The 115,343-nt window shown below is 37.7% G+C and carries 99 protein-coding genes and 2 tRNA genes (1 of these 101 cut by a window edge); 44 read left to right on the top strand and 57 right to left on the bottom strand.

Translation table 11 applies throughout. The features are described from left to right. The first annotated feature begins 98 nt into the window (after positions 1-98). Positions 99-1,115, top strand: coding sequence for a LacI family DNA-binding transcriptional regulator (locus EZ456_RS09925; protein WP_131529679.1), 1,017 nt, complete (start codon positions 99-101; stop codon positions 1,113-1,115). A gap of 59 nt (positions 1,116-1,174) precedes the next feature. Here the strand turns inward: EZ456_RS09925 and frr are convergent, their stop codons facing one another. The 5 genes from frr to nagA form a co-directional block, all read right to left on the bottom strand. Beyond that, on the bottom strand, positions 1,175-1,738 hold the full coding sequence (frr, locus tag EZ456_RS09920) for a ribosome recycling factor (RefSeq protein ID WP_131529677.1): 564 nt from the start codon (positions 1,736-1,738) through the stop codon (positions 1,175-1,177). Between the two features lie 39 nt (positions 1,739-1,777). Continuing rightward, positions 1,778-2,482 carry a UMP kinase gene (pyrH, locus tag EZ456_RS09915; RefSeq protein ID WP_029279061.1) on the bottom strand — a complete coding sequence of 235 codons (705 nt, stop codon included), beginning with the start codon at positions 2,480-2,482 and terminating at the stop codon, positions 1,778-1,780. Between the two features lie 135 nt (positions 2,483-2,617). Continuing rightward, entirely contained in the window at positions 2,618-5,887 is a 3,270-nt protein-coding gene (locus EZ456_RS09910; protein WP_131529675.1) for a TonB-dependent receptor, read from the bottom strand. A 55-nt stretch (positions 5,888-5,942) separates the two neighbouring features. After that, positions 5,943-6,905 (bottom strand): MBL fold metallo-hydrolase, encoded by a 963-nt coding sequence (locus tag EZ456_RS09905; RefSeq protein ID WP_131529673.1) that lies wholly within the window; start codon positions 6,903-6,905, stop codon positions 5,943-5,945. Positions 6,906-6,915: 10 nt separating this feature from the next. Next, complete coding sequence (gene nagA, locus EZ456_RS09900; RefSeq protein ID WP_131529671.1) at positions 6,916-8,007, bottom strand: N-acetylglucosamine-6-phosphate deacetylase; 1,092 nt, start codon at positions 8,005-8,007, stop codon at positions 6,916-6,918. 87 nt (positions 8,008-8,094) lie between these two features. On the opposite strand from nagA, the gene EZ456_RS09895 reads away from it, so the two are divergent. Further along, a complete protein-coding gene (locus EZ456_RS09895; protein ID WP_131529669.1) occupies positions 8,095-9,300 on the top strand; it encodes a metallophosphoesterase in 1,206 nt (401 codons plus the stop codon). 374 nt (positions 9,301-9,674) lie between these two features. On the opposite strand, the gene tsf is transcribed toward EZ456_RS09895, so the two are convergent. The 13 genes from tsf to EZ456_RS09830 form a co-directional block, all read right to left on the bottom strand. Further along, positions 9,675-10,520 (bottom strand): translation elongation factor Ts, encoded by an 846-nt coding sequence (tsf, locus tag EZ456_RS09890; protein ID WP_131529667.1) that lies wholly within the window; start codon positions 10,518-10,520, stop codon positions 9,675-9,677. A 129-nt stretch (positions 10,521-10,649) separates the two neighbouring features. Beyond that, a complete protein-coding gene (gene rpsB, locus EZ456_RS09885; RefSeq protein WP_116248885.1) occupies positions 10,650-11,510 on the bottom strand; it encodes a 30S ribosomal protein S2 in 861 nt (286 codons plus the stop codon). Between the two features lie 18 nt (positions 11,511-11,528). After that, complete coding sequence (gene rpsI, locus EZ456_RS09880) at positions 11,529-11,915, bottom strand: 30S ribosomal protein S9 (protein WP_029279076.1); 387 nt, start codon at positions 11,913-11,915, stop codon at positions 11,529-11,531. Between the two features lie 3 nt (positions 11,916-11,918). After that, positions 11,919-12,362 (bottom strand): 50S ribosomal protein L13, encoded by a 444-nt coding sequence (rplM, locus tag EZ456_RS09875; RefSeq protein ID WP_010602007.1) that lies wholly within the window; start codon positions 12,360-12,362, stop codon positions 11,919-11,921. A gap of 517 nt (positions 12,363-12,879) precedes the next feature. After that, positions 12,880-13,419 (bottom strand): ORF6N domain-containing protein, encoded by a 540-nt coding sequence (locus EZ456_RS09870; RefSeq protein ID WP_225876511.1) that lies wholly within the window; start codon positions 13,417-13,419, stop codon positions 12,880-12,882. A gap of 64 nt (positions 13,420-13,483) precedes the next feature. Further along, a complete protein-coding gene (locus EZ456_RS09865; RefSeq protein WP_131529665.1) occupies positions 13,484-14,455 on the bottom strand; it encodes an AAA family ATPase in 972 nt (323 codons plus the stop codon). After that, positions 14,452-15,114, bottom strand: a complete 663-nt coding sequence (gene pnuC / locus EZ456_RS09860) for a nicotinamide riboside transporter PnuC (protein ID WP_131529663.1) — start codon at positions 15,112-15,114, stop codon at positions 14,452-14,454. Before pnuC ends, EZ456_RS09865 begins: the two co-directional genes overlap by 4 nt. 210 nt (positions 15,115-15,324) lie before the next feature. After that, positions 15,325-17,616, bottom strand: a complete 2,292-nt coding sequence (locus EZ456_RS09855; RefSeq protein ID WP_131529661.1) for a Tex family protein — start codon at positions 17,614-17,616, stop codon at positions 15,325-15,327. Positions 17,617-17,740: 124 nt separating this feature from the next. Continuing rightward, positions 17,741-18,109 carry an iron chaperone gene (locus tag EZ456_RS09850; protein ID WP_131529659.1) on the bottom strand — a complete coding sequence of 123 codons (369 nt, stop codon included), beginning with the start codon at positions 18,107-18,109 and terminating at the stop codon, positions 17,741-17,743. Between the two features lie 44 nt (positions 18,110-18,153). Continuing rightward, positions 18,154-18,729 carry a pentapeptide repeat-containing protein gene (locus tag EZ456_RS09845; protein ID WP_131529657.1) on the bottom strand — a complete coding sequence of 192 codons (576 nt, stop codon included), beginning with the start codon at positions 18,727-18,729 and terminating at the stop codon, positions 18,154-18,156. 172 nt (positions 18,730-18,901) lie between these two features. Beyond that, positions 18,902-19,888, bottom strand: a complete 987-nt coding sequence (locus EZ456_RS09840; protein ID WP_131529655.1) for a pyruvate dehydrogenase complex E1 component subunit beta — start codon at positions 19,886-19,888, stop codon at positions 18,902-18,904. 196 nt (positions 19,889-20,084) lie between these two features. Beyond that, positions 20,085-20,441 carry a bleomycin resistance protein gene (locus EZ456_RS09835; RefSeq protein ID WP_131529653.1) on the bottom strand — a complete coding sequence of 119 codons (357 nt, stop codon included), beginning with the start codon at positions 20,439-20,441 and terminating at the stop codon, positions 20,085-20,087. A 23-nt stretch (positions 20,442-20,464) separates the two neighbouring features. Next, entirely contained in the window at positions 20,465-21,022 is a 558-nt protein-coding gene (locus tag EZ456_RS09830) for a GNAT family N-acetyltransferase (RefSeq protein ID WP_131529651.1), read from the bottom strand. A gap of 205 nt (positions 21,023-21,227) precedes the next feature. Here EZ456_RS09830 and EZ456_RS09825 point away from each other — a divergent pair, with 205 nt between their 5' ends. After that, the gene (locus EZ456_RS09825) at positions 21,228-22,349 is read left to right on the top strand and encodes an ATP-binding protein (RefSeq protein WP_131529649.1); all 1,122 of its coding nucleotides are present in this window, start codon (positions 21,228-21,230) and stop codon (positions 22,347-22,349) included. A gap of 114 nt (positions 22,350-22,463) precedes the next feature. Here the strand turns inward: EZ456_RS09825 and EZ456_RS09820 are convergent, their stop codons facing one another. The 5 genes from EZ456_RS09820 to EZ456_RS09800 form a co-directional block, all read right to left on the bottom strand. Continuing rightward, the gene (locus EZ456_RS09820) at positions 22,464-25,319 is read right to left on the bottom strand and encodes a PD-(D/E)XK nuclease family protein (protein ID WP_131529647.1); all 2,856 of its coding nucleotides are present in this window, start codon (positions 25,317-25,319) and stop codon (positions 22,464-22,466) included. An 11-nt stretch (positions 25,320-25,330) separates the two neighbouring features. Continuing rightward, positions 25,331-26,416: a PDDEXK nuclease domain-containing protein gene (locus EZ456_RS09815; protein WP_131529645.1), complete on the bottom strand. Its 1,086-nt coding sequence runs from the start codon at positions 26,414-26,416 to the stop codon at positions 25,331-25,333. A gap of 1 nt (position 26,417) precedes the next feature. Further along, positions 26,418-29,636, bottom strand: coding sequence for a UvrD-helicase domain-containing protein (locus EZ456_RS09810; RefSeq protein ID WP_131529643.1), 3,219 nt, complete (start codon positions 29,634-29,636; stop codon positions 26,418-26,420). A gap of 120 nt (positions 29,637-29,756) precedes the next feature. Continuing rightward, the gene (locus EZ456_RS09805) at positions 29,757-30,551 is read right to left on the bottom strand and encodes a tRNA threonylcarbamoyladenosine dehydratase (protein ID WP_131529641.1); all 795 of its coding nucleotides are present in this window, start codon (positions 30,549-30,551) and stop codon (positions 29,757-29,759) included. Between the two features lie 148 nt (positions 30,552-30,699). Beyond that, the gene (locus EZ456_RS09800; protein ID WP_131529639.1) at positions 30,700-31,359 is read right to left on the bottom strand and encodes a TatD family hydrolase; all 660 of its coding nucleotides are present in this window, start codon (positions 31,357-31,359) and stop codon (positions 30,700-30,702) included. Positions 31,360-31,571: 212 nt separating this feature from the next. Between EZ456_RS09800 and EZ456_RS09795 the strand changes: the two genes are divergently transcribed. Beyond that, the gene (locus tag EZ456_RS09795; RefSeq protein WP_131529637.1) at positions 31,572-32,105 is read left to right on the top strand and encodes a thioredoxin family protein; all 534 of its coding nucleotides are present in this window, start codon (positions 31,572-31,574) and stop codon (positions 32,103-32,105) included. Positions 32,106-32,600: 495 nt separating this feature from the next. Here EZ456_RS09795 and EZ456_RS09790 read toward each other — a convergent pair whose 3' ends face one another. The 8 genes from EZ456_RS09790 to EZ456_RS09760 form a co-directional block, all read right to left on the bottom strand. Then, a complete protein-coding gene (locus EZ456_RS09790; RefSeq protein WP_131529634.1) occupies positions 32,601-34,301 on the bottom strand; it encodes a glycoside hydrolase family 3 protein in 1,701 nt (566 codons plus the stop codon). A 140-nt stretch (positions 34,302-34,441) separates the two neighbouring features. Beyond that, positions 34,442-35,014, bottom strand: a complete 573-nt coding sequence (gene nadD, locus EZ456_RS09785; protein WP_131529632.1) for a nicotinate (nicotinamide) nucleotide adenylyltransferase — start codon at positions 35,012-35,014, stop codon at positions 34,442-34,444. Between the two features lie 9 nt (positions 35,015-35,023). After that, a complete protein-coding gene (locus EZ456_RS09780; protein ID WP_131529630.1) occupies positions 35,024-35,407 on the bottom strand; it encodes a type II toxin-antitoxin system VapC family toxin in 384 nt (127 codons plus the stop codon). Beyond that, on the bottom strand, positions 35,407-35,610 hold the full coding sequence (gene vapB, locus EZ456_RS09775; protein WP_131529628.1) for a type II toxin-antitoxin system VapB family antitoxin: 204 nt from the start codon (positions 35,608-35,610) through the stop codon (positions 35,407-35,409). Before vapB ends, EZ456_RS09780 begins: the two co-directional genes overlap by 1 nt. 36 nt (positions 35,611-35,646) lie before the next feature. Then, a complete protein-coding gene (gene gmk / locus EZ456_RS09770) occupies positions 35,647-36,216 on the bottom strand; it encodes a guanylate kinase (RefSeq protein ID WP_131529626.1) in 570 nt (189 codons plus the stop codon). Positions 36,217-36,284: 68 nt separating this feature from the next. Next, on the bottom strand, positions 36,285-37,148 hold the full coding sequence (locus EZ456_RS09765) for a YicC/YloC family endoribonuclease (RefSeq protein ID WP_131529624.1): 864 nt from the start codon (positions 37,146-37,148) through the stop codon (positions 36,285-36,287). Between the two features lie 373 nt (positions 37,149-37,521). Then, positions 37,522-37,695 carry a hypothetical protein gene (locus tag EZ456_RS25315; RefSeq protein ID WP_205945065.1) on the bottom strand — a complete coding sequence of 58 codons (174 nt, stop codon included), beginning with the start codon at positions 37,693-37,695 and terminating at the stop codon, positions 37,522-37,524. Then, entirely contained in the window at positions 37,683-37,889 is a 207-nt protein-coding gene (locus EZ456_RS09760) for a hypothetical protein (RefSeq protein ID WP_131529622.1), read from the bottom strand. The genes EZ456_RS25315 and EZ456_RS09760 overlap by 13 nt, the downstream gene beginning before the upstream one ends. 287 nt (positions 37,890-38,176) lie before the next feature. On the opposite strand from EZ456_RS09760, the gene EZ456_RS09755 reads away from it, so the two are divergent. Both EZ456_RS09755 and EZ456_RS09750 read left to right on the top strand, forming a co-directional pair. Further along, complete coding sequence (locus EZ456_RS09755; RefSeq protein ID WP_131529620.1) at positions 38,177-38,893, top strand: hypothetical protein; 717 nt, start codon at positions 38,177-38,179, stop codon at positions 38,891-38,893. Positions 38,894-38,899: 6 nt separating this feature from the next. Further along, on the top strand, positions 38,900-39,610 hold the full coding sequence (locus EZ456_RS09750; protein WP_131529618.1) for a hypothetical protein: 711 nt from the start codon (positions 38,900-38,902) through the stop codon (positions 39,608-39,610). Positions 39,611-39,861: 251 nt separating this feature from the next. Here the strand turns inward: EZ456_RS09750 and rnc are convergent, their stop codons facing one another. From rnc to EZ456_RS09735, 3 genes are all read right to left on the bottom strand, one after another. After that, a complete protein-coding gene (gene rnc / locus EZ456_RS09745; protein WP_131529616.1) occupies positions 39,862-40,590 on the bottom strand; it encodes a ribonuclease III in 729 nt (242 codons plus the stop codon). Between the two features lie 95 nt (positions 40,591-40,685). Next, on the bottom strand, positions 40,686-41,939 hold the full coding sequence (fabF, locus tag EZ456_RS09740; protein ID WP_131529614.1) for a beta-ketoacyl-ACP synthase II: 1,254 nt from the start codon (positions 41,937-41,939) through the stop codon (positions 40,686-40,688). Between the two features lie 21 nt (positions 41,940-41,960). Further along, positions 41,961-42,197, bottom strand: coding sequence for an acyl carrier protein (locus tag EZ456_RS09735; protein ID WP_008508386.1), 237 nt, complete (start codon positions 42,195-42,197; stop codon positions 41,961-41,963). A gap of 158 nt (positions 42,198-42,355) precedes the next feature. Between EZ456_RS09735 and EZ456_RS09730 the strand changes: the two genes are divergently transcribed. From EZ456_RS09730 to EZ456_RS09695, 8 genes are all read left to right on the top strand, one after another. Next, positions 42,356-42,775 (top strand): IPExxxVDY family protein, encoded by a 420-nt coding sequence (locus EZ456_RS09730; protein ID WP_131529612.1) that lies wholly within the window; start codon positions 42,356-42,358, stop codon positions 42,773-42,775. A gap of 150 nt (positions 42,776-42,925) precedes the next feature. Continuing rightward, complete coding sequence (pyk, locus tag EZ456_RS09725; RefSeq protein ID WP_131529611.1) at positions 42,926-44,356, top strand: pyruvate kinase; 1,431 nt, start codon at positions 42,926-42,928, stop codon at positions 44,354-44,356. Between the two features lie 194 nt (positions 44,357-44,550). After that, complete coding sequence (locus EZ456_RS25805) at positions 44,551-44,649, top strand: GIY-YIG nuclease family protein (protein ID WP_205945064.1); 99 nt, start codon at positions 44,551-44,553, stop codon at positions 44,647-44,649. A gap of 146 nt (positions 44,650-44,795) precedes the next feature. Further along, positions 44,796-44,880: transfer RNA gene (locus tag EZ456_RS09715), tRNA-Ser, on the top strand. A 62-nt stretch (positions 44,881-44,942) separates the two neighbouring features. Beyond that, a complete protein-coding gene (locus EZ456_RS09710) occupies positions 44,943-46,535 on the top strand; it encodes a hypothetical protein (RefSeq protein WP_205945063.1) in 1,593 nt (530 codons plus the stop codon). Between the two features lie 537 nt (positions 46,536-47,072). Next, a complete protein-coding gene (ppsA, locus tag EZ456_RS09705) occupies positions 47,073-49,688 on the top strand; it encodes a phosphoenolpyruvate synthase (RefSeq protein WP_131529609.1) in 2,616 nt (871 codons plus the stop codon). Between the two features lie 279 nt (positions 49,689-49,967). Next, positions 49,968-52,097, top strand: coding sequence for a S9 family peptidase (locus EZ456_RS09700; RefSeq protein WP_225876510.1), 2,130 nt, complete (start codon positions 49,968-49,970; stop codon positions 52,095-52,097). 101 nt (positions 52,098-52,198) lie between these two features. Next, complete coding sequence (locus EZ456_RS09695) at positions 52,199-52,870, top strand: NAD-dependent epimerase/dehydratase family protein (RefSeq protein ID WP_131529607.1); 672 nt, start codon at positions 52,199-52,201, stop codon at positions 52,868-52,870. A gap of 85 nt (positions 52,871-52,955) precedes the next feature. Here EZ456_RS09695 and EZ456_RS09690 read toward each other — a convergent pair whose 3' ends face one another. Then, positions 52,956-53,717 carry a M57 family metalloprotease gene (locus EZ456_RS09690; protein WP_131529605.1) on the bottom strand — a complete coding sequence of 254 codons (762 nt, stop codon included), beginning with the start codon at positions 53,715-53,717 and terminating at the stop codon, positions 52,956-52,958. A 307-nt stretch (positions 53,718-54,024) separates the two neighbouring features. On the opposite strand from EZ456_RS09690, the gene EZ456_RS09685 reads away from it, so the two are divergent. Beyond that, complete coding sequence (locus tag EZ456_RS09685; protein WP_131529603.1) at positions 54,025-54,342, top strand: hypothetical protein; 318 nt, start codon at positions 54,025-54,027, stop codon at positions 54,340-54,342. Between the two features lie 162 nt (positions 54,343-54,504). Next, positions 54,505-55,029 (top strand): DinB family protein, encoded by a 525-nt coding sequence (locus EZ456_RS09680; RefSeq protein WP_131529601.1) that lies wholly within the window; start codon positions 54,505-54,507, stop codon positions 55,027-55,029. Between the two features lie 92 nt (positions 55,030-55,121). On the opposite strand, the gene EZ456_RS09675 is transcribed toward EZ456_RS09680, so the two are convergent. Together EZ456_RS09675 and EZ456_RS09670 are read right to left on the bottom strand one after the other, a co-directional pair. Beyond that, positions 55,122-55,301 (bottom strand): hypothetical protein, encoded by a 180-nt coding sequence (locus tag EZ456_RS09675; protein WP_131529598.1) that lies wholly within the window; start codon positions 55,299-55,301, stop codon positions 55,122-55,124. 245 nt (positions 55,302-55,546) lie between these two features. Beyond that, positions 55,547-56,248 (bottom strand): SAM-dependent methyltransferase, encoded by a 702-nt coding sequence (locus EZ456_RS09670; protein ID WP_131529596.1) that lies wholly within the window; start codon positions 56,246-56,248, stop codon positions 55,547-55,549. 279 nt (positions 56,249-56,527) lie between these two features. On the opposite strand from EZ456_RS09670, the gene EZ456_RS09665 reads away from it, so the two are divergent. The 4 genes from EZ456_RS09665 to EZ456_RS09650 all read left to right on the top strand — a co-directional run bounded on the left by EZ456_RS09665 (position 56,528) and on the right by EZ456_RS09650 (position 61,847). Then, positions 56,528-58,162: a DUF6600 domain-containing protein gene (locus tag EZ456_RS09665; protein ID WP_131529594.1), complete on the top strand. Its 1,635-nt coding sequence runs from the start codon at positions 56,528-56,530 to the stop codon at positions 58,160-58,162. Positions 58,163-59,203: 1,041 nt separating this feature from the next. After that, positions 59,204-59,431, top strand: a complete 228-nt coding sequence (locus EZ456_RS09660; protein ID WP_131529592.1) for a YtxH domain-containing protein — start codon at positions 59,204-59,206, stop codon at positions 59,429-59,431. A 58-nt stretch (positions 59,432-59,489) separates the two neighbouring features. Continuing rightward, positions 59,490-60,890 (top strand): MBL fold metallo-hydrolase RNA specificity domain-containing protein, encoded by a 1,401-nt coding sequence (locus EZ456_RS09655; protein ID WP_131529590.1) that lies wholly within the window; start codon positions 59,490-59,492, stop codon positions 60,888-60,890. A 258-nt stretch (positions 60,891-61,148) separates the two neighbouring features. Continuing rightward, positions 61,149-61,847, top strand: a complete 699-nt coding sequence (locus EZ456_RS09650; RefSeq protein WP_131529588.1) for a class I SAM-dependent methyltransferase — start codon at positions 61,149-61,151, stop codon at positions 61,845-61,847. A gap of 39 nt (positions 61,848-61,886) precedes the next feature. Here EZ456_RS09650 and EZ456_RS09645 read toward each other — a convergent pair whose 3' ends face one another. The 5 genes from EZ456_RS09645 to EZ456_RS09625 all read right to left on the bottom strand — a co-directional run bounded on the left by EZ456_RS09645 (position 61,887) and on the right by EZ456_RS09625 (position 68,850). Continuing rightward, the gene (locus EZ456_RS09645; RefSeq protein WP_131529586.1) at positions 61,887-63,026 is read right to left on the bottom strand and encodes a M28 family metallopeptidase; all 1,140 of its coding nucleotides are present in this window, start codon (positions 63,024-63,026) and stop codon (positions 61,887-61,889) included. Between the two features lie 375 nt (positions 63,027-63,401). After that, positions 63,402-64,340 (bottom strand): DUF6607 family protein, encoded by a 939-nt coding sequence (locus EZ456_RS09640; protein ID WP_131529584.1) that lies wholly within the window; start codon positions 64,338-64,340, stop codon positions 63,402-63,404. 22 nt (positions 64,341-64,362) lie between these two features. Beyond that, positions 64,363-65,568 (bottom strand): PepSY-associated TM helix domain-containing protein, encoded by a 1,206-nt coding sequence (locus EZ456_RS09635; protein WP_131529582.1) that lies wholly within the window; start codon positions 65,566-65,568, stop codon positions 64,363-64,365. Positions 65,569-65,644: 76 nt separating this feature from the next. Further along, on the bottom strand, positions 65,645-66,355 hold the full coding sequence (locus tag EZ456_RS09630) for a DUF4198 domain-containing protein (protein ID WP_131529580.1): 711 nt from the start codon (positions 66,353-66,355) through the stop codon (positions 65,645-65,647). A 65-nt stretch (positions 66,356-66,420) separates the two neighbouring features. Further along, entirely contained in the window at positions 66,421-68,850 is a 2,430-nt protein-coding gene (locus EZ456_RS09625; RefSeq protein WP_131529578.1) for a TonB-dependent receptor, read from the bottom strand. Positions 68,851-69,298: 448 nt separating this feature from the next. Here EZ456_RS09625 and EZ456_RS09620 point away from each other — a divergent pair, with 448 nt between their 5' ends. From EZ456_RS09620 to EZ456_RS09595, 6 genes are all read left to right on the top strand, one after another. Further along, positions 69,299-72,478, top strand: coding sequence for a SusC/RagA family TonB-linked outer membrane protein (locus EZ456_RS09620; RefSeq protein ID WP_131529576.1), 3,180 nt, complete (start codon positions 69,299-69,301; stop codon positions 72,476-72,478). A 12-nt stretch (positions 72,479-72,490) separates the two neighbouring features. After that, positions 72,491-74,008, top strand: coding sequence for a RagB/SusD family nutrient uptake outer membrane protein (locus EZ456_RS09615; RefSeq protein WP_131529566.1), 1,518 nt, complete (start codon positions 72,491-72,493; stop codon positions 74,006-74,008). A 27-nt stretch (positions 74,009-74,035) separates the two neighbouring features. Continuing rightward, a complete protein-coding gene (locus tag EZ456_RS09610) occupies positions 74,036-74,722 on the top strand; it encodes a hypothetical protein (protein ID WP_131529564.1) in 687 nt (228 codons plus the stop codon). Positions 74,723-74,738: 16 nt separating this feature from the next. Further along, positions 74,739-75,722, top strand: coding sequence for a DUF5007 domain-containing protein (locus EZ456_RS09605; protein ID WP_165501291.1), 984 nt, complete (start codon positions 74,739-74,741; stop codon positions 75,720-75,722). Between the two features lie 947 nt (positions 75,723-76,669). Then, positions 76,670-77,893 carry a DUF4221 family protein gene (locus EZ456_RS09600; protein ID WP_131529560.1) on the top strand — a complete coding sequence of 408 codons (1,224 nt, stop codon included), beginning with the start codon at positions 76,670-76,672 and terminating at the stop codon, positions 77,891-77,893. After that, the gene (locus tag EZ456_RS09595) at positions 77,893-78,363 is read left to right on the top strand and encodes a hypothetical protein (RefSeq protein WP_131529558.1); all 471 of its coding nucleotides are present in this window, start codon (positions 77,893-77,895) and stop codon (positions 78,361-78,363) included. The genes EZ456_RS09600 and EZ456_RS09595 overlap by 1 nt, the downstream gene beginning before the upstream one ends. Before the next feature lie 63 nt (positions 78,364-78,426). Here EZ456_RS09595 and EZ456_RS09590 read toward each other — a convergent pair whose 3' ends face one another. Then, positions 78,427-79,128, bottom strand: coding sequence for a DUF4397 domain-containing protein (locus tag EZ456_RS09590; protein WP_131529556.1), 702 nt, complete (start codon positions 79,126-79,128; stop codon positions 78,427-78,429). 580 nt (positions 79,129-79,708) lie between these two features. Here EZ456_RS09590 and EZ456_RS09585 point away from each other — a divergent pair. From EZ456_RS09585 to EZ456_RS09540, 10 genes are all read left to right on the top strand, one after another. Continuing rightward, a complete protein-coding gene (locus EZ456_RS09585) occupies positions 79,709-80,410 on the top strand; it encodes a GNAT family N-acetyltransferase (RefSeq protein WP_131529554.1) in 702 nt (233 codons plus the stop codon). 1 nt (position 80,411) lies between these two features. Continuing rightward, on the top strand, positions 80,412-81,599 hold the full coding sequence (gene argG / locus EZ456_RS09580) for an argininosuccinate synthase (RefSeq protein WP_131529552.1): 1,188 nt from the start codon (positions 80,412-80,414) through the stop codon (positions 81,597-81,599). Positions 81,600-81,691: 92 nt separating this feature from the next. Then, on the top strand, positions 81,692-82,669 hold the full coding sequence (gene argC, locus EZ456_RS09575) for an N-acetyl-gamma-glutamyl-phosphate reductase (RefSeq protein ID WP_131529550.1): 978 nt from the start codon (positions 81,692-81,694) through the stop codon (positions 82,667-82,669). Between the two features lie 123 nt (positions 82,670-82,792). Beyond that, complete coding sequence (locus EZ456_RS09570) at positions 82,793-83,149, top strand: four helix bundle protein (RefSeq protein WP_131529548.1); 357 nt, start codon at positions 82,793-82,795, stop codon at positions 83,147-83,149. A 95-nt stretch (positions 83,150-83,244) separates the two neighbouring features. Beyond that, complete coding sequence (locus EZ456_RS09565; protein WP_131529546.1) at positions 83,245-84,375, top strand: aspartate aminotransferase family protein; 1,131 nt, start codon at positions 83,245-83,247, stop codon at positions 84,373-84,375. A 106-nt stretch (positions 84,376-84,481) separates the two neighbouring features. After that, on the top strand, positions 84,482-84,844 hold the full coding sequence (locus tag EZ456_RS09560) for a four helix bundle protein (protein ID WP_205945062.1): 363 nt from the start codon (positions 84,482-84,484) through the stop codon (positions 84,842-84,844). 79 nt (positions 84,845-84,923) lie between these two features. Further along, the gene (locus EZ456_RS09555) at positions 84,924-85,895 is read left to right on the top strand and encodes a Rossmann-fold NAD(P)-binding domain-containing protein (RefSeq protein ID WP_131529544.1); all 972 of its coding nucleotides are present in this window, start codon (positions 84,924-84,926) and stop codon (positions 85,893-85,895) included. 104 nt (positions 85,896-85,999) lie between these two features. Further along, positions 86,000-86,830, top strand: coding sequence for an acetylglutamate kinase (gene argB, locus EZ456_RS09550; RefSeq protein ID WP_131529543.1), 831 nt, complete (start codon positions 86,000-86,002; stop codon positions 86,828-86,830). Positions 86,831-87,214: 384 nt separating this feature from the next. Continuing rightward, on the top strand, positions 87,215-88,024 hold the full coding sequence (gene proC, locus EZ456_RS09545) for a pyrroline-5-carboxylate reductase (protein ID WP_131529542.1): 810 nt from the start codon (positions 87,215-87,217) through the stop codon (positions 88,022-88,024). Between the two features lie 111 nt (positions 88,025-88,135). After that, positions 88,136-89,206: a M20 family metallo-hydrolase gene (locus EZ456_RS09540; protein WP_131529541.1), complete on the top strand. Its 1,071-nt coding sequence runs from the start codon at positions 88,136-88,138 to the stop codon at positions 89,204-89,206. Positions 89,207-89,251: 45 nt separating this feature from the next. On the opposite strand, the gene EZ456_RS09535 is transcribed toward EZ456_RS09540, so the two are convergent. Next, positions 89,252-92,095, bottom strand: coding sequence for an alpha/beta hydrolase family protein (locus EZ456_RS09535; protein ID WP_131529540.1), 2,844 nt, complete (start codon positions 92,093-92,095; stop codon positions 89,252-89,254). 188 nt (positions 92,096-92,283) lie between these two features. Here EZ456_RS09535 and argH point away from each other — a divergent pair, with 188 nt between their 5' ends. From argH to EZ456_RS09515, 4 genes are read left to right on the top strand one after another with little or no spacing between them, the layout of a single operon-like run. Further along, positions 92,284-93,615, top strand: coding sequence for an argininosuccinate lyase (gene argH, locus EZ456_RS09530; protein ID WP_131529539.1), 1,332 nt, complete (start codon positions 92,284-92,286; stop codon positions 93,613-93,615). A 20-nt stretch (positions 93,616-93,635) separates the two neighbouring features. Then, positions 93,636-93,824: a hypothetical protein gene (locus EZ456_RS09525; RefSeq protein ID WP_131529538.1), complete on the top strand. Its 189-nt coding sequence runs from the start codon at positions 93,636-93,638 to the stop codon at positions 93,822-93,824. Then, a complete protein-coding gene (locus tag EZ456_RS09520) occupies positions 93,824-94,156 on the top strand; it encodes a type II toxin-antitoxin system RelE/ParE family toxin (protein WP_131529536.1) in 333 nt (110 codons plus the stop codon). The genes EZ456_RS09525 and EZ456_RS09520 overlap by 1 nt, the downstream gene beginning before the upstream one ends. Positions 94,157-94,186: 30 nt before the next feature. Next, positions 94,187-95,440 (top strand): pyridoxal phosphate-dependent aminotransferase, encoded by a 1,254-nt coding sequence (locus EZ456_RS09515; protein WP_131529534.1) that lies wholly within the window; start codon positions 94,187-94,189, stop codon positions 95,438-95,440. Between the two features lie 330 nt (positions 95,441-95,770). Here the strand turns inward: EZ456_RS09515 and EZ456_RS09510 are convergent, their stop codons facing one another. From EZ456_RS09510 to EZ456_RS25090, 5 genes are all read right to left on the bottom strand, one after another. Further along, a complete protein-coding gene (locus tag EZ456_RS09510; RefSeq protein ID WP_131529532.1) occupies positions 95,771-97,195 on the bottom strand; it encodes an RtcB family protein in 1,425 nt (474 codons plus the stop codon). 6 nt (positions 97,196-97,201) lie between these two features. Beyond that, the gene (locus EZ456_RS09505; protein ID WP_131529530.1) at positions 97,202-97,741 is read right to left on the bottom strand and encodes a hypothetical protein; all 540 of its coding nucleotides are present in this window, start codon (positions 97,739-97,741) and stop codon (positions 97,202-97,204) included. A 63-nt stretch (positions 97,742-97,804) separates the two neighbouring features. After that, positions 97,805-98,902: a slipin family protein gene (locus EZ456_RS09500; RefSeq protein WP_131529528.1), complete on the bottom strand. Its 1,098-nt coding sequence runs from the start codon at positions 98,900-98,902 to the stop codon at positions 97,805-97,807. A gap of 183 nt (positions 98,903-99,085) precedes the next feature. Beyond that, positions 99,086-99,241 (bottom strand): hypothetical protein, encoded by a 156-nt coding sequence (locus tag EZ456_RS25095; protein WP_165501290.1) that lies wholly within the window; start codon positions 99,239-99,241, stop codon positions 99,086-99,088. A 25-nt stretch (positions 99,242-99,266) separates the two neighbouring features. Then, positions 99,267-99,337: transfer RNA gene (locus EZ456_RS25090), tRNA-Ser, on the bottom strand. A gap of 605 nt (positions 99,338-99,942) precedes the next feature. On the opposite strand from EZ456_RS25090, the gene EZ456_RS09495 reads away from it, so the two are divergent. After that, a complete protein-coding gene (locus EZ456_RS09495) occupies positions 99,943-100,977 on the top strand; it encodes a helix-turn-helix transcriptional regulator (protein ID WP_131529526.1) in 1,035 nt (344 codons plus the stop codon). Positions 100,978-101,050: 73 nt separating this feature from the next. On the opposite strand, the gene EZ456_RS09490 is transcribed toward EZ456_RS09495, so the two are convergent. Next, a complete protein-coding gene (locus EZ456_RS09490; protein ID WP_131529524.1) occupies positions 101,051-102,634 on the bottom strand; it encodes a peptide chain release factor 3 in 1,584 nt (527 codons plus the stop codon). A 382-nt stretch (positions 102,635-103,016) separates the two neighbouring features. Here EZ456_RS09490 and EZ456_RS25725 point away from each other — a divergent pair, with 382 nt between their 5' ends. The 3 genes from EZ456_RS25725 (at position 103,017) to EZ456_RS09475 (ending at position 106,457) form a co-directional block, all read left to right on the top strand. Next, positions 103,017-105,284: a helix-turn-helix domain-containing protein gene (locus tag EZ456_RS25725; RefSeq protein WP_131529522.1), complete on the top strand. Its 2,268-nt coding sequence runs from the start codon at positions 103,017-103,019 to the stop codon at positions 105,282-105,284. 53 nt (positions 105,285-105,337) lie between these two features. Next, complete coding sequence (locus EZ456_RS09480; RefSeq protein ID WP_131529521.1) at positions 105,338-105,715, top strand: GxxExxY protein; 378 nt, start codon at positions 105,338-105,340, stop codon at positions 105,713-105,715. A 133-nt stretch (positions 105,716-105,848) separates the two neighbouring features. Then, complete coding sequence (locus EZ456_RS09475) at positions 105,849-106,457, top strand: SprT-like domain-containing protein (protein WP_205945061.1); 609 nt, start codon at positions 105,849-105,851, stop codon at positions 106,455-106,457. Between the two features lie 146 nt (positions 106,458-106,603). On the opposite strand, the gene ade is transcribed toward EZ456_RS09475, so the two are convergent. The 7 genes from ade to EZ456_RS09440 all read right to left on the bottom strand — a co-directional run. After that, a complete protein-coding gene (gene ade, locus EZ456_RS09470; protein ID WP_131529519.1) occupies positions 106,604-108,241 on the bottom strand; it encodes an adenine deaminase in 1,638 nt (545 codons plus the stop codon). A 93-nt stretch (positions 108,242-108,334) separates the two neighbouring features. After that, positions 108,335-110,311, bottom strand: a complete 1,977-nt coding sequence (locus EZ456_RS09465; protein ID WP_131529517.1) for an alpha-ketoacid dehydrogenase subunit alpha/beta — start codon at positions 110,309-110,311, stop codon at positions 108,335-108,337. 31 nt (positions 110,312-110,342) lie between these two features. Continuing rightward, complete coding sequence (locus EZ456_RS09460) at positions 110,343-111,728, bottom strand: LutB/LldF family L-lactate oxidation iron-sulfur protein (RefSeq protein WP_131529515.1); 1,386 nt, start codon at positions 111,726-111,728, stop codon at positions 110,343-110,345. Positions 111,729-111,881: 153 nt separating this feature from the next. Continuing rightward, a complete protein-coding gene (locus EZ456_RS09455; protein WP_131529513.1) occupies positions 111,882-113,516 on the bottom strand; it encodes a M28 family peptidase in 1,635 nt (544 codons plus the stop codon). 27 nt (positions 113,517-113,543) lie between these two features. Then, on the bottom strand, positions 113,544-113,981 hold the full coding sequence (gene rpiB, locus EZ456_RS09450) for a ribose 5-phosphate isomerase B (protein ID WP_131529511.1): 438 nt from the start codon (positions 113,979-113,981) through the stop codon (positions 113,544-113,546). Positions 113,982-114,026: 45 nt separating this feature from the next. Next, positions 114,027-114,908, bottom strand: coding sequence for a twin-arginine translocase subunit TatC (gene tatC, locus EZ456_RS09445; RefSeq protein WP_131529509.1), 882 nt, complete (start codon positions 114,906-114,908; stop codon positions 114,027-114,029). Positions 114,909-115,027: 119 nt separating this feature from the next. Continuing rightward, on the bottom strand, positions 115,028-115,343 hold the 3' portion of the coding sequence (locus EZ456_RS09440; RefSeq protein WP_131529507.1) for an LVIVD repeat-containing protein. It continues 872 nt past the right edge of the window; the window shows 316 of its 1,188 coding nt (coding positions 873-1,188); its start codon lies beyond the right edge, outside the window; the stop codon is at positions 115,028-115,030.

The raw sequence follows: 115,343 nt of genomic DNA, 5'->3' as shown, positions 1-115,343 counted from the left end.
CTCTTTTTCTTTTTAGGCTAGTTTTTTTCATATCCATCATATATTTATAGATATATTGTTATATTACCCAATCAAATTTTATTCGTTCAATGCCTGTGATGAAGAAACGCGTTTCAATTAAGGATATCGCTAAACAATTAAATATTTCCATTACAACCGTATCGTTTGTAATTAATGGGAAAGCAAGAGAAAAAAATATTAGCGAATCGCTTACCAAAAAGGTTCTGGAACTGGTTGCTGAATTAAATTATCAGCCCAATACTCTTGCTACAAGTTTAAGGACAGGCAAAACAAAAATTATAGGTTTTTTGGTTGATGATATTTCTGAACCTTTTTTCTCTGGCATAGCACGCCGAATTGATGAAATTGCTTCTAGCCTTGGTTATAAAATTCTTTTTAGCAGTACCAGAAACGATACTGAAAAGGCAATAGAATTGCTGCAAATTTTTAAAGACAGGCATGTTGATGGTTACATTATGGCCTTGCCTGAGGGATTGGAAGATGAAGTTAAAAAACTGATTCAAACAGATGCACCTGTGGTGCTATTTGATCGGTATGTACAGGATGTTAAAACAGATTATGTAATCATCGATAATCTAAAGAGCACGTACGAAGCTACTGAGCACCTCATTAAAAATAATTATAAAAAAATAGGTTTTGTAACCATCGACACCTTACAGCAACAGATGGTAGACCGTTTGGCTGGCTATGAAGCCGCTGTCGAAAAATATAACTTGCCGGCAATTGTAAAGAAGATAAAATATGTAAACTCTGCCGACTCGATTGAGGAGATGATCAAGTTTTTTAAAGCGGAGAAGCAGCTTGATGCAGTAGTTTTTGCAGCTAACTATATTTGCTTAGATGGTTTAAGAACTTTTAGAAAATTAGGTATTCAGATCCACAAAGATATAGCTGTTGTTTCTTTTGATGATTTCGAAATCCTGGAGTTTTGTGAGCCTCCGGTTACGGCTATTGCGCAGCCTCTTGAGGCCATCGCAGAAAACGTGATGAAAATTTTACTAAACAAGCTTAAAAAAGCAGGAAAGCCTATCGAAAACATGCAGGTATCGTTACCCACTATCTTAAACGTTAGAGGTTCGAGCGCAAAAAAATAAGGCAATAAAAAAGGGAATAGATTTAAGTCTATTCCCGCTCTGATTATATTTTATACAGATTAAACTGTCATTACATCTTTTTCTTTAGCTTCAGCATGTTTATCAACCTTGATGATATAAGCATCGGTTAATTTTTGCACTTCGCCTTCACCTGTTTTAATCTCATCATCAGAAACACCTTCACCCTTTAATTTTTGAATTTTGGTATTGGCATCTTTACGGATGTTACGAACGGTAATGCGGCCTCTTTCGGCTTCTTCCTTAACTTTTTTCACCAAATCTTTTCTACGCTCTTCTGTTAAAGGCGGCACAACCAAGCGAATCACAATACCATCATTTTGTGGATTGATGCCAATATTAGCTACTTGAATAGCTTTTTCAATTGCAGTTAAAAGTGATTTTTCCCAAGGTTGGATTACAATTGTTCTGGCATCAGGCGTATTGATGCTGGAAACCTGTGCTAATGCTGTTGATGCGCCATAATAATCAACATAAATTCCATCCAACATTCCAGCTGATGCTTTACCAGCCCTGATTTTAGTTAATTCAGATTCACAATGATCAATAGCTCTATCCATTGCAGATTGAGCATCCATTAATTGTAATTGTATGAGGTCGTTCATAATTGTGTGTATTTCTGCAAAAGTAATAATTTTTATTCCTTATTTAACCAGCGTTCCAATAGGTTCGCCATTAGCGATTTTCATGAAATTGCCATGTTTGTTCATATCAAACACAATAATTGGCACTTGGTTTTCTTCGCAAAGGGTAAAGGCAGTCATATCCATTACATTAAGGCCTTTATCGTAAACTTCTCTGAAAGAAATTTCATCGTATTTAGTTGCCAATGGATCTTTTTCAGGATCTGCAGTGTAAATTCCATCCACGCGTGTTCCTTTTAAAACAACATCAGCTTTAATTTCGATAGCACGTAAAGCTGCAGCAGAATCGGTAGTGAAGTACGGGTTCCCGGTTCCTGCACCAAAAATAACCACACGGCCTTTTTCTAAATGGCGAACAGCTCTTCTGCGGATAAACGGTTCGCAGATCTGCTCCATTTTAATTGCAGTAAGCAAACGTGTTTTGATGCCAACTTTTTCTAAAGCATCTTGTAATGCCATAGAGTTGATTACAGTAGCCAACATGCCCATATAATCGGCCTGTGCTCTGTCCATCCCACTTTTTTCGGCACTTAAGCCCCTAAAAATATTTCCCCCTCCAATTACGATTGCGATTTCTAGGCCTTTATCGTGTACCGCTTTAATATCTTCAGCATATTGTTTAACGCGTTCGTTATCAATACCGTACTGTTTGTCGCCCATTAGCGATTCTCCACTAAGCTTAAGTAGGATGCGTTTGTATTTCATGACCTCAAAAATATTAACAATTTTTTAATACCTAGCTATGCTTTTTAATAATTGATGTAAATTGTTTATTGGATTTGCTCCAGAACAAGAAAAGCCCCATCAAGGAGCTTTTCTTATTGACCGAAGGATGTACGTTTAGTTAAAAATGTAGCGAATACCAAATTGTGCCTGCCAACGGGATATCTGATCGGTAATGTTTTTAAAAGTTGTAGTATATGGAGTTAAATTAGCTTTATCCTGGTATGGGAAAGAATAAGTAGGTTTTCCTGATACAGGATCTAAACCTTTATACGCCAATAATACAGCGGTGTTATAGGTCGATAACGGGATGTTTGGCGTTTGATACAGTCCCCAATCACTGTTTAGCATATTACCTAAGTTGATAATATCCAATGTGAATTGAAGGGTGTTTCTTTTTCCTTTCGCACCAACAAAGAAATCCTGTGCGATGTGAAGATCGGCCCTTTTGAAATAAGACATAATTGCGCCATTTCTTTTTGCAAATTCACCTCTGTGTTTGCTCAGGTAACTATCTTGGCTAATGTAGGCATTTAGCTGATTCCAGATCTGTGCTGGTGTACGGGTATCGCCTACAAAATCAGAGACCAAAGTAATATCACCTTGATTTTGTGGGATGTAAAGCAGGTCATTTGCACCACCGTCATTATTGATGTCGCCCGATGAAACATAACTAAATGCACCATTGTTGGCCGATTCGAAAATTAAACCAATTGTGGTTGCTGCATGTTTAAAATATTCCTTTTTGTAGCTTAATGAGGCAATAACCCGATTTGGCTGAATAAAATTAGTGTTGGCTAAAACATCTGAGTTTGCATCGCCCATGATGGCTCTTTGCGACCAGATTGAACTTGCTGTTGAGCCACCATCGTTAACTGATCGCGATTGGCTGTAAGTGTAAGCAGCGCTTGCATTAAATCCGTTTAAAAAAGATTTTTGCAATTGACCTGTAATGAAGTAGGAATAGCCTTTTTTGGTATTCTGCATATAAATAAACGGCGATATAGAAGGGTTTGCCGCTGTTGTACCTGTCTGTGTAGATTTTGCGGTATAACGTTGCTGACCTTCAATTCCTGGAAGCGTAATTAAGCCTGTTGAATTGTTGGGCAATGCTGCATTTGAGAAATTTACGGCGTTAATGTCTTTGGTATAAGAGGCTTCTAAAGTTGCAATAATACCCATCGGTAATTTTTGATCAACAGCAACATTTGTTCTCCAGATTTGAGGATACTTGAAATTTTTCGAGGTTGCATCTACCTCATAAGCGGTATTAGCACTCACAGTACCTGCCGCCGGACGGTTTGCATTTACATTTGGATTGAAGATTAACCGAGGATCTCCGACGGTAGAAATGGTATTAGAGCTGAATAATGTGCCCGTATTTGAAGCCTGGTTGGAGATCCAAACATATGGAACCTGACCGGTGAAAATTCCCGTTCCACCACGTAACTGCGTGGTTTTGTCACCAAAAACATCGTAATTAAAACCGACACGTGGCGAGAATAACAATTTTTTGTTTGGAAATTTAGAGATGTCTACCTGTAACCCATTTTGAAAGGTTAATGCAGCCAAATTTGGGTTCGGATCTAATTTAGTAGGGAAATAAGTATAATCTGCCCGTATACCATAAGTTAATTTAAAGTTGTCGCTAACCTGATACTTGTCTTGTGCATATAAACTCAGGTTATAAGACGACATTTTTGCGAAAGGGAAAGCACCATCTGCCAATGCAGAATTACGGTAAGAATAACTTACAGCAGGTGCATTATTCATAAAATCATCGGCAGTTCTAAAATAATATAGGCCATTATAATTTGGCGCAAAACCATTTAAAAATTTATTTAACTGGTTACTGGTTCCAATGGTGATTTCATGTTTACCTGCATAGATGGAGAAATCATCAGAAAACTGGTAAATATCGGAGTTTAACAAGTTGTTTGCCGTAAAAACCTCGTATCCGAAACTGGTTAAAATGCCTCCGTTTCCGTTGCCAATATCAACCATTGGTAACTCTGAACCATTAGAAGCTCGGAAATCTCTCAGTGCAGAATAGCCAAGAGTCAATTTATTCGACATACTATTACCAATCCTGGTGTTTAACTCCACTATGCCGATATTAAAATTGTTGTTGATGGTATAACTGGATCCAAAGTAAGGCATAGAGGTTGAGGAAGGTGAGCGGCTACCATTTAAGCCTGCAGGAATACCCGATCCGCTGGCTACAACCTGCCTGTTAGATTTTAAATAGAAATACTTTGCGCTTAAAGTATTATTGGCATTGATGTTCCAATCTATTTTAGCAGTTATTTTATCACTCTGTGTTTTGTAAGGGTAATTCTCGTACGGGCCAGTGCTGTAATTATATTTGCTCATTAAATAATTGGATAATTTATCTAACGTAGCCGCATCTGCACCCGAAACATTGGCTCCTGATAAACCTGGTCGTGATGCTATGAATGAAGTAGCGGGTGTGCTGATCCGTTCTTGTTCGCCAGAAACGAAGAAAAATAATTTATCTTTTATAATAGGCCCGCCAATATTTAAACCACGTTGGTTATAATCAAAATCCACTACCGGTATTTTAGTAACTCCTGCAGAATAACCAGTTAAGTTGGTTCCTCTTGTATAGTAATAAGCCGATCCCTTAAAATTATTTGTTCCAGATTTTACAATGGTATTGATCCCTGCTCCGGTAAAAGAGCCTTGGCGAACATCATATGGTGCAATATCTACCTGAATCTGTTCAATCGCATCTAGTGATATCGGTTGAGAATTTGCCTGTCCGCCTAAACTTCCAGATAATCCAAATGAGTTGTTGAACAAGGCACCATCAACGGTTAGGTTATTATAAGAACCGCTTCTGCCACCAAAACTTAAACCGCCAACGGTTGTCGAATTTGCTGATGGGGTTAATTTGGTAAAATCGGATAATGAACGGCTAATTGTCGGCAAATTATCAATCTGCTGCCTGGTAATGGTTTCCCGCGCTCCGGTTCTGGATGAATTGATCACTTTATCCTGCGTTCCCTTTACCACAACATCAGCTAAGTTTTGCGATGTTTCTGTTAACGAAGCATCAACCCTTAAATCTTCTCCAATGGTAGTACTTAGGTTTTCTTTAACCAGTTCGTTGTAGCCAATATAGCTTATTTTAACGGTATATGGCCCACCTACACGTACGTTCGGTAAGTTGTACCTACCATCAGCCCTGGTAATTGTTGAATATTTTGTGCCTGAAGGAATGTGCACAGCAGTAACTGTTGCACCGGGTATTACCCCTTTCTGATCTTTAACTGTACCAATAAATGATGCAGTTGTAACACCTTGTGCAAAACCGTAAATGGTTAGGGCAAATACAAGTGTTAATAATAGTATGAGTTTTTTCATCAGTAATTTTTCAACAAAAATACACTGACGTAATACTGCTAATGTTTTATTTAAATTAATTAATTGTTAAGCGCTTACCCTGCTCAGGAAAGATCAATTTTACGCCTTTCGAATTTCCCGAAATCAATTGTTGTTTAACTTTTTCGGCAATTTGATGAGGAGGTTTAATATGGGTTACAATAAAAGAAACTTTCTTGAAAGCTTTTTCGTTGGTTAAACTTTCGAGCTTCGACAATTCACTAAAAAAAAGCTTTGGCGTAAGATGCCCAAATAATTGCTTATCAGGTTGCTCATTTGGGAAGGAAACTTCCAAAAAGATAGCCTTTAGCTGGCCTGCATCAATAATTGGTGATATCGTTTGCCACAGATTTGCGAGTTTATCCGATTTTTCAATTTCATCTGCACCGGTATCTCCCAGGTATAATACATAACTATCATGATGGCCGACCAAAAATGCAGTACTTTTATAAGGGTTGCCATGACTTAGCTCAAAAGCCCTTACTTTCATTTCGGTTCCATCAACCGGATAAGTATTACCTTCAAGTAATGGTGAGTAGGTATATTTTTTTAATTGTGGTTTTTCTCCTTCATTTGCAAAATTGGCCCAGGCATCCCAGGTAAAATATTTATCCCTTAAGATATTTAGCACCGAAGGTAACCCGTAAATGTTTTTTGATGTATCGGCTGGCGAATTGATAATCAAGCCCGCTATATGATCTAAATGTGCATGTGAGATCAAATATCCCTTAATCTGTTTGCGCTGAATTTCTTCACTTATTCCTTTTAGCGATTTATGTACAATGGCCTTTTGGATCCCTGCATTTATGGTACCTGCATCAAGACAAACGTATTTTTCGCTGCCCTTTGTGGCAATCATGTACGATGATAAATTGCTCTCATCATCACCGCCTTTTACCCCAAGTGGTATTATTGTAAAAGCCGTACTTATTTCTTGCCCCCAGGAATTACTGGTATGAACAGATAAGAATATTAGCGCTGAAAGGATTTTTTTAAACATGTTGGATTGATTATATCGTTTCTCCTTTAAAGATTACCTCTTTTAAATTCAGTTCATCATCAAGTACCAATAAATTTGCCTGTTGCCCTGTTTCTATTGTTGCAGTAAGATTTTCTATTCCAATCAATTGGGCAGGGTAAAGTGTTCCCATTTTAATTGCATCATTTAAACTGATACCGCAATGTGTTACACAGTTTTTAATGGCTTGTAACATGGTTATTGATGAGCCAGAAAGCGTACCATCGGGCATAACGTATTTATTCCCTTTTTCAACATGCTGATATGGGCCGGTAGAACAAGCGTTAACCGCATCAGTAATTAAGAATAAACGTTCTTTTAAAAGTTTCTGTGCAAATTTGAGCACTTCGAAGTTTACATGCTGCCCATCGGCGATAATGCTGGCCATAGCCTTATCATGATTAAAGACAGCTGTTGGTATTCCAGGCTCACGATGGTGGATGGGGCTCATAGCATTAAAGAGGTGGGTGGTGGTTTGGATGCCTTTGTTATAAGCAGCCGTTGCCTCATCAAAGGTTGCGTTACTGTGCCCTAATGAAACTACTACGCCATGGTCTATTAAGTACTGTATTACTTCATCATCTTGGATTTCTGGCGCTATGGTCATCATTTTAATTACACCATCCCCAAAATCAATGAGTTTCTTAATTTCATCCAACGTGGCCTTCCGTACAAATGAAGGTACATGGGCACCTAAACGTTTTGGATTCAAAAATGGCCCCTCCAAGTGTAATCCTAAGCAATTTTTTGCAGATGATCGATGTTCTTTAGCCGCTTTGATACATTCATCAAAAACTTCTGGAGAATTTGTAGCCATACAAGCTAAAAAGCCTGTAGTTCCTTTTTTTAGCAGATCATCTTCCATTATAGTCAATGATTCGACAGTTGGATCAGCTGAGAACAACCTGCCTCCCGAGCCATAAATCTGTAGATCAATAAATCCTGGAACAGTTAGTGATTGACTCGTTTCTTTATTATCAGAAGGGTTAATGATAGAGATTGTAGCGCCTTCAATTAAAATATCTTGGTTTCTCTTTATATCGTTATCCTGAAAGTAGGATGTATTGTTGATTACTTTTGACATATCAAACGTTTGAGTAAATTTAATCTTACACGGTCAAAGTTAAATATTGTAGCTATATATTTGATTAATAAGATAAATCTTGACCAAATGAATGAAAATCAGCCAAATAGAAGAAGTTTTTTAAAGGCCGGGCTAACTTTAAGCGCTGCTACCTTAGTAGCACCATCTGCTGCCATTGCAAGCGTACCCCTTAGGGAAGATGAATTTAAAATAGCAGTTGGACCTTATTTACAAACCAACTTTAATAACTCGATGACTATTCTTTGGCTAACCAGTAAAAATGCTGCAGGTTGGGTAGAATTTGGCGAACAGGCCGATCAGTTGAGCCAAAAAGCATATGGACAGGCCGAATTGGGTTTAATGCAGGCTAATAGTAAGTTAAATGCCGTAACGCTCAAAAATTTAAAACCAGGGACTAAATATTATTATAAAATCGTTTCGAAAGAAATTAAAGATTTCCAGCCCTACAAATTAACCTATGGTGTAACGGTAAGCAGTGCTGTTGAAGAATTTGTGAATGCCGATCTGGCTAAGGAAGAGGTTTCGTTCTTAATGATGAATGATACACACGATCGCCCAGAATCAATCCCTCAGTTGTTAGGGCTTGTTCCCGACAAGAAGCAAGACTTTATTTTCTTTAATGGTGACATATTCGATTATCAAACCGATGAGAAACAGATTATAGAACATATGCTTCAACCCTGTGTAGATAATTTTGCAAAGCATACACCTTTTATCTACGTAAGGGGAAATCACGAAACGCGTGGTAAATTTGCCCGCGAATTTCCACAATATTATATGCATGTTGGCCATGCTGCTTTTACCTTAGGACCTGTGCGCTTTGTAATTTTAGATACTGGTGAAGATAAAGAAGATGCACATCCTGTGTACGCAGGTATTGTAGATTTCGACGATTATAGAGTTCAACAGGCTGAATGGCTTAAAACAGAAATAAATTCAAAGGAATTTAAAAAAGCACCATTTAGAGTTGTATTGATGCATATTCCACCACGCTTTTCTGGCGATGCACACGGCCCAAAACATTGCACTGAGCTATTCGAACCATTGTTGAATCAGGGTAAAGTAGATTTAGTTTTAAGTGGCCATACCCATAAGTACATGGTACACCAGCCTGATAAAGCGCTAAACCATTACCCTTTAATTATTGGCGGTGGCCCGAGGACAGGTACTAGAACAATTACCAAGATAAAAGCAGATAGAAATAAACTGGTAGCGAGTATGCTTGATGATTCGGGTAAGGAAGTTGGTGCTTATACTGCATTTAGAAAATAGAGCAGGGGCTGTATCATAAAACAATTTCTCCTCAAATTTTGTCATGTTGAGCCTGTCGAAACACCTAAAAGTGTATTTAACTTAGTCCTTCGACAAGCTACCATTGACAAACTCCAATAGAATGATCGTCATTCCCGCGCAGGCGGGAATCTTAAAGCTTATTGCATTACGATTCCCAATCAAGTTGGGAATGACGATTCCACGCAATATATTTAATTTATTAAAATCCCCTGTCATTCGTATTGATTTTTATAAAATAAATTATCCCTCGGGATGACAATTATATTATTAGAATACAAACTCTTTATCTAAAAATATATAACGAAAAAAGTCCCGATTTTCATCGGGACTTTTTTTATATCATTTATAAATGCTTATGCACCTAATTGTACACGTTTGAAAGCAGATACTGTTAAACCTTTAGAAGTGTTATCTAAAAATTTACGCACATCCATAGAGCTATCTTTAACAAACTCCTGGTTTAATAAAGTACTGTCTTTGTAGAATTTATTCAATTTACCAGCAGCAATTTTCTCAACCATTTCTTCTGGTTTGCCTTCTTGACGGATAACGTCTTTAGCAATCTCGATTTCACGTTCAATAGTAGCAGGATCAACACCGTCTTTATCAACAGCAACTGGGTTCATTGCAGCAATTTGCATAGCAACATCTTTACCAGCTTCAGTAATATCTACGCCATTAGTACCTTCAAATACCACTAAAACACCCATTTTACCATTAGAATGGATATAAGAAACGATTTTTTCGCCAGATATATTTGCGTATTCTTGAATAACGATTTTCTCTCCGATTTTACCGGTTAGTTCAGTTATGGTTTCGGCAACTGTACGTCCATCTTCCAAAGTAATCGCTGATAATTCTTCAGTAGAAGCAGGATTGTTGGCAACTGCTGCAGCTAAAACGGCCTGAGCTAAATTACGGAAATCTTCAACTTTAGAAACCGGCTCAGTTTCACAAGCTAAAGCAAGTAATTTACCATTTGTGCCATCCGCTGAAACATTGATTGATACCAGACCTTCAGAAGTCGCATTACCAGAACGAGCGGCAGATACTTTTTGACCTTTTTTGCGCAATAAATCAACAGCAGCTTCGAAATCGCCATTAGCTTCAACTAAAGCTTTTTTGCAATCCATCATACCAGCACCAGTTTGTTGGCGTAGTTTATTTACATCAGCGGCAGTAATTTGTACTGTAGACATTTTATTTCCTTTTTTAAATTTTACAATCTTGTTATAACAATTACAGGTTACAAGTTACAAGCGCTAAGTTAAACTCATGTTAAGCCAACTTAAAACCTGAAACCAGTAACCTGCAATTAAAAAATATTACTATTCTTCTGTTTTAGTTTCTTCTGATGAAGGAGCTTCAACTTCTGCTTCGGCAGTTACCTTTTTAGTAGTTGGTCTTTTTTCACCAGCTGCTCTAGGCTCTTTTGCTTCAGGAGCATCAGCTGCAACTTTCGCTGCTACTGCTTCTTTTTCAGCTTCATCATCTTTTTCGCGTTTACGCTCATCTAAACCTTCTTCAATAGCTTTGATAATTACATCAGTAATTAAAGAGATTGATTTTGTAGCATCATCATTCGCTGGAATAGGGAAATCGATGTTAGAAGGATCAGAGTTAGTATCAACCATCGCAAAAGTAGGGATGTTTAATTTTAACGCTTCAGTAACTGCAATGTGTTCTTTCTTAACATCAATTAAGAATAAAGCTGCAGGTAAACGGTTTAAATCAGCAATACCACCTAAAAGTGATTCTAATTTAATACGCTCACGTTGAATCATTAAACGCTCTTTTTTAGATAAGATCGAATAAGTACCGTCTTTAGTCATTTTATCGATGTTAGACATCTTTTTGATTGACTTGCGAACAGTAGCAAAGTTAGTTAACATACCACCTAACCAACGCTCGGTTACGAAAGGCATGTTTACTTTTTTAGCTTGTTCAGCTACGATTCCTTTTGCTTGTTTTTTTGTTGAAACAAATAATACTTTACGTCCTGATTTTACGATTTGTTTAATCGCAGCCGCAGCTTCTTCAGTTTTAGTTAAAGTTTTATTTAAATCTATAATGTGAATTCCATTACGCTCCATGAAAATGTAAGGAGCCATTTTTGGATTCCATTTACGGGTAAGGTGACCAAAGTGTACACCTGCATCCAATAAGTCTTGATAAGTTGTTCTTGCCATTGTCTTTGCCTCCTGTGATTAACGTTTACTGAATTGGAATTTCTTACGAGCTTTAGCACGTCCTGGTTTCTTACGCTCAACCATACGCATATCACGCGTCATTAGGCCTTTAGCACGTAATGCAGGTTTTTTCTCCGCATCTAGTTCAACAATCGCTTTAGCAATAGCTAAACGAACAGCTTCTGCTTGTCCTTTTACTCCACCACCTTGTACATTTACAGTGATATCATAACGACCTACAAGTTCAGAAACTTCTAAACTTTGGTTTACGATATATTGCAAAGGTAAAGTTGGGAAATAAACTTTGTGATCTTTACCGTTAACGGTAATTGCTCCAGCACCATCTTTTAAGTAGATACGTGCAACAGCTGTTTTTCTTCTTCCTGAAGTGTTAGTAACTGACATTTCTTAAAGTTTAATGGTTTTTGGAGATTGAGCTGCATGAGGGTGAGTTTCACCAGCATACACAAAAAGATTGGTGTATAATTTTTTACCCAATTTAGTTTTCGGTAACATACCACGTACCGCTTTCTCGATTACACGTTGAGGGTGTTTCGCCATTAACTCCTTAGGAGAAATAAAACGTTGACCACCTGGATAACCAGTATAAGAAACATATTGCTTTTCGCTGAATTTGTTTCCTGTCAATTTAACCTTGTCTGCATTGATAACAATTACGTTATCGCCGCAATCTACGTGTGGGGTGTACTCAGGCTTGTTTTTACCACGGATGATCATAGCGATCTTCGATGACAAGCGCCCCAAAATCTCGCCTTGCGCATCAACAACAATCCACTGTTTGTTAACAGTTTTCGCATTGGCCGAGACAGTTTTGTAACTTAACGTATTCACTTGCTTGTATTTAATTTATTAAACAATTTATTATTCCCATTAAATTTGGGACTGCAAAGATAGATAGAATACTTTTATTATCAAATAGTTGATTGAAAAAAGTTTTGGGGTTTTTATCTCGGGATCATGCTGATCCGATAGCTATCGGATTTATTTCAGCATCTAAATTGTATAGATTTTTTTAATATTTGAAAAGCAAAATAGGTAGTTCTTCTGGGGATTCTAGTCGGGCTTTGCGCTAAATTTTTTAAATGCTTCTGTTATGCCGAAGTAGTAAGTATTTGTTTCATCGGTTGCAGATTTACTTCGTAGCTGCTTCGCGGTCTTCGTGCCTCGGAATGACATGGTGAACGGAGCCAATGCAAATTTAAAAGTATATCGCCGCAATCCCGTTTAGAGAATTTAAGTAGGTAATACTATTAATGGTTAATTTACGACGCTAATGTCCTGAGTCAAATCTTGAAGTCGCAATTTGCGACTTCAAAAATTTCTATGATTTTTCCAATATCCATTAAAATTACAGATCATCAGGCATATAACCGATCCTTTTTCTCGGTCCAATTTTCTTATCGATGAGTCTATCCAAATAAGTAAAAACCAACTCGATGTTTTTATCATGATTATTCAGCGTTTTTTTAATCTCTTCGATTTCAAGTTTGAGCTCGGCATTATCAACAATAAATTGACGAATACGGGAGAAAATCCTTACAATCTGAATATTCACCTGAATAGCTTGTTTACTGTTTAAAACACTCGAGAGCATTAGTATGCCATGTTCGGTAAAAACATTGGGTAAATAGGTTCTTCCTCCTCTTCCCTTTTTTGAGGTCACAAATTGTGACCTCAAACCTTCCCATTCCTCGTCTGTCAATTGAAACATGAAATCAATTGGGAAGCGTTCTATATTTCTGCGGATACTTTGGTTTAATACTTTTGTTTCTACACCATAAAGCTCCGCCAAGTCGCTATCGAGCATCACCTTTTGGCCTCGTACTTCGTGAATTTTATTAACTACAATATTGTCAGGGATGATAGGAAGCATTTGTTTAGCTGTCATATCATTTTGGATTTGAATGAAGATACTAAATAGATTTGTTTTTATCCAGAAATTAACGGTCTTTTTAAGATTTGCCTAAAATAGAATCGATAACCTTTTTGATCTTTTCTTCACGCGCTTTATAATCTCCATCGATTTGAATATAGGCTATTCCACGTTTTTCTAGTTCATCTTTAAAAAGGTTAAACATTTCTAAACGTTTATCTCCAAAATCGCGGAGGTGATCGGGTACCCATTCTACATCAATATCCAATAGGAAATATAAATCGTAACTGATTTCCTTTTCCAGATCATTGAGGATCTGTGGGACCTCGTTCAGGTAATATCGCGAATAAATTTTTGTGGTAATCAGATCGGTATCACAAAAAACGATTTTATTAGCGCTGTTGGTTTTTTCTCTTACCCTTTCGGTTTGTGCTATACCAATTTTGATAATGTCATCAACTGTAATATTGTTCGAGCTGATTAATTCACGCGCAACTTCAGGAACAAATGTGGTTTGATAGTGCAAAGCCATTTTTTCGGCCATGGTGGATTTGCCCGTACTTTCTGGTCCGTAGAAACAAATCTTCTTCACAAAAAATGGGCGGACCTTTTTTGGGATAAATTCCCAGTATTGGAATGGATTAGCTCTGATTAAGGTTGCAGAAACGGGGGTAAATTTTCTTGGTTCGTCAAACAAAATATGTTCAGCATCTAAATTGAAAGCAAAAGGTTCTCCATAAAACTCAGAGCTGAAAAGCAGGTCGATTTTTGGATATACCGCTTTCATCCTAATGGCCCAGATATTTGTCCGGTCTTCCAAGGCTAGGGTTTCATCATCAAAATCATCAGCAATAGTGGCAGGTTTGATGTTTGGCTGGTCTTTAAATATCTCCTTGATCCATTTGAAACGCACAGCCGGATCAATCTTGTCAGCAGGAGTAAAACTCATCGACACAATCAATTCATCACAATGTGAAGCAGCGAAATTAATCAACGCAACATGTCCATTATGGATAGGCATAAATTTGCCAATCACTAAACCTCTTCTCATCCAGTTTTTGAGTAGCTTTTATATTCTTTTATCCAGTGCCATAGTGCAAAAGCTGCGATGATGGTGAAGATGAAATATTCTACACCAAAAAACTTTGCCCCTTTTAAAAAATAGAGGTAGGTAGCTACAATATCAATAAGTAACCAGATGATCCAGCATTCCACTCTTTTTTGAATCATTAAAAAAGTGGTAATGATACTCATCACTAAAATGAAAGAATCGACAAAAGGATAAGTACTTGGTAAGTTAAATAACAACGGAAGCCAGTTATGCAGTTTACTTGCCAATGTCCCTATTAAAAATGTTCCGACTATACCAATTGCGAGTAAGATCAAAAATTGTTTTAAGGGCATGAAACTGATTTTAAGCTCTTTCTTTTTATCTTCCTCCCCAGGTTTTGGATTTGCCCATCGCCACCAGCCCATAATGTTAGTTGCAAAAAAGAATACCATTAAGAACATATCAGGGTAAAGCTGAATCTGGTAATAGAAAAAGGCAGAAAGAAAGACATTAATGATGCCTGCCGGCCAGCTCCAGATACTCGCTTTAGCAGAGAGGATAACAGAAATTATTCCGGTTATTACCGCGAAAAACTCTAAATAGCTCATCTGATAACCTAGTACGGTGAAAAAAATGCTATGCGTGTTAAAAAAGTCCATCTTTTTTTGATGATATACAAAATGCTAATGTATATAATTTATTGGTAGCTGATGATTTTCATATCATGCAAATAATGACATCAAAAATTATCAAAGAAAAGACCAGAGATTGAAGATGCGTTTGTTCAGATATAGATCTAACTATGTCAGTCTGAGCCTGTCGAAGACTCATTAGATATTTCGACAGGCTCAGTGCGACAAATGATGTTTTTATTTAAACATTCCTTTCAGTTTTGCTAATTTCTCTTGTAAATCGCCATCAGCATCTTTTGGCTCATTGCGGGGTTTGAAATTTGGCTTACTGTTATTTTGTTTATTGTCTTGTTTTGGTTTATGCTCTTTAGACTCCCGAATGCGGACTTCTGACTTCGGACTAACTTCAGTTTTCATTGAAAGCGAAATTCTTTTACGCGCTGCATCAACTTCCATAACCGTAACTTCTACTTTTTGATGCACTTTTACCACATCATTTGGGTTAGCTACAAAACGGTTAGCCAGCTGACTGGTGTGCACTAAACCATCTTGGTGTACACCGATATCAACAAAGGCACCGAAGTTGGTAATGTTGGTAACAATTCCAGGGAGTTTCATGCCTACTCTTAAGTCTGAAACCTCATTCACGCCATCGGTAAAGCTAAAGGCCTCAAACTGTTCACGCGGATCGCGGCCAGGTTTTGCTAGTTCTTTTAAAATATCGGTTAGTGTTGGTAAACCGATTTCATCCGTTACATATTGCTGCGGTTTAATCTGTTTTTGTAATTGCGTATCTTTCATCAAAGCAGAAACGGTAGTGCCCAGATCCTTTGCCATTTTATCTACTACGGCATAACGCTCTGGGTGAACACCGCTGGTATCCAAAACATTTTCTGCATTGCGGATACGTAAGAAACCTGCTGCCTGCTCGTAAGCTTTGTCGCCCAAACGAGGTACTTTTTTCAAGTTTTCACGGTTTTTAAAAGCACCATGTGTATTTCTATAATCAACAATATTCTGCGCTAAAGTTGGTCCTAAGCCAGAAACGTATGCTAAAATCTGTTTTGATGCGGTATTTAATTCTACACCGACGGCGTTTACCGCACTGATTACGGTATCATCTAAACTAGCCTGTAATTTATGCTGATCAACATCGTGCTGGTACTGACCAACGCCGATAGATTTTGGGTCAATTTTTACCAATTCGGCCAATGGATCCATTAGGCGGCGGCCGATTGAAACGGCTCCACGTACGGTAATATCCTGTGTCGGGAATTCGTCCCTAGCTACTTCTGAGGCCGAATAAATCGAAGCGCCACTTTCGTTAACCATTACAATGGTGATATGCGGTAAATTCAATGCACGAACAAAAGCTTCAGTTTCTCTTCCTGCAGTACCGTTACCAATGGCAATGGCTTCAATATTGTGTTTCTCGCAAAGCTGCTGGATGGTAAATTCGGCATTTTTCACATTTCCTTGTCCGGTATGCGGATAAATTGCCGTATTTTCTAACAACTGACCTTGTTTATCTAAACAAACAACTTTACAGCCTGTACGGAAACCGGGATCGATAGCCAATACATTTTTTTGTCCCATTGGAGCTGCCAATAACAATTGACGCGCATTTTCAGCAAAAACCCGGATGGCTTCTTCGTCCGCTTTTTGTTTGGTGAAAAAGCGAAGTTCGGTTTCCATTGCTGGCTCCAACAAACGTTTATAGCCATCTTCTAAGGCCTGCTGAACCTGCTTTGAAGCGGCGTTATTCCCTAAAATAAACTGGTTTTCTAAAATAGCAATGGCATCTTCTGCCGGTGGTAGGGCATCCAACCTTAAAATTAGTTCTTTTTCGCCACGGCGCATGGCCAGAACACGGTGTGAGGCGGCTGTTTTAACCGGCTCGCTCCATTCGAAATAATCTTTATATTTAATACCTTCTTCTTCTTTTCCTTTGATCACTTCTGATTTAAAAGCTGCTTTTTCCTGAAAATAAGTACGCATTTTGGTCCGCGCCTCAACATTTTCAGAAATCATTTCGGCAATGATATCCCTTGCGCCAGCTAAAGCCTCGTCTAGCGAATTTACACCTTTCTCTGCATCGATAAATTTATCTGCTGTTGCATCTAAATCAAAAGCATTTTGCTCAAAGATCTGCAAGGCCAAAGGTTCTAATCCTTTCTCTTTTGCAACCGATGCACGTGTTTTACGCTTAGGTTTAAATGGCAGGTAAATGTCTTCTAAAAGGGAAATGGTTTCTGCTTCGTTGATCTTTTTTTCCAGTTCGGCTGTTAACTTGCCAAGCTCAGTCATCGATTTCAAAATCGCTTCTCGGCGCTTGTCTAAATCGCGCAATTGCAAAACCCGATCGCGGATTGCTGCTACCTCAACCTCATCTAAGCTGCCTGTTACTTCTTTACGGTAACGTGAAATAAAGGGTACTGTTGCACCTTCATCTAACAGATTTACGGTTGCGGTTACTTGTTTTTCTGCAACTTTTAATTCGGCTGCAATTATTTTATGGTGGGTTAACATATCCTAAAGGTAAAAATTAAAGGAAGCAAAGCTAATCAGGATTTGCGGGATTTCAGGATTTTTAAAATGAAGTTTTCCACCGAAATTTGTGAGTAAGTTTTTGAAAAAGTAGTGTCGTGCGGCATTATTTCTTCTTCGTTTTCTCTAAATCGCGCACTGCTTTAAACTTTGTTATTTTTGTAATTAAATCTACAGGCAAGGGTTTGTCTAAAGGAAACTGAACGGCTCCTTTACTCCATTTGTAATCGACGAACTCATCTTTGAATGCTTCGATCCCTGATCCTGTTGGGTAAAAACCGATGTGTTTTGCATAGCCGGCAAAATACACCAGGACGGTATTCTGTTTAAAGGCCGGCATGCCATAACTGATTACTTCTTTAGCTTCTGGTACGGCTTGATGAATTGTTTCGCGGACTTGCTGAAGCAATTTCTGTGTTTCTACAGGAAAATTGGCAATGTACTGATCGATGCTTTCGGGTTTAGGCTGCTCCATCGCTGGTGATTTTGTAAGCTGAATTTACAAAAAAATCTTAAAAACTATTCGCTGATCAGTATATCGTATTTCTGTAAGAGACCTGCGATACCCGATTTTGAAAACCTTGCTTTTCTGATCCTATTATTATCAGGATCAATGGAATAATTGTAGGCGGTTCTGAAATCTGCTTTTTCAATGATGGTTCTGTCGAATGTAGCGTTCAATAAATCGCAGTTATTTAGCACAGCACTGGTTAAGTCGCATTCTGAAAAATCTACTTCGTGCATTTGTGAATTTGTGAAAGTTGTTTTCTTAAGTTTCAGTTTGTAGAAAGAGGAATGGTCTAGTTTACAATTACCGAAAGAGAATGCCAGCCCAAAATCATTACAGTTTTCGAACCTTAATCCAAGCATTTTACAGTCTTGAAAGTTTACATCAATAAATGAGGTTTTGGTAAGGCTTGCCAGACTTAAATTACAGGAGATAAATTCACAATCTAAAAACTTAACACCGCTTAAATCTGAACTGGCAAAATCACAGTTGATGAATTTACAGTTTTCGTATTCTGCTTTTGGGAGTGTTCGTAAGTTAAAATCTGCTTTTTCGAATGTTTGGTCGGCTATGTAATTATCGGACATGAAATATAGGTTCTTTATGTAACGAATATAAAAAATATCATGTATTTTTCGGCTTTGAGCAGGAAACTGAATTGGGTTTCTTGCACAGACAGGGGATAAAAAAATCCCCCAAATTACTTTGGAGGATTTATATCTTTTGGTCTTCGACTATGCTCAGACTAACAATATGTAATTACTTTTTAACGTACATTACTTCTTTTACCGCTTTAACTACGCGCTCAGCATTTGGTAAGCTGGCTGCTATTAAAGTTGGTGAGTATGGAAGTGGAACGTCGGCACAGGTGATACGTAAAACTGGTGCATCTAAATAATCGAATGCATGTTTTTGTACCATGAAAGCAATCTCTCCAGAAAGAGATGCCAAAGGCCAAGCTTCTTCTACTACAACCAAACGGTTTGTTTTCTTAACAGAAGCGATAATGGTATCATAATCGATAGGGCGTACAGTACGTAAATCGATAACCTCAACATTGATTCCTTCTTTAGTTAATTCTTCTACAGCTGGGTTTACAACGCGTGTTAACATTTTACCAAAAGTAACAATGGTTACATCAGTACCTTGTTTGGTTACGTTGGCTTTTCCTAATTCGATATAGTACTCTTCTGCAGGAACATCTCCTTTATCGCCGTACATTACTTCAGACTCCATGAAAATAACAGGATCCTGATCTATAATTGACTGCTTTAGTAATCCTTTTGCATCGTAAGGAGTAGCTGGAACTACCACTTTTAAACCTGGTGTATTTGCAAACCAGTTTTCGAAATTTTGAGAGTGTTGCGCACCTAATTGACCTGCGTTACCTGTTGGGCCGCGGAAAACCATTGGGCATGAGAACTGACCACCGCTCATTGATAAAATTTTAGCAGCACCGTTGATAATCTGATCGATAGCTACTAATGAGAAGTTAAAGGTCATAAATTCCACAATTGGAATAAGGCCTGCTGTTGCTGCACCAGTTGCAATACCTGCGAAACCTAGTTCGGCAATCGGGGTATCGATAATGCGTTTCGCACCAAACTCGTCAAGCATACCCTGACTTACTTTGTACGCACCGTTATATTCTGCTACTTCTTCACCTAATAAAAAAATGCGGTCATCTTTACGCATTTCTTCGCTCATGGCTTCGCGTAGTGCTTCTCTAAATTGGATTTCTCTCATTGTAAATTTTAATAACGGTGGCAAATATAATTATTAATCGCTTTGAAACCAAAGGCTATAATGCCTATGTTTTGTAATAATTATAGGTAATCTGACTAATTATTTGGTGTTTTGGAAACTGTATTTTTTGTTTACCTGTCAAAGGAAGAAATAATATTGGGAAATTGTGTTTTTGATAAGCTTATTGTATCAAAGCTTATGCTTTTTCCGAAATATCTTCTCCAAAATGAATAATATTGCCGCTATTGTCTAAAATAGAAAACTGACGCATGCCCCAAGGCATATTTTTTAGCTTCCCGTTTGGATGAACCACATCTTGTTTAGTATACTCTACATAAAGCTCATCAACTGCTGTAACGTAAATGTAACAGCCTGTGTTTTTAGGGATGCTTTCATCATTGGTTGGCCAAAGGTGTATGCTGATCTCATCTTTGCTTAAAATGATATAACCATCCCAATTATTGTGAAAAGTGAAACCTAATTTTTCTGTGTAGAACTTAATGGTTTCCTCCGCATTTAATGAGGCAAGAATTGGTGTTGCAGTTTTAAGCATTTTGGCTAGAATTATAGTTTAAATTAATGGCTTGGATTTAATAATCCATAAATCTCACTGTCGAGAAACTGGCCCCTGAAATAATAGTCTTGCTTAAAATGCGCTTCTTTTACAAAACCATGTTTGATCAGCATCTGCCGGGAAGCATCATTTTCTACATTAATGTTGGCACTGATAGAGTGTAGATTAACTTCCTCAAATCCAAAAGAAATTGATTTTTTCAGTGCCTCGGAGATAATACCTTTTCTCCAATAATCGGGATGGAGCATATAGCCAATCTCAGCGCGATGATTTGCAAAATCTGTCCGCCAATAACCTACCGAACCGATCATTTGTTTAGGGTTTTCTTTTAAGGCAATTACCCAAGCCAGGTTATCACCATTTTCGTATCCATTTCTGAAACGGGAAATAAAATCTTTGATCTCGAAAATATCTTTAGGCCTTTCCCTGTCGATATATTTCATTACCGTTTCATTCGTGCGCATGGCAAAAAGTGCCTCCGCATCAGCGAGATCGTGTTCGCGGAGAATTAAACGCTCGGTTTCGAGAATTGGGAATTTTGTGAAATTTAAGGTTAGCATTTTTAAAGATAAGCTTAATGGCAAAAAACCAAAATGAAAAAAATAATTTTTGTCGCTGAAAATTTAAAGGGTCTCTATTTTTATTGAAAGATATATATGCTTTAGAATCCAAATTAAATCACCTTGATTTCAAATCCCTGAATATAACTATATTTGGGGATTATATTCTCCAAATATAGTTATATTTGGGGAATAGATAGGGTTTATGATTAAAAGAGCACTGCAACAAACTTTAGAAAGTAAAGTTGATTTCAAAAAAGCAATAGTTGTACTTGGTCCAAGGCAGGTAGGTAAAACTACGTTGATTAATAAAATCGCTGGCTCCTTAAGTGATAATTATCTCTACATCAATGGAGATGATCCTGGTGTAAGGTTATTATGGAACAATCCAACACAAGCCTTTATCAATACTTTTATTGGTGATGCTAAAATTGTTGTATTTGATGAGGCACAACGGCTTGAAAATATAGGTTTGACTGCTAAAATGATCATTGATGCCCAAAAAGATATCCAACTCTTTATATCTGGTTCCTCGGCTTTAGAGATTGCCAGTCAGATTAATGAACCCCTTACGGGGCGTAAATGGGAATATCGACTATATCCGCTGTCGTGGAGGGAACTAAAGAACCAATACTCCTTCGCCAAAATCCATCCACGTTTGGAAGAATTTTTAATTACAGGGATGTACCCAGATGTGATCAATCATGGGGAAAATGCAATAGAAATATTAAATAACCTTGCTGGAAGCTATCTATATAAGGATATTTTAGAAGCAGGCGGTATCCGTCGACCAGATGCACTCCTGAAACTTTTGCAGGCACTTGCCTGGCAGGTGGGAAATGAGGTTTCTTATAACGAGCTTGCCCAAACTGTGGGGATTGATAAGGCAACGGTTAATAATTATATAGATCTGCTGGAAAAATCATTTGTTGTTTTTCGCTTAAATCCTTTGGCTAGAAATTTAAGAAATGAGATCAGCTCTTCCCGGAAAATCTATTTTTATGATAATGGGATCAGAAACAGCATTATTAATAATTTTGCGCCGATTGCTCAACGTAATGATATTGGTGCACTGTGGGAGAACTTTATTATTAGTGAGCGCAAAAAAAACTTGGCCTATAGTGGTTTTTATGGCAATACTTATTTTTGGCGAACCGTAAGTAGAACAGAAATAGATTACATTGAGGAACAGGATAACAAAATAACTGCTTTTGAACTGAAATGGAATCCTAAAGTAAAAGTAAAATTCCCTAATGCTTTTATAGAAAAGTATATTCCTGAGGCGGCCCATGTTATAAATAGGGATAATTACTGGGAATTTTTATAAAATCAGCTTCTTGCCGTTTCAAAAAATATCCCGTTTTTTTAATGGACTACTTTTCCGTTCATTAATGGAGTTGTAGCAAAAGGGATTCTGCTTAGGGATTTTTTAGTCTTTCACCTATTTCCCAAACAAAGTTTTATAAATAGAATATTTGTAATTATCCTCAACCGCACTGGCTAGAAAATAAGGGGCTTCGAAAAGTTCGGTTAGCTTTTTTCTTAACTCAGCAAGAAACTCCGGTTTAATTTCTTCCAAATAAGCTCCCGATAGGTTTTGCCTACCCGACTTAAACCAAACGCCATCTACGCTCATTGTTTTTACTACATAGAGGTTGGGCTCTACAAAAGTTCTGCCCGAGAACTGTTCATAAGCATAGGTGTATAATAAAGTTTGGATTAAGGCTTTATTGATATGTTTGCCATCAGAATTGAACAACTCTGGGATATCTTTAAAAGTTAATTTATCACTTCCGGTTTTGTAATCGATTATTTTGGTTACACCATCTTTTACATCAACACGATCGATGAACCCAAAAATTTTGATGCTGGCTTCTTTCCCATTTAACGGGAAACTGATTTCTGCCTCTACTTTTTGCTCGAGGCTAATGATGGTAAATGGTGTTTGCGCTTCATCCTGATTTAAAATGATGTTTACATAAGCATCAACAATTGATAAAATTACCTTTTGCATGCCTTTATATTCCATCACCTTATCGGGGTTTTTGAACATTACGGCATTAAAAGCCTTATGTATCAGCGATGGGACTTTTTTACGTTTTTCTTTGATACGGTCTGCAGTAATTTCGGCCGACCTCAGATCCTCATAAAAATACTCCATCACTTTGTGCAAAATGGAACCGATTTCATTGGCCTCAACCACAGCACTTACTTCCTTAGGCTCTTTAATACCGGCAATGTAATTGAAAAAGAAATCGATCGGATTGGAGATATATTGTGTAAGTGCCGATGGTGAAAGAACTTTCTTTTTATCGAGGTACTTTTGGAGGGTTTCCTGAATAAAAGCATTATTTGTTTTTTCAATCCTGACTTCTTTAAAGGCTTCGGTTTTTACCTCAAGATTAAGCTCGTTATAGGTGAAATCGAAACCGCTTTCATATTCGAGTTGCTTTAAAATCCTGCTGGCCTCACCAGAAGTAGATTCGTCGGTTAAGCTATTATAAACAAAATTGATGTTTTTTGCCCTTTGCATCAGGCGGTAAACCATATAAGAGGAAATGGCATCGAGGTTTTCCAGTACCGGAAGACCATAAACACGGCGGATGGAATCGGGAATAAAACTGTTTCCGATAGATGATTTTGGGATAATGCCTTCATTGAAGCCTAAGATAACAACTTTATCGAAGTTTAGGTTCCTGGTTTCAAGTAATCCCATCACCTGGATGCCGTTTAGCGGATCGCCAGAAAGCGGAACGGCAATGGCCTGCAGCGATTTTTGAACAAGATAAATCACAAAAGGGATTTCTTCTTTTCCGATGTGGTTGCTAAAGGTATCGTGCAGTCTGTTTAATTCCTGAATGGTTTTTACGAAAAGCTCTGCATCGATTTTTTTTAGTGTTTTTGCATTCGACAAACGCGTTAAAACATAATCGAGCACATCCAGTAAATTGGTTACCACATGCTGCGGATCCTCGATTTTTTTATAAAAAGCTTCAAAGAGCCCACTTTGCCGAAGTAAACGTTTGTGGTCAATCTCAACTTCGTTTTCTTCCAGTAATGCGGTTAAAATCTTATCGCGCATTTTCTGGGTTAAACCAGTTAATGGGTGCGTTAAAAAAGCCTCCACGTTTTTGTAGGTCACTTTATCGCGTTGCAAAATCTCCAGTTGACTGCTCAGCCATAAATCAACGAGACCAAAAATACTAGAGGTTGATAGTGCAAAACCCATCGTTACGTTGAGGTCGATTTCTTTTCCGTTAAGAGAGGTTGGAATAGTCTGTAAAGTGGGAATCAACAAACTTTCATCTGCTAAAACCACTACAGTTTTACCAACAGTTTCTGCATCTGTATAATCTGCTTCTAAAATGTTGTTCAGGATTTTGGCTTGTGCCGATTGTCCCTGAACTTTGAAAACATTTACCTCATGCTTTGCAGATCTCATTAAACTTTCCTGTTCCGCAAATACATTTTTTAAACCGAGCAGATTGATGTTTTTCCGTAAAAACAAACCTGCTTCCTGCGATATGTCATCTAAATAATAGGTGTCGGCATCAAAATAAAACAAGGCGCTATCGGCATTTTGTAGCTGGGTAAATATTTTAGCTTCGGCACTACTTAGTGCATTAAAACCAACAAAAATGATCTTACCTTTATCAAAATTCGAAATAAATTCCTGGTGATTGGTAATGTCATCAGCCAGGTGGCGGTAAACCGAGCCATTGGTTAAATAGCCCTGTTCTTTAAGCGCTGCATGGAATTTATGGTAGAGCTTTGGCATCCTGCGCCACATTTTGATGAACAGTTCCTGCTGTTTTTTATGCTTTCCTTCTGAATAGGAGGTCCAGAACTGCGAAAGGAACTCATATTGCTCAGGGCTCAAATAATCGAAATCTTTATTGATGACCGATATATCTTCCAGATCTCGGTATAATTTCTCTGCATCAACCAGGTCGGCATCAATCTGGTTAAAATCACTTAAGATGATTTTAGCAAGGGGAAAGAACTTATGGCTTGATATGTTTTCCAGTTGCTCTTCAGCTAGCAGTTGGTTGTAAATCCGGTGTAAAGTGAAAAATTGTAGGTAAAAGTCAGCAATTTTATAATTGGTGGAACTGGCGAAAAATTCTTGTATGGTAAAAAATGAAGGGCTGAAAAATGGTTTGCCAATAATATCTGCAAAGTGTTTCTGTAGATAGGCAGAGGGCCGTTTATTGTTAAAAACAATGGCACAGTTTTCCAGCTGATTTCCAAATTTGGTAACTAAATCTTCGGCAACTTCCTGTAAAAATGGTTTCATGTATAGCGTTTTTAATCGTTGCCCTGGTTTTTTAATTGCAATTCAATAATTGCTTTATCGTTTTCAAGCCACTCTGCTAACTGTTTCTCTGTCGGCAAATACATTTGATATTTTGATGCGAATAACTGTTTACTGTCCTTTAACATCGAATACTTAACAACCGTTTCTTCTTTATCAGTACAAAGAATGATTCCAATAGTTGGATTATCGTTTTCCTGTTTTTTTAAATCATCAAACATTTTAATATACATATCCATTTGGCCAACATCCTGATGTGTAAGTTTATTGGTTTTTAAGTCAAATAGAACAAAACACTTTAGGATATAGTTGTAGAAAACCAGGTCGATATAAAAATGGCTGGTTTCGGTACTTATTCTAAACTGCCTGCCTACAAAAGAAAATCCTTTACCCAACTCTAATAGGAATTGCTGAAGATGGTTAATTATCCTGGTTTCTATTTCTTTCTCGTTTAATATTGAAGGCTGCTCGATTTTCAGAAACTCCAAAACATAAGGATCTTTAATGAAATTTTCTGAAAGCTTTATATTATCAATAGAGGAGGGAATTTCTTTCTGGCCCGATAATAGTCTTTGAAAATATGATGAATTAATATTTCTTTCCAGTTCTCTTGAGCTCCATTGCTGGTTTTCTGCCTCACTTAAATAATATGTCCTGGCCTGAACATCATCAACCCTCATTATTAGTCGGTGGTGTGTCCAACTCAAATTGCTACGCAGTGCGTACGATATTTCATCCGTTTGATTATCAGTTATTTTCAATTTCCTACGCAGTGCGTAGGAAATTGGATTATTGGTGTCTTCAACATCTGGATAGATAAGGTAAAATTTCCTAAAACTCTCTAGAGTTGCGACAGAGAAGCCTTTGCCAAATTCTGAAGATAGTTTTTTTGACAATGTTTTAATAATTTCTTTCCCATAAGTTGCCTTTACATTTCCTCCTTGCTCGTTTTCAACTATTTCTTTGCCGATTTGCCAATATGAAATTACCATAGCCGTGTTAACTGCTTTGTAAGCATCGGCTCTATATCGTTTCAGTATATTTAAAACGCTGTGGTATAAATTGTTTGTTTCTTCCATACTACACCAATTTCAACTTGCCTTTAACCGCATAAAAAAGATACGTTTTAATGTTTTGATAACCCATTTCCGAAAGTAAAATCCTGTAATTATTTACCTGTTCGATATGCTTGTCACTTTCTTCCAAAGTAAACTTGTAATCAAGAATAATTACTTCGTCAGCATTGATCAACACCCTATCCGGACGGTGGAGTTTTCCGTGGGAATCAATTATGTTTTTTTCTACGATGCTTTCGCTCACTTTACCTAAAATGACCTGAAGTTCGGGATTGTTTAATACTTCAAGTGCTGAATCGATTAATTTTTGTTTTTCTTCTTCTTTGATAATGCCCTGCAAAACCAGATTGGTGCTGTAGTCATTAACCTCTTTTTCGGTACTGGCACTGGCCAAAATATCATGCAATAATGAACCTTTTCTTCCTGATTTTTCGATATTGACCAAATGCTTTAAATGTTTGTCTTCTGAGGGGATATAAAGCTCCGATAATCGGGTAGTAGTTGGGTAACTTTTTAAATTGATAAAGTTCGAATCCTCCGATTTACTTTCAACGGTTACATAATCAACAATTTCGTACACACCATTTTCATCAAACTGCTCATCGAAAGTGAAGTTGATTACATCGCCCATGTTGGATAATTTCAATTCCTTTTTTGCCATTGTGGCGATATAGAGGTAATCTTTTGAACGAGTGGTAGCCACATAAAGCATATTCAAGGCATCCATGTTGTTATAAAGTAATTCTTCATAATATGCTTTCGCAATTGCCGAATCGGCCAATGCTTCATTGTATTTTAACGGAATACCTTTAAGCTCTTTGTAAACCGTTTCTTCTGAAGAAACCCAAAAAGTACTATTGGGCTTACCTTTAATTTCCCAATTGCAGAATGGCACAAAAACAGCCCTAAAGGCCAAGCCTTTAGATTTATGGATGGTAATAATTTGTATGGCATCTGCACCTTCGGGTGAGGGTAATGATTTTTTGATACCATCTTCTTCCCACCAGGTTAAAAATGAAATAATGCCTTTTTCGCCAAGTTTACCAGCAGAAGCGGTTAAATCTCTAAAAGCCAACAAATAGGGCAAATTAGCGGTCAGATTTTTTAAATCATAACTTTCAATTAAAATTTCTACAAGCTCAGGCAAGGGGAGCTGTAACCAACTTTGCCAGTTTTGGCATAGTGCTACTGGTAAAACCTCCGTGAGGGTACTTAATGGTTTATGGTTGAGGTTCAGGTAATGGTTGGCATTGATCTCTTTCTCCTGCAAAGAATGATAGAGTGCGATACAATTTGCTTTGTACAACGCTGTTTGCGTTTCTAAACCGATCAATACTTTTAGTGTGTTAATGATCAATTGTATGGCCGAATTGTTCGAAATTAATAAAGCATCGCCCGACAGAACCGGTAATTTATGTTCCATTAATTTTTTAACAGTCAATAAGGCCTCACTGTTTGAACGTACCAAAATAGCAATATCTTTCAGTGCATACTGTTGCTCGTTTTTAAGGTGGTTTATTTCCTCAACAATATCATCTAAAGCAATATCTCTGAAAACGGTTTCGGTAAAACGGGCTTCGTTGGGTGCATGATCTTTGCCGAACTTTTTAATTTTTATCGTTCCCCCTTTTAAGGTATTGGTGGCAAAGTTCTGCGTTGAACCACCATATATGTCAGTAATAATCTGTTGGTAATGTTGTTCTTTCCACCATTTTGAGATGCTCTCAGGTTTGGTAGCCAGATTTTCGTTCAACTCGTTCTGCAGGGTTAGTGGGATAGCCTTATAAAGAAAATTGTTGAAAGTGATGATGTTCTCTGCACTTCTATAATTTTCCTCCAGGCTCTCTTCCAGTACATTTTCTGCACCAACATCAAGCTTGGCGTGTTTATGCAGGATGTTCCAGTCGCCATTGCGCCAACGGTAAATAGATTGTTTGGTATCGCCAACAATCAGGTGATCGGTCATATCCTGACTAGGCGTAGCCATCGCATTTGTTAAAAGCGATTTAAAACTTCCCCATTGGCTGGTAGAGGTATCCTGAAATTCGTCGAATAAGAAATTACGGTAGCGGTTGCCCACTTTCTCCCAGATAAAGGAAGGGTTATCACCTGCATCTTCGGTAATACCCGAGATCAGTTTTTGGGCATCGCTGATGAGTAGGTTGTCATTTTCTGCCCGATACTCTTTCAATAGTACGGCAATTTCCTGCATCAACCTTAAATAATAAAGGTTTTTATTAAAGGCAATGGCCAGACTGTAATTTGGTAAATGTGCTAAATAATGCGTTTTTAATTTCTGAAGGATAGGATTTACCGTATCGTAAGCCTCTGGAAAATTTGCATTTTTTTGAAACCACTCATTCGGTTCGTCAATTAAATTGAAAAGTGGCTCTATTTTAGAAAAATCGCCCCTGGCAACCAAAATAACTTTAGCGAGCGGACTACGCGATTTCCCTTTGAGGTGTTCGGCTTCAACGCCAATTACATTTAGGCCTTCATTAGCCTCGGTAGCTAGTGTAATCAGCTCCTCTTCAAAGTTTTTGATCTCTGCTTTGGTAACACTAATATACTTTTTAAATAATTCATCGATGTTTTCCAAACCGAGTGTACTTACCGCATCTTCAAAAATCTGGAAACGCTCAGAAAATATTTCTCCGATCAGGTTATAGAGTTCGAATTTATAGTTCCAGCTTTTGTTGTCGCTGATGCGCTCAATAGCCAGATCGATGATCCATTGTAAAAGCTGTTTATTATGATCTAAAGCTTCGTCTAATTTGGCTACTAAATCATCCTTCACCTTATCGTAATTCATTTCTAAATTATAATCGGCATTGAGGCCCAGCTCGAAAGCAAAACCACGGATTACTTTTTGTACAAAGCCATCAATCGTACTTACTGAAAAGCGGCTGTAATCGTGCAAAATTTTACGGTAGATCTTGTCTGCCCTGAACTGTAATTCCTGTGGACTTACCGTAGGATAGGCCTTTAAGATCAGTTTCCGATAATCGTCAATTTTTTTCGATGGATTGCCATTTGCCAGCCCGAGCAGTACCTCCAGGATTCTGGTTTTCATTTCTTCGGTGGCCTTGTTGGTAAAGGTTACCGCTAAAATTTCTCGGTATTTATTGTCTCCGCTAAAAAGCAGCGTGAGGTAATGAGCAGTAAGACTGAACGTTTTACCGGAACCTGCGGAGGCCTGAAGAATTTTGAGGGGTTGGGGCATATAGTTTTATTTATTCCCCTCCTTTGGAGGGGTGCCCGCAGGGCGGGGTGGTTTAATCTTACCCTAACTTACAACAATTTAAAATTTTCACGAAATCATGATATCAACAATCCGTTTGGATCAAGTCTTTTTACTTCTTCGTTTATTGAGGGTTTTATGGCTGATCCTCGCAGGGCGTTCGGCCATTTCGATTGGAAGACCAAGCAGATCGCGGATCACAACTGATGCACAGGCACCACCAAATGCAGCGGGCAAATAAGATACCGTACCATAAGCTGAGCGTTTGAAATTACTTCCGTCAGTCATAATCATGGAGTTTTTATCCATTTCTTCTGTTGAGAAAACGGCTTTTATTCTGCTGGCATTGGCGAGTTTGTTCAATCTTTTCCGCACGTAACTGGCAAATACACATTGATAGGTATCAGGAAGCAATGTAATCCTTATCCTGGTGGGATCCATCTTGCCACCGGCACCCATTGAGCTTACAATAGGAATGTTTTTTTCTAATGCTGTGCCTAATAAAGTGATTTTTGGCATTACACTATCGATGCAATCCATGATGTAATCGAAACCGGATTCTAAAATTTCCCTGCATTTCTCTGGAGTAAGAAAAGTATTTACCACATGGAGTTTTAGTTCGGGATTAATGGACAATAAGCGCTCTTGCATAATTGCGGCTTTACTCACGCCATGGTTGGTTGCTAAAGCAGGTAGCTGCCTGTTTCTGTTGGTCGGGTCAACTACATCACCGTCAACAATGGTCATTTCGCCAATTCCTGAGCGGCAGATAAATTCAGCAGCAAAAGAGCCAACTCCACCTAAACCAATCACCAAAACGTGTTTCGATTGTAGTTTTTCTATTCCGTCGTTTCCAACAAGTAGGGCAGAGCGCGAAAGCCAGGTAACATCAGACATATTTTAATTATTATTCTACCACAGATAAAAAGGATGAACACGGATGTTTTAATTTTAGTCTGTAGTTTATTTTCTATTTTATTTTAGCCACCGAAAATCGGAGTGACACAGAGTCTCAAATTATTCCGTGCTTTCTGTGTCTCCCTGGCTAATTCTTTGAATTCAATTTTTTCCAGTCGGTAAAAATACGAGCTTTAAGTTCATCAACACTACATTTTTTTAAAATGGCTGCGGCCTGGTAAATTTCTTCAATCGATATATCAGTATCATCTGTTTCCAGGAAAAAATTATTGGTACTTTGAATCAGTTTTGCCGCACTGGAGTTTTCCTTTAACACAGCTAAACCAAATGAAAGGAGAAATCCTTTATCCAACAATTGTTGACCAAGTTCTTCATTTTTATTAAAACCATGGATGATCATCGGTACTTTAACTTTCAATCGGTCTTTGATAGCAATCAGTTCGGAAAAGCATTTGACACAATGCAAAATCAACGGTTTATTGATCTTTTCCGCCAAACCGATCTGTTTCTCTAAGATTATGATCTGATTTTCTAGTTTTTCGCCTCTAAACCGATCTAAACCACATTCGCCAATCTGCTTAACATTCGGTTGATTAGCCACAACAGTTAAATACTTCATTTGGAGCTCTAAGTGATCAATTTTGGCAAACCATGGATGTAAACCAACCGAAATCGGTTTTGTTTTAGGCATAGCTAAAAAGATATCGTTGGTTAACGATAGGCTTTGAATGCTGATTACCCCTGCTTGTGTAGCCGTTTTATGGGTATGTATGTCTAAAAAATCCATTGAAAAGCAAAGATAATGTTTTGATGGCTGATGTAATATGGGAAATGGAAGATGTAAAAGAGGCGGAGAATGAAAAATCAATGTGCCATTATCCATTTTACATCTCACATTTTCCATGAAAAGGAATGTTTCCCCTCTGTAAAGAATTTGCTAATAATCTGCAACGGTACAAGACTTTATTACTTTTGCTTAATTATTATTCTAAAAAAATCATGAAAAGATTAGTCATTTTATTAACGGCTGTATTGATTTCGACTGCCGCTTTTAGTCAGGCGAAAAAAGAAGGCGTTCATATCTATAATCCACAGGCCGATGCTAAAGCCGAAATTGCTACAGCGGTCGCAAAAGCAGCGAAAGAGAATAAACATGTATTGTTACAGGTTGGCGGGAACTGGTGCAGCTGGTGTATTGCATTTCATCATCTGGTTGACAGCACAGCAGTGCTAAAAAAATACATTAACGATAATTTTGAAACTGTTCTGGTTAATTACAGTCCTGAGAACAAAAACGAAAGTGTTTTGGCTAGTTTAGGTTATCCTCAACGCTTTGGCTTTCCGGTATTTTTAATCCTTGATGGTAAAGGCAAAGTATTACACATTGAAAATTCTTCTTATTTAGAAACCGAAGAAGTTGGCACTAACGGTAAAAAGAAAGTTGGACATGATGTAAAGAAAATAACCTCGTTTTTGAAAGGATGGACAACAACAGCGGTTAATCCCGAAACTTATAAGGCGAAGGCCAAATAGAGGTTTATGGTAGAAGGTAAGGTTTAGGGTTAAGATTGAACAACAATAACAGAAGCCTAAAAAGATTAAAAAGCCGTCCCGATTTACATCGTGGCGGCTTTCTTTTTAATCATCTAAATCGTCTTCTTCCACCTCATCATCAAGGTTTAGTTCGTAAGAAGCTCTCGACGCTTCATCAGCTTGTTCCAACAGATCTTTATCGCCCTATGCCGGTGTCGTCGCCACTAATTTCATTGATATTTTCTACATAATCCTCTCTGCGTAAGCATCGTTTGAATAATTGTCATCTGCTGGATCTATCATAACATTAAGGTTTTATATTAGATAATCGTTTTGAGCAAAGAATTGTTTTAAAGAAAGCTAAAAGACTAAAGCTGAAAGACCAAAGATCTGGGCACCCGGATAGACCTGGCCTCTGTAGCTAGAGATTCTTCGCTGCGCTCAGAATGAAAAAATATTAATTCTTTGTGTACTTGGTGCCTTTGTGGTCAATAACTATTGGCCATCTCCAAATTTATAAAACGGAGCTATACTTACTGGTAATTTGCCTGTTGGTACCAATCTATTGTTAATCACTGCAGCAGCTGAAATCTGCATATAATCTTCTTTTTGATAGGAAACAACCAAACCTTTACTATTTTCTAAACCAGATAAGCCGGCCAGATTATATGGATTTGCAAACAGCGCAAAAACAGCATTCTTTGTTGATAATTCTTTAATAAAGTTCTTTACTCCTGCATTTAGCGGGATATTATTTGCTGGCCTTGCACGACTATCGTGGATACCTACAATTACCTGATCAAATGCGCCGATTTCGCGGGCAATGTTCGAAATCTGCGAAGCAGTTGCATCTTTATCCAGCACGTAATAAACAGAATTATAATAACCTTTCGAAATCTCTTTTTGGAAAGTGGTTACCGAAGGTACACCGATGCTGATAATGGCTGTTCTTCTAATCGGAATAAGACGTTTGATATAATCTTTACCTTTTAACAGGGTTACTGATGCATTGGCAAGTTCCTGCACTAAAGCATTACTCGCCTTGCGGTTTACGCCAGCAACAACACCTTGGGTTACTATGGTATCGCGCTTGGCCAGACCGGCCCAGTATTTTGCGGTTAATATTTTACGCACACTCTGGTCTATTTCGGCCATACTAACACGATCCTGTCTAACCGCCTTACGCACCAATTTAATGGCCCTGTCACTATTTTCTGAAAGTTCTATGATATCATTACCTGCAATAATGCCCATCAAATCAGCCTCACCATCTTTAAAGTATTTTACCACACCTTTCATGTCCATTGCATCCGAAATGATCAAGCCTTTAAAGCCTAATTTCTGTTTTAAAATGCCTGTAACAATCGGCTTGGAAAGCGTAGAAGGTAAGTTCGGCGTATTGTCTAACGAAGGGATGTTCATGTGTGCAATCATCACGCCAGAGGCTCCTTGTTTAATCAGTTCTTTAAAAGGGTACATTTCTAAGGTATCCAGTCGGGTAGCCGAGAAAGTAAGCTGAGGCAGATCGTAATGCGAATCTACATCAGTATCACCATGACCTGGAAAGTGCTTCAGTGTGGTTAATAAACCGCCATCTTGCATGCCTTTCATATAAGCGGCAACCTTACTGGCTACATTGTATTTGTTTTCACCGAATGAACGGTAGTTGATAACCGGGTTTTTCGGGTTATTGTTAATATCAGCATCAGGAGCTAAATTCATCTGCATACCCATGCGCTTGTAATCTTTGGCTACTTCTAACCCCATTTTATATAACAGCTCTTTATTTTGGATTGCGCCAAGCGCCATTTGATAAGGATAAGCGATGGTACTGTCTAAGCGCATCCCCAAGCCCCATTCTCCATCGTTGGCTACAATTAATGGCACCCTGCTTAATTTTTGATAGGCATTGGTGGCTAAAACCTGTCGGCCGGGGCCTCCTTGAAAAAAGATAACCCCACCTAATTGTTCTTTTTTAATCACCTGACCAACTGAATCGGTATATTTTTTACCCAGATTGGTATGCGCTCTAACAAAGAACATCTGTGCAATACGCTCTCTGCGGTTAAGTTTGTTAAAAACCGAATCGACCCATTTAGGTTGATTGGCCAATAATTCTAAATAGGTTTTTTGTTGTGCACTCGCAGAAAATGCGGTACCACAAAGGGCAATAATTATAAATAAGTTTTTTCTCACGTGTTTTGTTGTATCTGCTGCCGCTAAATTAATAATCAAAAGGCGAATTAAACAAAAACCAATCCAAGTAATCGATTTAATACAATATGTTGTAAGCCTGTTGCTTTTATCGGCGTTAATTTAGGGTTGTTGATGGCGTGCTATTTGTACATTCCTTTGCCTTCAATGAAATCTATCACTTTATAAGGCAGGAAAAACTGGATATTCTTTTTCTCCTTAATGGCTTTGCGGATAAAGGTTGAGGAAATTTCCATTAAAGGGGTTTTGGTAAAAGTGATGGAAGGGTGGTTTTTCCATTCACTTACATTCGCCTCGGGGCGTGGGTAAACGTAAATCTGGTAGTTTTTTAAAAGCACCTCGTAATTTTTCCACTTTTTGAATGATACCAGATTATCGGCGCCCATAATCAACACAAATTCCTTTTCAGGATATTTTTCGTGTAAGTAGGTTAAGGTGTCGATTGTGTATGATGGCTGCGGCAATGCAAATTCGATATCGCTCACACGGATGTGTTCAGCATTTTCTGTCGCCAATTTGGCCATTTCCAAACGGTCGTACATATTGGTCAAGCCACTTTTATTTTTTAAAGGGTTGTGCGGAGAAATCACCAGCCATACTTCATCAAGTTCGGTATGATTAGCCATGTAATTGGCAATAATTAAATGCCCAGTATGGATTGGGTTATATGAACCAAAGAAGAGACCGGTTTTCATATTTGTGGTTTACCAAAGCGCTTTAACCTTATAAAAGCTAAAGTTTTGGTCTTTTGTTAAAATCGTTAAGTTTTCAGAAATGCCTTGAGCAATCAATATCCGATCAAATGGATCGCGATGATGAAAATCTAATTCATTCAGCTTAATAATATGATCGAATGAAATTGGCAATATTTCTATTTGATTCTGATCAAGAAAATCTAAAATTTTATCGAAATCTGCGCTTAAAGAAAGTTTGTTCAATTTAGATTTAATTGCAATTTCCCAAATACTAGCAATGCTAATCAAACATTGATTATTTAGGTTTTTAATTTCATTAACTATCTTCTTTGGTAAGGATGAATCTCCATTTATAAACCAGATAAATGTATGCGTATCTAACAGGAGCTGCATTACATATAATCTTTAAAATCTTCTAATGGTTCATCAAAATCAGCAGCCATTTTAAAGAAATCTTTGGCATAGCCAAATTGCCTTTCTTTCAATTTTTTACTTTCTTTCGATTTTTTCTTTAGGGATGAGACAAAATCAGACACTTGCTTCTTCAGGTCTGAAGGCAATGAAGATATTTGGCTATATAATTGAATATCAGTCATCACTCAAATATAAAGATTTCTACTTTCTTTAGAAAACTATTTCTTCAAAAAATCTCCCACCAATTTTTCTGCTTCTGCACAAGCTGTAGCCAAATCGTAATTTTTTAAGATCACATCAAACTTATCTGCATAAAGCAGTTCTTTTTCAGCTTTAATAAAACGTTCCTGTAATTTTTCAGCGCTATCTGTTCCGCGGCCACTTAAACGTTCTTTTAGAACATCTAATGAGGGTGGTTGAACAAAAATAGCCAAAGCATCTTCTTCATATTTTCTTTTCAAACGGATACCGCCTTCTACATCAATATCGAAAATAACATGTTTGCCATCATTCCAGATGCGCTCTATTTCTGAACGTAAAGTACCATAAAAAGTGCCGTTATAAACCTCTTCAAACTCTACAAATTCCTGGCGTGCTACTTTGTGCAAAAATTCTTCTTTACTAATAAAATAGTAATCGTTTTCATGTGTTTCAGCGCCTCTCAATTCGCGGGTTGTTGCAGAAATAGAAAAGCTCAGCTCAGGAAATTTCGTTAATAAATGATGTACTATGGTGGTTTTACCTGCCCCTGATGGTGCTGAAAATATGATTAATTTGCCTTGTTTCATTTTGTAAGCTGAAAGCAAAAAGCTGAAAGACCAAAGCTGCTTTATGCTTTAGTCTTTAGTCTTTCTCCTTATAATACGTTTAATAATTGTTCTTTTATCTTTTCTAATTCTTCTTTCATACCTACAACAAACTGCTGCATCTGGGCATCATTTGCTTTAGCGCCCATGGTATTAATTTCTCTTCCTATTTCCTGAGAAATAAAACCCATTTTTTTGCCGTTAGCTTCTTTGCTTGCTAAAGTTTGCAAGAAATAATCGCAATGGCTTTTTAAACGTGTTTTTTCTTCAGTAATGTCTATTTTATCAATGTAATAAATCAGTTCCTGTTCGAAACGATTCTGATCGATATTTACTTTGCCTACCGCATCGTCCAAAAATTGGGTAAATTTATCACGGATAGCGGTAATCCTTTTAGGTTCTAATTCTTCAACTGATTTAAAGTAAGAAAGGATGTTTTTTATCCTCAGTTCTAAATCGGCCTTTAAAACAGCACCCTCATCTTCTCTGAATTTATTGAAATTGGCCAGAGCCGATGTGAAAATCTGGAAGATATGGTTCCATTCATCCTCACTAACACTTTCTTCCTTGTAACTGATTACATCAGGAAAAGTTAATGCTGTTTGCAATAAATTGCTACTTCCAGCACCTAATTCGTCATTAACGGCAATAAGTTGTTTGTAATAGTGGCTTAATAATGCCGTATTGATGGTAGCACCTGTAACTTCACCATTGGTGCGTTCTACATTAATGCTTAAACTTACCTTTCCGCGCTCGATGTCTTTGCTGCAGATGTTGCGCAGAATTAACTCTTTATCAGAAAAAGCTTTAGGATATTTTAAATTCAGCTCCAGGAATTTACTGTTGAGCGATTTGATTTCGACACTATACTTTGCATTTGCATAATCGGCTGTTGCTAAGCCGTATCCTGTCATGGATTTTATCATGCGCAAAGATAGGGTTTTAAGCGGAAAGGAGAAATAATAATGGTTAAGGAGTCAGAGTTGTGGCATACCGGCATAAAATACCTTAACATTTAGAAAACCAGCGTTCAGTATTTCTTTGGGGATTGCTGCCCCGCTTTACGCTTTACTTCGTTACACTACGTGCTCGCTGCAATCGGGTTTATGTATAGAGTTGGGTAGCTTTTGGCAAGTCCTGTTACCTACTGGGTGCAGAACCGCTGTTCCTAAACCTGATGGGAGTGGACATCCCCGATTCTTCCATCGGGATAAAACGGACAGCAGGACTGATTTAGCCAAAAGTACCGAAGCCCTCATTTTCTAATAAAATAGGACATATTGTAAGCTAGGCTACCAACATTTCCAAAATCGTATTAAAAAATTTTTTCTTTAACATTTCTAAATCATCGGCTACTAATCCTTCAACCTCAATAGGTCTCCCAAATGTTGTGTTAATCAATCCTGGGTTAAGCGGACTAAAAACCTGTGGAATGCAGATTACAATGGCTACGGCATCCAAAAACTAACTGTGGTTGCCCACGCATATGTACGCTCGCGACGTATCAATTTCTTTACCTCCTGAAGAAAACCATAAGCAGGTAAGTATGCTAAACTCCATGCCCAGAATTTTAAAAAGTAGAAGGAAATTTCCCTTCCTGTTTTCTCTTTAAAAATACCTGTACTGATCAGAATAAAGGGACAAACAATAAGCATGAGTATAAAAAATACAATTGCGGTATAGGTAAAACCCGCCCATTAGTTTTCTCATGATTATTAACGTTTATTTAACAGTTTGCAAGGTTAACAAATGTTAATTTTACAAAATTATTGGTAGATGGGAAACTATTTTTCATCCCTTTTTTCATTCATTAAGGGAGATAAATTAGTTTTCTAGTCAAGATGTAACAATTAAGGCAGAAAACAAACAACAAAACCAATCTGCTGTTAAAATAGAAACCTAATTTGCGCTACCAGATAATTTAACTTGCCATTTTAACGCAATGAAGCATTTAAAAATTATTCTTCTACTGATCATCTTAATACAGGGCTTAAAAATAAAGGCTCAGGAATTTGTGTTAAAAGGGGTAGTGATTGAAAAAGGCTCGAATGTGCGGATTGCTTTGGCCGGTATTACCAATATCCGTAGTAAGATGGGCGCTATCAGTAACGATATTGGAATTTTTCAGTTAAGTGCCCGCATTGGCGATACGCTGTTAATTCAGAAAAGAAACCTGAATGAACAAAAAGTGGTGGTTAAAACAGATGATGACCTGGTTATTTATTTAATTAGAGGAAGTACAATGTTAGATGAGGTTACGGTTAAAGGCCAGACCAAAAAGCAGGAAATGGAAAGCATAAAAAGAGATCTGAAAAGAAATGGCTCATTTTATGCAGGTAGACCGCCATTAATTTTATTAAACCCATTCGGTGGAAGTCCGATAACATTTTTTTATGAGCTTTTTGGGAAAACACCGGCAAGAGCACGTAATTTTAACCGTTATTATAAAAAGGAGCTAAGTTTGATCGAGGTAGACAAGTTTTTTAATAAAAGTTTAGTCTCGAACAATACTACATTAACAGGGAAAGAACTCGACAAATTTCTGCTCGATTATTATCCAACCAACAGCATGGTAAGTAACTGGAACAATTACGATGCTGTTAAATACATCAAAGAATCGGCTAAAAAATATACCGATACTTTGAAACACACAAATTAATACACCATGAGAAACTTTAAATTTGCCATTATACTCTTCGTTCTTACCTCGATTAGCTTCATTACAAAGGCGCAAGATTTTATTGTGAAAGGTGTGGTAATTGAGAAAGGCTCAAATATCAGAATTGCATTATCAGAAATTACTAACCTGCGTACTGGAATAGGTGTTGGGAGTAATGATATTGGTATGTTTCAGTTAAAAGCCAGAATGGGCGATACGCTCCTGGTAATTAAAAGAGATCTGATTGATCAGCGCGTTGTGGTAAACAGCGAAAAAGACCTGGTAATTTATTTGGTTAGGGGAAGTACCACGCTTGATGATGTAACCATTCGAGGCAATACCAAAAAAGAAGATTTAGACGAAATTAAGCGCGAATTTAAAAACAAGGGTGTATACAATGGGGGTAAAACAACCGTATTATCGGCTATCTTCAGTCCGTTGAATGCACTATATAACTTATTTGGCACAGATCCTAAAAACGCACGGAGATTTGGTAGGTATGCAGATAATGAAATTAAACAATCACAGATTGATGCATACTTTAACCAGAGCATTATTAAAAATAATACCGAATTAAGAGGAGATACCTTAGAAAAATACATGCTAAACTGTCGCCCTGAATTTGATAAAGCACAATATTGGAACAGCTACGATTACATCAAATACATTAAAGAATCTTCAAAGAAATTTACTGATACGCTAGGAAAGAGCAGGTAGTCCGGAGTCCTCAGTCGAGAGTCTGGAATCCGAAGTCTATAGTTGGAAATTGAGGATTTGGAGTTGAGCATTCTTCGTGCAGCGTATAAAGTCGGAAATCCGAGATTTTAGTCTACCGTCACAATTAATCCCCAACAATTTAACAATCCTTAACCATGGAGCAATTCACAGTTTAGTACTCTTGTACAGTTAACCGATTAACCAGTTTATACAATTAACCTAATAAACCAATGGCTACTGAACCAATGAATTTATATACTCAACGATTCGCAAGCTTTTTCAGCCGCTAATTTTTCTGCGTTTTTCTTGTTGTAATCTCGTCCGGTACCCACTTTTTCGCCTTCTACTACAGCACTAATGGTAAATAATTTAGCACTTTCGCCTTCACCATTTTCTGCCAGTTCGAACATTACGTCCTTGCCATGGCGTTGGCACCATTCGATCAGTTTACTCTTGAAGTTAGTTTCGGTAAGTTCTAAGGTGTGAATATCGATATGCGGTTTTACAATTCTGCGCAATAAAAACTCTTTGGTAAAGTTGTATCCCTTATCCATGTAAATGGCACCTATAATGGCTTCAAAAGCGTCGCCCAGCATCGAATTGTGCTTGGTTTGGATGCTCACAGAACGTTGATCGAACTGAATGAGTTTATCGAAACCAATTTTCTTTGCCAACTGGTTTAAATTAGCCCGGTTCACAATCTTTGAGCGCATTTCGGTTAAGAAACCTTCTTCTTTGTAGGGGTAGTGTTTGAAGAGCAGTTCTGCTATTACCGAGCCTAAAACAGCATCGCCTAAAAACTCTAAGCGTTCGTTACTGCTCCTGCTTCCGTTTTTTAAAACTTTGGCTACAGAACGGTGTCTGAACGCCATTTTATAGAGCGTAACATTACCAGGAACAAAGCCTAAAATGTTTTTCAGCTTTTTAACAAACTCCTTTTCGGGAGAAAGATAAAGTTTATATAATTTTAATATCGGCATTAAACAAATAACACAATTAACGGCTAATAAGCATATTTAACTAAGTTATCTATTTTTAATTAGCATACAAAATTATATAGCAGGGCTGTTTTAAATTAATCTTCGTATTTTTTAAAAATAACAGAAGCATTATGGCCACCAAAACCGAATGTATTACTTAAGGCAGCTCTAACGGTACGTTTTTGCGCCTTATTAAACGTAAAATTCAATTTAGGGTCAAATGCAGGATCATCTGTAAAGTGATTGATTGTTGGAGGAACAATATCGTTTTTAACAGAAAGAATTGCTGCAATAGCCTCAATAGCTCCAGCTGCACCTAAAAGGTGGCCAGTCATTGATTTGGTTGAACTGATGTTTAAACGATAAGCATCTTCACCAAATAATGTACCAATGGCTTTGGTTTCACTAATATCACCCAGTGGTGTAGAAGTGCCATGTACATTGATATAATCTATATCAGCAGTTGTTAAACCAGCATCTTTTAGTGCATTGGTCATTACCATTCTAGCGCCCAAACCTTCAGGATGTGGTGCGGTGATGTGGTTAGCATCGGCACTCATTCCACCGCCAACAAGCTCTGCATAAATTTTTGCACCTCTTGCCTTTGCATGTTCAAGTTCTTCTAAAATAATGGTTCCTGCACCTTCACCAGCTACAAATCCATCACGGTCTTTATCAAAAGGGCGTGATGCTGTTGCCGGATCATCGTTACGTGTAGATAATGCATGCATGGCATTAAAACCACCCATACCCGCTTCGTTAATAATCGCTTCAGAACCACCGCTGATAATCACATCAGCCATACCCAAACGGATATAGTTAAATGCATCAATCATTGCGTTTGTAGAAGAAGCGCATGCCGAAACGGTTGCAAAATTTGGCCCACGTAAGCCGTATTTGATCGAGATATGCCCTGGAGCAATATCAATAATCATTTTAGGAATAAAAAATGGATTGTATCTTGGCGTACCATCTCCTTTGGCGAAATTCGAAATTTCGTCCAGGAAAGTTTTCAATCCACCTATGCCCGCGCCCCAGATAACTCCGATCCGGTTAGTATCTAATTTTTCAAAATCAAAACCACCATCCTTCACAGCCTCATCTGTTGCTACAAGAGCATATTGTACAAACGGATCTAATTTGCGGGCTTCTTTTTTCTCCAAAAAATCTTCTGGATTAAAGTTTTTAACCTCGCAAGCGAATTTGGTTTTGAACTTTTCAGTATCAAAACCCTTAATAGGAGCAGCGCCACTCACCCCGTTAGTCAATCCTTCCCAAAAATCAGGAACATTATTGCCTATAGGAGTGAGCGCACCCAACCCTGTTACTACTACTCTTTTTAATTCCATTTATACTGAAAAAGCGTAATTCTATTTAACGTTTTTTTCCAAATAAGCAATCGCTTGACCAACTGTACCGATGGTTTCAGCCTGATCATCAGGAATAGCTACATTGAATTCTTTTTCAAATTCCATAATCAACTCTACGGTATCTAAAGAATCTGCACCTAAATCGTTGGTGAATGAAGCCTCTGGCGTAACTTCGCTTTCGTCAACACCTAGTTTTTCTACGATAATAGCCTTAACTCTTGAAGCAATATCAGACATAATTTTATAATTTAATGGTTAAATAATTCTGTGCAAAGAAAAATAAATTCTTACAATTTTCAAATGTTTTTATTTCGATACGTAATTTTGGTATCTCAATAACACAGCGAATATAGAATTAGTTTTTTAATTTCGTTCTGTAAATAATTTATTTCGCTTTGAATAGAACTTACCTAAAACTTACCTTAGACCTTGATTTTATACTAATTGCGATCACAGCACCCCTAAAAGACTATGTGCTTTGCCACAAAATTAATACCCGATTAAACACACAATTCGAAAAAATAGAAGACCACGAAATATTTTTTAATATTGATGAACCGGCCTGTTGTTTCTCTAAATATTACTTTTTTGTGGAGCAAGGAGAGGTAGAATACTACTTAATTTGCAATAAAAGCAGCGATGGTTTGCTAATTCCGGAGATGAGTAACGTCGATTTTTTCATTATTATTAAAGAATTTATAGATAAAGAAGATTTAGATTATCTGATCAATGGATTAAATAAACTGCCTGATATACAGGTGGCTGCAAAGATAGATCCGGTTAAGTTAAAAAGTAAGGAGAATTTGGTAATATAAAAATTATATACTTGGTGTATTAAATACACTATATTTGACGGTTACAAACAAAGAACAAAAAAACAAAATATATAAAATTTGATGCAGTTTGATTATTTTAGATAATAATTAATGCTTTCTTAAACTGCATTGCTAAAATCAATTAATTAAATGAAACCTTTTCATTCGAGAACTAAAATTGTTGCCACGCTTGGGCCTGCATCAGCAAAACCAGATGTATTATATAGTATGTTTAACGCTGGTTTAGATGTTTGCCGCTTAAACTTTTCACACGGATCACAAGCAGATCACCAGGCGGTTTTGGATACCATCCGCGATTTAAACAAAAAATACGATTATAATGTAGGTATCCTTGCCGATTTACAAGGTCCTAAAATCCGTATTGGTTTAGTAAAAGAAGGTGGTATTAACCTGATCAATGGTAAAACTACCGTAATTACCACTACCGAATGTGTTGGTAACGAAGAACGGATTTATATTACTTACCAAAGCTTCCCTCAGGATGTTCAGGCTGGCGAAATTATCCTTTTGGATGATGGAAAGCTGCAAATGAAAGTGATTTCTACCAACTTAAAGGATGAAGTAGTTTGCGAGATTGTTCATGGTGGTATTTTAACTTCAAGAAAAGGTGTAAACCTGCCAAATACCAAAGTTTCTATCCCTTCATTAACACCAGAAGACCGCGAAAACTTAGAATTTGTTCTAGAAAATGATGTAGAATGGATCGGTTTATCTTTTGTGCGTAAGGCTGATGACATTATCGAACTTAAAAAGATTATTGCAGAACGCGGTAAAACTGCCCGTGTAATTGCTAAAATAGAAAAACCAGAAGCGATTGCCAACATCGATGAAATTATTGCTGTTTCTGATGGCATTATGGTTGCCCGTGGCGATTTAGGTGTTGAATGTCCTATGGAAGAAGTTCCATTATTACAAAAAATGATCGTTGCTAAATGTAGAGCAGCCTCGAAGCCTGTAATTGTGGCCACACAAATGTTAGAGAGCATGATTACTACGCCTCGCCCAACACGTGCTGAGGTGAATGATGTGGCAAACTCTGTTTTGGATGGTGCTGATGCAGTGATGTTAAGCGGTGAAACTTCAGTTGGAGAATTTCCATTGATCGTGATCGAAACCATGCAAAAAATCATCCAGAACATTGAACAGAATAATTATCCTTTCAATCCCGATAAGTTTTTAAAACCAAAATCGCCATCTTTCTTAAGCGATGCCATTTGCGATTCAGCATGTTTCTTAGCGAAACAAACCAACGCGGTAGGTATTGTATCGATGACTTTAAGTGGTTATACTGCTTTCGAAATTTCGAGTCACCGTCCGGAAGCCTTAACCTTTATTTTTACCAGTAACAGAGCATTGCTTAACGCAGTAAGCTTGCTTTGGGGCGTAAGAGGTTTCTACTACGATAAGTGGGAAAGTACCGATAACACCATTATTGAGGTAAACGAATTCTTAAAAAGCAAGAAATTGGTTAAACAAGGCGATATCGTAATCAATACTGCTGCTATCCCAATGGATGCAAAAGGTAAAACCAATATGTTAAAAATTACGGTTATAGATTAATTTCTAATATCATATTTTAAAAATGCTCCCGATTTTAATCGGGAGCATTTTTTTTATCAATAAAAAATATACTTTTGCAATCCACCCCGGAGAGGTGTCAGTCCAAAGGACCCCTATGGGGAGTGTAGATCGAGCACGCTTGGAAAGTAGAGACTAATAAATTAAACTTTGTATACTTGCAATGAAAAATAATTATGTTTTATAGTTATATTTTAAAAAGTGAAAAAGATGGGAAGTACTATTATGGAAGTACTGAAAACCTGGAAGCAAGATTAATAAAACATAATAAGTGAGATGTAAAATCGACAAAGGCTAGGCGGCCTTTCATCATTCACTTTTTTGAAGAATTCAATTCAAGAAGCGAAGCTTTTAAAAGAGAACAATATTACAAGTCTGTAGATGGCTACATTTATTTGAAAAAAAATAAAATCATATAACCGGAGAGGTGTCAGAGTGGTCGATCGAGCACGCTTGGAAAGCGTGTGTACTGCAAGGTACCGCGGGTTCGAATCCCGCCCTCTCCGCAGCAAAAATGCCTTTAACCTTAGGATGAAGGCATTTTTGTCTAACACTTAAACTAATTCTTATGATGAAGTGTATATTGTCTATATTCCTCTTTTTAAACTGTGTATTGGTAACACAGGCACAGCAAAAAGTCTCTAATGAAAATAATGTAGTAGTATCGCCTAAGGATGTTTTAAAGTTTAAAGCTGCCAAAACGGTTCACTATAGTGACTTTGGTGCCAAGGGTGATGGAAAGACTGACGATATGGATGCTATCGCCGCAACCCATGCATTCGCTAACATACACAGCCTTTCAGTTAAAGCCGACGCTGGAGCCACCTATTATATTAGTGGAAAGGAACGTACAGCATTTATCCAGACGGATACAGATTTTGGTACAGCCGCCTTTATCATTGATGATACTGACGTAAAAAACCGCAATGCACCAGTTTTTACCGTGAGCTCATCTATGAAACCATTTAAACTGAAAACAATATCCTCCCTTAAGAAGAACCAAGAAAAAATCGACTGGGATTTACCAACTTCATGTTTAATCACAGTTACGAATTCCAATGTTAAACAATACATCCGCTTTGGTCTAAACCAAAATAACGGCTCTTCGCAGACCGACATCTTTCTGGTCGACAAAAATGGTAACGTGGATATGAGAGCACCAATTATTTGGGATTTTAATCAAATTACAGATATTACTGCTCTACCTATTGATGTGGGTCAGTTGAAGATTACTGGAGGTATTTTTACCACAATTGCCAATAAAGACGAATCAAACTACACCTATTATAACCGAAATATCACAATCAAACGCTCAAATGTGCTTGTTGAAGGGTTGCAACATCACATACAGGGTGAAGGAGATCACGGCGCTCCATATGGAGGATTTATCAACATCGCAGAATGTGCCAATGTAACGGTGAAAAATACCATTCTAACCGGGCACTTTGCATATAGCACGATTGGTGCTGCAGGTAAGCCGGTAACAATGGGCACCTACGACCTTTCTGTGAACCGTGCGGTTAACATATCTTTTATCAATTGCAGTCAGACGAATGATATTAACGACAGCAAATATTGGGGTATTCTAGGTTCAAATTTTTGTAAAAATCTGTTATATGATAGTTGTACACTTTCTAGATTTGATGCGCATCAGGGCGTTGCCAATGCTACCATTCGCAACTCAAACCTCGGGCACATGGGAATAAATGCCATTGGGAGTGGGCTCTTAACAATCGAGAATTCTACCATACGTGGGCGAAATTTTGTAAGCTTACGCCCAGACTACGGCAGTACATGGCAAGGAGAATTGGTAATACGCAACTGTGTATTTGTGCCAGCAGGTGGGAAATCTATTAGTGCTTCTTTAATAGGCGGATCTAATTCAGGTCAACATGATTTCGGCTACACCTGTTATTTACCAGAAAAGATTACGATTGAGAATCTCCGAATTGAAGATACTAAGCACCCTGATAATTACCAAGGGCCTGCTATTTTCGCCAATTTCAATCAAGAAATGACAGGCACTAACTACGATGAAAAGTTTCCTTATGTCAGAAATAGCAAGGTTATTCTAAAAAATATTACCACTGCCAGTGGAAAAGCACTAATTATCAGTAATAATCTTTTTATGTTTAAAGATGTAAAGGTTAAGATTAATTAAATCATGAGAACAATATGTTGATGAATTTAATTAATTTTAAAGACAATTTTTATGTGTGATTTCTTGATGGTACAAAAGATGGTGCAGATACTATCCTATTTATTTGCTTTGTAAAGCAGGATTATCTGCATTACAACTTTTGAACTTATTCATAAATACCCTCACTACGTTTCTTATTCTTATATATTTCTCTTATTATTCTGAAAAAAAAAGTACCTCAATAGGTAGCTAATTTTTGTCGCGGAAACTTCTTTTTTTTATCATTTTTGAAGCTAAAGCGTCTTGTTTGGGAGGAAATTTAGGATAATTTCACCTTAATTATTGCCGTTTTGTTGTAAGGATAACGCCAATACTTCACCCATTATTGCGCTTATAAAAATATAGTTCTTAAACGTTGTTTCAGTGCTTTATACCTTATATTTTTGGCTTTTCGTCTCTTTGAGAATTATTGTTAAAGCGTTGATAAACAAAGTTTAAAAGTGTTTTCAATATAATGAGAAGAGACAGGATTTCTACCAGATAAAAAAGGGAAATGATATGAGTAAATACGTAACTGGTTTTCAGGAAATCGGCAGGTCTGATATTTTAGGCGTTGGAGGCAAGGGCGCTAATCTTGGCGAACTATCTAAAATTAAAGGGATACAAGTGCCTGAGGGCTTTTGTATAAGCACCGAAGCTTATAAAAAAATAACAGCAAACAATAAGGAACTTAATGTCTTATTGCACGAATTGAGCGCGCATAAAACAGGAGATCTGCATGCAGTTAGTAAAACCAGTGCCAAAATCCGGACACTTATCGAAAATATATCCATTCCAGATGATATAACCAAAGAGATCGAAAGTTATCTTGCCAATTTTAACACGCATGAAGCCTTTGCTGTCCGATCGAGTGCTACCGCCGAAGACCTCCCAACAGCATCTTTTGCAGGTCAGCAAGACACCTATCTGAACGTTATCGGAAAAACAGCTATACTAAAACAGATCAGCAAGTGTTGGGCATCGTTATTTACGGATAGGGCTATAATTTATCGTATTCAAAACAGTTTCGACCATTTAAAAGTTCAGCTGTGTGTAGTGGTGCAGCAAATGGTGTTTCCACAAGGGGCAGGTATTTTATTTACTGCCGATCCGGTTTCGGGAAATCGGAAAATGTTATCCATAGATGCCAGTTTTGGGCTGGGTGAAGCCATGGTTTCGGGCCTGGTAAATACCGATAATTATCAAGTATGTAATGGCAGGATTATCAATAAAAAAATATCAACCAAGAAGCTGGCCGTTTATGCCTTAAAAGATGGAGGTACAAAATCTCAAGCGCTTTCAGCGGAAGAGCAAAATAGGCAAGTGCTAACGGAAGAACAGATTTTACAGCTTGAGCAGTTGGGTAGGAAGATTGAGGCGCACTTCGGCCAACCCCAAGATATAGAATGGTGTTTGGTTGATGGTACGTTTTATATTGTGCAGAGTAGGCCAATTACCACTTTATATCCCATTCCAGAACCAAACGACCCTGAAAATCACGTGTATATTTCTGTAGGTCATCAGCAAATGATGACTGATGCCATGAAACCACTAGGGTTATCATTATGGCAGTTAAGGGCAGCCAGGCCAATGTTTAAGGCCGGAGGAAGATTGTTTGTTGATGTAACGGATAGCCTGGCCACCCCAAATGGTAGGGCGAATTTATTAGATGTGATGGAGCAACATGATCCGCTCATAAAAGATGCATTGATCACCATCACTGAGCGGAGTGATTTCATAAAATCGTTACCAGATGATGGAAACGGACCGGCGCTGGTTAAAAGCACTAAGGGAATGTCGGTTGCAGCTATTTTGGCACAAATAGGAAACGACCTGGCTATCGTTTCTGATCTGATTAAACATAATGAGGCATCAGTAGAGGGACTAAAAAAAAATATCCAAACGAAATCAGGACCGGATTTATTTGAATTTATTCTGGAAGACATTGGGCAATCAAAGAAGATGATATTTGATTCGCAACACATGGGTGTGATCATAGCCGCAATGAATGCTTCATCGTGGATCAATGAAAAGATGGGCGAATGGTTAGGTGAAAAAAATCCGGCAGATACACTATCTCAATCTGCGCCCAACAATATCACTTCAGAAATGGGATTGGCACTATTGGATGTCGCAGATGTGATCCGCCCTTATCCAGCGCTAATTAAATATTTACAAGAGGCAAAGGAGGATAATTTTTTAGATGACCTGATTCAATTTGATGGGGGTAAAGAGACCAGAGACGCAATCAATACATATCTCGAAAAATACGGAATGCGGTGTGCCGGAGAAATTGATATTACGAACACACGGTGGAGCGAAAAACCATCGATACTCATTCCCCTGATCCTTAGCAATATCAAAAACTTTGAGCCTCATGCTGGCAAGCGAAAATTTGAACAGGGGCAACAGGAAGCTTTAAATAAGGAAAATGAATTATTGGGTAGATTGGCGCTATTGCCAGCTGGCGAACAAAAAGTCGGAGAAACCAAACAAATGATTAGCCTGCTCCGGAATTTTGCAGGTTATCGTGAATATCCCAAATACGTAATTGTTAACCGCTTTTTCATTTATAAACAAGCCTTACTGCAAGAAGCCGAACAGCTTTTAAAAGCCAAAGTTATCAGCGCGGGAGAAGATATTTATTATCTCACCTTTCAGGAATTGCGTGAAGCGGTAAGCACCAATAAATTAGATATTCAGATTGTAGATAAACGAAAAGAAGAATTTAAACAGTACGAAAAACTAATTCCACCAAGGGTAATTACATCCGATGGAGAAATTATGAGGGGTAAATACAACCGCGAAAATCTTCCAGCCGAAGCCATTGTAGGTTTAGCGGTTTCTTCAGGGGTGATCGAAGGACGGGCACGCGTAATCCTAAACATGGAAGATGCCGATCTGGAGGATGAAGATATATTGGTTACCACCTTTACCGATCCAAGCTGGACACCTTTATTTGTATCAATAAAAGGCCTGATTACCGAAGTTGGCGGATTAATGACGCATGGCGCCGTAATTGCAAGAGAATATGGCCTGCCAGCGGTTGTTGGCGTAGAAAATGCCACCAAACTGATCAAAGATGGGCAGCGTATTAGGTTGAACGGAACGGATGGATACGTAGAAATTTTATAAATAAGTCCAGAGTCTTAGTACGGAGTCTTGAGTCGATTTATCTTGAGTTGGGCGTTTGGAGTGGATAAACTCGTGATTTGTCCTCCTGAACGCAGTGAAGGATCTTTAAAAAGATGTATGATGGTGTTAGTAGGAGGTCCGGAGTGGATTGTGCAAAAAAGAAAAATCTAACTTTGTGCCCTTTGCGGTTAAACAGATCATACATCCCAAAAATTTGTATCACGATTAATACCGTTCTTTTCCTAAAACAGTCTTATTTTTATCGCAAGATTAACTAACATGATGAATAAATATTGGCTTACCGTAACGGCTTGTACTTTGGCCATTACGGTAAATGCTCAGCAGAAAGCTTTAACCGTTAAGGATTACGAAAGAGCGGAAAGTTTTATGGGCTACAACACCGCAAAGTACATCGATCATGCCAGTGTGCAACCTAACTGGTTGGAAGGTGATAAATTTTGGTACACCACTAAAACGAATGGCACTGAACAGACTTTTTTGGTAGATCCGGTAAAGAAAACAAAAACTTTAAGTACCGATTATAAAGGCAGTGCAACGCCATCACGTGGGGCTGGCCGCAATGAAGTTCTTTCTCCCGATGGGAAAAAAGCCATTTTAATTAAAGATTATAACCTCTTTGTTAAAGATGTAGCAACAGGGAAATTAACACAGTTAACCACTGATGGCATTAAAGATTATGGTTATGCTACCGATAATGCGGGATGGAAACATAGCGATGCGCCAATTTTGCGTTGGTCGCCTGATTCGAAAAAGATAGCTACTTTTCAACAAGACCAAAGAAATTCAAAAGATATGTACCTGGTAACCACCAACGTGGGAGCCCCAGAGTTAAAAGCCTGGAAATATCCTTTACCAGGTGATAAACAGATTGCAACGATTAGAAGAGTAGTTATTGATGTAGAAAATGCGAAGATGGTTTCGCTAAACATCCCTGCAGATCAACATCGTGCGACCTTAAGCGATGATATTTCGAGTAGCGGTACTTTTGATGATATTGATTGGAAAGCTGATGGCACTGAAGTGGCATTTCTGTCTACCTCTCGTAATCATAAAAATGAAAAATTCCGCATTGCCAATACCACAACAGGTGCCGTTCGCGAAGTTTTCGAAGAAACCGTAAAAACACAGTACGAATCTGGTCAGGGAGCCATCAACTGGCGCTACCTTCCAACGTCTAAAGAAATTATCTGGTATTCGGAAAGAGATAACTGGGGTCATTTGTATCTATACAATGCTACCAGTGGAAAATTGAAAAATCAGATTACCAAAGGAGATTTCGTGGTTACCCGTTTAATTAAAGTTGACGAAAAAACACGCACACTTTACTTTATGGCCAATGGCCGCGAAAAAGGCAACCCTTATTTTAGCCATTTATACAAGATCGGCTTCGACGGGAAAAACCTGGCATTGCTAACCCCTGAAGAAGGTAACCATCAGGTGGTATTTTCTCCGTCGTTCGAATATTTTGTAGATACTTATTCGCAACCTGATGTACCAGCGGTTACAGTTTTAAGAAGTATCAATGGAAAATTGATCAATACTTTAGAGAAAACAGATGTATCTAGGTTAACTGCTACAGGTTGGAAAGCACCAACACCGGTTGCTGTTAAAGCCAAAGATGGTAAAACCGATATCTACGGACTGGTTTTTACACCAAGCAAAATGGATGCAGGGAAGAAATATTCGGTTATTGATTATATTTATCCAGGCCCGCAGGGGGGTAGTGTAGGCAGTTGGTCTTTTGCTGCCTCGCGTGGCGATAATCAGGCTTTGGCCGAACTGGGCTTTATTGTGGTGGTAATAGAGGGAACCAGTAACCCTGACCGCTCTAAAAGTTTCCATGATATGAGCTATGGCAATATGGCCGAGAATACCTTGCCTGATCAGATTGCAGCCATCAGACAGCTTTCTGCAAAATACCCTATTGATACCACAAAAGTTGGTATCTGGGGGCACTCGGGTGGAGGTTTTGCCACTGCTGCGGCCATGTTCCGTTATCCGGATTTCTTTAAAGTAGGGATTTCAGAATCAGGTAATCACGACAACAGAAACTACGAGGACGATTGGGGCGAACGTTACAATGGTTTGGTAGAAAACTCAGATTACGAAGCACAGGCCAACCAGAACTACGCTAAAAACCTAAAAGGAAAACTGATGTTGGTACATGGTATGATGGATGATAATGTACCACCTTATAATACGCTATTGGTCGTTGAGGCCTTGGAAAAAGCAAACAAATCTTTCGATCTGGTTATTTTCCCCAATAGTGCACATGGTTATGGTGATTACTCGCCTTATATGACACGTCGCCGTTGGGATTACTTTGTACAGCATCTTTTAGGAGCAGAACCGCCTAAAGATTATCAAATGAAAGCCAATACAAAATAACTTTAAGAGCAACCTAATGAGTTGCTCTTTTTTATTTATATTACCCTATCGATAAAACAAAGCGCTTTCTTTCAAGTTTTTGTTAATTGAGGAATCATATCATGGGAAAAACCAGCGGTCAGAATAATATTATCATCACCGGTGCTACAGGCATGGTTGGCGAGGGCGTATTGATGCAATGCTTAAACAGTCCTGAAATAGATGGTATTTTAGTCATCAATCGCAAACCTTGTGCTTATACCCATCCAAAACTAAAAGAGATTATCCACTCCGATTTTTTTAATTTTTCGCAGATTGAAAATCAACTTTCGGGTTATAATGCCTGTTTCTTTTGTTTAGGTATTACCTCAGTAGGAGTTGATAGCGATACTTATTACAAAATGACCTATACCCTAACCATGCATGTTGCCGAAACATTAAGCAAGCTGAACGATCGTATGACTTTTTGTTATGTTTCCGGAGGTGGTACCAATGCGAACGGACGGTTGAAATGGGCGCAGGTAAAGGGCAAAACAGAGAATGAATTAATGAAATTGCCTTTCGCACAAGTGTTTAATTTTCGCCCGGGTTTTATTAAGCCACTACCAGGACAAAAATATGCCCATAAATTTTATAAATATATCAATTGGTTATTTCCTATTGGAAGGGGGATTTATCCAAGTGGATTCTGTACCATGGGAGAGCTGGCCAATGCCATGATTAATACTTTAAGCCATAAAGGCGAGCGGATGATTTTAGAAGGGAAAGCCATTATTGCCTTATCAAAAGAATAAGCCCAGGTACTGCAATGAGTTCCTGAGCTTATTAATCCTCAGCTGATTAAGGACTAGTTTAGGTTTGATTGTTTATTTTAAATGTTTAATATAAGGCTGCAACAGCATTTTTATCTTTTGTAGATAATACAGTAGCACCCGATCCGCATTGGCCACCATTCATAAGTGATAAAGCATCTGTTCCTGTAACACCAGGAACATTTGTAGCAGTAGATTCGCCCTGAGCTGACCAATTTGTATGACGCAAGGAAATATTATGACCAAATTCATGGCATATTGTTCTTGCACGTTGCGCAAACGAATTGCCTGCAATATAGTTTTTATTGATTCTAACCAAAGCACCTGCACTTCCGCCAGATGGGAATTGTCCTGAGCCACAAACACCATTTCCTAAATTTTCATCTTTGATCAGGATGTCATAAGGAGCTGTAGTTACGGTGCTGAATCGCAAAGTAGAATTTGGAACCGCGTTCCATTGAGCAATTGCACTGTTGATCTCGCTGCTCATAGAAGTCATAGATGCATCTACAAAAATCCTGATGTTCAGTTTTTTCGTAGCGTTTACAATGCTTCCGGTATAATATTGCTCTGTTTTTGCTCCAGCGCCATTAGCTGGGATTTCCATGTTTTTTGGAAATGAAATATCTTCTTCTACAAGATATTCATTCCCATTATCAACAATGCTTGATGCAGGGAAACCAAGATCTTTAATATACTGTAAAACCTTGTCGGCGTTTTTTACAGTTTCCTGTGGTTCTGTTGTTGATGATTCCTGGTTTTTTTTACAGGCTGCAAATACTACTGCAACCATCGCAATAATAGCGATCTGTTTTAGATTTGTTTTCATGAAGTTTAAGTTAGTTTAATCCTTAATAGCTGATAAACAAATGTAACAGAACATGTTACATTTGTTTTCGGTCTTGTCATTATTTTACACGAAAACTTAATTAGTACATATTGTAATGATTTAAAGGTGTATTTGTATTCAAAAATTTACATCAACAGTCTGTTTTATAAGTTTATTTCGGCCAGATTGATTTGTAAATCGAAAATAAGGAGTAAGAAGCACTTCTAACAGATCGAAAAAAAGCATACTAACAGTTAATTCTTCTTACCTTGCCAAATTATGGCCAAAAAGGCCCAAATTTTATAGTATGCAAAATGAGAGTATAGCCTTACAGGCGAAGGTATTTTTATACCACTTAAACAATGCCAACAACGAAAATGGTTTTCGGGCTAAAGAATCATGGAAGTTTAGCCAGGTAAGCGAGCAGGGGAAGGCCGAAATAGAACACGATTACTTCCCTACGGTTTCTTTTCGGGTAGATCCAAAAAAGATACATGATTTTGCAGCCAGCGTATTATCGCAGCTTAAAGGGCAACCTAAAGTTAATGTGCCAGATCTTAATGTTAGTATCCAAACCGGGTCAGAATATTTTATCGCCTTTTCTCCTGATAGGGTAATTAGATAAGATTCGCATTGTGCGTAATCATATTTAAGGCATTTTTTTAAAGATCTCTATCTTTTAATCGCGGCAAATTTAGCAGGAAAAAATATTTTTGAATTGATTTTTACACTGCCATAGGGTTGTCACTGTGCTGTATTTTCTTTGTGTAACTAAAACAAAAAAGATATGGTACAGGAACAATTATTCGCAGAAACAATGGAAGAAACTTCCCTTGTGTATTTAATGAAAAATTATGCAAACTATAATTTCTGGGCAAATTTAACCTTGGTAAATTGGTTAAAAAAACATCCAGAGCAATTATTGGAGCAGGAAGTATTATCGAGTTTTAAAAGTGTAAAGTTAACGTTCGTCCATATTTTACAATCACAGGAGTATTGGTATTCAATTCTTACTAAAACCGAATTTGAATCTCGCGAATATGGAAGTTTGACTGATATTTTTGATTCTCTGCTGAAACAGTCAGAAAACTTAGCCGTTTATATTACTGCAATCAGTGAAGATAGATTTAATCAAAAAACGGAGATTCAAAGTCCTTGGTTTACTTCCGACTTTCAGAATTTTGAATATATGTTACATGTTTTCAACCATAGTACCTACCACCGTGGCCAGATCGTTACCATCTGTCATAATTTAGGAATAACAGGTGCTCCAATGACGGATTATAATTTCTATAATGTAACCGCGAAATAAAATAGCATTCGTTTACGAATGGCTTTGTCGGAAAATCTAATTCAATGGAGATCTTCCGACAAGCTCATTGGCATGTTAAGCTGCCGCTTCAATTATTTTTTATTATCGTACTTTCTTTGGTTATCCTTATTGGAAGTTTGATCTGACCGCTGGCCACCGCCATTGGTTATTCCCTGGATTTTTTTATCTGTTTTAACATCGTGGTTAGCCCGATCAGCTACTGAACTGCCTTGAACCGTTGGATTGTTTTTTGGTGTGATCGTATTTTTCATAACTCAAAATTTAGTGAATAAATTGCAGAGCGCTATGATAACAACCAATGTATAACGGGATATGTTTTGATTTTTTTTAGTCTTACGTCATTGCGAGGAAGAATGACAGCCTGCCCCGATATTTTCGGGGAAGCAATCTTAACACGGTGGCAATAACGCTATTTAAGATTGCTTCGTCGGCTGAATAAGCCTTCTCGCAATGACGATGTGGCTAGGAACCAATGACCAGTGAACCAAAGAACAAACTAGTACAACAAAAATATAGTAGGCTGTTTATGAAGATCTATTTCTTCTTTGCGCCAATTGTAAACACTTTGAGTTTTAATAAATTCGTCTTCTGCTGTGAGATTGCTGGCTACACAAACCTGTGTATTGGGTTTGCAGCTTTTCAGCACTTCTTCAAAAAGCTGGTTGTTGCGGAAAGGTGTTTCTATGAATATCTGTGTTTGTTTGTAACGGCTAGCAGATAAATCTAAATCTTTAATCCGTTTGGTCCGCTGTTCCTTATCGATCGGTAAATAGCCCCAAAATGCGAAACTCTGTCCATTAAAACCCGATGCCATTAATGCCAACAAAATCGAGCTTGGCCCAACCAATGGCACCACTTTAATGCCGCGTTTATGTGCTTCGGCAACAATTTCAGCGCCAGGATCGGCAATGCCCGGACAACCGGCTTCGCTCATTAAGCCTACATCTTTTCCGGCGGCAAGCTCAACAAAAAACTGACCTAAATCTGTTCGGTTATGTTTGCCATAATCGTGCACAATTAAATCTTTTTGTGGTGTTGTTAAACCAGCCTCTTTTAAAAACCGACGGGCTGTTTTACTATTTTCTACAATGTAGGTATCAATCTGGTTAATGGTATCAACCAAATAAGGGGTAAAAGTTTTGTGTGCTACCTCTTCAGCCAATGGTACGGGAATAAGGTATAAAGTGCCTTTTTGCATGCTACAAAAATACTTACAATAAATAGAATTTAAGTTCTAAAGTTTAGGGTACTGGCAATATAATCTCTTTTGTAAGCAAAGGTGTAGCAAATTTTATTTCTAACTGACTTATTTTCTGCACAATTAAACTTGGCTTAAAACGTTAAATATTAGTTAAATATGCCTTATAGGGCAATATTTGAAGGAAAACATGAAAACTATGCTTGCATATTAAACCTTCCATATTTTTGGTTCTCTAATTGATACACACACATTAGGTTATTAAAATAAAACACACAAATGAAAACACTGAAATCTACGGCACTTGTGCTGGGGCTCTTTGCGCTCCTTGCCGGAACCACAACCCTAGTCAGGGCACAAGACTATCAAAACGATTACCAGGACGATGGTTACAGTACTGGCAATGTTTCCTTACAGACTTTTTACGATGAACTTTCGCCATATGGCACCTGGATACAAGATCCTCAGTATGGATATGTTTGGCGCCCGGATGTAGATCAAAGCGAATTTCGTCCATATTATACAAACGGACGTTGGGCCATGACCGAATACGGTAATACCTGGGTTTCTAATTACGATTGGGGTTGGGCACCTTTCCACTATGGCCGTTGGGTAATTAACGGTTACAGACAATGGATCTGGTTACCTGATACCAACTGGGGACCAGCTTGGGTAGATTGGAGAAGTGGCGATGGTTATTACGGATGGGCTCCGATGGCGCCAAGTATCAATATTAATTTGAGCTTTGGCCGTCGTTACTCGGTACCAGAATTCTGCTGGAATTTTATCCCGCAACGCAATATCTATATCAATGTGTTCCCAAGATATGATTACGGACGGAACAATGTATATATCCGCAATACCACCATCATCAATAATACTTATGTATATAACAGAAGAAATTATTACGGTGGCCCAAGAATCGAAGATATCAGACGTGCAACCAATAGAGATGTAACGGTTTATAGATATGCACAAGGTTCTAGGCCAGGAGCAAGCAGGATTAACAGCAGAGAGGTATCTATTTACAGGCCAAGGCCAGAGCGTAACGCCGATAACCGTAGTGCCGCACCTAGAAAATTTGAACAAGGGAATGCTGGCATTAGCAGAGGTGGAAGGAATGAAGGGTATACAAACCGCGATCAAAGAGGTGGAAATACCAATAATAACGATAACCGTTTTGGATCAAGAAACGATAACCGTACGGGGCAACCTGATAGAGGCAATGGTACTGTAGGTAGAGATAACAACAGTAACCAACCTAATAACAGGGGCGAAGTTTACAACAGAGATGCGAATGGTCGTACCAGCCGTGGCAATACCAATGGTGTTGATGGAAGAAACACGCAAGAGAATGTAAACCGTGGTCAGGATCAGCAACGTTTGGAGCAGATGAGGCAACAACGTACCCAACAAGATCGTATGAGCCAGGATCAGCAACGTACCCAACGTGATGTTCAGACACCGCAACGTGGCCAGGCAGACCAACAGCAACGTTCTGCTCAAATGGAGCAACAAAGAGCGCAGCGCAACGAGCAATTTCAGCAACAACGTACGCAGCAGACGCAGCAACAACAGCTAGAGAGAACACAACGTGATGCTCAGGTACAGCAACAACGTAATGAGCAGATGCAACAGCAGCGCACACAACAAGCCCAGGCTCAACAGCAAGAAAGAGCACAACGCGATGCTCAGGCACAGCAGCAACGTACACAACAAGCGCAACAACAACAGCAGGAACGTGCGCAACGTGATGCCCAGGCTCAACAACAAAGAACACAACAACAGCAGCAGCAACAACAGCAAAGGCAAGAACAAAGAAGAACAGAAACACCACCACCACAACAGCAACAAAGAGGTGGTGAAAGAAGTGGCTCTGAAGGAGGAAGACCATCAAGAGGTGGCAGAGGATAGATTGAAAAGTCCCGATGAAAATCGGGACTTTTTTATTTTAAAAGCTTATAACCTTAATAGTAAGAAGGTAGAAGTTTGTTAATGTTTTAGATTTGAAAATGAACGTTCAGTAATACTTCTGAAACAGCAGTCCCGTTATCCGCTTTAGCTCGATGTAAAATCGGGAGGAGGCTGCCGCTACTACCGGGTTTATAAACCAGGGCTTGTGCAGTCTACGTGATAATTAATAAATATATTCCTTTTAAATTTATAGGCACCCAGCATATTAATATTAGTACTGCTTGGTCTACCTAGACCTGATCCGATAGCTATCGGATGGAGTGAACACGCAATCCCAGTTTTTCAGCTGGGATAAGTAAAACGGAAAGCAGGGAGAAACTCTAATAGTAGCAGGCAACTGCTCTCCTAATAATTTTTTAGAATCTTTAATCTGAAAATGAACACTCAGTATTGCTTCGGAAACAGCAGCCCCGTTATCCGCTTTAGCTCCGATGAAACCTGTGCAACAAGCAAGTATGCTAAAAACAATAAATACAGATGCTTAAATCGGAGGCTGCCGCTGCTACCGGGTTTAGACACAAAGGGTTGTGCAGGTAAGTGCCCGGTCAAAAATAGCACTACCTAACGAGCCACCCAGACCCGATCCGATAGCTATCGGATGGAGTGAACACGAAGCCACAGGCAAAGTAAAATGAAAGCGGGAGGAAACTGAAATAGTTGCAGAAAACTGCTCTCCAAAAAATTTAATGGTTATTGTTTTTTATCATGAAAATAAGCATCAGGTATTGCAATACTTAATCCAAACTGTATTTTACCCTTCGACTACGCTCAGGGTGACAATCCAAGAAAAGATTAGTTTACTGCCCTGCCGGTGCACGGTATAGCTCGCTCATTAACTGTTCTTCGTTCGGTTTGGTAAAATAGATGGTATTGTCTAGATCGATGAAAAAAATATGCTTCATGTAAATGGAATGATTTATGTTGTAATAAAAACCAAAACAACAAGTGCCAATTAATGTTTAATTATTAAATAATAAAGTTATGACAAAGGAAACAAAAATTATAGTAGGCGTATTAGCTGGAGCAGCACTTGGTGCAACAATCGCATTAGCATTATCTTCAGATTCTAGCAGCGATTTAAAAGGTAAAGTATCAGACTTTTTTGCTGATCTATTAGATGCTTCAAAAGATAAATTAGCAGGTTTAGCAGATAAAGCTACAGGGGTTGCAGATAAGGTGAAAGATAAAATAGCAGAAATAAACGCTTAAAGAATTGGAAGTGCCGGAAATATCCGGCATTTTTATTCTATATATAACCACCATTTAGATGAACATTGCTTTTCATGGTGCTGCCCGGACCGTTACGGGGAGCAAGCACCTTATTACCTTAAAAAACGGCACTCAGATTTTATTAGATTGTGGCTTATTCCAGGGGATGGGCCGTGTTACCGATAAATTAAATGATTACTTTGGTTTCGATGCCAAAAAGGTTACTTATCTCGTTTTATCACATGCGCACATAGATCATTGCGGCTTATTGCCCAAATTGGTTGCAGAGGGCTTTGAAGGTAAGATTTTCTGTACCTCGGCAACGATGGACCTTGCGCGTATTTTAATGATGGATTCTGCCAAGATCCAGATGCAGGATGCGGAGTTTTCTAACCGCCATTTGCGCGAAGGCGAGGAAATGGAAGAACCACTTTATACAGACCAAGACGTTACAAAAACGCTTACCCTAATGAACATTGTGGAGTATGAACAAGATTTCGAAATTGAAGCAGGCATTCGATTAAGGTTTACTGATGCAGGGCACATTTTGGGCAGTGCTGCAGTTCACCTCACCATTACTGAAGATGGAAAACCCACACGGATTACCTTTTCTGGTGATGTTGGCCGTTATGGCGATCTGCTTTTAAAAAGTCCGCAGCAGTTTGATCAGGCCGATTATATCTTATTGGAATCAACCTACGGCGATTCGCTGCATAAAGATCTCGATCCGATCGAAAACATGCTTTTAGAGATCATTAACAATACTTGTAAAGTAAAAAAGGGTAAAGTAATTATTCCTGCTTTTGCCGTTGGTCGTACTCAGGAGTTGCTTTATGCCTTAAATGGACTTGAGTTAAAAGGTAAATTGCCTGATGTGCTGTACTATGTAGATAGTCCTTTATCATCAAAGGCGACTGAAATTCTTAAAAACCACCCTGAAGTATACAATAATGGAGTTAAAGAAACTTTAAAGGTAGATCATGATATATTTGGTTTTAAAGGTCTTCGCTTTATCGAAAGTGTAGAAGAATCAAAAGCTTTAAACGCCGATCCAAGACCATGTGTTATTATTTCGTCATCGGGTATGGCAGAGGCTGGTCGCGTAAAACACCACATCAGGAACAATATCAGTAACCAGAAAAACACCATTTTAATGGTTGGTTACTGCGAACCTAAATCTTTGGGCGGTAGATTAATTGCCGGGCAAAAATTTGTAGAGATTTTCCGCGACGAATATGAGGTTAAATCCGAAGTACGATCGATAAAATCAATGAGCGCCCATGGCGATTATGAAGATTTATTGCAGTTTTTATCCGGTCAAGACCCAGCGAAAGTAAAACAGCTGTTTTTGGTGCATGGAGAGTATGAAGTGCAGCAACATTTCGCCAGCAAATTGAAAAATGCAGGTTTCAAGAATGTAGCTATACCAGAATACCATCAGGTATTTGAGATTGAATAATTATTATGTTGGTCCGGATTACAAATCCGGACCTTTATAAGATCGTCATTGCGAGAAGGCTTTTTTAGCCGACGAAGCAATCTTACAACGATCGCTATTAGCTTGTGCTTTAAGATTGCTTCGTTGCCTCGCAATGACGACTTTTCTTATGGAATCCATTAATAAAAAGTATGTTCATCAGTTACAGATGCGTCGTGCCTTCGCATGACATCACACATCTCACCTCATCCATCTTCCATTTTTCCTATCTTTGTCCACATGGATGTTTTTGGTAAAGCGTTAACAGATATTTACACGACAGGTGAGGCTGATACCCTTTGGTTGCACAATTCGTATGGCGAGCCAGAAGAAATGCCTTTAGAATTCTTCTTTCGTGATGATGAAGATATGCCTGTTCTAGAACTTCAGGCGTTACACATGTGCAGTGGAAAGGTATTGGATATTGGTGCTGGTGTAGGCAGTCATGCTTTACTTTTACAGGCTTTTAATATCGATGTAACTGCTATTGATATTTCGGAAGCAGCGGTAAATATTATGAAAGAGCGTGGTGTGAAAAAAGCATTCATACAAGATATTTTTACCTATCAAGAGAAATTCGATACCATTATCATGCTAATGAACGGTATCGGTTTAACAGGAACATTGCCCGGTTTTAAGGATTTCCTGATTAAATTAAAAACGCTCGTCAACCCACACGGACAAGTGATTTTCGATTCTTCTGATATTGCTTATTTATACGAAGATATGCCGAAACCTCAAAACCAATATTATGGTGAGGTATCTTATCAATACGAATATAAAGGTGAGAAAGGAAATTGGTTTAATTGGATTTATATAGATGAAGAAACCATTAAACAGATTGCAAAAGAAACGGGATGGGATACTGAATTGATTTTTGATGATGGCGAAGATCAGTATTTGGTCAAACTAACCCCAAACCTTGGATATTATAAGTAAGCGTACGGTATTCATTCCTCCACAAAACTAAAAACGAGGCTACTCCATCAGTTTTTGATTGAAACCAATAATTAATTTAAACAGATCCTGGTATTCGGTAAGCGGTAAAGTTTCTGGTTTATCGAACACATCGTGATAGGCAGAGGGACCGCCTTGTGTATAGATGAAGAATGCAGGAACATCTTTTTCGGTAAAGAAATAATGATCACTGTTGGCTGCTTTGCCCCTCGAATTTATTTTGGAGATATATTGGTTTTCATTGTTGATGGTGTTGAGCAAGGCAAATGCTTTAGGATAAACAGATGCATTAACGACGGTCATGCCAGCTTCTCCTGTGCCAATTAAATCCAGGTTGATCAGAAATTTTATTTTGCTTAAGGGAACCAAAGGGTTTTCTACAAAATATCTTGATCCTAATAATCCGGCTTCTTCGCCGGCAAAACAGATAAAACCGATAGAGTATGGCTGCGGATTGGAGGCATAATATTTGGCGAGGCTCAATAAAGTGGCCACGCCAGCAGCATTATCGTTTGCGCCAGGGAAATAGGTATCTGCCCCCATTCCACCCAAATGATCGTAATGTGCAGTAATGATTAAAAGGGAATCAGGAAATTTAGTGCCCTTAACTAAACCGCAAACATTAGCTGCCTCAAAGTTTGGAATGAATTTGTTTTCAATATCAACATTGATTTCTTTCGGTATTGCGGTAAAGTTCTTTTTATTGAGCTGAATAGTGGTTACATCTCCAACTTCGGTAGCTACAGACCAGGTTAATTTATCTTTTAGTAAAACTTGTAGTGATGACGAAGCTCGATAATTAAGGCTATCAATGGGGGTTAAATTTGCTGCCTGTTTAATACCCGGACTCTCATTGTTCAGAATGAAATCTTTACCAGGAATGAGTTTTTGGCCATTAATAGCTACCATCATTTTTCCTGGGAAAGTATTTACAGAGAAATTAAAAGTCTGTTTATATGCTGTACCCATCGGTAACAAACCAATTTTTTGATAGGCCGTTGCGAGGTAATCTGCAGATTTTTTCATTCCATCCTTGGTATAACCTCTGCCCCAAAATTCTTTTGAGGTAAGGGCATTAATTATATTTCTGGTATAAGTAGAATCCTGGGCGAAACTGTTAACAGCTAAAAATAAAAAGATGATGAAGCCAAATTTTTTCATCCCGAAATTTAGTAAAATAAAATAGTTGTTGGTCGTGATTTGTAATCCCGATCTTTGAATTAAGGATTTTTAATCTTTTAGGTGGATTACAAATCTCAACTAATGTCGTGCGTGGTTTACAAACAAGAACTACAGACCTAAATTAAATAAACCTGATAAAGCGGAAAGCCCGGAGCGAGGTACGAGTGAGGACTTGAAGCGATAGCAGGACTTTAGGCAACCGAAGCGCACCACCCTTCGATTTTCACAATAATATTGACCACCTGAGCCAATTTAGTACAACTAAATGATGGGTATAGTTTAGTAAAAAAAATGGTTAACGATTAACAGACTATTGCCATTAACCATCAACCATTCACTATAAAACAATTGTTCTTACTTTACCAAATAAGGCTGTAAAGCAGTTTTAATTTTTTCTTTGTTTTGCGAGGCTGTCCATTTTTCTTTTATAGATTGATCGCCCAGGTTAAAAAGTGTTTCGTAAAGCAATTTGCCATTCGCCATAGTTTGTACTTTAAAGGTGCTTTGCGAGCCAATAATGTCAGCCCAAACACCTCGTACATCTGCCCAATAAGTTTGCTGGCTGGCCCACCATTTTTGCGCATATCCAAAAGTTTTAGAATCTATTTTCGTAAATTCCTCATAACCTTTCTCAACAGCTAAAAGTTTATCGCCATTGGCAGAACGTACTATTTTTTTGTTATCCTGCTCAAACATCCAGCCATTTTTAGTGATGGTAATCCTGCTGCCGCGGTTTAATACATTGTAATCTTTACGCACAGTAGATTCTCTTCTTGGTAATGGAGAATCAGTTTCGCTTGACCAAGAATCATGACCGCCAACATGGCTCCATGTACCATAGCCCTGGTAACGTGGGCTATCATCAACCTGATAAATTTTTTGCGTCCATTTTCCTTTTACATCAGCTGGAGTTAAATTGCCTTTTTTCCATGCGTTACCTTCGGTATAAAGCATAATGTTGGTATCTTCATAAGTCCAGTCCTGGCGCCAGTGTTTAATAACTGTGGTATCGTTAATCGCCAGCATATGTTGAATTACAATTCTTTTAGGTTCATCAACAATAATCTCGGCCCATTCGTTGCCATGGCTTTCGTAAGGCTTACTGAATTTGTAGTTTGGATCTGGAGCAGTAACTTCACCGTAGTTGAAATTAACTTCATAAAAACCAGCTAAAGATTTTATTGCTTTTCTATCCTTCTCTAGTTTTTCTTCTGGAGCGTCTATTTTTGTTTGTGCATCAGCATTAGGGGTAATCAAACCGGTTAATACTAAAATTAGGTTTAAAAATTTCATTTTATGATTAATTAGGGTGCGCTTAGTTTTCCGCCACTGCGGTATTTTTTTTCTTTTTTCCTTTTCCCCACCAGATAATAAATCCGGTTATGGGTAAGCTTGCTGCAATTAAACTGGCAAAAAAGGCCATTATTTTTCCGGTTAATCCTAAAATGGCCCCTACGTGGATATCGTAGTTCATGCCAATTATAGTTTCCCCGCCGTTTTTTTCTGATTGGTTTGTTCTATGTAATAACTTGCCCGAGTACTGATCGAATTGAAGTACATCGTAATTCCAATAGGTTTCCTCGTCTGGGTACCCTGTGGCATTAATCGTTGCTGTACCGCCTGCTGCTGGTGACATGCCGATGCGATCTTTGTTTTTAAAGACCTTTTTGGCCTGATCAAAAGCGATGTCGAAAGGAATAGCTTTAATGGTTTTTGTTGAATCTGATTTTACTTCTACCACTTTTGGCGGCGTAGTATTGCCTGATGCCACTACATACACGGCTCCCTGAAACCATTGGAATGCCCAAACCAAGCCGGTTAAAGCCAACATTAAGCAGATTAACATAACATAAAAACCGAGCACATTGTGCATGTCGTAATTAATGCGTTTAAATTTGGCTTTCCATTTTACTTTAAAACTCTTATCGAAGTTCGATTTTTTGAGATTTTTAGGCCACCACATCACCATGCCCGAAATGAGCAGGAATACAAAAATGAAAGTAGACCAACCGATAATCTGCTGACCAATTGGATGATTGATTAGTAAACTCCAGTGGATCATTTTAACTACAGCAAAAAACTCGTACTTATGGTCGGCCACCAGGGTTACTTTTCCTGTATATGGGTTTACCAATACCAGGTCATAATATTCGACAGAATCGAAATACCAGAAGGCTTTAGGATCTCCAGCTTTATAAGTGCCAAACTCCCAGGACTTTTCTGGGGCCTTATAAGTAGAAATAAAGCTGATTTTCTTTTTATTTCCCAATGCTTTTTCTGCATTGGCTTGTAGTAAACTTAAGGGTAAGGTTTTAGGATTTGATGGGACATCAACAAAATATGCCTTGCGGTGAATCAGCTCAGTAATTTCTTTTTGAAAAACATACATGCATCCGGTAATACCTAACATCAATACGATCAGACCTGATGCGATGCCCAGCCACAGGTGCAGCCAGTCGCTGATCCGTCGTAGGCGCGATTTTTTGTTTTTTGATTTAGTTGATGTTTTTGTTAGTGCCATTAGCAAGCTGTATGAATAAAAGAACCAATTGACCTTTTATGACCAATTGGCTTTAAATTTTTATAAAAATTTACGATTATTTAACTTCAGTAGTATAAGTTACTAAATGCCAAACTTTATCGTAATCTTTTCCATTCAATTTTCCAGGTGTTTTATCTTCTGTAAAAGCTTCCAGAAAATAATTTCCTTTTTGTTCTGGTTTGAAAGTGAATTTACCGTCTGCATCGGTTTCTGTTGGCTGTGCTTTTCGCTCAGCATTTACGACGGTTAATTTTTGTTTTGCAAAAGGAGCTTTGTTGTAGATTACCTGATGAACCGAGGTTTCGCCTACTTTTAAAGCATGTTTATCCGGTCTGATGGTTAATGCTGCAGTTGCAGGGAAAGCCGTGTTTATTTTTGAATTTCCTACAGCCACATCTGCAAAAGCATAATATTCAATTTTAGCTTTTTCATAAATATCAGCAACTTCATGTACTACAGAAAGTTTATAAGTACCTTCCTGATCTGGAGAGAAGCTTGCTTTAAAGAAACGTACATCAGGAGCTGTGGTTAAAACCTTAGTTGTTCCGTTTGGAGCAGTTAAAACCAGGCTGAATTCTTTTAAGTTGCTAAACCATTTTGCGGCAGAATCTGGTTCGTTACTTTCATATTCTCCGAAAAAAACTTTCACTTCCTGTACTTGTCCTTTTTTGCCTGTTGAGGCTGTTTCTATCCATAAAGCATGTGCAAATGCACTCGAAATGCTAAAGGCTAGAAAGAAAAATAGTAATGAGATTTTAGTTTTCATGTTTTCTGGGTTGGGGGTTAAATCAGGAGCAACTGATCTGATCCAGTTGCTCCTGATGGATTTAATTAAAATTTATAAGTAATACTTCCAGTGAAGGTTCTCAGGTCCTGAGGGTTCATGGTGCTGTAACCTGTCCAGTATTTTTGATTGGTAAAGTTGTCTACTTTTGCCCCGATCCTGAATCTTGAATGGTCGTAAAATACCGAGGCATTGAAAACCTCATAAGCAGGTAATATAAATACCCCCTGGCTAACACTATTTACAATTTTATTGTCGCTGGCATAATTACCACCAGCGCCTAATCCAAAACCTTTAAGCGAGCCAGCATTGAATTTATAACTGATCCATAAATTTGCTGAGTAGGGTGCTGCTGAATAAGCATCTCTTCTACCTTCTACATCTGGCGATGCATTTTCTAAATGGTTATCGTTATAAGCGAAACCTGCAATAATATTTAAACCGTCGACAGGATTTGCAATAACTTCAGCTTCGATACCCTTGCTAATTTTATTACCATCCTGAATTTGTGCATTAGGATTACTAGCATCTTGATTATAGCCCCTAACGATATCTTTAACTTTAATATAATAGTAAGATACAGACCCTGTTAATTTGCCATTAAAGATGTTCGTTTTAACACCGCCTTCCATTTGGTTTGCCTGTTCGGCTTTAAAAGTATCACCTTTATAATCTATACCATTAACGTTGTTAAAGCCATTCTGGTAATTAGCAAATAGTGATAACTGATCTTTAATCGGCTGAAATACTAAGCCGAATTTTGGAGAAAAAACAGTTTGTTTGTAAGCACCTCTTGGAGCCGAACCTGCACGATCAGAATTACCTTTGTTGTCGAACCTGTCTACTCTTAAAGCTGCTAAGGCGATTAGCCTGTCTGTTAAGTTAATTACATCAGAAACATAAGCACTGTATGTATTGGTTTTGAAGTTATAAGGATATTTAGGAACACTGGGAAGTGCTGCATAAAATGCCGCTAAATTAGTCTCTGTAAAATCATTGTAGTTTGCACCGGTTCCGTTTTTATTGGTTACATCGAAAGTATCGATTGAATAAAACAGTTGATCAGAGTTTTGGCGTAAATAATCCAGGCCTAAAACCATTCTGTTTTTTACCGAACCTAAGTTAAAAGTGCCGTTAAAATTTTGTTGTACCTCGTAAGTAAATATCTTACTGTTATCAGTTGATTGATCTGCTCTTGATAAAACTTCAGCACCAGGTGCGGCAGCAGGATTAAAGTAGCTGTTTGGTACAAGGAACAAGTATGTGCCGCGGCCATTAGAGAAACTATAATTGCTTGAAAAGCTGGTGTGCGAAGACCAATTATCATTAAACTTATAATTAGCCTGCCCGAAGAAGTTTGAGCTGTTGTATTTCTGCTTCATGGCATCACCGGTAAAAGATTTGTCATAAGCTATTCCCGCTTGATCTGCCCTATCAAAACCCAGTTGTGCAACTGGGAAATAGAAAAAGACGAAGGGTTTTAGGGTATTTTTACCATTAGAAATTTCGGCATCAAAAACAAAGTCTAATTTATCGTTTACTTTATACGACAAGCTGGGCGCAATGAAGAAACCTTTGTCATAAACATTCTCCTGAAAAGAACCTTTGTAATTGTAAGAAGTATTTAACCGGGCATAAATGTGGTTATCTTTATTAACAGGGAAATTGAAATCGGTACTAACCCTGTTAAAATCGTAGCTACCTGTCGAAAAGCTTACTGCGCCTCCAGTTCCTTCAAAAGGTTTTTTAGTGATGCGGTTAATTAAACCACCATATGAGGTTAATGTACTACCGAATAAAGTAGCCGATGGACCTTTTATAAACTCTACATTTTCTAAGTTAGCGGCATCGTTACGGCCAGTTACATTACCCGCAATTCCGTTTCTCAGTTTCGCTTGTACAATAAAACCTCTCGATGCATAATAAGCACCACCATCACCACCACGCGAAGTCGATTCCCACATTTTTTGAATACCTGTGGCATTACGAGCAGCATCATCAACCGAAAACACAAGCTGATCGGCCATTATTTCTTTCGTAATCGTAGTATATACCTGTGGGTTTTCTAAGTTGTTAAGTGGTATTTTCGAAATAAATTCACTTTTCTTAGCGATATACTTATTTACCCCTTGGTTAATATTTACTTCATTAAGTTGATTTGAATTTTGGTTGATTACAAAATCAACAATTTTGTTTTCACCAGCGGTAATTACCACTGGTCTTTCTATGTTTTGGATGCCAACAGCCGATACCCTTAAGATATAAGATCCTGGTTTCACTCTTTGGATTTCGAAAATACCCTTTTCGTTGGTTACATTTCCGAGGCCTTTTCCTTTTAAACCGACCGAAATATAAGCAGCTGGTTTACCGTCAGAGGTAATAACGGTACCGCTTATGGTCGAAAGCTGTTGGGCAAATGAAAGTAGGCTGGTAAAAGTTAAAAGAAATGTTATACTGAAAAGTCTGATTTTAAGCATGATAATATTTATTTGGATTAATTCTAAACAGACGCAAAATAACGGTAGAAAATCGTATTATCCAAATTATTTTGAATTATTCTAAATAGGGGGATTTGATGCCTGTAGATCTGCACTTTATTCTCTCATGGCATGGAGAAAAGTAAAAAACTTAAACGTTTTAGTTGTTGTTTTATCAGATTTTATTTACAACTAAAATCATCGGTGGTTTTTTCTGAATAATTCAGCTATTGGTAAGAAATATGAGGTTATTTAGTGAAATAGACCGTTTTGTAGAGCTATTGGCACGTTATTAATTATAAATATCAGTTTTTGTGAAACTAAATGTTGTATTCAGGCCGGTTTTAGGTTAAAATATGGTTCCTATTGATTAAAAAAAAATTAAAATCTAAGTAAAAATAGTGATACTTTTAGTTGTAATCAAACCAAACCAACTAACTAATCATCAATGGAAAAAACTTCTACAAGACATTGCTATGTGAAATTTTTAACGGCAACATTATTTTATCTACTCATCCCTTGGCTGGCCTTCGCCCAAAAAACCATTAAGGGAACAGTTGTAGATCAAACCAACAAACCCATACCGGGGGTTTCAATTATCGAAAAAGGTACCAAGAATGGTACCGCTACTAATGCTGATGGAAAGTTCACCTTAACGGTTCAAAAAGACGGTGCAATTATCATAGCCAGGATCGTAGGTTATCGTTCACTGGAAAAACCATTACCCGCAAGCGGTACCATAAACTTTTCTTTGGAAGAAGATAATAATACGCTGAATGAAGTGGTTACTATCGGTTATCAAAAAATTACCAGAAAGAAAACCACAGCTGCGATTTCCAGTATTTCAGGTAAAGAACTGGCTAACTTACCTGCGGCAAGTTTTGATCAGTTGTTGCAAGGTCGTTTATCTGGTGTAAATGTTCAGAACTTTACTGGTCAGCCAGGCGTGGCGCCTACAGTATCTGTAAGGGGTAACTCTACAGGTAGCACAGGTTATGATCAGTTTAATGTAATCAGATCACCGCTTTATGTGGTAGATGGTGTTCCACAATCATCTGACGATCTTGTTCCGCCAGGTACCGGTACAGGAACCAACTATATGGCTGGCCTTAATCCGAATGATATTGAATCTATTGACGTATTAAAAGATGCTTCAGCAGCAGCCATTTATGGTTCGAGAGCTGCCAATGGTGTAATTTTAATTACAACAAAAAAAGGTACTGGCGGTGATACAAGAGTAAGTTTTAACACTTATTATGGTATGGTGCAACGCCCTAACTTAAGGCAGGCTACCATTGGTACTACAGAACGTAGACAAAAAATGGAGGTACTTCAAAGACAGCTTAATTACGATCAACGTGTTCAACTGCCATACATACTTACAGATAGTTTAAATCCAGCTTTTAATGGCAATACCGATTGGCAGGATTTATTTTATCAGACTGGTAAAATCAACGATAATAACCTGAGTATAAGCGGTGGTACCGATAATGGAACAACTTATCGCTTTAGTGGAGGTTATTATGATGAAGATGGTATTGTAAAAGGAACAGGCTTTAAACGTTATACAACACGCTTAAACCTTACCTCGAGAGCAATGAATAAAAAATTAATGATCAACCCTATATTTTCTTATTCAAGTGCCAGCAGAGGTAGGGGTAATGAAGATCCAAATGATCCATCTAAGCCTACTAAAGTCGGTTCTGGGAATTTACCTTCCTCGCTCTTTAATATATCTCCAGAAAAATTGGATTATTTCGTAAGTAAAGATGGTGAAAATTTAAACAGAAATGTGTCGAACCAATTTTTAGCTACCCTCAACCTGGCTTATGAATTTAATAAACACTTTACGTTAAATTCCCAAACTTCCTATACTAATGACAATACCCGTAGGGATGTAAGTATGAGCAATTTGCTAAACAACGGTTTTGGCAACAGCTCTTCAAGTTTCTCTTCAAGTGCAATTGGCTTGAGAACATCGAATTATCTGGCTTTTAATGGTTCCATTAAAAAACATTCTATTAGTGCGGTAGCGGGTCAGGATATAGAATATAGTTTGTTTCAATCTACCCAGGCATCGGGCTTTGGAGGAGCATCAGATAACATCCAAACGGTTACTGGTTTTAAGCAGCAAAATATTTATGCCTATACAAATTACATAGCACATGGATTAATAGCTTATTACGGCCGTTTTAATTATGATTATGATGGCAAGTACCTTTTATCCGGAACAATCCGTACAGATGGTTCATCTGGTTTTGGTGAAAACAACAAATATGGTGTTTTCCCCTCAATATCTGCAGGCTGGATATTATCTGAAGAAAACTTTATGAAAAACTTATCCAATAACCCTTTTACACTAATTAAAATAAGAGGAAGTTATGGTGTTACAGGAAATGAAGATAAAAGAAATGCTTATGTGCAGTATAATACTTATAGTGTTAACAATGGCTCATTTGGTGGGAATACTGGCGCAACTTCATATAATGGTGTAACGGCAATTACACCAAACTTTAGAAATGGTGTGGCCCAAAAGGATTTAAGCTGGGAAAAATCTACACAATGGAATATTGGTACTGATATGGAAATTGATAATGGTAGATATGCCATTTCATTCGATGTCTATAATAAAGAAGTAAAACAAAAACTTTTCAATGTTGATTTGCCGGTTACTTCAGGTTATGACAATGCTTATACCAATGCTTTTGCAGTACGTAATGCTGGTATGGAGTTGACTTTAACTGCCAATCCGATCCGCAAGGAATTTAAATGGAATAGCTCTTTTAATATCTCCTACAATAAAAATCAGATCATGAGTTTACCAAATGGTGGCCGCGACATTATTTTAAGTGGAGATCGATTTGATAAAACCCATGTGCTTTCTGTAGGGAGTCCGATCAATGCTTTCTATTTATACCGTACAAAAGGTGTATTTTCTACATCAGCAGATATTCCTCAGAATCCTTACACCGGAGAAAGATATAGAAACAGTAATGGAACATTTAATCCAGGTGATTTTTACCTGGCCGATCTGGATGGAGATTATTTCGTGGATATTTTTAATGATGGGATTAATCCAGATAAAGCGCCAATTGGCGATCCCAACCCACGTTTTACAGGTGGTTGGACAAATAATTTTTCTTATAAAAACTTTAGCTTAAGTATTTTTGTCAACTTCACTTTGAAACGTGATGTGCTAAATCTATTTGATTCAGATCGTTTTGCAAATTCTCAGGATGCTAATGCAGTATACAATTTTGCCAGTGTTTCTTCACCGGATTTAGATCGATTGAACATTTGGAGAAATCCTGGTGACCAGGCTGAATACGCAAAATTCGATTTAGGTACTTATCGTTATTATTACACAAGCGCACAAACCTTCTTCCTGGAAAAAGGTGGCTATGCAAGGATCAGAAGTATCAATCTTGGTTATGATTTTAGTCCTAAAATTGTAAGAAAATTGGGTTTAAGTCAGCTGAAATTATACGCAATTGCTGATAACGTATATATGTTCCAGCAATCAAAAAAATTACCAGATGCAGAAGCTGTAAATGGATATGGGGAGTATAATGGAACCGGGTATCCTATTCCAAGAAAATATACGCTAGGTGTACAAGTTCAATTTTAATATCGTCAATAAATGAAAAATATAATCACAAAAATCGGTGTACTTATCGCAATGGCTACAGCGGTTACCGTAAGTTCCTGTAAAAAATTATTATATGAGGAACCAAAGGACGCACCTTATGAGCAAACATTTTGGCAATCATCAAGGGACGTGAGAAGTGCGATCGCTGGTAATTATGCTATGATGCGTAGTGCCATTACCAGTAAAAACAATCGTTATTTTATGTATGGTGATGCTATCGCCAAAAATTATTTTACCATACAGTATACAGGCGATGGTTTAGAAGGAATTCAAGGTGGAGATTTTACTTTTCAATACAATATCAATACGCTGGCCAATTATACCTTATATTATAAAAGTATTGCCATGTCTAATCTGATTTTGAAGAAAGTTAATGGCATGAGCGATGCGCAATTGTCTGCTGAAGACGATCCTGCTCAATTCCGGAATTCAGTGATTGGTCAGGCATATTTCCTCCGTGCATTAAGTTACTTTATGATGGTAAGGGTATGGGGCGATGTACCGTTGGTTACAGAGTCTTACGAAGATCCAATCAATGCGCCACAATTGCCAAGAAGTTCGAGGTCAGAAATTATGAAATTGATTGAAAATGATTGCCACAAAGCCATTAATTTATTAAGCTGGAATTACGCCAATACCGGAGATGCAAAGGTTACTGCAAACAAAGGCTCGGTATATGCCCTTTTGGCGCATTTGTATCTTTGGAGAGCAACAATGTCGGATGTTTCAGTTGATGCACCTAATTTGACTGATGTGAATAATGCTGATACGACCATAAATACATTAATTAGCAAAGGAGGTTATGCTTTAACAGATACGGCTAATTATAAAAATACTTTTATTGGTCGTTCTTCTGAAGGAATATTTGAAATTAATATCAGCGAGAATACATTGGAAGGTTCTAGTAGTTCTATAGGTTCGTATTTTTTAAATGAGAATTATATTAGAGGTTATGGAAACAATCCACGTTTTTATACCACGCCTTTGTATCTTAATAATCATTTCGAAACAACCACCGATATACGTTATAAAAAGGGCTTTGATCTCACTAATCCGGAAAAGCCGATGAGTGTAAAATACAGTAATGTAACGTATAGAAATCCTGGTCAGAAATTAGACCCTTATCTGAGTAATAACATTATCATTTTCAGATTGGGTGATATGAAACTACTTAAAGCAGAGATTGCACTTTACAAAAAGGATGCAGCAACAGCTATTGGTATTATCAATGATTTCAGAAAAAGAAATGACCCAAATCCAGTATTAATTCCGGCTGGAAGCTCTGTGGATCAGGTAATGGATGAATATGCTTATGAGCGTGGTAAAGAAATGTACCTGGAAGGACATTTGTTCTATGATTTGCTTAGGACTAGAAGATACGGCCTTATTGTTGATTGGCTTACAGAAAGCAGGTTTAGAAGAGAAGGTTTTTATTGGCCTTTAGATCCTGCATTGTTTAGAAACAATACGTTATTGAAACAAACACCATATTGGCTGGGTAAAGTATAAGTTGTTTTTATTAGAGATTAAGAAAATATGAAAAATAATATATTAGTATATCTTTCATTAATATTGCTGGCGCTAACGGCTTGTAAAAAAAATGATTATAAAAGGGATGGTGGCCCAAGTGATCCCAATGTAAATTTAAGTACTTACGATTACTTAAAGTCTAACCGCAATTTCGATTCCTTAGTGAAAGTGATAGACAGGGCAGGTTTAAAGGATGCTGTAAATGGTAATGTAACCTTTTTTGCAACAACAAATTATGGAATAGCGGAGTATGTAAAAGCAAAAAAAAATCAGAAAGCAATCCAAACTGGAAACGAAAATTTTGATTTTGGTATCAAAGATATTCCAGTAAAGGAATTAAATGATTCGTTAAAGACCTATTTATTTGCAGGTAAGATCAACAGAGACCAGATGACAGTTGGCGGTAAGCTTTATACTAGTTTACTGGGAGCTATTCCAAATGTTCAATATTTGATCAAATTGAGACGTTCTTACGAATATACGCAGTATATAAATTACGTAGATTATGTAACTTATACTAAAGTAATCGGAACGCGTGATGATCAGGAAACGGATCAAAGTGCCATTCCCGACTCACAAAAAGATAAGGCTGCGGATTGTCAAACATCAGGAATCATCACAACCAATGGTATTGTTCATGTATTAAATGGATACCACAGGCTGTTTTTTAATGCACAATCGTTGGGCAATTAATTTAATCGCAATTAATATGAAAATGAAATATATTTTAGGCTTATTACTCTTGTTAAGTGTAGTGGCATGCAAAAAAATACAAAATGGCTTTCTGAGTGATTCCATTCGATATAAAGACAATAATATTTATGCGAAAAGAGGATTACCGCTTTTTCAATCAGATAGAATTAATGCCGATGGTTCTACGCCGCCTTTTACCTATAAATTGCTTAATTTGAGAAAAGAAGACGGTTCTCCGGCACCCGCTGAGTTCTCTAAGGAATATGAAATCACTGTTTTTAAAACTGGTGCCAATTTTGATGCCGAAACAGATGTAACCCTTGAATTGCTAAATAAGAAAAGGGAGGTGGTTAAAAAGAAGCCAATGGAGTTTAATGAATTAAGTGGACAGCTTACTTTTAACAAAGCATCTGGCTTCTTACCTTTGGGAAGGTATGTATATGACGTAGAAATGACTAATGGAACAGGTACTAGGCTATTTCCTAAATTAGCGACTATTAATGTAGTGGATCCTACGATAGATGATTTATTCGAGATTACTGATAATGTAGCTAACGGCTTTAATGATGTTACAGGTGTAGCAACGCCAATGAAAAACCCAATCATTACCTGTACAAAAATTTCATCTACAGGTGCAAGGGCTATACTGAAAATGGTGGATAAAAATGGAAAAGTCTTTAATCCTAAAGCGAAAGAAATTATAGCAAGGGGAGATAGGCCAATTTTTGAAAACTATGCTAAATTCAACCCGGTTATTCAAACTGATACCGCTATGATCTGCGATTTTGAGTTAGCACCGTTTCCTTTAACAAAATATGTTACACCAACTACCGATTGGGGTTTCTTAATGTATTATAGAATACCGAGTACCTTTATAAAATCAATAGATGGCTTTCCATCATCACCAGGTTTCTCTGTAAACCCAAGGTGGTCTTGGAGACTCAAATTAGAAGGTACTTATGTTATAGAGGTTAAATTTACTGATGTAATCAAAAAATAATTAAGAAAATAGGTCTATATCATTAACAGCCGCTTCTTGAGTTATAAATGTTAAAAGGGCAATTTTCATATTGAAAATTGCCCTTTTACATCAATTTTAGGTATCAAATATCAATTTGTAGATTTTTTACGTTTTTTATGTGCAATATACTAGTTTCGAAAAACTCAATTGTCAGGCTGAAATAGGTATAATCTTCTGATAATAAGTTATTTATGAATTGGTACTGCATTAAGTACATATACCGCAATTAGTAAAATTAATATCGTGTAGAGTTGATTCTTTAGGTTAATATGTGGTCGTTTTCAGTTAAAAAAACGTTACAATTTAAGTTAGAGTAACACTAAATTGACATAGTAAATATTCATTTATAGGAATTAATGAAAACTGCTCCAGCACTAATCGTACTAAGTATTACCTAATAATTTAATGCAATCAAAGTAAAAAAATAAATAACACTCACTAAACTATGTACTAATATGAAATTAGTTATAACTATTTGCCTTGTTTTAACAACTATTTGTTTGTTTTCTTATAGTAAGGAAAATGAAGTAAATTACAAAGTAACAAAAGCAATACTGCTTAATCAAAATGTGACCTCGTTGAAGTTGATCACTAATCGAGTAATGGGGAGCTACATAAAAACATGCCCTGATGGATATATTGGTTGCGGAGGCACATCTGGCCAGCCATGTATAGGGCAGAAGAATTGCAGCCCACAGCAAATTCTTCGTCTATATCCTTGTCCTGGATCTAGTCTTTTTGGGTGCAAGGCGAACCTTCAAACAGGTCTGGAGTGCTTAAATCCACAGTCATGTCCTGGAGAAAATCACCCATCTCCATGTGATTTCGGAAGTATAGCATTTGGGTGTTTTTCTGGATCACCAATCGGTGGACCGAGTTGCAGTCCTTTAGTGAATTGTCAAACGCCGCCAGATTAAATATTTTGTATGCTTAAATATCCATCGCTTATCTTTTGTCTTATATTTATTAGCTGTATTTGTTTTATTTCCTGTAAAAGCACTGATCAAAATAAATATATAATAATTTCAAAATCAGCTAAAGATGCCTGGAAATATGAGATTAAAATAGATTCTATCCAGATACCAATAGAACTAGCGCATAGCCGTCCGTATTTCACGTATACTCAATACAGTGAAAATAATGTAGATTATCTGTTGGGATATAATCCTGAATTATCAAGTATTGATATTTTAGATTTAACACACCGAAGCATGTATAAGCAGTTAAGCTTAGTTGGCGAGAGTTTGTCATTCAAAAATTTAGATAAGAAGGATTTAGATAAAAGTAGAAGCGTTGCGGATATTAGTATTATAAATTTTGATTCTATTATACTCAATTATAGTAATGAAAAACTGATTATAATTGATACAAATTTGCGAAAGAAACAAGAGATGTCAATGGATAGCATATCAATAAAAAATAATATGCCAGGTAAGTCTATTTCATATTGTCATGATTTTAAAATGTTTTTTTATAATGATCAGCTTGTTCTAAACCAAGTATATTACGATTTTGATTGGAATAAAAAAAAACCCGTTTTTGCATCTTTAAATATAAATAGTGGAAAACTCACATTTCTTCCAATTTCATATTCTGATTATTTGTACAAAATTAAAGGTAGCGCCGGTTTTTTAACGTCAATAGTTACTAGTGAACAGCAAAAACAAGGTGTTTTAACCTATAGCTATCTTTATGAATCAAATATTTATCAGTATAATCCTAAAAATTCAACCATTACATACTATGGAGGAACGCCTTCGAAAGGTAAATATTTAGCTGATTCAATATCTTATAATAAAGGTGAAGATCCGAAAAAATGGGTAACTCATAATATAGAAAACAGCCAATTTTTTAATGTAATGTATGATAAATACAGACATGTTTATTATAGATTTAGCTTAAGAAATATATTACAAGAGAATGGTAAATATTTTAATTCAATTTTAGATAAACCTTTGGTGTTAATGATTTTTAATGAAAAGTTCGAAGTAATTAAAGAAATAGAATTGCCAATGTATAAATATTCGCCTAATACATGGTTTATTACTAAAGAGGGATTATTTATTTCACCTACTCATAGAAAAAATAAATTTGTGGATCCATTACATTTGAGGTTCGATATCATAAAGGTCATGAAAAGTAGATCGTAATGAAAAAGTACTACACTATTTTGGTCATCTTATTAATAATTACCGCATGTAATAAGCGAAAGATGTCAGAAGATGAGGAGCACCTTTATACGTACTTTAAAGAAAAGCAAAACACAGATCTACATAAATTAAATAATTTTTTTATTGTTGTAATATCAGGAAACTGTGGGTCTTGTACAGAAAAGACCATTAAATTTCTCAAACAGCTTGGAGACAAGAAAGAAAACAAATTTGGTGACTATAAAAAAATAGTAGTAATTCCAAGTAATAATGCCGAGGTTCTAGATTCAATAAAAAATTCTAATATACAATTTATAGTAGATGAAGGATTTGAATTGGAAAAATATGGAGTCAACTTTCAGAGAAATGCTTTTTTTGAATTTAAGAAATCAGAACTTTTTTATAAGGATTGGTTGTATCTAGACAACGTTGATACAGTGGCAAAAAAATACGGTTTCATTCTCAAATAAAAAGTCGCTTTATGTCATTGAATCCAATGACATAAGGCGACTATAAAAAAGATTTCTGATCCATTATTTGATCAATATAGCCTGTAAACTTAATGGACGTTCAGTTTCATTTGCAGGTGTTACCAAACCACCACAAATAATATCATAATGATAACCCGCTGTAAAACTGGTGCTGGCGGAAGTAGCTTTCACTGTTCCCGATGAAGTTTCTTTTGCATCCAATGTATAAGTTCCTGCGTCTACAGCAATAAAACCACTTGCACTTTTATAGGCTTTATTGGTAACCAGCATGGTAGTCGCGCTGGTTTTGGTCAGGTCTAAAGCAGGTGCATCAGGCGATAAATTGATAAAACGGATATAAGCTTTATCAGTAGCAGGAATCGACAGGTCATCACCAATGGTATAAACATCCAATGCCGCTGGTTTATTGATCAGATAAGATGAATAATAAGTGCTTGCGCTCAAGGCTACGGTTTTGGTTAACAAACTCTCCGTACTGCTGGCGGTAGTAAATTTTAAACTGTAAGCGCCAGCGGTATAAGAAAGATAAGCAGCAGAGCCACCGAACGGTAAAGCTGCCGAATTAACCATGCTGCCATTAAAGTAAGCATTGTAAGTCGCCAAAGAAGGCGATGCATTAATTACCCTCAAATAAGATATAGTAGGATCGGCAGTTTCGGTTTTTTTACATGAAGTTAATGCTGTAAAAGCGATTAGCATAAATAAAGCAGTCGATTTGAAATGAAATGGCGTAAAATTCTTCATACGGTTAAAATTTGATTTAATATTTAAGGAGTATCCATAAAACGATAGCTAGATAACATTCGCTACAGACATACAAATATTGCGTTTAACGGTATTATTGGATGTTAAATGATGTTAAGCAGATGTTAAAGTTTGTCGCCTTTTTTTAACAATGTTAAAATTTGTAATAAGACCGATATCCTAAATGGACGATGCTCGGAAATTTTTAAAAGGTATAAGCCGTCTCAACACTTCCTTAAGTCAGATTAATCCAATAAAATGGAAAGCTTAACATAAAAAAATGACGATATTATTGTGTAACTCGATTTTTATTTAAACCTTTGCACCTCAATAGAGTTAAAGCCGTTTTAATACGCAAGAAATGATTAAACAAATTTTACATAAACTTTCAGTTTCCTCAACACAAATGGTGTCTGGGAAAGGTCTGTTTATTAGTCATTTTCAGCCTGTATTTTATTATCCCACAAGCCGGCAAAATTTCACTCCACGTATTTAGTACCTATACTAAACGTAACGAGGAATTGATCCTCTCTAAAAACCCAATTAACAAGAATACTTATAATTTTTCGTTAGAAAACGAATGGATATTAACGAATTTATAGTGCAGGTTGCACTTCCTGAACATCGTGTATTTGCAGAAGAAATCGTAACAGAAATGGCAGAATCTGCAAAAGCTCGTGGAACAGGGATTGCTAAGCGTTCGCCGGAATATATTTCGAATAAAATGCAAGAGGGCAAATCGGTTATTGCTTTTCACAAGGATGGTTCCTGGGCAGGATTTTGTTATATAGAAACCTGGAGCCACGGACAGTTTGTGGCCAATAGTGGTTTGGTAGTAAGTCCTAAATACCGCAAAGCGGGACTAGCAAAAGCCATCAAAAATGAAATTTTCGGTTTGTCGAGAAAGTTGTACCCAAAGGCAAAAATATTTGGCTTAACAACTGGATTGGCTGTAATGAAAATCAATTCTGATTTAGGCTATGAGCCTGTAACCTACAGCGAACTTACCCAGGATGAAGAATTTTGGAAAGGCTGCCAAAGCTGCGTAAACTTCGAAATTTTAAAAATGAAGGAACGCAAAAACTGTATGTGTACAGCTATGCTTTACGACCCGGCCGAAAAAAAACACGAAGTAGCCAAGCAATTTGCTGAAGAATTACAAAAGAAACCCAAATTATATGAGCGTTTTATGCGCATCAAACAACGTTTAGTTGTTAAACCTAAGCCTAACAAAACAGGCTTAAAAGCCCTTTTATTTTTATTTACCTTTTTATTTAAATAGCATGAAAAAAGTTGTTTTAGCATTTAGCGGAGGCTTAGATACCTCATTTTGTTGTATTTACCTGGCACAGGATCGCGGATTAGAAGTTCACTCGGTAATTGTAAATACTGGTGGTTTCTCTGATGAAGAATTGCAGGAAATTGAGAAAAGAGCATATGCTTTGGGCGTAAAATCGCATGCTGTTGTAGATGAAACAGAAAGTTATTATGAAGGCTGTATTAAATATTTGGTTTTTGGTAACGTATTAAAAAATGCTACTTATCCATTATCGGTAAGCGCAGAGCGCGTTAGTCAGGCGACAGCTATTGCCAACTATGTGAAAAAAATCGGTGCTGATTATGTAGCCCATGGAAGTACCGGAGCTGGTAATGATCAGGTTCGTTTCGACATGATTTTTAACATTCTGATTCCAGGTGTTGAAATTATTACCCCAATCAGAGATTTAAAATTATCCCGCGAGGCGGAAATAGAATATTTAGCAGCACATGGAGTAGAATACAGTGCAGAAAAGGCAAGATATTCGATCAACAAAGGCTTATGGGGAACTTCGGTAGGAGGAAAGGAAACTTTAACTTCAAACGAAACTTTACCAGAAAGTGCCTGGCCAACCCAGGTTTCAGAAACAGAGCCGCGTAAGGTAGAATTAACCTTCGAAAGAGGTGAACTGGTAGCCATTGACGGTGAAAAATTAGCACCTGTTAAAGCAATACAGAAACTACAGGCCCTTGCTCAGCCTTTTGGGATTGGGAGAGATATCCACGTAGGTGATACCATCATTGGTATTAAAGGCCGTGTGGGTTTTGAGGCTGCTAGCCCCATTATCATTATCAAAGCACACCATACTTTAGAAAAACACACCTTAACCAAGTGGCAGTTAAGCTGGAAAGAGCAACTATCATCTTTCTATGGTAACTGGTTGCACGAAGGTCAGTTTCACGATCCGATTATGCGGAATATTGAGGCTTTTTTAACCGATACACAAAAAGTTGTGAGCGGTAAAGTGTTTGTAGAGTTGTTGCCGTACCGTTTCCAGATTATCGGAATTGAATCTAACCATGATTTAATGAGCAATAAATTTGGCAGCTACGGCGAAATGAACAACGCCTGGAGCGGAGAAGATGTTAAAGGTTTCTCTAAAATATTTGGTAACCAGGTAATGATCTGGCATAAAGTAAATAACGAGGCATAGCCTCAAGATTTAAGGTTGAGGGTAGAAAGGCGAAAGGTTAAAGCGCCATAACCCTATACCTTAAGCCTTATACCTCTAAACCTTAAAAAAAAATGATTAAAGCAGGAATAATTGGTGGCGCGGGTTATACAGGTGGCGAGATGCTACGTATTTTGGTTAACCACCCAAATGTTGAAATTGCTTTCGTAAATAGCACAAGTAACGCAGGAAACTTAATTGCTGATGTACATACTGATTTAATCGGTGATACTGATTTAAAATTCGTGAGTGATATTCCGCAAGATATCGATGTTTTGTTTTTATGTGTTGGTCATGGTGATGCGAAAAAGTTTTTAGCTGCAAATCCAATTAATGATAACATTAAAATCATCGATTTGTCGCAGGATTTCAGGCCGCATGCAAACGCTAGCTTTTCTACCAAAGACTTTGTTTACGGATTACCTGAGCTAAATCGCGATAAAATTAAAGCAGCTAAAAATATTGCTAACCCTGGTTGCTTTGCAACTTGTATCCAATTGGCTTTGTTGCCTTTGGCTGCTAAAGGGTTGATTCAGAATGAGGTTCATATTAATGCAACTACGGGATCAACAGGGGCAGGGCAGAGTTTATCTACCACTTCGCACTTTAGCTGGAGAAACAATAACCTTTCGATCTATAAAGCATTTGAACACCAGCATTTGAATGAGATTAGCGAGAGTTTGTTGCAGTTGCAGCCCTCACTTTCTGAAGCTTTAAATTTTATTCCACAGCGTGGTGCATTTACAAGAGGTATTTTAGCTGCCATGTACCTGGAAAGTGATTTAAGTTTAGAAGAAGCACAAAACATTTACGAAGCATATTATAATGCTCATCCTTTTACGCATGTAAGCCGGAAAAATATCGATCTAAAACAGGTTGTGAACACCAATAAAGCTTTGGTACATATAGAAAAAAATGGTGGTAAATTATTTATCATCAGTATTATTGATAACCTGTTAAAAGGTGCCAGCGGACAAGCGGTTCAGAATATGAACTTAATGTTCGGCTTGGATGAAACAGCTGGACTTAAGTTAAAAGCAGCAAATTTTTAATTAAGACCAAAGCTGAAAGACCAAAGACTAAAGTAAAGATAGCATGGTGCTAGCATAAGTAAATAATGATTTAAATAAAGCAATAAACTTTAGTCTTTTTGCTTTTAACTTTAAGCTTAGAAAATGAGAGATTATCAAAAACTAGATGTTTGGAAAAAATCACATTTGATGGTTTTATATGTCTACAAATTTATTTTACCTGATTTTCCTGCTCATGAAAAATATGATTTGCAAAGTCAGGTTAAAAGGGCGGCGTATTCTGTTCCACTAAATATTGTTGAGGGAGCAGGACGGCGGACCGAAAAAGATTTTGCTCACTTTCTTGATAATGCATTAGGCTCTGTTCAAGAAATGGAATATGCTTGTTTTCTAGCAAAAGATTTAGAATATCTTGAAGAAAGCAAATATTTAGAAATTTACAAGATGGTTGGTGAAGTTAAAGCTATGTTAATCGGCTTAATTAAACATTTGCGACCATAATATTCATTGATTAAATTCTACAGAACTAAGCATACTGTTATATGAAATTTACAGGTGCTTTGGTCTTTAGTCTTTGGTCTTTAACCTTATAAAAAATGAACTTATTCGACGTTTACCCACTTAACGATATAGAAATAACCAAAGCAGCAGGCAGCAATGTTTGGGATGCTAACGAACAACAATACTTAGATTTATATGGCGGTCATGCTGTGATTTCGATTGGACATACCAATCCGCATTATGTAAGTCGCTTAACTGATCAATTAAATAAGGTTGGTTTTTACTCAAACTCGGTTAAAATTCCTTTGCAGGTTCAGCTTGCGGAGAAATTAGGTCAGGTTTCTGGGAAGAAAGATTACCAATTATTCTTAGTCAACTCTGGTGCAGAAGCAAACGAGAATGCTTTAAAACTGGCTTCATTTTACAATGGAAGAAAAAAGATAATTGCTTTTACAGGTGCTTTCCACGGGCGTACATCTTTAGCGGTTGCGGTAACGGATAATCCTAAAATTGTAGCACCAGTTAACCAAACCGAAAATGTAATCTTTTTACCTTTTAATAATGAAATTGCTTTAGAAGAAACTTTTAAAGCACAGGGCAATGAAATTTCTGCTGTAATTATAGAAGGTATCCAGGGTGTTGGCGGTATTAAAGAAGCTTCTAAAAGTTTTCTTCAAAAAATCCGTTCACTTTGTGATGAATACAATGCCGTTTATATTGCTGATTCAGTTCAATGTGGCTATGGTAGAACAGGTGCTTTTTACTCACACGATTACTCGGGGGTTGAAGCAGATGTTTATACCATGGCGAAAGGAATGGGTAACGGCTTTCCGGTAGCAGGGATTTCTATCGCACCTAAATTTAAACCTTGGCATGGAGAGTTGGGTACAACTTTTGGTGGTAATCATTTGGCTTGCGCTGCGGCATTAGCTGTTTTAGAAGTGATGCAACAGGAAAACCTGATGAAAAATGCTGAAGAAGTTGGAAACTACTTAATCGCCGAATTGAAGAAATTTGAGCAGGTGGTAGAAGTGCGTGGCCGTGGCTTAATGATCGGTATTGAGTTGCCAGCAGAACTGGCACATGTTAAAAAAGAATTATTGTTTACACACCATATTTTTACTGGCGAGGCAAGACCGAATGTGATCCGTTTATTGCCAGCCTTAAATTTGACGAAAGCGCATGCTGATGAATTTTTAGTAGCTTTTGGTAAGTTGATGAAATAGCAGAAAGCTGAAAGACTAAAGCTGAAAGTGAATTGCAATTAGCTTATATAGTTGTAAATAATTAAATTAGTGATATCCCTATTTTCTGCTTAACCTTTAAGTATTAATGAAAATGAGAGATTATCAAAAATTAGAAGTTTGGAAAAAGGCACATTTGATGGTATTATTTGTTTATTCAGATGTACTTCCATTGTTTCCACCATCAGAAAAGTACGATTTGCATAGCCAGGTCAAAAGAGCAGCATATTCTGTTCCTTTAAATATTGTTGAGGGAGCTGGAAGGAATTCTGATGTTGATTTTGCAAGGTTTTTAGATATGGCATTAGGTTCTTGCCATGAGGCTGAATACGCCTGCCTACTCGCAAAAGATTTAAGATACTTAAGTGAGGAAAAGCATCTAGAAATTAATAGTATAACTAATGAAGTTAAAGCAATGCTGATAGGCTTGCTGAAGCGATTAAGAACATAATTTAGTTAAGATTAGGCGTTGATTTTTGCATGTTGCAAGAAGCTTTTAGCTTAAATCTTTAACCTTTTAGCTTAAAAAAATGAAACTTTTCACTTCCGTACACGATGTTCCAAGCATCAAACAGTTTGTAAATGATGCGCTTGCATTAAAGGCAAACCCTTATGCGCACCAAGATTTAGGCAAAAACAAAACCTTAGGTTTGGTTTTTATGAATCCAAGTTTACGTACCCGGTTAAGTACCCAAAAAGCGGCCTTAAACTTAGGTATGAATGTAATGGTGATGAATCTGGATAAAGAAGGCTGGGCTTTAGAAACACAGGATGGTGTAGTGATGAATGGTTCGACAGTTGAACATATCCGCGAAGCTGCTGCGGTGATGGGCCAATATTGCGATATTTTAGGCTTGCGTTCTTTTCCAAAACTGAATAACCGCGAGGAAGATTATAGTGAAGATTTCTTCAATAAATTCGTGAAATATTGTGCTGTACCTGTAGTGAGTTTAGAGAGTGCAACACGTCACCCTTTACAAAGCTTTGCCGATATTATTACCATTCACGAAACCTGGACAAAGAAACCCGATGGGCGCAAACCTAAAGTGGTATTAGCTTGGGCACCTCATGTTAAAGCATTACCTCAAGCGGTGCCGAATTCTTTTGCAGAGTGGATGTGCAAAGCTCAGGCAGAAGGGATGATCGATTTTACAATCGCGCAGCCAGAAGGTTACGAACTTTCAGAAGATTTTACACCTAATGCCAATATTCAGTATAATTTAGAAGAAGCTTTGGCCGATGCTGATTATGTATATGTGAAGAATTGGAGTAGCTATAAAGAGTACGGAAAAGTATTGACTTATCCTGATGGCTGGATGATGAATAATGAGAAATTAAAATTCACAAACGACGCGAAAGTAATGCATTGCTTGCCTGTGCGTCGCGATCTGGAACTATCATCAGAGATTTTAGATGGACCAAACTCGTTGGTTATCCACGAAGCAGGAAATCGTTTATGGGCTGCGCAGGCGGTAATAAAAGCGATATTGGAGGAATTGTAAATCATATGCCTCGGCTCGTGTCCTCACGAACCGCAATTATTAATATGGTGAAACAAAACTATTAATGTGGTTCGTGGAGACACGAACCACGGTAAGAATAAAATATGAAAGAACTCACTATTATAAAAATAGGTGGAAACGTAATTGATAATTCTGAAAATCTGCATCAGTTTTTATTGGATTTTACGGCACTGCCCGGAGATAAAATTCTGGTGCACGGTGGCGGTAAAATTGCAACTGAATTGGGCGAATCGCTCGGCATTGAAGCTAAAATGGTTGAGGGTAGAAGAATTACCGATATTGAGACCTTGCGGATTGTAACCATGGTTTACGCTGGACTGATTAATAAAAATATAGTTGCTCAATTGCAAGCCAAAGGGAGTAATGCCATAGGTTTAACCGGTGCAGATGGAAATATTATTAAAGCGAAAAAACGACCGGTAAGTACTAAAACTTATGGTACAGATGCTGGTCCTATGGCTGGTGCAGTTATTGATTATGGTTTCGTCGGTGATTTAGATGAAAATTCTGTTTCAGCGAATACTTTAGCCGCTTTATTAAATGCTGGCTTTGTTCCGGTTTTGTGTGCGATTACACATGATGGTGATACGCAACTTTTAAATACCAATGCCGATACTATTGCCTCTTCGGTTGCGGTAGCCATGTCGGCTTCATATGAAACGCGTTTGGTATATTGCTTTGATAAGAAAGGTGTACTTAAAGATGTTAACGATAACGGATCTGTTGTAAGGGAAATCAAAGCTGATGAATTTGAAAGTTTAAAAGCAGATGGAACAGTACAAGGTGGAATGATCCCTAAATTACACAACGCTTTTGAGGCGATTAAAAAAGGAGTTTCAGCAGTTTATATTGGCAAAGCTGATGAACTTTCTGAACTCGCAGAAGGAACTTTTGGAACTAAAATGCTGAAATAAAGGTAGAGGGTAGAAAGGTTGAAGGTTTTAGGCGAGGTGCCTAGAAATTTTTTAACCACCAAGAAACGAAGAACACAAAGAATTATTAATCTAATGCCCTTGTGTAATATTGGTAAAGAATTTTGCACCGGCATAGAAAAGAAACCGATTACTGCTGCCTTTGCCATTTAAACCTGATAGAAACGGAAATACTTTTTGTGCTCAAAACGAGAAAGATTGCCGCGTCGTTCCTCCTCGCGATGACGATAAATGGATGGAATGGCAGAAGTTAAAAAAGATTGAAGTGGATAGCAGGACTGAACATTAAATAGAATTATTGAACTTGCTTTTCAAAAGAAAATATAAATCAGTTTAAACCACTGAAATAAAATAAAACGAACCACAATGAAGAAAATAGCCATAATTGGTAGCGGAAATATCGGTTTATCTTTAGCGAAAGGTTTGGTGAAAGCCAACTTTGCCCAAGCCACCGACATTACACTTACCCGTAGAAATACCGACCACTTAAAATCTTTTGCTGAAACTGGTTTTAACGTTAGCAATAACAATAAACAAGCGGTTATTGATGCTGAAGTAGTAATTTTGGCCGTTCTGCCACAACAATTAAATACGGTTTTGGATGAAATCCAAACTTCAATTGTCTCGGCTAAACATTTGGTTATTTCGGTGATTTCTGGCGTGAGCTGTGCTGCGGTTAGAGAAAAATTAGGTGATGATGTTGAGGTAATCAGGGTAATGCCTAATACGGCAATTGCCATAGGTCAATCGATGACTTGCATGGCCAGTGATAACGCATCAGCAGCAAACATTGCAGACGTAACCAAAATGTTCGAAACGGTTGGTTCTGTTGTAAAAATCAACGAAGATTTAATGACTTCTGCAACAGCACTATGTGCTTGTGGAATCGCATTTTTTCTAAGGGCAATAAGAGCCGCATCGCAAGGTGGGGTAGAAATTGGTTTCCATGCTGATGAGGCTTTAAAAATGGCTGTTCAAACCGCAAAAGGAGCAGCCGATTTGCTTTTATTACATGGAACGCACCCAGAATCAGAAATAGATAAAGTAACTTCGCCGAAAGGTTGTACCATTGCGGGTTTAAACGAAATGGAACACAATGGTTTTAGTTCATCATTAATAAAAGGTATTAAGCTTTCTGCCTTAAAAGCAGGGAATTTGTATACCAAGGAAGGTTAAAACGGATGTAAAATGGTTAAAGTAAGATGGATGATGTACCTAACCATAAATTAAAAAGTAACAGGTAAAAGATAAATCTGTCTTACTACTTGTTACTAATCACTGAATACTATGTTACTAGAAAATATACAAAAAGAAAGTCTGGATTTATTGCGACAGTTAATCCGCATCCAGTCTTTTAGTAAAGAAGAAGACCGAACTGCGAATTTAATCGCCCAGTTTTTGGAGGAGAGAGGGGTTAAGACCCAACGCAAGATGAACAATGTTTGGGCTTACAACAAACACTTCGACGCCAATAAACCAACATTGCTTTTAAATTCACATCATGATACGGTTAAACCAAATTCTGGTTATACCCGCGATCCGTATGATGCAGCAATTGAAGGTGATAAACTATTCGGTTTAGGCAGTAATGATGCCGGTGGTTGTTTGGTTTCGTTAATTGGAACGTTTTTGTACTACTACGAGCAAGAAGATTTAAAATATAATATCTGTTTAGCCGCAACTGCTGAGGAGGAAATTTCTGGTAACAATGGTTTAGAACTGGTTTTGCCCGATTTAGGTGAGCTGGAATTTGGTATTGTGGGCGAACCAACAGAAATGAATTTAGCCATTGCTGAACGTGGTTTGTTGGTGTTAGATTGTGTATCGCATGGTAAAGCTGGTCATGCCGCCCGTGAAGAAGGAGAGAATGCTATTTACAAAGCTTTAAAAGATATTGAATGGTTTAGAAATTACCAGTTCCCAAAAGTTTCGGAGGTTTTCGGCCCATTGAAAATGACGGTTACCATTATCAACGCAGGTTCGCAGCACAACGTAGTACCGGCCAATTGTACCTTTACTGTTGATGTGCGTGTAACAGATGCCTACACCAATGAAGAAGTTTTAGAAATCATCAGAGCCAATGTAGATTGTGATGTTACGCCACGCTCTATCCGCTTAAAACCATCGTCTATTGACAAAAACCATCCTGTTGTTCAGGCTGGCGTAGCATTGGGAAAAACGACTTACGGTTCGCCAACTACTTCTGATCAGGCTCTGCTGGATATCCCATCTGTAAAATGTGGCCCAGGTTTTTCTGGCCGCTCACACATGGCCGATGAATTTTTATATGTTCGTGAGGTTGCAGAAGGTGTGGAAGGATATGTTAATATGTTAAAACCGGTAATCAACGGTAAATAGTAAGAAAGCCTCAGATCCACTAGATCTGAGGCTTTCTCAAAATAATTAATTCTCTTCGCCACCATCAAAGGCTCTCGCTTCTAAGTGTTTTTCCATATCTAATCGGTTTATCCCTTTGCTCCACCATTCGGGAGCAGGTTTCCCTTTAAGCATATAATCAAAGTATTCCATCATCCGTACGGCATAATCTTTACGGTTTGGCAATTTTGCAATTCCATGGTTTTCGCCACGATAGGTAATCATCACCACAGGTTTGTTCAACCTTCTTAAACCATTGTAATATTCAATGCCCTGGGTAAAATCTACAGCTCCATCTTTATCGTTGTGTAAAAGCAATAATGGCGTTTGTACTTTTTTGATGTGGTACACTGGGGAGTTGCGTGCAAAAGCATCCCAATTATCCCAATAACCAGGTGTTAACCTGCCTTGACTGGCTTCGAAAATGGCTTGGTTTGTGCCGCCACTGTTCCAATAGATTAAGCTGTACATGCTTATCATGTTGGTTAAAGGTGCTCCAGCTGCGGCTGCTTTAAAAATATTGGTTTGGGTAATTAAAAATGAAGTTTGATAACCACCCCAAGAGTGACCATGGATGGCAACATTTTTCTCATCTACAATTCCGGTCGCAATGGCTGCCTTTACCGCAGGTACTACGCAGGCAACGGCCGACATGCCTGGATCATTCAACTTGTATTTAATATCTGGCATTAAAACAGCGTATCCATTGCTGGTGTACATCGCTTTGTTAAAACCTCCACCAGGAAACGTAGGCATGGTATAGGTATTCAGGTCATCAGTTAACCTTTCATAAATGTATGTAATGGTAGGATAAGCTTTTCCGGGAACATAATTGGCCGGCAAATAAATGGCCGCTTGCAGGCTATCGCCATTTGCACTTACATAGTCGATCAACTTAACAGCCGAAGACCATGCATATTTAGCCTGATCTGGTGTGTTTGTGGTAACTTTTTTAGCCGCATTTAAATCACTCATTGTACTTACATAATAATCTGGCGATTGCTGAAAATTACTTTTGGTATAAGTAAACACTTTAGCTTGTTCAGCTTTTGCAAAACTTTGGTAAGCATTATCGTCCATAAACAAAATGTTAATCTTCGATTTTCCAGCAGGTAAAATTCCAATGCCATTTTTCTTGTTTTTGGAGTTAAAAACTGCGAAATATTGGTCCTTGCTTAAATCTGTCCCTTTTTCATTAACATCAATGCGGAAACGGGTAGCCACTTCAGTTTTTTTGCTTTTCCAGTTATCAGATAATGGGGTAACACTATTTCCGTCAGCAGAGATTTTCCACAAATCGTAATTGTCTTTAATTAATGCATATTTAGAATCAGCAGACCAACCTAAATTCTGGGTAGCCGGTTTAACTACATTATGGTCATCTAATTCATCAACAAAAGAAGCTTTAATCTTGCCAGTAAGGTTGGCGATTTTACCAGTTTCTAAATTGATGCTATAAAATACACCGTCTACATAATAGCTGGCTAAGGTTCCGTTTGGCGCAACCACAAGTCTTCCTCCATTAGAGGCATACATTTTCTCGAAGAGTAATTTCTTACCAAAGGTTTTAAGGTTGATTAAATAAACATCCACATAACTTTGTCCATCTAAATTTCCCATAAGCTCATATTTCGAATTATCGTATCCAATTGCATATAAGCTTTTCGGGTTTACACTAACCGAGCGCATGTTGCTGTCCGCAAGCTGGATGAATTTTTTATCGGCAAGACGGTAGGCACTTAAATAACTAAAGTTTTTATCGCGCATTTCTTGTGTTTGCTGTGCAGATTGTAATCTCTTATCCTGCCAGTTCCAGATAATCATATCAGGTTTTTCGATATCATCTTTTTTAACTTCCGGTTTTGCTTTAGCTAAAGTATCTGTTTTCTTATCATCCTTTTTCTCCTCTTTCTTTTCTTCTTTTTTTGCTAGCGTATTGATGCCAAGGAACAAAACAGATTGATCATCTGACCAGAACGGGGTGGCATTGGTATTGATCCCCATATTTGTTGGGAATCTTTTGTCGTCGATACCATTATATAACACCTTATTGGTTAAATCACCATTGATTTTGTTAAAACCAAGCATGCTGTAAACGTCATCTTTATACTTGTCGTTTTTATTAGCTTTAAGTAAGGCAAATGCAGTTCCCTGTTCATTCCACCCCAGTTTTTGATAAACGGCTTTATCATTATCAAGCGCAGAGGTGATTCCGGTTTTCATATCGCGTAAAAAAATACCGTTTCCATTTTGCCCAGCAGCATCAATAACATAAGCAAGCAGGCTTCCTGTTTTGTTAAATGCAAATTCTGAAACATTGCCCAGGTTGTAATTTTTTTTGGTGATAAGGTTGTAAAGCAGTACGTCGGTACCCTTCGGGGCATCTTTCTCTTTAGAAGCATTTTCTGCCGGAGCAAATTGAATGGCAATCCACTCAGGTGATTTTTCAGAAAAGCTAAAACTTTTTACCTTTTCGAAAGTCGTCTGTTTATTATCACTCAATGAAACCAGCAAGAGTTTATCATAAACAGGCTTATTTGTTTTCTTTGCTGCTTTGGCTTCGCTATCCTTAAGTGCAACTTTAAACGCAGCAAATTTTGAATCGTTTGAAAATGAGATGTTATTGGCCGTTGCTCCAATTGGGTAGTTGCGGCTTAAGGTATCATTCGTTTTTCTGATCGTCATCTTTAAATCTCCCTCAACCGGTCCACTGGCCAACGCGATCCATTCGCCGTTGGGCGATAAAGTAGCGGGTCTATTAAAGGTCCATTTAGAAACATCTTTCCAGCCTAATGCTGGTTTTTCCTGTGCCTGTAAGTGGTGTATAACAAGCAGTAAAAAAACGGTGGAGAACAGTTTTAGGGATTTCATAATAAGTTTAAGTTTATACGAAAATAAGCTTTTAAACCAAGAATTATAAACCGCCAGATAAAATTGACTTTATTGACGTTTAAATGTGAGTTGAACGCCAATCTCATTCCTAATTCTAATCTATTTATTGTACTTTTGCGGGTATTTCGACTGCCATTGTGCAGGTATAAAATAGAGCAATCATAAGAATGAAAATCTGGCAAAAAAATATAGATGTAAATCAGTTTGTAGAAAGTTTTACGGTTGGAAAAGACCGTGAATTGGATCTGCAAATGGCAAAATTTGATGTATTAGGCTCTTTGGCGCATACACAAATGTTAGAAACCATTAATTTGCTAACAGCTGAAGAATTGAAAATGGTTCAGCAAGAATTGAAAAACATTTACGCTGAAATTGAGGCTGGAAATTTCACCATCGAAAACAGTGTAGAAGATGTGCACTCGCAGGTTGAATGGTTGCTTACACAACGCATTGGCGAAGCAGGCAAGAAAATCCATAGTGGCAGATCACGTAACGATCAGGTTTTAGTTGATTTAAAACTGTTCTTCAGGGCTTGCATCGAGGATATGGTTAATCAAACCTCAACCTTATTTAATCAGTTAATTGAGTTAAGCAATACACACAAAGATAAATTAGTTCCTGGTTATACACATTTGCAGATTGCCATGCCATCATCTTTTGGATTATGGTTTGGTGCTTACGCCGAAAGCTTGGCAGATGATATGGAACTGATGTTGGCTGCATGGAAAATCTGCAATAAAAATCCTTTGGGCTCTGCCGCAGGTTATGGTTCTTCATTCCCATTAAACAGAACCTTAACAACCAATTTACTTGGGTTTGAAAGTTTAAACTATAATGTGGTTTACGCGCAGATGGGCCGTGGCAAAACTGAAAGGATTTTAGCGCAGGCAATGAGTGCAGTTGCTGCAACTTTAGCTAAAATGGCTATGGATGTTTGTTTGTTTATTAATCAGAATTTCGGATTCATCAGTTTCCCGGCAGAGCTTACCACTGGTTCGAGCATTATGCCACACAAAAAAAATCCTGATGTTTTTGAGCTGATCCGCTCACGCTGCAATAAAATTCAGGCTTTGCCGAACGAAATTGCCATGATGATTACCAATTTACCATCGGGTTATCACCGCGATTTACAGTTGCTAAAAGAAAACCTTTTTCCAGCAATCACTTCGTTAAACGAATGTTTGGAGATCGCTACTTTCATGTTTCAGAACATCACCATAAAGGATGATATTTTGAAAGATAAAAAATACGACTACCTGTTTAGCGTTGAAGTAGTGAACGACTTGGCGCTACAAGGTGTTCCATTTAGAGAGGCTTATAAAATTGTTGGCGAACAGATAGAAAATGGTACTTTTGCACCTTCTGGCCAAATACATCATACACACGAAGGAAGCATTGGCAACCTGTGTAACGAGCAGATTTCTGCAGCAATGCACGGTGTCTTGTCTCAATTTGGTTTCGGAAAAGTGAATAAAGCAATTGGAGATTTGGTTAAATAAATTTTGCTAAATTTGTAGTTATGACAACTTTAACAATAGAAATTAAGGATAAAGATGCAGGTTTTGTAAAAGAATTCCTTAGCAAAATTGGTGCAAAAGTTAAATCAGAACCAACAAGTCAGATAACTTCTGAAATTGCTCGGGCTTTAAAAGAAATTAAGGAAATGCAGCAAGGAAAACGGAAGCCTTTAAGCTTAAAAGATATTTAATGGCTAATGAGGTTATTTATTCAGACGTTTTTATCAAAAAAGCCAAAGTCTATAAAAAGAAATATCTTTCTTTAGTGGAAGATCTCTACGAACTCGAAGAGAAACTTCTTGAAAATCCGCAGCAAGGTAATGATCTCGGAGCAGGTTTATACAAAATTAGACTTGCTGTAAAAAGCAAAGGAAAAGGTAAAAGTGGAGGATTTAGGATAATAACTTATTTAGTATCAAATACCCCTGATGGTACGATTATCAATATGCTGACGCTCTACGATAAATCAGAAGAAAGTAGTATTGATAAAAAAGAACTTCAAAAAATAATTAAAGCATTATAAATCTGCTAAAAGCAGTTTCAATATATATATATGAAAGTTTCAGTATTGGCCAGTTCATTAATTGGTTCAGAAATTATTAAAATTGGTAACGAGGTTAACGAAATGAAACGCAAAGGCGCTTCAATTGCCAATTTAACCATCGGCGATTTCGATGCCAACATTTACCCGATTCCAACCGAATTAAAAGCGGGAATTGTTGATGCATACAATGCCAATCAAACTAACTACCCACCAGCTGATGGTGTTTTGCAATTACGCGAAACGGTTTCTGAATTGTTGAAAGACAGATTCGGATTAGAATATAACACCAACAGTATTTTAGTTTCTGGTGGTTCGCGTCCATTGATTTATGCTACCTATCTGGCTTTGATTGATCCGGGAGATACTGTAGTTTTCCCTGCTCCATCATGGAATAATAACCACTATTCACATTTAACTTCGGCTAAAACCATTGCCGTAGAAACTGATGCTGAGCATAATTTTATGCCAACAGCTGCACAGTTAAAACCGCATTTGAAAGGTGCAACTTTATTGGCTTTATGTTCGCCATTAAACCCAACAGGAACCATGTTCGATGCAAATTCGTTAGCTGAAATCTGCGATTCCGTTTTAGAGGAAAATGCATCACGTGGCGCTGAAGAAAAACCACTTTACATGATGTATGATCAGATTTATTCACTTTTAACTTTCGGAAAAGAGCATGTAAATCCAGTTTCTTTGCGCCCTGCAATGCGTCCGTTTACCGTTTTTGTTGATGGTAGCTCGAAATGCCTGGCTGCAACTGGTGTACGTGTAGGATGGGGTTTTGGTCCTGAAGATATTATCAATAGAATGAAAGCTTTGGTTGGCCACATGGGGGCTTGGGCACCAAAAGCCGAGCAGGTTGCAATGTCTAACTATTTTAACGATAAAACACAGGTTGATGCCTTTCTGACTAGTTTTAAAGGCCATATTCAAGATAGCTTAAATGCACTTTACAACGGTTTTAACGAATTAAAAAACGAGGGCTTTAATGTTGATGCTGTTGAGCCAATGGGCGCCATTTATTTAACCATTAAAATTGATTATATCGGAAAAACTACTCAAGATGGTCAAGTTTTAAAAGACAGTGCAGATGTGAATTTCTATCTGATTAAAGAAGCTGGGGCTGCTTTGGTTCCATTCTCTGCTTTCGGAAATGAAGATAGTATGCCATGGTTCAGGGCATCGGTTGGTGCCTGTACCCTGCAGGATATTAAAGATATGCTGCCAAGAATTAAAACGGCTTTGAGTAAGTTGAAATAATCATTTATAGCTTATTGAACAATATAAGCGCTTTTTTTGGAAAGCAATTGTTGTGCTAATCGGTTATTGTAGTCCTGCTTTTTGTTTCAACAAAAGCTGAAAAGCTGTTGTTTCCACTTCAATCAGGTTTATTTAACTTAGAGTTGTGCAGATCGGTTAGTAAAACGCATAGAAAACCCTCTTCAATTAATTTTGAAGAGGGTTTTTTTGATTTGATCGTCATTTCGAGTGGAGCGCAGCGCAGTCGAGATGACGATTTTTTTATAGGATTGCATTTTTGACTCCAGACTAAGGACTTTGGACTCAAGACTCTCAACTAAAAACTCCAAACTAATCTTCCCTGCTTCCATCATCAGCCATTCTCACCATTTTAGGTTCAAACTTGGCTACTACATCAACCAGCTCAGTTTGTGCTGCCATCACTTTGTTGATGTCTTTATAGGCCATTGGCGCTTCATCTAAGCCTGCTCCGATTAAAGTAACGTTATGGTCTTTTAAAATGGCCTTCATATCCGATTTGGTAATCGATTGAATCGCCTTTGTTCTACTCATTTGACGTCCGGCACCATGTGATGCTGAATTGATGGCACTCATTTCTCCTTTACCGCGTACCAAAAATCCGGGTGCCGTCATACTTCCGGGGATAATCCCCATCACACCTTTACCGGCAGGTGTAGCACCTTTTCGGTGAACAATTACTTCTTCACCATCAAGCATTTCTTTCCAGGCGAAATTATGGTGGTTTTCTACCTTGGCCAAAACTTTAGCACCGATGGCTTTGGTTAATCGTTTATGGATCACCTCATGACAAGCTGAAGCATAATCGCCAGCCAGGTTCATGGCAATCCAATATTCTTGCCCCTCGGCAGAGTTTAAATCTAAATAAGCCAGATTTGCAGCTTCTTTTGGGAGCTTACAAATATCTTTCGCCAATTTGGTGTAATGCCCCGCAATGGTGGCTCCAAATCCACGAGAACCAGAGTGCGTAAGCAATGCCACGTAACGCCCTTTATCGATATTTAAAATTTCATCACGCTCTGCAAAATCAATAATCCCCCATTCTACAAAGTGATTTCCACCACCCGAAGTACCCAGCTGCGCCCAAGCCTTTCCGTGTAAATTTTTAAGAAAAGGAGTGGAGTTGAAAGCTTCATTTTCCAAAACATCGTGGTCGGCTTTTTCGTTGCCTTTAAAGTTTTGCCCTGCGCCGAATTTGGTAAAGGCAATTAACTCTCTTTTGTACATGGCATCCTTTCCAAAATAGTGTTTCTCCGGAATATCGAAAATACTTAAAGCCATTCGGCAGCCGATATCAACACCTACACCATAAGGAATAATTGCGTTTCTTGTAGCTAGTACACCACCAATTGGCAAACCATAACCTTGGTGGGCATCGGGCATTAGTGCACCCGCAACCGAAACCGGTAATTTCATGGCGATATCCATTTGGTGTCTGGCTCCTTCTTCAATATAATCAGCGCCGAAAATTGAATAATCTTTAGCGTTGTTAATCAGTTCAATGGTTCCGTCTGATTTTGGATTGGCTTCCTCAATCAAACCCGTTGCCAGATTACTTAATACTTCGTCATCCAAAAAACTTTCTGGATAGTCTTTTGCTTTTTTAAATAAGGCCAATAATTCTTTTTCTCCAATATCCGTGAAATTTTCTTTCAGGATAGCTAAAGCCAGACCTACTATTTTTCCTTCGGAATAACCTATTTCTATCAGGGTTTTACCTGTTATGTTGTTGTTCATTGTTGTTTACTTAAAAAGATTAATCTTTGTGCTCAAAAAGAAGTTATTCATCAAATCGTTGATAAAACTATCATAATCATTAAACACTGCTTTTAGCTCTTTAAACTTTGTTTCCGTGGCAATGTGTATATGTGAAATCTCTTTCGGATGAATAATTTCATCTCTCATTCTTTTTAAAACTTTTAACTGGGGTTTACAAGAATAAAAATATTGTTGTTTTATCTCCTCCTTTTCCCATGTTCTAGAAATTTGCTTAAAAGTCTTCTCTAATTTACTTGTAAAATCGTGTTTGTCACTGTAGTTAGGGTAAGGATCAAGAACATTCAATCCATAAATATCCGATTCAACTAGTGAGAACATACTAATTATACATGCTCGATATAATGCATCGAATGATTTTTGATTTTCTTGACTTTTTCCGGTTATTTCAAGCAATACGATATAATCATTTCTAATGGCATTGTGCATTAACTGATAATTCCTCATTGTTTGTGATGCTATTAGCATTTCATCAATATTATTGTATTCTTTCGAGTGATTGCTCATTTTATTTCTTGTTCAATCCCCGGTAGGTAACACTCACCTAACCGAGGGGTTTCTAAATTTAATTTATTTTACGAAGATTTGTTTCAATTGATCTACAATTTGTCCGCTGCCCGATAAGCTGATGTTGTTGATTTTCTCCGCGATTTTCTCTAAGTATTCCATCTCTTTCAACTTATACAACATAGCGTTGTCTTCCATCAATTTGGCGGTGTTCAACAAACTCCTGGTCGAGGCCGTTTCTTCTCTTCGGGTAATGATATTGGCTTGTGCTCTTTTTTCGGCAACTAAAACCTGGTTCATAATTTCCTTAACGTCACCAGGTAAAACGATGTCTTTAACACCGCAGTTGGTTAATTTTACACCCAGGTTTTCGACCTTATCCAAGGTAATGCCCATTACTACTTCAGCAATTTTTTCTTTGCTTTCCATCAATTCGTCAAAAGTCATTAAGCCAATACATTCTCTTAATGCCAATTGCATGGTGATGTACAATTGTTTTTCAAATTCTTTGTTCTCCAATAAGGCTTTGATGATATCATCCACTTTATATTGAATACTGAAATTTATCCTCAATTGAGCTTTATCTTTGGTTAAGATTTCTTGACCGATAATCTCCATATTCAATTGTCTCATATCGGTTTTTAAAACTTGAACAGTAGTACTGTTTTTCCAGTAAACATAGTTTCCTGATTCCATTACCCTTTCAAATTTACCATCGATAAATAACAATGCTTTTTCGAAAGATTCTACTTTATAAGCCCTGATGTAATTCAATAATGGTGCTTTCTCCAATAAGTTTTTGTCAATGGTTTCATCAATATTGATATTGCTGATATCTACTTTAACAAAGTTATATGTAGACAAACCTTTCCAAATGGCATGTCTGCCAGCGGTTAAAACGTTTTTGAAATTTTTGTTTTGATAAACTAAGGCCAATTCATTATCGGCAACACTTAACAAGTGAATCAAATTCACAAAATCTGTATTTTCCAATAAAATATCCAATTCGGCAACCGTGTAATAATACTCTTTTGCCATATCGTACAAAGTCATGCTTTCGCCGAAACCTAACCAGTATGTACCTGCGGTTAAAACGTTTTTTAATTTTCCTTTTTTAAACACCAATCCAACATAATTGGTGTTAATGGTTACTCTTTTCATGTTTTATGGTTTTAAAATTTATTTCTGTTATTATTTCCTCTTTTAAAAGCGTTGCGGAAGAACATTTACCTGTTTTCTGCGGAAGTAAAAGTTTATCAAGCTTGTTTAAAATGAAACTAATTTTTCTAATCGGGCTTCTGCTCTTTAGAACATTTTGCCTTTTAGATTTAACTTTTTTGATTTTTAAATCTCTTCTTGTTGCGTTGATACTTGCTGAGCAAAACACAGATCTGCTTTTGGAATTTCGAAAAATCTTGAAGCCAAATGCGGTTGCGCAACGCTTATTCTGGTGAGCGATTTGAAAAGTTGCTCTTCTTTTAAGATGGAACCTAAATCCATTGCATTACCTTTATGCGATTCCAAGTGGCATTTGGAAGCAGGATTCGAACCTGCATTTTGGTGGTTGTTACTCTAACCTACTGAGTTATTCCGAATTATTTCGGAAGTGGGATTCGAACCCACGACACACAACGTGTTTAGACAATCTATCATAATCCTTATCAGCATATTCTAAGCAATTTGCCCGAATACTTTGGGGCTATTCCGAAACCCACAACATTGGATCAGTTTTATTTAGTGTTGCCATTCCGATTGTTCATCGGAATTTCTTTATATTGATCTGATTTGTGATAACATTTTACAAACATCACCCTGTTCCGCATGTTCGGAACAGGGGCTTCATTTTAATGAAATGCTTACCCAAATAAATCGAAGCAGCATAACTGAGAGCGCGTATCATTTAAAACAGTAAACTGTCTTTATAAATCAGATTGTTATTGTTAATATTTATCAAAGAACTTTATCGACTGGCGACATTACAAAGATGCCACCACCACTACGCGGCTGATTTGCGTAGTAAAAATTATTTTGTTGTTAAACTGATAAGTCATTGATAATAAGTTTCATAAATTTAATTTTTGCCGAAAAATATTTCTTTTTGTTATCAATTGCGCAATTGTATTGCGTAGATGATAAATGCTTTCTTATATTTAGGTAAGCTTTTCGATCAGATTTTAGCTTGAAAACCAAATTGATTAAAAATGGCAGTAAATAAATTGGCGCTCATCAGGTATAAAACCATCGACGATTGTTTGAAGAACCGTTTCCGTAAATGGACATTAGAAGATATTATCGAAAAAGTATCAGAAACCTTATATGAACTGGAAGGAATTACCACGGGGGTGAGCAAGAGGACGATCCAGGCGGATATCCAACTGATGCGGAGTGACAAGCTTGGCTACAATGCACCAATCGTAGTGAAGGATAAACGTTTTTACGCTTACGAAGACCTGGGTTTCAGTATAACTAAAGCCCCAATCAATAATGCCGATGTAGATAAAATGAAAGAAATTGTTGGCGTACTGAAGCAGTTTAATGCCTTTAATTATTTCGACGAAATGAGCGATATGATTGCCCGTTTAGAAAATAACCTATACAAATCAACCAAACAAAGTGGTAATAATATCCAGCTGGAAAGCAATAAACTGGTTAAAGGTTTAGAATGCATTCCACCATTGTATCAAGCGGTTTTGAATAAACGGTCGCTATTGATTGAATATAAATCTTTCAAGGCACAACAATCGCAACAGGCCATTTATTTTCCGTATCTATTAAAAGAGTACAGAAACAGATGGTTTTTGATCTGTAAAGCAAAAAAGCGGCCTGGAATATTGAACCTTGCTTTAGATCGGATTGTAGAATTTCAGGAACTGCCTAATGAAGAGTTTGTTGTATACCAAGGGGTAGATTTCGATCGGTATTATGAAGATCTGATCGGTGTAACGAAAAATGAACGAGATCGTGCGCAGAAAGTGATCCTCGAATTTACAAACGATCATGCGCCTTATGTGGTTACGAAACCAATGCATCAATCGCAGGTGGTATTAAGTAAGAACGAAAAAACAACAACTTTTAGGATCGATGTGGTATTAAATTATGAACTGGAACGCGAAATTTTAGGCTTTGGAGAATGTGTTAAAGTGCTTTCACCGCGATTGTTGATCTCAAAAATTAAAAGACGGCTAGAATGGACTTTTAACCAATATAAGACTAAGGAGGAGGTAGATATTAAATGATTGAATTTTGAATGAGAGAATATTGGCAACTGTGCTAATAAATTCTCTCATTCAATCATTCCCTCATTCAATTTTAACTCTTAAACTCGCTGGTTTTATGGAAATCAATATCAGGATAGTCCTGTTTTGTTAAATTAATCATGTATTCGCTATCGGCCAAATAAACTGGGTTAGCTTCTTTATCGAAACCGATGTGCTGTTGTTTACGTTTTACAAATTCATCCAGTTTCTTTCTGTCGGTAGAAGTTACCCAGCTCGATCGGGTATAACTCAAGGTACGGAAACGACATTTGGCACCATATTCGTGTTCTAACCTGAAATTGATTACCTCGAACTGAAGCTCACCAACCGCACCGATCACTTTCCTGTTTCCGGGCTGCATCACGAATAACTGCGCAACACCTTCATCGGTCAACTGCTCAATGCCTTTTTCCAATTGTTTGGTGCGCATTGGGTCCATATTTTCGACCTCTTTAAAAATAGATGGAGAGAAACTAGGGATTCCTTTAAACTGCAGTTTTTCACCTTCGGTTAAAGTATCGCCGATTTTAAAGTTACCGCTATCATATAGGCCCACCACGTCGCCTGGCCAGGCTTCTTCAACAATGCTTTTTTCGTTTGCCATAAAATCCATCGGATTAGAGAACTTCAGTTTCTTATCCTGACGGGTATGGTAATAAAATTTATTGCGTTCAAATTTACCTGAACAAATTCTTAAAAAGGCAATTCTGTCGCGGTGTTTCGGGTCTAAGTTGGCGTGGATCTTAAACACGAACCCACTGAAATTTTTCTCTTCAACCAATACATCACGTTCTTCTGCTTCCCTATGTCTAGGACTAGGAGCGATATCAATAAATGTATCTAAAAGTTCCTTTATCCCGAAGTTGTTAATGGCACTGCCAAAAAATACAGGCGCAACTAAACCATCGGTATATAAATCCTTATCAATGTTACCATAGATGCCGTTAACCAATTCAACATCATCTTTCAGAGCATTGATTTCGTTTTCTTTTAAGTAGTTTAATAAAGATGGATCATTTAAATCACTTGCCGCCACAACCGAATCGGTTACTTTGGTTTTATCAGAATTGAATAAATTTAAATGTTTATTGTAAATGCTGTAAACACCTTTAAAAGTGTGTCCCTGACCAATAGGCCATGAAAGCGGGCATAGGCTGATGTTTAGTTTTTCTTCAATTTCATCTAGTAAATCGTAAGCCTCTTTACCCTCACGGTCCATTTTGTTGATAAAAATGATTACAGGCGTGTTACGCATCCGGCAAACCGACATTAGTTTCTCTGTCTGTTCCTCTACACCCTTTACACAGTCTACTACCAGGATTACGCTATCTACAGCCGATAAAGTTCTGTAGGTATCTTCGGCGAAATCCTTGTGACCAGGCGTATCTAAAATATTAATGCGTTTGCCACTGTATTCGAAACCCATAACCGAAGTTGCCACAGAAATACCACGCTGCTTTTCGATCTCCATAAAATCGGAGGTATTACTTTGGTTCGCTTTGTTCCTTTTTACCGCACCAGCAGTGTTAATTGCTCCACCAAAAAGCAGAAATTTTTCTGTCAGCGTGGTTTTGCCCGCATCGGGGTGACTAATAATGGCAAAGGTTTTACGTTTTTCTATTTCAGGGTTAAGCATAATAAAATTTTGGGTGTAAAAGGTGATGAAACCTTGTTAAAGGAATTTAACAGCGATAAGATTTGAATATTGTTGTTTCATCAGGCCGCAAAGATAAGAAAAAGCTTTATCATTAATTGTTAGGTTGTTGTATTGTTTTATTGTGGGACTGGATATTTTGAAAAGCAGTGAAAGTGGTTATTTTGTTAATGTAGTGATGTTATTACGAAAAATTTCAAGAAGTCAAGTTTTTAAAACTTGACTTCTTTGGTGAAGCTGTTGGCTTAAACTTAAAATTATCGATCAAAAATGAAAATTTCTTAGCAATGATTGTTTAATTTTGTGCTAAAATGTTTAGCTTTATTCATCCCTCCGTTTATTGTAAACTAAAATTTTACTGCCGATGCCCACTTTAGAAGAAACTTCTATGCCCGCAGAAATTGCGGCTAAATTTGTTAATTATACCTCAAAACACGTTTTTTTGACTGGAAAAGCGGGTACTGGTAAAACAACTTTCTTACGGAAACTGATTAAACTTACACACAAAAAAGCCTTAATTGTGGCACCAACGGGTATCGCTGCAATCAACGCATCAGGAGTAACTATCCATTCGCTTTTTCAACTTCCTTTTGGGGCTTTTTTTCCAGATGCGGCAGGAGCTTTGATTAATGAGAATATCAATTTCAACTTCAATACGCCCAAAACACTGGTAAAACATTTAAATATGCAAGGCAATAAACGCCGCATGTTGCAGGAATTAGAATTACTAGTGATTGACGAGGTGAGTATGTTACGTGCCGATATGCTTGATGCGATCGATTTCGCCTTGCGTTATGTGCGAAGGAACAGGAACCTTCCATTTGGTGGGGTACAGCTACTGTTTATTGGCGATTTGCATCAGCTGCCCCCTGTGGTAAAAAACGATGAGTGGCGCATTATGGCCAAGTTTTATAAAAGTATTTATTTTTTTGATGCACTGGCCTTGCATGATAATCCGCCAGTTTATATCGAACTGGATAAAATTTACCGTCAGGATGATTCGGTATTTATCGATTTGCTGAACAACTTGCGGAACAACAAAATCACCGCAGAAGATACAGCCTTGCTCAGGCAGCATTTCAAACAGGATTTTAAACCCTCGGCAGATGAAAATTATATCACTTTAACCACCCATAACAATAAAGCTGATAGCATTAACCGTGAAAGATTAAGCCAGCTGAAAACCAAATCCTATTTCTTTGATGCAAAGGTTCAGGGGGAATTTAATGAGTATGCTTATCCAAATGATAAAAGTTTGGAGTTAAAGGTTGGTGCGCAGGTGATGTTCATTAAAAATGACATGACTGCCGAAAAGCGGTATTACAATGGTAAGATTGGTGTGGTGCACCATATTGAAAAGGATGTAGTTGAAATTGAACTGCCCGAAGACAAAGTAGTGATCCAGATTTCGCCCTACACCTGGGAGAATGTAAAATATAAATTAGACGAAGCAACCAACGAAATTAAGGAAAACGTAGCTGGTTCGTTTATCCAATATCCCATAAAACTAGCTTGGGCAATCACAGTACATAAAAGTCAGGGTTTAACTTTTGATAAAGCCATTATTGATGTTGGTGATGCTTTTGCGCCTGGCCAGGCTTATGTGGCCTTATCGCGTTTACGCTCGTTAAAAGGTTTGGTTTTAACTTCTCACCTGCGCGATAGTGGTTTGCAACAGGATCAGAATGTACACTATTTCTCTAAAACAAAACTGCCATCGGAAGTGCTGAACGAGCAGATCAGCATAGAAAGTTATACTTTTATCCGCAGTTATCTGTTTGCTGCATTTGACCTGAATTTGATTCGCTATTATCTAAAAGAACACCGTCAAACCTTTGATAAAAGCGAAAAATCGACCAAACAAAAGCACGAAGATTGGACTGATACCGTTTATACCGACTTTCAAAAAATAACCGCCACAGCCGATACATTTGTTAATCAGCTGAAAAATCTTTTCGCACAGCAAACCGAACACACTTTATTTAATGTATCGAAAAGGGTAGAGGCGGCATTAAAATATTTTAATCCTTTAGTTAAGGAAATTTCAGATCGTTTCTTAGCCCAAATTGAAGCGATAAAAGAAGAAAAGCAGATTAAAACCTATGTTACAGAACTGTTAGAACTCGAAATTTTGGTGTATGAGCAATTGAAAAAAATGCATAAAAGCAAAGCATTATTGCAAGCGCTTATTGCCGGAAAAGAGTTTAGCAAAGCCGATACCGATGCACTGTTAAATACGGTTGAAAGAAATAATCAACTTCAGAAAGCCATTCAGCTAAAAGGAGAGGTATTAAAAGTGAAATCTGCAGTAGAGAAAAAGAAAAAAGAGTCAAAGATTGATACCAAGCTGGTGAGCTTCGAACTTTATGAGCAAGGGAAAACCATAGAAGAAATTGCAAAAGAACGTGGTTTTTCTGTCGGTACCATTGAGGGACATTTGGCCTATTATGTTTCTACACAACAATTGGATGTAACCAAACTGGTAAAAGCCAATAAAATCAAAAACATTACCGATGCGGTGGAGAGCCAGAAAACAAAATCGATGGCGACGATAAGGGAGTTTTTAGGGAAAGACTATTCTTTTGGTGAGATTAAATTGGTGCTGGCATCGTTGTTTCCATCCGAAGAATAAGATGTTTTAACCACAGAGAAAACAGAGGTAAGGCACAGAGAACACAAAGCTTTATGAAAGAAGATTTATTAACAAGAACCATTATTGGATTGGCTATAGATGTTCATACAGCTCTCGGGCCAGGTTTGCTAGAGAGTGCTTATAAAGAATGTTTGTTTTATAAGATTGATAAGGCAGGTTTTCAAGTTGAAAAAGAAAAAATAATGCCCCTGCGATTTGAAGATGTAAGGTTGGATTGTGGTTATCGAATTGATATCTTGGTTGAGAATAGACTGGTTTTAGAATTGAAAAGTATAGATTCCCTAAATGATATTCATCTTGCACAAACGTTAACCTATATAAAATTAGGTGGATATAGATTCGGGTTATTAATGAATTTTAATGTTTTAAGATTAAAAGATGGAATTAAGCGGGTTGTAAATGGATATTGAAATTACCTCTGCTTTCTCTGTGCAAACTCAGTTCACTCTGTGGTTAAAAAGAGCTATAGGAAGATTCTGTTTTCTCTGTGTAAAACTTTGTGCCCTTTGTGGTTAAACCTTAAAATTATTTATCTTAGCATCCGTGGAAAAGGTTAAAGTTTTAGCGCAGTATATGCCCGAACCAGCGGCGCCGCTAATTGCAAAATGGATAGATTATTTTCAATGCGAATTTAAGATAGCCAAAACCCGTTCTACAAAACTGGGCGATTACCGCCATCCTTATCAAGACAAAGGCCATCGCATTTCGGTAAATTTCAATCTCAACCATTATGCTTTTCTGGTTACCACAGTACACGAGTTTGCACATTTACTCACCTGGAACGATTTTAAGAATAAGGTAAAACCGCATGGCACAGAGTGGAAGAAGAACTTCCAGCGCATGATGATTCCCTTTTTTGATATGAAGATCTTTCCTGATGATATCCACAAAGCGATTGATAATTATATGTCTAATCCGGCAGCCTCAAGCTGTTCCGATCTGCATTTATCGCGTGCTTTAAAAAAGTATGATAGTAATAAAACGGAGACCTTACATTTAGAGCAATTGCCCATCAATACCACTTTTAAAATCAAAGATGGCAGGCGTTTTACCAAAGGCGAACGGATTAGAAAACGCTACCGTTGTATCTGTTTGGATGATAAACGATTGTATTTATTTAATCCTTTGGCAGAGGTTTTTGTGGTGGAATAAGTTATGTTGCTGTCATTCTGAATGCAATGAAGAATCTTTTGACGCATCGCCTCACACTTTCGTCTTGCAATTCGAACTAATTTGCACCTTAGGACAATATTAATTGAAGTGAATAGATTCTTCGCTGCGCTCAGAATGACAAATAGCTATACAAACTTAAACTCATCCCCATCAAATAAACCTTTGTCGCTTAGTTTCAAGTGTGGAATCACCAATAAGGCCATAAAAGAAAGCGTCATGAAAGGGGCGAGCAAAGTAGAACCCAAATCTTTTGCAAATTGATCTATTGAAGTATAACTTTCTGCAACCTGATAACCGTTATGGTTGCTCATTAAGCCTGCTACCGGTAAAGCTAAAACTTCTTTTTTTCCATTCCCCAGGGCTACTACACCCCCAGTTTCTTTGATTACCAGATTAACGGCTTCACAGATGCTTTTATCGTCGGCACCAACGGCAATAATGTTATGACTATCGTGGGCAACACTCGATGCAATTGCACCCTGTTTTAAGCCAAATTTTTTTACAAATGAAACAGCAATAAGTGCGTCATGATAACGGTTTACAACTACCATTTTCAAAACATCGTTTTCCAGATCACTAATGATATTTTGATTTAAAACTTTCGGTTTTGCAGATATTCTGTTAGTAATCAATTGCCCGTCTAAAGCTTCAATAACAGGGATTTCTTTTTGTCCCGTGAATGGATAAATAAAATCCCCTTCTTTTTTTACACTGCAATGGAAGTGATTAACTGATTCCTGGTCCTCTATATGTTTTACCCAATCGCCCACTGTCTTGCCATTTTCGGCAAGTAATAATCCATCAATATAGGTTTGTTTAACCTTGAAGTTTTTTAAATCTTCAAGCACAATAAAATCTGCATCATCATTAATCTGCAGTGAGCCAACATCTAATTTATAATGAAGAATAGGATTAATGCAGGCTGCCCTAAGTATATGGAATATATCGATTCCTTTTTCAACTGCTCTTGCGCAAAGCTGATTAATATGGTTTTCGACTAAACTATCCGGATGTTTATCATCGCTGCAGAACATCATCATTTCTGGCCAATCGTTAAGCAGATCGATTAGTGCTTCGAAATTTTTGGCCGCGCTTCCCTCACGGATGAGGATTTTCATGCCACGCTGCAATTTATCCAGCGCCTCTTCTGCGGTAAAACATTCATGATCGGTAGAAATTCCGGCATTGATATATTGTTGAACAGCATCGCCACGTAATCCCGGGGCATGTCCATCAACAGGTTTACCCAACTGGTGCGCAGCAGCAATCTTTTTTAAAACTTCTTCATCTTTATAAAGCACTCCAGGAAAATTCATCATTTCGCTGAGGTATTTTATTTCAGGGCGTTCTAGGAGGGCCTTTACATCATCATGATCTAGTTCAGCCCCTGCAGTTTCGAAAACCGTAGCCGGAACACAGCTAGGTGCACCAAAATTAAATTTAAACGGCACTGTATTGCCATTTTCGATCATAAATTCTACACCTTCCATGCCGCAAACATTGGCAATTTCGTGTGGATCACTAATAGTAGAAACCGTTCCATGAACAACCGCCAACCGCGCAAATTCACTTGGAATTAACATGCTGCTTTCGATGTGCACATGGCTATCTATAAAGCCTGGTGAGATGAAATGAGTGCCTTCTTTCTGTTCAGAAATTTTTGAGATTGATTTTATTTTTCCTTCTTCAACCTCTACTTCGCCAAAGAAAATATTCCGCTTGGTGATGTTGATGATATTTCCTTCGACTTTAAAATTGCTCATGCTGTTTGTATAAATTAGCCACGGAAACACGGATTGACACGGAATTAATAATTGATATTATCCGTGATTTCTGTGTTTCCGTGGCAAAACTATTTAATATTTCAATAATTTCTCAATCGTTTCTGCTAATCTTGCTTTAGCCAAAAAATCTTCTTCCAATATTTTACTCATTGGAATGGCGGTATCTAAGCTTGCACAACGCATTACCGGGGCATCGAGATAAGCGAAACAATGTTCTCCAATCCAGGCAGAAATTTCGGCACCAAAACCGTTTGTTAAGGTATCCTCATGTAAAATTAGAACCCTTCCGGTTGCTTTAACAGCTTGTTTTACGGTTTCTTTATCCCAGGGCTGAAGTGTACGCAGATCAATTAATGTGGCATCGCTTTCTGGGTGATGTTTGAGGTAATCTAAAGCCCAATGAACGCCTAATCCGTAAGTGATGATCGCGAATTTATTCCCTTTTGCAAGCGTAACGGCTTTGCCAATTTCTGTCGTGTAATAACCATCTGGAACAGGAGCAGTTAAACTTCTGTACAAGTATTTGTGTTCGAAATAAAGTACCGGATTTGGGTCTTCGATTGCAGCCAGCAATAAGCCTTTCGCGTCTTCAGGAAAAGCCGGATAAACAATTTTCAAACCAGGTGTTTTAGTAAACCAGGCTTCATTGCTTTGTGAGTGAAATGGTCCTGCACCGGTTCCTGCACCTGTAGGCATGCGCACCACTACATCGGCCTTTTCGCCCCAGCGGTAATGTGTTTTCGCTAGGTTATTCACAATCTGATTAAATCCGACGGTTACAAAATCGGCAAACTGCATTTCTACAACTGCTTTATAACCATTTATAGATAGGCCTAAACCTGCACCCACAATGGCTGATTCGCAGATGGGGGTATTGCGGACTCTGCCTTTGCCATATTTAGCGGTAAAACCATCTGTAATTTTAAAAGCCCCACCATAATCGGCAATGTCTTGTCCCATTAAAACCAGGTTAGGATATTTTTGCATGGCCAAATCCAACCCATCGGTTATGGCATCCAGATATCTTTTTTCAGTAGAAGATTGATTGGGCTGAATAACCTGTTGCGTATAGGGAAAATACATATCGGCCTCCTCCTGATTGGCATTAGCAATCGGCTCATCTTCGTTAAAAGCTTCTTCAACCTCCAGCTCAATGTCTCTTTTTACCTGGATTTTGATGTCAATAATAGTATCAGACGTTAAAACACCCTGCTCAATTAAATATGTTTCGTAATTGCTTAAGGGATCTTTCTTTTCCCACTCATCAAACAGCTCTTGCGGAACATATTTAGTGCCCGATGCTTCTTCATGGCCACGCATCCTGAAGGTTAGGCATTCTACCAAAACTGGTCTAGGATCTTTGCGGATTTCCATGGCCAGCTGATTAATGGTATCATAAACTTCTAAGATATTATTCCCGTCGATCTGAATGCCTTCTATGCCATAGCCAATGGCTTTATCTACCAGGTTTTTGCATCTGAACTGCTCTGATTTTGGAGTGGAAAGGCCGTATCCATTATTTTCGATCAGAAAAATAACAGGAAGGTTCCAAACTGCGGCAACATTTACCGCCTCATGAAAATCGCCTTCGCTGGTTGCCCCTTCTCCGGTATAAACCAAAGTAGCATGTGGTTGATGGCGTAGCATATCAGCCAAAGCGATGCCATCAGCTAAGGCCATCTGTGGGCCCAGGTGGGAGATCATCCCGATAATTTTATAATCTTGTGTGCCGAAATGGAAAGAGCGATCGCGGCCTTTGGTGAAGCCGGTAATTTTACCTTGCCATTGGGCCATTAATTTTTTTAAGGGGATATCGCGCGAAGTAAAAACACCTAAGTTGCGGTGCATGGGCAAAATATACTCCTCACTTTGCATGGCTAAAGTGCTACCAACTGCAATGGCTTCCTGACCAATGCCCGAAAACCATTTGCCAATTCTGCCCTGACGCAAAAGTTTGAGCATTTTATCTTCAACCATTCGAGGGTAAAGCAATCTTTTATATAAATTCAATAAGAATTTGTCGTCTTTATCACCTCTATTAAATTGCATATCTGGTTATTTTGACTAAGGAGCCTTTAACTTAAGACTCTTTACTTTTTTTCAATTCTTCCCATTGTTTAGCAAAAGATTTATCGGCAACTTTAGGCATCTCCCGGTATTTGCCCCAGCTCTTTTTGAAGAATGTTTTGAGCATAAAGTTTTTAAACTTTCCACCAAAGAAATCCATCCATTTGCGTTTTTGCATCATTCTGTTGAACATGCTCCACCCGATTTCTTCTTTTTTGCCATTTTCATGCCCTGCAGCAGCATCTCTACGGTTAAGTAAAAGCATTTTGTGAATATCGATTTTTACCGGGCACACTTCCGAACATTTGCCACAAAGGCTCGAGGCATAGCTTAAATGTTTAAACTCTTCCATGCCCTTTAAATGCGGAGTAATAACTGATCCGATTGGGCCACTATAGGTTGTATTATAAGTATGGCCACCGATATTTTTATAAACTGGGCAAGCATTTAAACACGCACCACAACGGATGCAGTACAGGCCCTGTCTCTGATCTTTTTGTGCTAATAAATTGGTGCGGCCATTATCCAACAAAATCACATACATTTCTTCTGGTCCATCGGTTTCATTAGATTGGCGTGGACCACTTAAAATAGTGTTGTAAACAGTTAAGTTCTGCCCGGTTCCATGTGATGCCAATAAAGGCCAGAATAAATCCAGATCAGCAATAGATGGGATCACTTTTTCAATACCGACAATAGCGATATGAATTTTAGGGAAAGTTGTACTTAAACGTGCATTACCTTCATTTTCAGTTAGGGCAATACTTCCGGTATCGGCAATTAAAAAATTTCCACCACTAATGCCAATATCAGCGGTAAGGTATTTATCGCGTAGCAATTCTCTTGCTTTTTGTACCAGCTGCGGAGGAGTAGCATCTATAGGCGTGCCAAATTTATCGTGGAATAGCTGTGCGATGTCTGTTGCACTTAAGTGCATGGCTGGGGTGACAATATGATATGGTGCCTGACCAAGCAATTGAACGATATATTCGCCCAGATCGCTTTCTAAAGATTCGATATTGTTTTTTTCCAGGAAATCGTTTAAATGGATTTCCTCGGTGGTCATCGATTTTGATTTGATAACCGTTTTACCGTTGTTTCTTTTGATGATGTTAAGGATTTCCTGTTGGGCTTCTTCGGCATTATTGGCCCAGATCACCTTGCCGCCACGGCGTTGGAAATTCGATTCAAACTCAGGTAAGAATTTATCAAGATTTTCCATCACACGCCATTTGATTACATGTGCTTTTTTCTTTGATGCCTCTAAATTTTCGAATTTTGATAAACCGCGTTCAACAGCCGCATTGTATTTGCCAATATTATAATTTATGGTTTTACGATGCGGTAGATCGAAAGCTTTCTCGTCAGATTTCTCTAAAAATTCCTCGGCAATATTCATCAATTTTATTTTGTAATAGGGTAACGAATATTAACTGATTTTAGTTTTTAGCCACTTCGTTATAAATTCAAAGATAGGAATTTATGCAGGTGCGAAAAGTATTGTGCATAAAAAAGTCCCGATGTAAAATCGGGACTCGATATTTTGACTTTATTATTTCTTTGGATTGCCTTTTCCGTCCATATCTACTGCCGGACGTTTGGCTCTGTTGGCTAATTCCCATGCGGTAAAGTAGGTCAGTTTTGCTCTTTTGGCCAAAAGTGGGAAGTTGATTTTGCTTACTTCATCACCAGGTTTGTGGTAGTCTTGCTGTAACATTCCATCGTAATAGAAGATAATCGGAATACCCAACTTTGCGAAGTTATAGTGATCTGAGCGGTAATAGATCTGCTCAGGATCTTTTGGATCGTCGTACTTATAATCCAACTTCATTTTGGTATAGGTTGCATTAACTTGCTCGCTTAAATTCGCTAAATCGCTACTCAACATCCTTGAACCTACAGAGTAGATATAATTTGCCGAATCTGGCGTGCCTAGATATTCTTCGCCGGTACGGCCAATCATGTCGGTATTTAAATCAGCAATGGTATTTTCAACAGGGAAAACAGGATGCTCAGAATACCATTCAGAGCCCCAAAGTCCTTTTTCTTCCCCAACTACAGTCATGAATAGGATACTGCGTTTAGAACCTTTTCCGGCTTTTTTAGCATCTGTAAATGCTTTTGCCATTAATAAAACGCCGGTAGTTCCTGATCCATCATCATCCGCTCCATTGTTCACTTTGTCTTTTGCATTTGGATCTGTTTCCAGTCCGATGTGATCGTAATGGCCGGTTAAAATTAATACTTCTTTTTTAAGTACTGGATCCGAACCTTCTAAGTAACCCAGCACATTTTCGCATCTAACTGGTGTTTCTGTTTTAGCAGCACTAGCTGAGAAAGGTACGTTTAATACTTGTGAGGCAGGCGCTTGACTATCTACTATTTTCTTTTGCAGATCGGCCACAGTAGTGTTCGATGCTTTTAACAAATCGTTTGCTAAAGCGACAGATACCGAAATACGAGGAATATCGTTTTGTTTTTGGGCCTCTATAGCAGCATTGGTTTTAACCATTACCCTTCCATTTTTTAGGGTCTGTTTGGTGTTTTCAGTTATTCTATCAACAGCTGGATCGATCAGGAGAATGGCTTTAACATTATTTTCTGCAAAATATTTTGCCCTTGCATCAAGTGTTGCACGGTAAGCTGCCCTGTCAATTCTTGTGCCCGGTTTAACGGTTGGATCTCCACCATTAAACATGATCACTACTTTTTCTTTAATATCAGTGCCAGCGAAGTCGTTGTAGCTATCTTTTTTTATTCCATAACCCACAAATACCAGTTCATTGGTTGAAAAAGTAAAACCTTGATCGCTGATTAAGCTAGGAGATACTAAATAATCTTTCTGGTATTCTTTAGGCTGACCATTTACTGTTACCTGACTTTCTTTTAAGGTAACATTAACCAGATCAATTTTTTGAAAATAACTGCCATTAACAGGGGCTTTCAAGCCTAAAGACTTGAAATAATCGCGGATATAATCAGCAGCCATCCAGGCACCTTTTGTTCCTGTTTCGCGACCTTCATATGCATCAGATGCCAAAACAGAAAGGTGTTTGTATGCATTTTCTGGATTAATCGCCTTACTGAATTTTATTGCATCCTTATTTGGCGTAAGGGGCTTAATCTGGCTAAAGCAACTCGCTGATACGAGCGACGCCAAACCAAGAGTTAAAAACTTTTTGTTCATTATGATAATAGTTAGTTGAGTTTCTTGTTAGCACGAAATTTTTTCAACCCTGTTCTGATGGCGACCACCTTCAAATACAGTAGTTAAAAAGGTAGTGGTAATTTCTTTAGCCAGTTCTTCTGAAACAAATCTTGCTGGAATGCATAAAACATTTGCATCATTGTGCTTGCGCACTAAAGACGCTACTTCATTTTCCCAGCATAAACCTGCTCTGATATGCTGATGTTTGTTAGCGGTGATGGCTACACCGTTTGCCGATCCACAAAGTAAAATTCCGTAAGTAAATTCTCCATTTTCTACAGCAGCAGCAACCGGATGAGCAAAATCTGGATAATCAACAGAATTTTCTGAGTAAGTACCAAAATCTTTTACCTCGTAATCTTGTAAAAAATCTTTTAATATTTCTTTGTATTCAAACCCAGCGTGATCCGCTCCAATAGCAATTTTAATTTTTGTATCAGACATTGTCAAATTTATAGAGAATTATAAAATCTATTCGTAATGTTTTTGTTAGTTAGCATAGAAGGCAGCATCGGTTTTTTTCTTCTTCTTTTCAATGTAGGCCGAAACAAAAATACTAAGCTCATAAAGTAGGAACAATGGCGTAGCTACAATTAGCATCGTCATAATATCAGGTGTTGGCGTAACGATGGCGGCAATAATCAAGATAATTACGGCTGCATATCTTCTGCTCGATCTCATTAATTTCGGTGTCATTAAACCTAATTTTGATAGGATAAAAATAATAACAGGAAGCTCGAAAATAATTCCGGTACCTAAAGTTAAGGTTGCAACTGATGATAAATACGAATCGACGGTAAATGTATTTTTGATTTCGGCACTAACGGTGTAACCTGTTAAAAAGTTAACTGATAACGGACAAACTATAAAATAGCCAAAAAAGATACCGATAATGAAAAGTACCGAAGCGAAGAATACAAAACCACTGGCCGATTTACGTTCATTTTCATGTAGTGCGGGTTTAATAAAACGCCAGACTTCCCATAATAAATAAGGGAAACCAACTACGATGCCACACATTACGCAAACATTTAATTGCAGGTTAAACTGACCTGCCATTTCGGTGTTAATAATCTCTCCATTAATTTTGGTGATACACATATCTGCACCAAGCGATGGAAATTTTTCTACCAGTTTGCACATCATCCTGTAGGTCCAGAAATCGGGCTTTTTTGGACCAAATATGATTTTATCTAAAATGAATTCATTGAAGTAAAAAGCGATACCCGTAAAAACGGCAATGGCAATTACGGCTCTGATTAAATGTTTACGGAGAACATCCAGGTGATCGAAGAAAGACATTTCTGCCTCTAAGGTGGTGCTCTTTTGCCCGATAGCTTTTGTAAGTGAAGTTTTTTTAGTGTCGCTCATGTTGAAAACAAAAATACCATTCTATTTGAATAGAATGGTATTTACGTGTTAAATATAGAAATAGTTTATATTATTATGAGAAATGACTGCAAAAATAGAACACCGCTATAACTGCAATGTTAAAGTTGCACCTTAATTACACTCAATTGTTTTAAATGTGCAGCATCGCTGTAGTTAAACTGATATACGCCATCTTCTCCTGTAACGATTAAAGATTTAGGTCCGGCAATAACATCAAAACTTTTAATATTGCTTAAATGCTGCAACATGTTGTCGCCTATTTTGGTTTTATTAGCAATATTGAAGCTCTTTATTCCATAATTGCCTTCGCAGAGAAATAAATGATCACCACTAGTACTTAGGCCATGTGGGTTTTGCATGGGGTAAACCGCAAGCTGTTTCGGCTTGGTTGGATCTTCTATATCTACAATTTCC

This window comes from Pedobacter psychrodurus, from assembly GCF_004331735.1.
Taxonomy (GTDB): Bacteria; Bacteroidota; Bacteroidia; order Sphingobacteriales; family Sphingobacteriaceae; genus Pedobacter; species Pedobacter psychrodurus.
Note: the sequence above shows the minus strand (reverse complement) of the source record. Positions and strands in the feature narration are given on the sequence as shown.

What these genes read in the sequence shown, in the direction of transcription:
- EZ456_RS09925 (WP_131529679.1), top strand. Translation starts at nt 99, where the DNA reads ATGAAGAAACGCGTTTCAATTAAGGATATCGCTAAACAATTAAATATT.
- frr (WP_131529677.1), bottom strand. Translation starts at nt 1,738, where the DNA reads ATGAACGACCTCATACAATTACAATTAATGGATGCTCAATCTGCAATG.
- pyrH (WP_029279061.1), bottom strand. Translation starts at nt 2,482, where the DNA reads ATGAAATACAAACGCATCCTACTTAAGCTTAGTGGAGAATCGCTAATG.
- EZ456_RS09910 (WP_131529675.1), bottom strand. Translation starts at nt 5,887, where the DNA reads ATGAAAAAACTCATACTATTATTAACACTTGTATTTGCCCTAACCATT.
- EZ456_RS09905 (WP_131529673.1), bottom strand. Translation starts at nt 6,905, where the DNA reads ATGTTTAAAAAAATCCTTTCAGCGCTAATATTCTTATCTGTTCATACC.
- nagA (WP_131529671.1), bottom strand. Translation starts at nt 8,007, where the DNA reads ATGTCAAAAGTAATCAACAATACATCCTACTTTCAGGATAACGATATA.
- EZ456_RS09895 (WP_131529669.1), top strand. Translation starts at nt 8,095, where the DNA reads ATGAATGAAAATCAGCCAAATAGAAGAAGTTTTTTAAAGGCCGGGCTA.
- tsf (WP_131529667.1), bottom strand. Translation starts at nt 10,520, where the DNA reads ATGTCTACAGTACAAATTACTGCCGCTGATGTAAATAAACTACGCCAA.
- rpsB (WP_116248885.1), bottom strand. Translation starts at nt 11,510, where the DNA reads ATGGCAAGAACAACTTATCAAGACTTATTGGATGCAGGTGTACACTTT.
- rpsI (WP_029279076.1), bottom strand. Translation starts at nt 11,915, where the DNA reads ATGTCAGTTACTAACACTTCAGGAAGAAGAAAAACAGCTGTTGCACGT.
- EZ456_RS09870 (WP_225876511.1), bottom strand. Translation starts at nt 13,419, where the DNA reads ATGACAGCTAAACAAATGCTTCCTATCATCCCTGACAATATTGTAGTT.
- EZ456_RS09865 (WP_131529665.1), bottom strand. Translation starts at nt 14,455, where the DNA reads ATGAGAAGAGGTTTAGTGATTGGCAAATTTATGCCTATCCATAATGGA.
- pnuC (WP_131529663.1), bottom strand. Translation starts at nt 15,114, where the DNA reads ATGGACTTTTTTAACACGCATAGCATTTTTTTCACCGTACTAGGTTAT.
- EZ456_RS09855 (WP_131529661.1), bottom strand. Translation starts at nt 17,616, where the DNA reads ATGTTAACCCACCATAAAATAATTGCAGCCGAATTAAAAGTTGCAGAA.
- EZ456_RS09850 (WP_131529659.1), bottom strand. Translation starts at nt 18,109, where the DNA reads ATGGAGCAGCCTAAACCCGAAAGCATCGATCAGTACATTGCCAATTTT.
- EZ456_RS09845 (WP_131529657.1), bottom strand. Translation starts at nt 18,729, where the DNA reads ATGTCCGATAATTACATAGCCGACCAAACATTCGAAAAAGCAGATTTT.
- EZ456_RS09840 (WP_131529655.1), bottom strand. Translation starts at nt 19,888, where the DNA reads ATGAGAGAAATCCAATTTAGAGAAGCACTACGCGAAGCCATGAGCGAA.
- EZ456_RS09835 (WP_131529653.1), bottom strand. Translation starts at nt 20,441, where the DNA reads ATGCTTAAAACTGCAACACCAATTCTTGCCTCATTAAATGCGGAGGAA.
- EZ456_RS09830 (WP_131529651.1), bottom strand. Translation starts at nt 21,022, where the DNA reads ATGCTAACCTTAAATTTCACAAAATTCCCAATTCTCGAAACCGAGCGT.
- EZ456_RS09825 (WP_131529649.1), top strand. Translation starts at nt 21,228, where the DNA reads ATGATTAAAAGAGCACTGCAACAAACTTTAGAAAGTAAAGTTGATTTC.
- EZ456_RS09820 (WP_131529647.1), bottom strand. Translation starts at nt 25,319, where the DNA reads ATGAAACCATTTTTACAGGAAGTTGCCGAAGATTTAGTTACCAAATTT.
- EZ456_RS09815 (WP_131529645.1), bottom strand. Translation starts at nt 26,416, where the DNA reads ATGGAAGAAACAAACAATTTATACCACAGCGTTTTAAATATACTGAAA.
- EZ456_RS09810 (WP_131529643.1), bottom strand. Translation starts at nt 29,636, where the DNA reads ATGCCCCAACCCCTCAAAATTCTTCAGGCCTCCGCAGGTTCCGGTAAA.
- EZ456_RS09805 (WP_131529641.1), bottom strand. Translation starts at nt 30,551, where the DNA reads ATGTCTGATGTTACCTGGCTTTCGCGCTCTGCCCTACTTGTTGGAAAC.
- EZ456_RS09800 (WP_131529639.1), bottom strand. Translation starts at nt 31,359, where the DNA reads ATGGATTTTTTAGACATACATACCCATAAAACGGCTACACAAGCAGGG.
- EZ456_RS09795 (WP_131529637.1), top strand. Translation starts at nt 31,572, where the DNA reads ATGAAAAGATTAGTCATTTTATTAACGGCTGTATTGATTTCGACTGCC.
- nadD (WP_131529632.1), bottom strand. Translation starts at nt 35,014, where the DNA reads ATGAAAACCGGTCTCTTCTTTGGTTCATATAACCCAATCCATACTGGG.
- EZ456_RS09780 (WP_131529630.1), bottom strand. Translation starts at nt 35,407, where the DNA reads ATGCAGCTCCTGTTAGATACGCATACATTTATCTGGTTTATAAATGGA.
- vapB (WP_131529628.1), bottom strand. Translation starts at nt 35,610, where the DNA reads ATGACTGATATTCAATTATATAGCCAAATATCTTCATTGCCTTCAGAC.
- gmk (WP_131529626.1), bottom strand. Translation starts at nt 36,216, where the DNA reads ATGAAACAAGGCAAATTAATCATATTTTCAGCACCATCAGGGGCAGGT.
- EZ456_RS09765 (WP_131529624.1), bottom strand. Translation starts at nt 37,148, where the DNA reads ATGACAGGATACGGCTTAGCAACAGCCGATTATGCAAATGCAAAGTAT.
- EZ456_RS09760 (WP_131529622.1), bottom strand. Translation starts at nt 37,889, where the DNA reads ATGCTTATTGTTTGTCCCTTTATTCTGATCAGTACAGGTATTTTTAAA.
- EZ456_RS09755 (WP_131529620.1), top strand. Translation starts at nt 38,177, where the DNA reads ATGAAGCATTTAAAAATTATTCTTCTACTGATCATCTTAATACAGGGC.
- EZ456_RS09750 (WP_131529618.1), top strand. Translation starts at nt 38,900, where the DNA reads ATGAGAAACTTTAAATTTGCCATTATACTCTTCGTTCTTACCTCGATT.
- rnc (WP_131529616.1), bottom strand. Translation starts at nt 40,590, where the DNA reads ATGCCGATATTAAAATTATATAAACTTTATCTTTCTCCCGAAAAGGAG.
- fabF (WP_131529614.1), bottom strand. Translation starts at nt 41,939, where the DNA reads ATGGAATTAAAAAGAGTAGTAGTAACAGGGTTGGGTGCGCTCACTCCT.
- EZ456_RS09735 (WP_008508386.1), bottom strand. Translation starts at nt 42,197, where the DNA reads ATGTCTGATATTGCTTCAAGAGTTAAGGCTATTATCGTAGAAAAACTA.
- pyk (WP_131529611.1), top strand. Translation starts at nt 42,926, where the DNA reads ATGAAACCTTTTCATTCGAGAACTAAAATTGTTGCCACGCTTGGGCCT.
- EZ456_RS25805 (WP_205945064.1), top strand. Translation starts at nt 44,551, where the DNA reads ATGTTTTATAGTTATATTTTAAAAAGTGAAAAAGATGGGAAGTACTAT.
- EZ456_RS09710 (WP_205945063.1), top strand. Translation starts at nt 44,943, where the DNA reads ATGATGAAGTGTATATTGTCTATATTCCTCTTTTTAAACTGTGTATTG.
- ppsA (WP_131529609.1), top strand. Translation starts at nt 47,073, where the DNA reads ATGAGTAAATACGTAACTGGTTTTCAGGAAATCGGCAGGTCTGATATT.
- EZ456_RS09700 (WP_225876510.1), top strand. Translation starts at nt 49,968, where the DNA reads ATGATGAATAAATATTGGCTTACCGTAACGGCTTGTACTTTGGCCATT.
- EZ456_RS09695 (WP_131529607.1), top strand. Translation starts at nt 52,199, where the DNA reads ATGGGAAAAACCAGCGGTCAGAATAATATTATCATCACCGGTGCTACA.
- EZ456_RS09690 (WP_131529605.1), bottom strand. Translation starts at nt 53,717, where the DNA reads ATGAAAACAAATCTAAAACAGATCGCTATTATTGCGATGGTTGCAGTA.
- EZ456_RS09685 (WP_131529603.1), top strand. Translation starts at nt 54,025, where the DNA reads ATGCAAAATGAGAGTATAGCCTTACAGGCGAAGGTATTTTTATACCAC.
- EZ456_RS09680 (WP_131529601.1), top strand. Translation starts at nt 54,505, where the DNA reads ATGGTACAGGAACAATTATTCGCAGAAACAATGGAAGAAACTTCCCTT.
- EZ456_RS09675 (WP_131529598.1), bottom strand. Translation starts at nt 55,301, where the DNA reads ATGAAAAATACGATCACACCAAAAAACAATCCAACGGTTCAAGGCAGT.
- EZ456_RS09670 (WP_131529596.1), bottom strand. Translation starts at nt 56,248, where the DNA reads ATGCAAAAAGGCACTTTATACCTTATTCCCGTACCATTGGCTGAAGAG.
- EZ456_RS09665 (WP_131529594.1), top strand. Translation starts at nt 56,528, where the DNA reads ATGAAAACACTGAAATCTACGGCACTTGTGCTGGGGCTCTTTGCGCTC.
- EZ456_RS09660 (WP_131529592.1), top strand. Translation starts at nt 59,204, where the DNA reads ATGACAAAGGAAACAAAAATTATAGTAGGCGTATTAGCTGGAGCAGCA.
- EZ456_RS09655 (WP_131529590.1), top strand. Translation starts at nt 59,490, where the DNA reads ATGAACATTGCTTTTCATGGTGCTGCCCGGACCGTTACGGGGAGCAAG.
- EZ456_RS09650 (WP_131529588.1), top strand. Translation starts at nt 61,149, where the DNA reads ATGGATGTTTTTGGTAAAGCGTTAACAGATATTTACACGACAGGTGAG.
- EZ456_RS09645 (WP_131529586.1), bottom strand. Translation starts at nt 63,026, where the DNA reads ATGAAAAAATTTGGCTTCATCATCTTTTTATTTTTAGCTGTTAACAGT.
- EZ456_RS09640 (WP_131529584.1), bottom strand. Translation starts at nt 64,340, where the DNA reads ATGAAATTTTTAAACCTAATTTTAGTATTAACCGGTTTGATTACCCCT.
- EZ456_RS09635 (WP_131529582.1), bottom strand. Translation starts at nt 65,568, where the DNA reads ATGGCACTAACAAAAACATCAACTAAATCAAAAAACAAAAAATCGCGC.
- EZ456_RS09630 (WP_131529580.1), bottom strand. Translation starts at nt 66,355, where the DNA reads ATGAAAACTAAAATCTCATTACTATTTTTCTTTCTAGCCTTTAGCATT.
- EZ456_RS09625 (WP_131529578.1), bottom strand. Translation starts at nt 68,850, where the DNA reads ATGCTTAAAATCAGACTTTTCAGTATAACATTTCTTTTAACTTTTACC.
- EZ456_RS09620 (WP_131529576.1), top strand. Translation starts at nt 69,299, where the DNA reads ATGGAAAAAACTTCTACAAGACATTGCTATGTGAAATTTTTAACGGCA.
- EZ456_RS09615 (WP_131529566.1), top strand. Translation starts at nt 72,491, where the DNA reads ATGAAAAATATAATCACAAAAATCGGTGTACTTATCGCAATGGCTACA.
- EZ456_RS09610 (WP_131529564.1), top strand. Translation starts at nt 74,036, where the DNA reads ATGAAAAATAATATATTAGTATATCTTTCATTAATATTGCTGGCGCTA.
- EZ456_RS09605 (WP_165501291.1), top strand. Translation starts at nt 74,739, where the DNA reads ATGAAAATGAAATATATTTTAGGCTTATTACTCTTGTTAAGTGTAGTG.
- EZ456_RS09600 (WP_131529560.1), top strand. Translation starts at nt 76,670, where the DNA reads ATGCTTAAATATCCATCGCTTATCTTTTGTCTTATATTTATTAGCTGT.
- EZ456_RS09595 (WP_131529558.1), top strand. Translation starts at nt 77,893, where the DNA reads ATGAAAAAGTACTACACTATTTTGGTCATCTTATTAATAATTACCGCA.
- EZ456_RS09590 (WP_131529556.1), bottom strand. Translation starts at nt 79,128, where the DNA reads ATGAAGAATTTTACGCCATTTCATTTCAAATCGACTGCTTTATTTATG.
- EZ456_RS09585 (WP_131529554.1), top strand. Translation starts at nt 79,709, where the DNA reads ATGGATATTAACGAATTTATAGTGCAGGTTGCACTTCCTGAACATCGT.
- argG (WP_131529552.1), top strand. Translation starts at nt 80,412, where the DNA reads ATGAAAAAAGTTGTTTTAGCATTTAGCGGAGGCTTAGATACCTCATTT.
- argC (WP_131529550.1), top strand. Translation starts at nt 81,692, where the DNA reads ATGATTAAAGCAGGAATAATTGGTGGCGCGGGTTATACAGGTGGCGAG.
- EZ456_RS09570 (WP_131529548.1), top strand. Translation starts at nt 82,793, where the DNA reads ATGAGAGATTATCAAAAACTAGATGTTTGGAAAAAATCACATTTGATG.
- EZ456_RS09565 (WP_131529546.1), top strand. Translation starts at nt 83,245, where the DNA reads ATGAACTTATTCGACGTTTACCCACTTAACGATATAGAAATAACCAAA.
- EZ456_RS09560 (WP_205945062.1), top strand. Translation starts at nt 84,482, where the DNA reads ATGAAAATGAGAGATTATCAAAAATTAGAAGTTTGGAAAAAGGCACAT.
- EZ456_RS09555 (WP_131529544.1), top strand. Translation starts at nt 84,924, where the DNA reads ATGAAACTTTTCACTTCCGTACACGATGTTCCAAGCATCAAACAGTTT.
- argB (WP_131529543.1), top strand. Translation starts at nt 86,000, where the DNA reads ATGAAAGAACTCACTATTATAAAAATAGGTGGAAACGTAATTGATAAT.
- proC (WP_131529542.1), top strand. Translation starts at nt 87,215, where the DNA reads ATGAAGAAAATAGCCATAATTGGTAGCGGAAATATCGGTTTATCTTTA.
- EZ456_RS09540 (WP_131529541.1), top strand. Translation starts at nt 88,136, where the DNA reads ATGTTACTAGAAAATATACAAAAAGAAAGTCTGGATTTATTGCGACAG.
- EZ456_RS09535 (WP_131529540.1), bottom strand. Translation starts at nt 92,095, where the DNA reads ATGAAATCCCTAAAACTGTTCTCCACCGTTTTTTTACTGCTTGTTATA.
- argH (WP_131529539.1), top strand. Translation starts at nt 92,284, where the DNA reads ATGAAAATCTGGCAAAAAAATATAGATGTAAATCAGTTTGTAGAAAGT.
- EZ456_RS09525 (WP_131529538.1), top strand. Translation starts at nt 93,636, where the DNA reads ATGACAACTTTAACAATAGAAATTAAGGATAAAGATGCAGGTTTTGTA.
- EZ456_RS09520 (WP_131529536.1), top strand. Translation starts at nt 93,824, where the DNA reads ATGGCTAATGAGGTTATTTATTCAGACGTTTTTATCAAAAAAGCCAAA.
- EZ456_RS09515 (WP_131529534.1), top strand. Translation starts at nt 94,187, where the DNA reads ATGAAAGTTTCAGTATTGGCCAGTTCATTAATTGGTTCAGAAATTATT.
- EZ456_RS09510 (WP_131529532.1), bottom strand. Translation starts at nt 97,195, where the DNA reads ATGAACAACAACATAACAGGTAAAACCCTGATAGAAATAGGTTATTCC.
- EZ456_RS09505 (WP_131529530.1), bottom strand. Translation starts at nt 97,741, where the DNA reads ATGAGCAATCACTCGAAAGAATACAATAATATTGATGAAATGCTAATA.
- EZ456_RS09500 (WP_131529528.1), bottom strand. Translation starts at nt 98,902, where the DNA reads ATGAAAAGAGTAACCATTAACACCAATTATGTTGGATTGGTGTTTAAA.
- EZ456_RS25095 (WP_165501290.1), bottom strand. Translation starts at nt 99,241, where the DNA reads ATGGATTTAGGTTCCATCTTAAAAGAAGAGCAACTTTTCAAATCGCTC.
- EZ456_RS09495 (WP_131529526.1), top strand. Translation starts at nt 99,943, where the DNA reads ATGGCAGTAAATAAATTGGCGCTCATCAGGTATAAAACCATCGACGAT.
- EZ456_RS09490 (WP_131529524.1), bottom strand. Translation starts at nt 102,634, where the DNA reads ATGCTTAACCCTGAAATAGAAAAACGTAAAACCTTTGCCATTATTAGT.
- EZ456_RS25725 (WP_131529522.1), top strand. Translation starts at nt 103,017, where the DNA reads ATGCCCACTTTAGAAGAAACTTCTATGCCCGCAGAAATTGCGGCTAAA.
- EZ456_RS09480 (WP_131529521.1), top strand. Translation starts at nt 105,338, where the DNA reads ATGAAAGAAGATTTATTAACAAGAACCATTATTGGATTGGCTATAGAT.
- ade (WP_131529519.1), bottom strand. Translation starts at nt 108,241, where the DNA reads ATGAGCAATTTTAAAGTCGAAGGAAATATCATCAACATCACCAAGCGG.
- EZ456_RS09465 (WP_131529517.1), bottom strand. Translation starts at nt 110,311, where the DNA reads ATGCAATTTAATAGAGGTGATAAAGACGACAAATTCTTATTGAATTTA.
- EZ456_RS09460 (WP_131529515.1), bottom strand. Translation starts at nt 111,728, where the DNA reads ATGAATATTGCCGAGGAATTTTTAGAGAAATCTGACGAGAAAGCTTTC.
- EZ456_RS09455 (WP_131529513.1), bottom strand. Translation starts at nt 113,516, where the DNA reads ATGAACAAAAAGTTTTTAACTCTTGGTTTGGCGTCGCTCGTATCAGCG.
- rpiB (WP_131529511.1), bottom strand. Translation starts at nt 113,981, where the DNA reads ATGTCTGATACAAAAATTAAAATTGCTATTGGAGCGGATCACGCTGGG.
- tatC (WP_131529509.1), bottom strand. Translation starts at nt 114,908, where the DNA reads ATGAGCGACACTAAAAAAACTTCACTTACAAAAGCTATCGGGCAAAAG.